Origin of the sequence: Aeromonas popoffii (assembly GCF_037818705.1) — a bacterium.
Lineage (GTDB): Bacteria > Pseudomonadota > Gammaproteobacteria > Enterobacterales > Aeromonadaceae > Aeromonas > Aeromonas popoffii.
On record NZ_CP149129.1, the window covers coordinates 2130797 to 2246139 of the forward strand.

Here is a 115343-nt window from a genome sequence, read left to right on the forward strand (position 1 = left end):
GCTACCACTCAGGTCATTTGCCAGCAGCAAAGTATTGCTCGTTGAGGTGACAACGGTGTCCAGCCCTTTGCTATAGGAATTGTCTTTCAGCAGATACGGGTAACCCGCGTAACCCGCGACGTTCAACGCCACGCTCTTGCTCTTATCCTGAACGAACGGCTGCCCCAAATCTTTGGGGGTGGAAGAGCACCCTGTTAAAGCTGCAATCGAAAATACAGATGCAACAATAAAATTCCCTTTCATTTTTCTCTCTCAGAGCCGGGCGCACCGGCAAGCTTTAGGTGGGGTCATTTGAATTCGAGGGGATTCTACTGGCAATATTTTCGCGCGATCTAGCCCTGTCTCTATTTTTTCTTACAGAACGTGATGGAGATAGACAATTACGCCTAGGGGTGGGGGGTGAGAGCACACAGACCACCGCGCATAATGCGATTTATATGAAAAATCCCCCGCCAGGCAAACAGACACCTGGCGGAGGACCCCCTGCCTCTGCGGGATTATCGCGGGGGCCAGTTTTCAACATAAATACTGAACATTATGCGCAGTTGTAGTTTGTTGGACAGAACGAGGTGTCAGATGTTGGTTTATCAGGCTGCAGATTCTGGCTATTGGGTTGGCCACTTGGCATGCCATTTAACTTGTTATCTCTCATTTTTGCCTGTTCATTCGTGCAGTCGGTCTAGCGGTTTGTGGTTGGCGCTTTCGTGGCGTTCTCTGTTGCCGGTGTGCAGGTATTTGGAGGTGGTGTCTATGCTGTCATGGCCCGCATCGGCCTGCACATGGGATAGCGGCCGCCCGTTGAGATTGATGTCGTGGGTAATGCCGGTGTGGCGAATGGAATGCGGGGTCAGGTTGCGCATTTCGGCTGAGTCTTGGGCAAAACCGTCTTGCTCAGCCAGGTTAGCGGCAGTCTGGATGACCGTCATGACCAGTTCACGCAGTTGGCGGATCCCGAGATTGGCATTGAGTTCGCCTTGTTCCCGGCCGTGTGCGGCGGCCTTGTGGCGCACAAAGAGCGGTGTCTGTTCATTGGGTGCCGGCAATGGCGACAACCCCAGGAAGATCCGATAGCGCTCGAGGGCCTCCAGCAAGGCATGGGATACCGCCACTGTGCGCCGCTTGCCGCCCTTGCTGCGTGGAATGTAATACCCCCAGACGCCGGTTTTGCCATCGCGGCGAAACTGGCCCATGACCGGTGTGAAGCCTGGTCTGGCGGCCACTTCCGAAATGCGCAGATAACAGGCGTACATCAGGCTTATCAGGAAGCGGCTGCGCTCGTGCTGATCCGGTGATCCGGTTGCCAGTTGGTCGGCGGCCTGCATGACGTAAGACCATTGCAGCTCGCTGAAGGCCTGGCCCTGATCATCGGGCTCCTGCTGGACCGGTCGCTTGACTCGCTGCAGCAGCAGTGCCGGATTTCTGTCCATGTACTCTTCCTGGATCAGAAACTGGAAGAAGGCTGACAGGATGGCGAGCTTGGTTTTCATTGCTTGCTCGCTGAGGCGGTATGGCAGTTCGCGGCCCAGCTCCCGTTTGCCAAGAAACGGTCGCCACAATGGGTTGGGCAGCCGCTCTCCCCACTCCTTGTCGAGAATGAACTGCGCCACGTTGCGGTAGGCAATCAGCTGCTCTGGCGGTGCCTGGCAGTAGTCGAGGTAGCGCATCATGATGCGCCGGGTCAGATCTTTCGGGCTGATAGCCAGCGCGCTGAAACACCAGTGCAGAAATGTCGTCAACTCGCTGCGGTAGGTTTTGTAGTTGTTCTCGTTGTGGCGTTGTTCCAGCAGCCAGTCGACCGCCAGTTCGTAGACGAGCCCCGCATCGGGTACGTTGTTCAGGCTGAGGTTGGCCAGATACTGATTGACTTGGGGATTGCCCGCCTCCAGGTGAGCCAGGCCATCAAACAGCGGCATGGCGGGCGGAAGTAATATAGAGGTCATGGTGGTGCTTGCTTGGTTCATGGGATGGAGGCCGGTAGCCTCGCTCAAAAGTTGATGCCGATAAATGGGGTTATCGGCATCACTGTGTGACGAATAATCAGGACGTGTATGAGGCTGGATCGTCCGTTGCAACCGGTTTGCACCCCATTCTGACGCTATTCAATGGATATGCACCTCTGTTGGAAAATTCTCGGGGTAAATAGCCATAAAAATGATTTTTAATGCTACATATGTGAATGGTTTGCAAGGGCTCCCTTGGGATAAGGTTAACCCAGCATCCCTCCTGCGCCCCTCAGGCCACGCTTTTAAGCGATTTTCCCTTGGGCTTGTCGGCATCGATCTTCTCTGCAGCCTGCTGTGGCTCCTCTTTGGGGCTCCCCTGCCCCTTGCCACCGCGCAGCACGTTTTGCAGTACATCACGCTGTTCGGCCAGGTAGAAGGCCAGGCTCTCCTGCTGTTCCGGTTCGAGAGTGACAGGAGCCCCCGCCAGCAGGGTCATTAACTCATCGGCGGTATCCAGCAGTTTGTCATAGGCATCTGCCTCTTTCTTGCTGGCAAAGGTCATCTTCTCCACTCCCCCACGCACGACAACATATTTGATCTCAACGGCCATAGTGGCGTCCTCCTCATGATAGTGAACACCAGTATATGTATGGATATACAGTATTGCAAATAACCCTGCCCAACGGGCTTTTATCATGGTGGTCGGACCCATTACGCGGCCGTTATCACATTGATGAAAGGGTCATTTGACATCCACTTGACGCAAGTCGGATGATGGGCTCATGACGATAACAAGACAACTGCTCATACTGCTGCTGGTTGAAGTGACGCTCCTCGGGGGCATCGCTCATCTGGTCATTGGTCTCTCTCCCCTGCTCTCCTTGCTGTTTGTGGTGCTGGCGCTATTAGGGTTGCGCTGCCTGGTGGTATTGCTGACCTGGGGTTTCTCCCGTTTCTACCCTGTTCCCGCCATCGGTCTGCGTGCCTGGCTGCACATGGTGATCAGGGAGATGTTCGCCTATCTGCTCACCTTCACCTGGTTGCTGCCGTTTGAGCGGCTGCTGATGGCGCCTGACAGGCTCCGCCCTTCTCCCCTGCCCCTGTTGCTGGTACATGGTTACGGCTGCAGTCGCGGGATCTGGCGGCTGCAGCGTGCCCGCCTGGAAGCTGCTGGCCACGTGGTCGCCACCGTGACCCTGACCCCTCCCTTCGGTCATCTCGATGACATGGTCCCCCTGCTGGCCAGGCGCATCGATGAGGTGCTGGCCGCCACCGGCGCCGCTCAGCTGGTGCTGATTGGCCACAGCATGGGCGGGCTGGTGTGCCGTGATTACCTGGCCCTGGCCGGTGGGGGCAAGGTGGCGCAACTCATCACCTTGGCGACCCCGCATCAGGGCAGCCAGCTGGCTGCCATGGGTCTTGGAGACAACGCACGGGAGATGGAGCCCGGCTCCGGATGGCTGCAGCGTTTCGCCGCAGTGCCGCTATGTGTGCCCGGGATTTCGGTGCGCACCAGTCATGACAACTTTGTGCTGCCCCAGTCCCGTCAGCGCATGGAAGGCATGGAGGACATAGAGATCTCGGCCCTTGGCCATCTCTCCCTCATCTACTCGCGCCGCACCACGGCCCTGCTGCTGACCCTGCTCGCCCGCCCCCAGCTACAAACAAAAAGGGCCTGATTGCTCAGGCCCCGGTTTATTTCACGCTTTCTGATATCAGAAGTGAATGCCCTTGATCAGGGTCGATACTGCCATCTGATCTGCTGAGGCCTTGGACTCGCCGCCCGCTTTCGGATCCGAGAAGGTGCGGAAGCTGGTGTTCATGATCACCTGAGCCACCCGTGGCGCCAGGGCATGGATCACCTGACCAAATACCCCGAGACGGGTGGCCAGCCGCACATGCTTGTTGATGATAGTGTCGCACACCAGATCGGCGGCCTCTTCCGGCGTCATCATGGGCACCTGCTCATACACCTTGGTCGGCGCCACCATGGGGGTTTTCACCAGCGGCATGTTGATGATGGAGAAGTTGACCCCCTTGTCGGCAAACTCGGACGCCGCGGTACGCACCCAGGCATCGAGCGCCGACTTGGACGCCACGTAGGCGGAGAAGCGCGGCGCATTGGTCAGCACCCCGATGGAGGAGATGTTGATAATGTGGCCCTTCTTCTTCTCGATCATGGTGGGCAGCACCCCCATGATCACCTTGAGGGTGCCGAAGTAGTTGAGCTGCATGGTGCGCTCCAGATCGTGGAAGCGCTCGAAAGAGTCCTCGATGGCGCGGCGGATGGAGCGGCCAGCATTGTTGATGAGGATGTCCACCCCGCCATGCTCGGCCACTATCTGCCGGGTGATCGCCTCCCCCTGCGCGAGATCAGCCAGATCCCCCTGATAGACCTGCAGGGTCAAGCCCAGCTCGGCAAACTCGGCCTGGGTCTGCGCAATCTTGTGCTCGTCCCGGGCAATGGTCAGCACGGTTGCTCCCGCCTCGGCCAGCTTTCTTGCGGTGGCCTTGCCGATGCCGGAGGTGGCGCCGGTGATGAGCACCACCTTGCCCTCGACTCGGCCACGCAGGGTGCGATCGATGAACAGCTCGGGGTCGAGGTGACGTTCCCAGTAATCCCACAGCCGCCAGGCATAGCTGTGCAGTGGGGGCACTTCGATACCGGTCCCTTTCAACACCCGCTGGGCTTCGCGGTTGTCAAAGCGGGTGGGATAGTTGATGAGCCGGAAGATATCCTTGGGCAGACCGAGATCGGCGATCGCCGCATCGCGAATACGCCGCACCGGCGTCAGCGCCATCAGCATGGTCATCAGATGGCGGGGAATGAAGCTGAACAGGGCCGCATTGATGCGAATGGCGGGCTCGGGTGCATGGGCTGCGCGGGCGAAGGTGCTCAGCATGTCGCCAACTCGCATCGGATGGGAGTCAGTCAGGTGGAACGCCTTGTTGTCCTCTCCCTCCTGGTGGGCGATGTGATCGATGGCATCCACCACGAAGTTGACCGGCACCAAGTTGATGCGTCCTCCTTCGACCCCGATGGCGGGCATCCAGGGCGGCAGCATGCGGCGTAGCTTCTGGATGGTCTTGAAGAAGTAATAGGGGCCATCCACCTTGTCCATCTCGCCAGTATTGGCATCCCCCACCACTATACCGGGCCGGTAGATGCGCCAGGGGATGGTGCTCTCCTTGCGCACTATGCCCTCGGCCTCGTGCTTGGTCTGGAAATAGGGCATGTCGAGGTGCTCGGCCTCATCGAACATGTCTTCCCTAAACAGGCCGTCGAACAGGCCTGCCACCGCGATAGAGCTGCAATGATGGAAGCAGCGGGCGCCGAGTCGCTCGGCCAGTTGCAAGGCCTGACGGGTGCCCTCGGCATTGACCTGCTGCTGAATGCCCGCCTTGGCGTTGAGATCATAGATGGCGGCGAGATGGAGGAAGTGATCGATCTGGCCGATGAGCGGCTCCTGCTCGGCCACGCTCACGCCGAGTTGCGGATGGGTCATGTCCCCGACGACCGGAATGGCGCGCTGCGCGTCGACGCCCCAGTAGTCCAGCAGAGCGGGTATCCGCTCAAGATGGGCTGCGCGCATCAAAAAGTGCACACGGCTATTCGGGCGCTGCAGCAATTTTTTAATCAGCCGGCGGCCGATAAAACCGCTGCCCCCCGTGATGAAATAGTCCATGGTATTTATTTCCCTTACTGATTGGGCTGTTAGTTGTCGTTAGATATATCACGCTTCAAATGGAAATGTTCATTTGAACATCATCTTCGTGACCCAGACCAAAAATACCACGACTGGCTGTTCCGTTATTAGGTAGAACCCTCTATTTTTTCGCCATAAACTGAGGATGAAAGCTCAGTAATGCCACAACGAATGTACCAAGGTTGTCGTCATTACCTATATCTCACTCACCAGTAAGGAAACAATCATGGCCAAGAAATTGAAAGCGCTGGCAAGCTCGGTGACCGACAACCAGCTCACCTCAACCATCAAGGAATCCACCCAGCAGATCTGGCTGGCGGGCTTGGGCGCCTACGCCAAGGCGCAAGAGGAAGGGGGCAAGATCTTCGAAGCCCTGGTACAGGAAGGCGAGGCATTGCAGACCCGTACTCGTCAGAGCGCAGACGAGAAGATCGCTGCCATGACGGACAAGACCACAGGCACCTGGGGCCGTTTGGAGCAGGTGTTCGAAGATCGTGTGGCCCGTGCCGTCGCCAGCCTTGGCATCCCGACCCGCAAGGATATCGACAAGCTCTCCAAGCGCATGGCCGAGCTGACCGAGGTGGTGCAACAACTCATCGATTCGCAGGATGAAGAGGACGTGCCAGCCGCGGAGCCCAAACCGGCTGCTGCTGCGGCCAAGAAACCCGTCGTCAAGAAAGCTCCGGTGCAGAAAGCAGCCGCAGCGCCCATCGCCAAGGTGAAAGAAGAGGTCAAGGCATTGGCGACTGAGGTCAAGAACGTAGTGGAAGAGGTCAAGGAGAAAGGCGAGACAGCCCTCTTCTAATCTGCCTGGCAACGCCTGATTGGCCTTGCATCATAACCCACCGGCCCATGCCCTCTTGCTGGGCCGGTTTTGCTTGAGAAGGGAGGCCATGTCATGAGCACGATTGCGATTGCCCTCGCCGGAGGGGGCCCTCTGGGAGGGATTTACGAGATCGGAGCCTGCGCCGCTCTGGCCGACAGCATCAAGGGACTGCGTTTCGAGCAGGCTGACATCTATGTGGGGGTCAGCTCGGGGGCCGTGATCGCCTCGGCGTTGGCCAATGGCATCTCCCCCGACAAGCTGGTGCGGATCCTGCTCAGCGACGACAGCGGCGAATTTTTTGATCCCTCCACCCTGCTGCGTCCCGCCTTCGGAGAATACGCGAAGCGGATCTCCTCCTTGCCGCCACTGGCCTGGGCATGTCTGGCCGATTACCTCTCAGCCCCCTGGCACAAGAGCCTGCTTGGCTCCTTGCAGGGCTTGTCCAAGGCGATCCCGACCGGTTTGTTCGACAGTCGCGGGGTGGACCGGATCCTGACCCAGTTCTTCTCTCGCCGGGGTCGCAGCAACGATTTTCGTGAACTCAAGAGCCGTCTGTTTGTCATCGCCACCGAGCTCGATACTGGCCATGCGGTCGCCTTTGGCAGCCCTGGGCTGGATCAGGTGCCCATTTCGGCGGCAGTGCAGGCTTCTGCCGCCCTGCCCGGTCTGTTTCCGCCGTCGCTGATCAATGGCCGCTACTACGTGGACGGGGCCCTCATCAAGACGCTGCACGCCTCGGTGGCACTGCAGGAAGGGGCCGATCTGGTGTTCTGCATCAACCCGCTGGTACCGTTTGATGCTGGCATGGCGAGTGAATACCCTGCCAGTCTGGTGGAGAGTGGCTTGCCGGTGGTGCTGGCCCAGACCTTTCGCGCCATCATCCATTCGCGCATGCACGTGGGGATGGATCGTTACAAGCACCAGTATCCACAGGCCGATGCCTTGCTGTTTGAGCCCTCCCCGGCCGATGGCGAGATGTTCTTTACCAATGTGTTCAGTTACCGGGATCGGCGCCATCTGTGCGAGCACGCCTTCCAGCATACCCGTCAGGATCTGTGGCAGCGGCGGGCCGAGCTCGGCCCCATTCTCGCCAAACATGGCCTCGAGTTGGATCTCGGGGCGCTGGCCGATGAGCAGCGCTCCCTGCTGACTCCGGGCACCGGCTCTGTGGCGGCGCTGGATATCTCACTGACCCGGTTGCAACACTGGCTGACCCGCCGCTATGGCGGCAAGGGTCGTCGCCATTTGAAGGAGTAGCATGGACAGCAAACCAAAGCGGCGGACGCGGGAGCGGATCCTGGCCACCGCCCTTGCCCAGTTCAACATGCTGGGCGAGCCGACCGTCACCACCTCCGCCATCGCGGCCGAGCTGGAGATGAGTCCGGGCAATCTCTATTACCACTTTCATCACAAGGAAGAGATAGTCAACGCCCTGTTCGGCGAGTTCGAACAGGAAATGGCCCATCTGCTCGACACAGTCACCCCCCCGCTGGACGAGACGGAAGACATCTGGTTCTTTTTGCACCTGATGTTCGAACTCATCTGGAAGTACCGCTTCTTCTATTACGACATCAGCACCCTGATGAGCGGCAATCACAAGGTGGAGCTGCGCTTCTCGGCCCTGCTACGGCGCAAGGAACAGACCGCCGCCGCCATCTGCCACAGCCTGGCCGGCAGTGGCTTGCTGCTGGGCAGCGACGCCCAGATCGGTGCCTTGGCGGCCAATATCGCGCTGGTGGGCACGTTCTGGATCTCCTATCAGCGGGCGTTGCACCCGCGTGCCGATGCTGACATTGCCCTCGGGGTGTTTCAGGTGATGCAGCTGGTGGCCCCTCGCCTGCGGCCCAATGCCCGTGCCCATCTGGATGCTATCGCCATTCATTACCGCCCGTCTCTTGCGACGAGCGAACAGGATTCCGATTTTTAACAGGGAGAACAACATGACCACTTCACAACCCAAATTGTCCGATTTCACCCCGTTCCCCTGGCCGGAAGCGGCCTATGACTATGCGGGGGCCGGTCTCAAGCAACATTGGGCCCGCCTGCATCAGGGGGATGCCGAGCCCTGGCCTGCCGACAAACAGGTGCAGGCGGCTTGGCGTGCCTACCATGCCGGCGACTTTGGTCAGGCGGTGACGCTGGGACTGGAGGCCGGTGACGCTGGCCTCAACGTGGTGAACAAGGCGCTGGTGATCCATGCCAGCTACCTGCTGGAGGACAAGTATGCCAAGCGGGAGGCGTTCGAACTGGCGGCCAGCAACGCCGAAAGACTGCAAAAGCGCCAGCCCGATAATGCCAACGCCTGGTATTTTCACGCCCTCGCGCTGGGTCGTTACAGCCAGGTAATCTCTGTCTCCAAGGCACTCTCGCTCGGCATAGGCGACAAGATCAAGACCAGTCTGGACAAGGCGCTGGCGCTGGCGCCCGACCATGCGGAAGCGCACATCGCCTTCGGCGCCTGGCATGCGGAGATCATCGACAAACTGGGTGCCATGATAGGCAGCATCACCTATGGCGCCAAGAAGGAGGAGGCCGATCGTCACTTCAAGGCGGCGCTGGCCATCATCCCCCACTCCGCCATCGCTCGCATGGAGTACGCCAATGCCATGGTGATGATGCATGGCAAGAGCAAGATGGCGGCCGCCGAGGCGCTCTACGGCGAGGCGGCCGAGTGCGCGCCGGTGGATGCCATGGAGCGGCTCGATGTGGAAGCCGCCCGTGAGGAGCTGGAGGACGAATAGTACGGCGGTGCTGCGCAATGAAAGAGGCCAACCCCAGGGTTGGCCTCTTTGTTTCATGTCGGGTGGCGTGCCAGAGAGGCTCAGCCGTGCAGCAGCTGATCCAGCATCTCGGGATCGTAGAGCAGATCCGGCTCCATCAGCACCAGCAACAGCAGCTGTTCGAACTCCACGGCGAAGCGCAGGGCAATGAGCTCAGGGTCCGGCACCCGCTTCTTGTCGGTGATGAGGCCGAGCTGCACCTTGTTGTCATAGGAGAGGATAGAGACGCCGACGCCAATGTCACCGGCCTGAGGCACCCAGAACAGGGGCTGGCGCAGGCGGGCACCGGCCAGATAGAGGGTCTGCTGGGGGCCGGGCACATTAGTGATGACGGCGCTGGCCTTGGCCGACAGAATGTCGATGGCTTGTTGCTGCACCGCTCTGGGGGCCATGCCCATCACCTCCAGCAGATTCAGCACCACCGCCGGTTGCAGGGAGGATTTCAGCGCCTGCATCCGATCCCGCACCGCATGAAGCCGCTGCAGCGGGTGCGCTATGTCGATGGGCAAGTCCAGGGCCACCAGCCCGAAGCGGTTGCCAAGGGCCCCCTTGTCGTCGGGCGCGCGCATATTGACGGGCACCAGCGTGCGGATCTCGATGTCATCGACCTCGTCCCCCTGTGCCAGCAGATAGTGGCGAAATGCCCCGGCGGTGGCGGCGATCAGCAGATCGTTGACCGAACAGCCGAGCACCCGCCCTACCGCTTTTACGTCCGGTAGCGGGATCTGTTCAGACCAGGCCACCCGTTTGGCGCTGCCTGTCTCCCCCTTCAGCCGGGACTTGGCATCGTCGGAGAGGGTGGCGATGGTGTAGAGCTCGGCGGTCACATCCCGGCCTGTCTTGAGGTAATCCATTGCCTTGGTGGGATGGGTCAGTACCTCGACATATTTGGACCAGAGGGTACCGGTCAGCTTGAGCCCGGCCCGCAGCAGACGGCTGCCTTGATGGGCGTCCTGCTCGTCGTCATCATGCTCGCCGGTAATCGGATCGGGTTGCGGACGTGGCGCCGGGGTCGGGCTGTCATCCATCATGGTAAGCAGGGCGCGCACCAGGGAGAAGCCGTCTCCCATGGCGTGATGAAAACGCACCACCAGCGCCTGCCCACCGAGGGAGGTGTCCACCAGGTGCATCTCCCACAGGGGGCGCTGGTGGTTGAGCGGGGTGGAGGCAAAATCGGCCACCAGCCGCTCCAGCTCCTCCTTGCCAGCTTTGCCCGGCAGGATCACCCGCTTGAGATGCTGGTCAAGATCAAAATCGGGATCGTCGCGCCAGTAGTACTCTCCCCCCTCCAGGCTGGCTTTTTGGTGAAAACGGGGTTGCACGCTCAGAGTGTACAGAAGGCTGGCACGCAGCTGGGCTTCATCCAACTGACCATCAAACATCAGCACGCCGACGATCTGCATCAGATTGTTGGGCCTGTCCATCCGCAGCCAGGCGGTATCGACACAGGAGATAAGTTCACAGGGTGACATGGTATTTTCCCTACCGTTTCGCTTATTTGTCCGCGGCCTTCTCATGAAAACCACATTATCGATGGCGAACAAACAGGAGTCCTATATGTTGGTGCCAATACGCTTCGATTAATTCTTTCTGTCTGGACAGAACGACACGTAGCGCCGTGAATATTTTATCGCAGAACAAATAATCAGCCCGTGCATACCCTCCCGATTTATTGTTATCCGGAGGGTATGTATCGTTCAATTAATATACAAATGTGCTAATTCGCAGCTATTGTCGGCGACGGTATTAAGTGAATATTTGAATTCTTGCCCCGGGTTATCCCTGACAGGGACAAGGCAGGCGATGATCGACATATTCGAGGATTTCCTGCTCCAGCACGCTGCGTACCGGCAGCAGCATCAGGCCGAGACGCACCTCCAGCTGCAGGCTGTTGTCGGTCAGGCAGAGAAAGCCATTGACCCCGGCGCCGCGAAACATCAGCCGGGTCTCCTCTTCATCTTCCCACTCACAGTCGAGTTCGTACTCTTCGCTCATGTCCTGCGCGATGGCTTCGGCGGCGAGCCGTACCCCCGCTAATCCCAAGGGATGCTGGCGGTTGACCTTGATGGTCGACAGGCTGCTGCCGACAAGGGGATCGTATAGAAACATGCTAACTCTCTGAGCGGTGACAACATTTACTGATATTAAACACATGAATCAAACAAGTGAAAGCCATTTGCAACATAATTGGGACTCACTTAACAAAGACGGTTGAGTAAATGCTCCATGCTTTTCTCCTCATTCCCGCTCGCGTTACACTAACAGGCAAAGGCGTACCTGAGTGGCAGCCCCGCTTCCCCTTCAGGGTTCATGCCCTCGTTTTATCTAGCCGCCAGGCCATTCGGTGCAGGTCACCAGAGAGCAGCATATGACCCAAGAGACACACATAGCCGATGACCCGCAAGCCGACGAGAGTACCCTGGGGCGGCTCTATCGCCAGCTCAACCGGGTTGCTTCCCTGCGTGAACAGATGCGCACCCACCCGGAAGATCAACAAGACAGGGACAGCTTGCGCCAGTGGCAGGCGGATCGGTTGGGCCGCACCCACGGCGATCTGCTGCAGAGCAAACGCTATGGCCCGGCTGCCGCGTTTTTCCTGACGGATCTCTATGGTCCTGGCGATTGTGCCCGCCGCGATGCGGACGTGATGCGGGTGATGCCCACCGCCGAGCGATTCCTGCCGGAGTCCGGGCTCAAGGTGCTGGCGCAGGCGATCGAACTCGATGCCCTCTCCGAGGAGCTCGACTACCTGATGGTGGTGGCGCTGCGTCGCAGTGGCGCCATCCATCGGCTGACGGCAGAGGCGTATGCCCTCGCCTATCGGGAGGTGGGTGAACCCGAGCGGCGCGCCCATCAGATAACCCTGGTCACCGAACTGGGGCTCACCCTGGACAGGCTGGCCCGCAAGCCTTTCCTTGGCACCACCCTCAAACTGATGTCGGGACCGGCCCATCTGGCAGGCCTTGGCGAGCTCTTCTCGTTTGTCGACCGAGGCTATCGGGTCTGCCATCAGATGGGGAAAGCCAACGAGTTTCTGGACACCATCGCCAGCCGGGAAAGCGCCATCATGGCGGCGTTGTTTGATGGGGATGCCAGCGTGCTGGATTGACAGGTGGTGCTGGATACTGCAATAAAAAAGCGGGTCCGTGTGGCCCGCTTCTGTTACTGGGGGAAACCCGCGGATCAGATCACCAGCAGATCCATGAAGGCGTGGACCGGCGTGCCGGCCAGCCGCTGGCCATCCTGGCAGAGGGCGAGGATATCCTGTACCCGCTTGGCCGGGAAACGGGTGGCCAGGTTATGCTGGAATTTTTCTACCAACAGCGGGATCCCCTCCTCCCGACGGCGACGATGGCCGACCGGGTACTCCACCTCTACCTTAGGAGTGTGAGTCCCGTCCTTGAAGAAGATCTGGATGGCGTTGGCAATGGATCGCTTGTCCGCCTCCAGATATTCGCGGCTGTAGCGCTTGTCCTCCTGCACCACCATCTTGCCGCGCAGCGCATCGATGCGGGGATCGGCAGCGATGCCATCTTCGTAATCCTCGGCGATAAGGCGACCAAAAATCAGCGGCACTGCCACCATGTACTGCAGGCAGTGATCCCGATCGGCCGGGTTGTTGAGTGCCCCCACCTTGCTGATGATGCGAATGGCCGATTCATGGGTGGTGAGTTCGATGCGGTCGATCTCGTCCAGCCGCCCTTTCACCTGACCGTGCAGCTTCATGGCGCACTCCACCGCGGTCTGGGCGTGGAACTCGGCGGGATAGGCGATCTTGAACAGCACGTTCTCCATCACATAGCTGCCGTAGCCCTGATGCAAGGCGAACTGGTTGCCCTTGAACAGCACGTCGTAGAAGCCCCACTTGGGGGCGCTCAATACGCCGGGATAGCCCATCTCGCCGCTCATGGTGATCAACGCCAGACGCACCGCGCGGGAAGTGGCATCCCCCGCCGCCCAGCTCTTGCGAGAACCCGCGTTGGGCGCGTGGCGGTAGGTACGCAGGCTCTGGCCATCGACCCAGGCTTGGGAGACCGCATCGATCACCTGATCCCGACTCCCTCCCAGCATATGGGTCACCACGGCGGTGCTGGCGACTTTGACCAGCACCACGTGATCGAGGCCAACCCGATTAAAGGAGTTTTCGAGCGCCAGCACCCCTTGAATTTCGTGAGCCTTGACCATGGCCGTCAGCACATCGGCCATGGTCAGCGGCGCCTTGCCCTCTGCCACGCGGGTGCGCGACAGCCAGTCGGCGGTCGCCAGAATACCCCCCAGGTTGTCGGAAGGATGGCCCCATTCGGCGGCAAGCCAGGTGTCGTTGTAATCGAGCCAGCGGATGATGGCGCCGATGTCCCAGGCCGCCTTGACCGGATCGAGACAAAGCTGGGTTCCGGGCACCCGGGCACCAAAGGGCACAGTGGTACCCGCGACTATGGGGCCCAGGTGCTTGGTGCATTCGGGAAAACGCAGCGCCAGCAGACCGCAGCCCAGGGTGTCCATCAGGCAGTAGCGGGCGGTATCGAGGGCCGCCTGGCTGGTGATGGGATGGTTGCAGACATAATCGGCAATATCGACCAGCACCTGATCGGGCTCGGGTCTGTGGTTAACGTCGACGTTGGCGGACATCGTGATTTCCTTATCGTTGTTGTAGGGAGACGAAATGACGGGGGGCCGGGCCGACGTAATCGGCGCTCGGGCGAATGATCCTGTTGTGCTCGCGCTGCTCCATCACGTGGGCGCACCAGCCGGTGACCCGAGAGCAGACGAAAATGGGGGTGAACAGCTTGGTCGGGATCCCCATGTAGTGATAGGCGCTGGCATGGAAGAAGTCGGCGTTGGGGAAGAGTGCTTTTTCCTCCCACATCACTGTTTCCGCCTCGCAGGAGACGCGGTAGAGGCGTGTGTCCCCCGCCGCCTCGGCCAGCTTGGCCGACCACGCCTTGATGATGACGTTGCGCGGATCCGAGGTGCGATAAACGGCGTGGCCAAAGCCCATGATCTTCTCCTTGGCCGCGAGTTTTGCCAGCAGCTCGCCCCTGGCCTGAGCCTCATCCTGCCAGGGTGCGATCATCGCCATGGCGGCTTCATTGGCCCCGCCGTGCAGCGGGCCGCGCAGGGTACCGATGGCGGCGGTCACGCAGGAGAAGAGATCGGACAGGGTCGAGGCACAGACCCGGGCCGCGAAGGTGGAGGCGTTGAACTCGTGCTCGGCATAGAGAATGAGGGAGACATGCATCACCCGGCGTTCCAGCTCACTCGGCGCCTTCTGGTGCAAGAGCGCCAGGAAGTGGCCACCGATGCACTCCTCGTCGGTATCGAGCGCGATGCGCACCCCTTCATGACTGAACTTGTACCAATAAATAAGGATGCCAGGGAAGGCGGCTAGCAGCCGATCGGCCACTTCATGTTCGTGCTCGAAGCCCTCTTCCGGCTCCAGATCGCCGAGCATGGAGCAGCCGGTGCGCAGCACATCCATGGGATGGGCATTGGCGGGAATGAGCTCAAGCACCTCCAGCAGGGCACGGGGCAAGATGCGCAGGCGACGCAGTTCGCGCTTGTAGTCCAGCAGTTGCTGTTCACTGGGCAACTCGCCCTTGAGCAGCAGATAGGCAACCTCCTCGAACTGGGCGCCATCCGCCAGCTCCTTGATGTCATAGCCGCGATAGGTGAGTCCTGTGCCGCTCTTGCCCACGGTACAGATACTGGTTTCCCCCGCGCTCTGACCCCGCAGGCCTGCGCCGCCCAATGGCTTCTCTTGTCCCATAATCTTGCCTCCTAATCCCTGGATGTGAACAGACGATCCAGTGTCTGCTCGTAATGGTGATAACCGAGAAAGTCATATAACGATTCCCGGGTCTGCATGGTGTCCACGACGGCTCTCTGGTGGCCATCCTGGCGAATGTGCTGGTAGACGTTGAGCGCGGCCTGATTGGCTGCCCGGCTGGCGCTTAACGGGTAGAGCACCATGTCGACGCCGTGCTCGGCGAGCTCGGCCTTGTCAAACAGTGCTGTCTGGCCGAATTCAGTCATGTTGGCGAGAATGGGCACCCCGGCCGCCTGCTTGAAGCGGTCATACTGACCGAGATCGGTCACCGCCTCGGCGAAGATCATGTCTGCCCCGGCGGCCACGTAGGCGGCGGCGCGCTCCAGCGCCGGGCCAATCCCCTCCACCGCCAGTGCATCAGTGCGCGCCATGATGACGAACTCCCCGTTTTGACGGGCATCCACCGCCGCCTTGATGCGATCGCACATCTCCTCCTGCGAGACCACCGCCTTGTTGGGCCTGTGGCCACAGCGTTTCTGGGCCACCTGATCTTCCATGTGCACGGCGGCGACACCGGCGCGTTCAAAGGCGCGAATGGTGCGGGCGATATTGAAGGCGCCGCCCCAACCGGTGTCGATGTCGACCAGCAGGGGCACCTTGGTCGCAGCGGTGATCCTTTCTGCGTCGATCAGCACGTCATTGAGGGAGGTCATGCCGAGATCCGGCAGGCCATAGGAGGCATTGGCCACCCCGGCGCCGGAGAGATAGAGGGCCGCAAAGCCGCTACGCTCGGCCATCAGGGCCATGTAGGCATTGATGGTGCCGACGATCTGCAGGGGCCGTTCGTTGGCGAGGGCGGTGCGAAAACGCAGGCCTGCCGAGGGGGTAAGGCTGGACATCATGACTCCTTTCATTTGTCTGGTCTGACTATCTAATATCACGTTTACGTTAACGTCAATCATACTTTCGTGGCAGAACGGCGTCAGGCAAGACAGGGCGCGGGTTTTAGGGTAAATTTCACCAATTCCTTCAACAGATTGAATCGTAATGTCGGATCCCAATCCCGTGATCGTCTGCCCGGCTTGCGACTTGCTGATCGAACGCAAGTTATTGCCCCTGCGCCGCCACGCTCACTGTCCCCGCTGTCATCAGCATCTGTATGGACGCTATGCCTTCCGCTCCTCCCAGTTGATGGCCCTGACCATCACGGGGTTCTTGCTGCTGCCCTCTGCCTTCTTCGAACCGCTCATCTACCTGCGTCTGGCCGGGGTGAACTCGGACGCAAATTTGTTAAAGGGCATGTTGGTGCTGATGGTCGAGCACGAATTCTGGGTGGCGGGGCTGGTATTCTGGTGCGCCGTACTGGCGCCGGTGGGCTTGCTGCTGGGGATCTTTGCACTGGCCTCCGGCCTTGCCAAGCGCTGGCACATACTGGCACCGACCTTAAGAGCCGTGGAGGTATTTCGTCACTGGGCCATGCTGGAGGTCTACATGGTCAGCCTGCTGGTCGCCCTGTTCAAGCTGATCGACATCGCCGATGTGCGCCTCGGCGGCGGCCTGCTGAGCTTGGGGATCCTGATGCTGCTCAACATGACGCTGCTGATCCTGTTCGATCCTGCCCCCTACTGGGAGCGCGTACCACTGGAGGAGCCGGATCATGTCCCAGACCAGCGCTCGTGAGCTGGGGCTTTGCCGCTGCCACACCTGTGGCCTGCTGGTGCGCTATCAGGCAGGCAGCGTCTGCCCCCGTTGTCACAGCAGGTTGCAGGTTCGTATCCCCCACTCCCTGGCCTGGTCCTGGGGCTTGCTGGCGCTGGCCACCTTCATGTTGCTGCCCGCCAACCTGTTGCCCATCACCCATTTCTACAACAAGGGGTTATTGCAGTCCGATACCATCTTCAGCGGTATCATGATGCTCTACCGCAGCAAGATGTCGGGTATCGCCACCATAGTGCTGACTGCCAGCATCATAGTGCCGGTGGGCAAGATTTTGGGGCTGGGCTGGATCTGCTGGCAGTTGCAGCGAACCACGCCGGTGCGGCGCAAGCGTCAGCTCATCATGTATCGCATCATCGACTTCATCGGCCGCTGGTCCATGCTGGACTTGTTCGTCATCTCGCTGATGGTGGCGCTGGTGGATCGCGGCGTGCTGCTCAATGTACGGGCGGGACCCGGCGCCACGGCGTTTGCCGGTGTGGTGGTGCTGACTATGATGTCGGCCCGCATGCTGGATACCCGCTTGCTCTGGGACAAGGCGGCCCGTTGATGGTCTGGTGAACACAGATCCCGCTTGTCCAGGGATGGGGATGCCCCGAATAGTGAATAACCGCCGGCACTGTCGCAAGGCAACGCCGCAGGCGGTGATGTGTTTGTATCTGAACTGCTGTTTATGTCAGCCAATTAAGGAGTCGGTATGATCGGGGCTGAACCCGTCATTGAGAAGCGTCGCTGGTTGTCGCCAGTCTGGTTGTTGCCCGCCATTGCCCTCTTGCTGGCAGGTGGCTTCGTCTACCAGCAGTTTGCGAGCAGTGGCCAACTTATTCGCATCAACTTTGCCCAGGGCAATGGCATCTTGCCGGGCAAGACCCAGGTGCGCTATCAGGGTGTGGCTATCGGTGTGGTGCAGGAGCTGGCGCTGGCCGAGGACGGCCGCAAGATAGCCGTGCTGGCCAAGATTGACAGTCGTGCCCGGCCGCTTATCCGCAAGGGGTCCGACTTCTGGCTGGTGAGCCCCAAGGCATCACTCACCGAGATCTCGGGCCTGGATACCCTGGTCTCTGGCAACTACATCAATCTGCAACCCGGTCGGGAGAACAACCCGCTGGAAGAGGAGTTTGATGCGCTGGATGGCCCTCCCCCCGGCTATCAGGCACAGGGGCGCATGCTGCACTTGACCGCCGATTCGCTGGGATCTATCGGGATCGGCGCCAAACTCTATTTCCGCGGTATTGAGGTAGGCAGTGTCATCAACACCCGTCTCGGCCAGGACAACCAGAACGTGATCCTTGATCTGGTGATCGAGCCGCGTTTCGAACACCTTATCAAGGCCGATACCCGCTTTTGGAACATCAGTGGCATCAAAGGCTCCTTCAGCCTGGCCGGGGTCAATGTGGAGGCTGGCAGCCTTACCTCCATACTGAGCGGCGGCATAGCGTTTGACTCCCCCAAAGCCTCCCCCGAGCCGGAGAAAGGCCAGACCTTCATCCTCTACAAGGGGCTGGCCGAAGCGGCCCGTGGCGAGCGGATCGACATAGTGGCCGGTGATCTGCCCATCAAGGAGGGAATGCCCATCCTTTTCGAAGGGATCGAGATTGGCCGGGTTGACCCCGTTCGCCTGACCGACAAGGGTCGGGTGGTGACGGCGTTGATCAATCCTGAACAGGCATTTCGGATCACCGACAACAGTCGCCTCGTCTGGGAGACTGTCTCCTTCGGTGCCGCCGGCCTCAAACATGCGGATCGTCTGCTGGCCGGCCCGGCCATTCGCCTTGACTACGTGGAAGGTGACAGGGTCAGGGCCATGATCTTGAGCAGCAAGGATCAAGTCAGTGGCACCCGGGTCACTCTGCAGGCCGACGATCTGGCGGGGCTCAATGAAGGGGCACCGCTCTGGTACAAGGGGCTGCCGGTAGGCCAGATCAGTCAGCTGACTCTGGATGCCAGGGGCAATGCCAGCGTCGCTCTGGTGGTCAACAGCCAGTATCAACATCTGCTGGCACGGGCCCGTTTCTATCGGGTAGCGCCGCTGCAGATCGAGGCTGATCTCAGCGGTATCAAGGTGGAGACCAGTCCGGCCAGCGCCTGGATCGGCGGGGGCATCAAGTTGGTACAGGCGGCGAGCGGTGAGCGGATAAACCGCCTCTACCCGAGTCAGGAACTGGCCCTGTTAGGCACCCGGGATGCCAAGCCCCAGCGCTGGTTATTGAAAGCGGAACAGGCAGATGGCATCGGCATCGGCTCCCCTGTGCTCTATCTGGGGCTTGAGGCGGGCAAGGTCAAGCAGCTGCGCGCCGCCAAAGAGGGGGTCGAGATCGAGCTCGAAATTGATGGTGTTTATGCCCCTCTGCTCTCACAGCTTCCGCAATTTTGGAAAAAACCGGCACTGGATGCCCGGGTGCGGGTCGATGGTGTGCAGGTGAAGGTGGGCAATCTGGCCACCTTGCTGCGCGGCGCCATCGAGTTCGATCGGCTGGGCTCCGGCCGCAGCAGTCACCAGCTGTTTGACAGCAAGGAGCAGGCAAAGGCGAACGTGCGCAGCCTCTCCCTGACCGCCGAGAGCAACCCGGGTCTGGGCATTGGCAGCCCGATCCGCTATCGCGGGGTCGACATCGGCAAGATTGAGCAGATCGAGCTGGAACCATCGTTGGGGCAAGTGATCTTCAAGGCCGAGCTGGATGGTCACTATGCCGGTCGTTTCTTGCAATCTGGCGCCCGCTTTACTCTGGTACAGGCCAAGCTGGGGCTGGGCGGCGTCGCTCACCTCGACACCCTGATCAAAGGGGCCTTTGTGGAGGCTCTGCCAGGTCAAGGGGCCGGCAAGGATCGCTTCCCCTTGAGTCAGAGTGGTCAGGTGGGCCTGGCCTTGACCCTCAAGAGCCCCTCGGTCAATGGCCTGAGCGTCGGCAGCCCCTTGCTGTTTCGTAAACTCATGGTGGGCAGTGTCACCGGGATTACGCTGGCGCGCGATGGCAGTGAGGTGCTGATCGATGTGAGTGTCGACAAGGAATATGCCCATCTGGTGCGGGCCAACACCCGCTTCTGGAATGTCTCCGGGGTCAAGGCCGACATAGGCTTGACCGGGGGGACCATAGAGGTGGAAACCGTGCAGAGCCTGCTGGCGGGCGGCATCGCATTCAATACCCCAGAGCACGATATGGGGGCGACCGTCAAGGCTGGCCACAGCTACCCACTGTATGGCAAGGCGGAGAAAGAGTGGCTGAAGTGGAGTCCCCGCATCCAGCCCTGAACTTCTCTCTTGTTCCAAGCCCGGCCCAGTGCCGGGCTTGTTCATTTTCCCCTTGCTCATTGCCCGTTAAGAATATTCCTAGCCGTGTGATAAGATGTCGCCCCTCTTTTTGGGTCAGCGAGACGGCACAGTGCACGACAATACCTATCTTCCCGATCACTTCTTGCACCATATTGCGGCCATCATGCCAGCGCATCTCACAATGGACTCTTTCGTGGCTAGTTGCCGGCGCCCACTGCGACGCAGTATTCGGGTAAATACGCTGAAGATCTCGGTACCCGCATTCTGCGAACTGATGCAACCGCTGGGCTGGCAGCTCGAGGCTGTGCCCTGGTGTGAGACCGGCTTCTGGCTGAGTCGCCGCGACGAGAGCGTGCCCCTTGGCAATACCGCAGAACACCTGAGCGGCCTCTTCTATATCCAGGAAGCAAGCTCCATGTTGCCGGTTACCGCGCTATTTGCCAGCGATCAGGTCAAGCGAGATGGCATGCTGCTGGACGCGGCCGCCGCCCCCGGCTCCAAGACCACCCAGATCGCGGCCTTGATGAACAACCAGGGCATGCTGGTTGCCAACGAATATTCCAGCAGCCGGCTCAAGGTGCTCAGCGCTAACATTCAGCGCTGCGGCGTGACCAATGTGGGCATGACCCACTTCGATGCCAAGGTGTTTGGCCAGTGGTTGCCGGAGACCTTCGACGCCATACTGCTCGATGCCCCCTGCTCCGGCGAAGGGACGGTGCGCAAGGATGAAGATGCCCTGCGCAACTGGAGCATAGCGAGCATCGACGAGATTGCGGCGGTGCAGCAAGGTCTGCTGGAGAGCGCCTTTCATGCCCTGAAACCCGGTGGCGTGCTGGTTTACTCCACTTGCACGTTGAGCGAGCAGGAGAACCAGGCGGTCTGTCAGTCCCTGTTGGACAAGTTTGGTGATGCCCTGAGTGTTGACTCGCTGGCCGACCTGTTCCCCCATGCACAGCTGGCCTGTACGCCCGAAGGATATCTGCACGTTTGGCCCCAGATCTTCGACAGTGAGGGATTTTTCGTCGCCAGATTGCGCAAGCATCACTCAGTGCCAAATACCATGTTCAAGCCGGGCAAACTCGGCAAGTTCCCCTTCTCGCCACTGCCCGTCAAAGAGGCCGAGCCCATGTTGCGCGAGATTGAAGCCCATTTTGGCGTGGTACCACAGGGCCAGCTGTTTGGTCGCAATGACGAGATCTGGCTCTTTCCACTGTTGTTTGAGCAGGTGCAGGGCAAGCTGCGTTTTGATCGCATCGGCATCAAGCTGGCTGAAACCTTCAAGAAAGGTTATCGCCTCACTCATGAGTGGGCGTTGGCCTATGGCGACAAGGCCACTCTGGGATGTATCGAACTCGACGGCGCCAATGCGCGGGAGTTCATGATGGGGCGGGATGTCTGGCCTGAGCAGGAGGCTGGCTCGGGCGAGGTGATCGTTCGTTATCAGGGTCATACCCTGGGCATGGGGAAGTGGGTTGGCAGCCGGGTCAAGAATGCCCTGCCCCGCGAGTTGGTGCGCGACAACAATCTGTTCGGCGCCTGAGTGTGTGATGACTCGCGTCTGATCGAGTCTTAAAAACCCACACATCGGTTGAACTTTTGTGCGGATCTTGAAAAGCCTTGAGCCTTGTCTAAGCTTAAGGCTGTCCGAACACCAGTTAGCGCACGGCTCTGCAAGGAGCCAATTCCCCTATGCCAGGTACAAGGAATTCGTACCTGGCTTTTTTTATGTCCGCACTGTCTGTTTCCTGCCCCTCACTCGAGCGCCTCAGCCATCTCTTGCTCAACTTGGGGCTGGGATGACAGTTCATGTTGATAGAGTAGATCGATCGCCTGCTCGATGAGCGAGGCCTGACTGTCTTCGAGATGCAACCCCAACGCCTGCAACCGTTCGGCGTGACGATTGCTTATCCAGCACTGCAACCTGGTGTGGGTTTCCTGTTTACGCTTCACATGTTGGCGTTGCCGCTCGGCATTGTTGTGTGGGACAGCCTCTTGGGCCTCATCCACGTTTATTTCCTGGCTCATATGACCTTGCAATGGTTTGCTTCAATGTTTGTTATCTCTAACCTGTTGATGACGGTTGTCTGAACAAGAGGGTTCTCCCCTCTCATCGGACACCTTGGCAACGCGCAATAAATATATCATCAGATCAACAAGATACAATTTAACATAAAAAATAAAAATGCGCGGTCATTATGTTAGCCCCAGATTGTAATGTCCGGCTAGGGCCCCTCAGTTATACATTGGTGAGATAGGTGTCATGATAGCTGTCACAGCAAGCCATCCAGCGCATGATCGGAGAATTTGTGGGCATCATCGAAATACTCCTGCAGGGTACGCATGTCCTTGTGGCGAGTCACCTCGATGATCTTGTTCATGGGCTTGCCAGCGGTGACCGCCGAGGTAATGAATCCTCGTCGCAGGCTGTGGCCACTGACGTAGAGATCGTCGATGGCGTGACCGGTTCGGCGCTTGATCATCAGGTTGATACCCTGGGGACCGAGCGGTTCTGTCATGAGTTGACCCCAGCGGTTCATCCGCCGAAACAGCGGCCCGTCGCTGATCCGGCTTTTGCGCAGCCAGTTTTGCAGTGCCGATACGGGACAATAGTGCTTGCCAGGGATCAGGGCTATCTCGGTTTCATGGAGCTGATGCTTGCTCGGTTTGAGGCGAAGGCGGATCCCCTGCCCCACAAAATCGAGATCGCTTACTTCAATTCGGGCCGCTTCCGAGCGGCGCAAGGCGCCACTGAACATCAAGAGCAGCAGGGTATGATCGCGCAGGCCCGCCAGAGCAGTAGTGTCGATGCCATCCAGCACCTGAGTCAATGGTTGTAGCGTCAGGGCGCCAGTTTTGCGTTTGCGGTTATCCCCCAACCTGACAATACCGCGCATCATCTCCTTGATTTCGGCATGTTCGGTCGGCATGGGATGGATGCCCTTCTGCTTGAAGGCATAACGGATCCCCGCCAGACGTCTCACCAAGGTTGCCGGTTTTCGAGGTTCGCCGTTGCGCAGTTCCCCCTTGCCCTCTTCCTTGTCCAGCCATACCCAGTCAGCCAATACCCCGTCGGCCTGATCAGCCAGAAAGTTCATGATGTCGTGATGGGTAGTTTGCAGCGGATCCAGCCCGTGCAATTGGCACCAGAAGACAAAAATACGGGTATCAGCCTGATAGGCATTGAGGGTGGAATCCGCTTTTGCACCGCGCAAAAAGCGGCGTGCCCGAGAATTTAGCTGGGCATCGAAGACGGTTTGCAATGATTGGTATGCTGAGCCGGATAGGGTTGGATATGCCACAGAACGCTTTGATTCATATGAAGTTTAAATGGATCTTACAGGATCCATCCTAGACATCAAGTATCGATAATGAATATTATCGATACTTAGAAGATCCTTAATTAAACCTCATTGAACCTCCATGTTCTCCTGTCTAGCATCGTCTTGAATAAGCCTGCTTATGTGAGAGATAACAGGTGGCGTTGGTAATACTGTCGAGGGAAAGGATGCTGATTATTTGAAATAAAGAGGCCCCATTATCAGGGGCCTCTTCGTTTACTTTTTTGCCAGCTTGAACAGCTCGAAGAAGTTTCGGCTCGTCGCATCCGCCAGCTCGGCCAGCGAGATCTGGCGAAGGTCGGCAACGAACTGAGCAACATCTCGGACAAAGGCGGGCTCGTTCTCCCTCCCCCGATGAGGAACAGGAGCAAGATAGGGAGAGTCTGTTTCGACCAGCAAGCGCGCCAACGGCAATGCCTTGACCACTTCTTGCAGTGCAGATGCATTCTTGAAGGTCGCTATGCCGGAAATGGAAATATAAAAGCCCATCGCCATCGCGGCTTGGGCCATCTCGAGGGACTCGGTGAAACAGTGCAACACACCACCCACCTGATCGGCCCCCTCCTCACGCATGATCTGCAGGGTATCTTGCTGGGCATCACGGGTGTGAATGATCAGCGGCTTGTTCAAGGCGCGAGCGACGCGGATATGTTCGCGGAAAGAGGCTTGTTGCACCTCCTTGTTCTCTGGCGAGTAGAAGTAGTCGAGCCCGGTTTCCCCTATGGCCACCACTCTGTCATCTGCGCCCTGCGTCAGTAATAACGCCGCATCAACACCGGGTTCCTGATTGAGCGGATGCACACCACAGGAAGCAAACACCTGGGGATAAGGAGCGATCGCCTCGAGCATGATCGGGAACTGTGCCTGAGTCACACTGACACAGAGAAAATATCCCACGTCCAGTTTCGCGGCCTTGGCCAGCACATCAGCCATGCTGGTCTGCTTGCTGCCATAGCTGAGGCGATCGAGGTGGCAATGGGAATCAACGAGTAACATAAAGAACCTTTGCGTCTTGTCAGATTTATAACCAGCGGCTGAGCCAGTTCATCAAATGAATGGTGGGATTGGAAAGCTGCCTAGGTTGGCAGGCAGCCTTAAGCGCCACGAGCTGCTGCTCCGCCTCCAGCAATTTTTCGCTGGAGTTGCCCTCGGCCAACTGCTGGCTGAGGGCCGCCAGATCCGGCATCGCCAGCTGATGATGACCGCAGCCAGCCTGAGTCTTGATTGCATCACACAAAAACAGCTGCAACCAGTGCAGCCTGACTTGCGTTTCATCCGCCAGCTGGCTGCAGACATGGGTGGCCCGGGTCGGGGTCAGTGACAGGGAGACGAAACTCCCCAGCAACTCCCGACGTTTGCCATCTTGCTGCTCTTCTATGTAACGCAACACCCGCAGCGGTGCTCCCTGACAGATCCGTACCTGGGCCAATGTGGCCTGGTGACCCTGTTCGGCCAACCAGCGCACCGTCTCCCCTTCCGTTGGCAACTGGCAGACGTGCTTGTGGCAGCGGCTCAGTATGGTAGGCAACAGACGGGAAACCTGAGAGGCAATCAGCAGCAAGAGGCTGTCCCCGGCTGGCTCCTCCAAGGTTTTCAGCAAGGCGTTGGCGGCGGATTCCGTCATGCGCTCCGCATCAGGGATGATCACCACCTTACCCCGGCCGAGCTGGGCCGAGTTCTGCAGACGAGCACAGATCTCGCGTATAGCCTCGACCCCTATGGTCTTGCTATCAGCAGGCAGGGTACCAAGATCCGGGTGATGTCCCTTGTCAAACAGCTGGCAGGAGTGACACTGGCCGCAGGGTTCCCCCCGATCCGGTTGTTGGCAAAGATGCAAACGCGCCAATCGTTCAGCAAGCTGCTCCTTGCCAAGCCCGGGATCGCCGAGCAACAACCAGGCGTGGCCCAGCCGACCGGCCTGGGCCGTCTGACTCAGGGCATGCCAATCCGGGATCAACCAGGGATACATAGAGGCTTGTTCGATAAGTAATTGTCCAGTGCAACCTCAATGGCAGCTTTGACCTGATCCGGAGTTTGTCCGGCATCGATCACCCGAATGGAATCATCTTTGGCGGCCAGTTCGAGATAACGGCTGCGCGTGCGCTCGAAGAAACTGATCTGCTCCAGCTCGATCCTGTCCAGCTCGCCACGATGACGGGCACGCTGCAAACCAAGAGCGGGATCGATATCGAGATAGAGGGTGAGATCCGGCTTGAAGTCACCGAGCACTGCCTGCTTGATGGCGCCGATGAGCCCCGCATCAATGCCACGCCCGCCGCCCTGATAGGCCTGGGAGGAGAGATCGTGGCGATCTCCCACCACCCAGCGTCCTTCAGCCAGTGCCGGTTTGATCCGGGTCTCGACCAGCTGCACCCGGGAGGCATACATGAGCAGCAACTCGGCTTCGATGGTGAGACGCTCGTCGTGAACTTCCTTGACGATGGCGCGCATCCGCTCGGCCAGCGGGGTTCCCCCGGGCTCACGAGTGCATTCGATCTGGTCTATGCCGTGGCGTTGCAGATAATCGGTAACATAGCGCACCGCGGAGCTCTTCCCTGCCCCTTCCAGTCCTTCAATCACAATAAATTTAGACATTAGGGCTTCTTCAATATGTATTCGCGAACCGCCCGATTGTGTTCATCGAGGGTCTTGGAGAAATAGTGGGCACCGCCCCCCTTGGCGACAAAATAGAGATAGTCGGTCGACTTGGGATTGAGCGCCGCTTCGATAGAGGCCTTGCCCGGCATGGCGATGGGCGTGGGTGGCAGGCCGTTGATCACATAGGTGTTGTATGGATTCACATCTGTCAGGTCGCTACGGCGGATATTGCCATCGTAACGATCCTTGACCCCATAGATGACGGTGGGATCTGTCTGCAGCTTCATGCCAAGACGCAGGCGGTTGACGAACACGGAGGCGATCTGCGCCCGCTCGTCTGGCTGACCCGTCTCTTTTTCGATGATAGAGGCCATGATCAGCGCCTCATAAGGGGTCTTGTAGGGCAGATTGGCCTGGCGCTTGTCCCAACTCTGCTGCAGGAAGGCTTTCATGTCCTGATTAGCGCGACGCAGAATAGAGATGTCACTGGCATGGGTGGTATAAGCGTAGGTTTCCGGCAGGAACCAGCCCTCCAATTTGCCATTTTCGATGCCCAGTTCCTGGGCCAGGTCAGCTTCAGATTGCTCTACGGTCAGCCGCTCCAGATAAGGCGCGCCGGAGAGCTGCTTCAACCAATCCTCAAAACGGGAACCCTCGACGAAGGTAAGGCTGAAGTGAAACTCCTTGCCGGAGGCGAACAAAGCGAGGGTCTCTTTGAGAGGTGCCCCTTCCTTGATCTCATAGGTGCCAGATTTGATGGCAACCAGCTCGGGATGGCCTCGCAGCCAAAGGCGTACTGCCCAGGGGCTGGTTTCCCCCTCCCCCAGCTCGGCGATCAGGCGCGCCGCGTGGGCGCCCTTCTCGACGGTAAAGAGGCGCGTCGGCCCCTTGTTGGGGAGCGTCTCCACCTGCTGCCATTTGTAATGTACATAGCCCCCGGCCACGGCGACTGTCAGTGCCGCGCCCGCGAGTAAGGTGTAAAGCCGATTAAACTTCAATGACCAAAAGCTCCTGTAAACGGCGGATCAATACCGGGCTGGGATATTGGGTATCCCCAATGCCGTTCACCGGCACTATGCCCATCAGGGTATTGGTCAGCCATACCTCTTCGGCCTGCCACAGTGACTCCAGTGGAGCCTCCACGACACGCAGTTCAATACTCATCTGTTTTAGCATTCCCATCACATGCCGCCGCATGATGCCATCAATACCGCAGTGAGCAAGATCCGGTGTAAACACCGTCTTGCCTCGGCGCCAAAACAGATTGGCACTGACACCTTCTACCAGAAATCCACGACTGTTCAAGACTATACCTTCGACTCCCGAACGCGCTGCAAGTTCGTTTTTCAGCAACACCTGCTCCAGCCGGTTCAGGGTCTTGAGTCCTGCCAGCATGGGGGCATCACCGAGCCGTTGCTGGCAAACCAGCAGTGGAATGCCGTTTTGCTGCCAACCCTGATAGTGGCTCGGGTAATCGGCAAGGGAGACGATCCGGGTCGGCGTCTGGCAGCCGCTGCCGTCATAACCTCGACCACCGATGCCACGGGTCAGCATCACCTTGGCGACAGCTTGCGTCTGACCGGCGGCAAGCTGCGCCACCTCGCGGGTCAGGATTGACCAGTCCATCTCGGCAAACCCGAGTCTGGCACTGGCCTGCTGCAGGCGAGCCAGATGAGCCGACCACCAGACAACCTGACCATGCTTGATCAGCATGGTGGTGAAATGACCATCCCCGTATGCCAGCCCACGATCCCTGGCGGACAATAGGTCTGTCGATACTCCATTGATAAACAAAAGGATCCCTCCGATAAAAAAGGCCCGATACTGACGTATCGGGCCCATACTGTCCGCCCCGGGGCGAATTATACGCGTTTGAAGATCAGTGAGCCATTGGTGCCGCCAAAACCAAACGAGTTGGAGAGGGCGTAGTCGAAGCTACCTGGCTTGGCCACATGGGGCACCAGATCCAGATCGCACTCTTCATCCGGGTTATCCAGGTTAATGGTGGGCGGAGCCACCTGATCACGCAGCGCCAGCACAGTGATGATCGCCTCGATGGCGCCGGCAGCGCCCAGCAGGTGACCCGTCATGGATTTGGTGGAGCTGATCATCAGGGATGTGGCGTGCTCGCCAAACACTGATTTCATGCCCCGCAGCTCAGCCACATCACCCAGCGGGGTGGAAGTGCCGTGGGCATTGATGTAACCAATCTGCTCGGGCGCAATGCCGGCATCCTTGATGGCATTTTTCATGGCGCGGGCGCCACCGTTGCCATCAGCAGGGGGCGCTGTCATGTGGTAGGCGTCGCCACTCATGCCAAAACCGACCAGCTCGGCGTAGATCTTGGCGCCACGGGCCCTGGCGTGTTCGTACTCTTCCAGCACCAGCACACCGGCGCCATCACCCAGCACGAAACCATCGCGATCCTTGTCCCACGGACGGCTTGCCTTTTGCGGCTCGTCGTTGCGGGTAGAAAGCGCCTTGGCCGCTGCAAAACCGCCCATCCCCATCGGGGTGGAGGCTTTCTCGGTACCACCGGCTACCATCACGTCCGCATCACCGTAGGCGATCATGCGGCCGGCCATGCCGATGGCATGAGTACCCGTGGTACAGGCAGTAGTCACGGCTATGTTAGGGCCTTGCAGGCCTTTCATGATGGAGAGATGACCGGACACCATATTGATGATGGTGGACGGTACGAAGAAGGGGCTCAGCTTGCGCGGGCCACCGTTAATCAGGCTGCTGTGGTTCTGTTCGATCAGACCCAGACCACCGATGCCGGAACCTATGGCCACACCAACCCGTTCTGCGTTCGCGTCGTTAATCACCAGACCCGAGTCTTCCAGTGCCTGGATCCCCGCCGCCACACCGTACTGGATGAAGGGATCCATCTTGCGGGCTTCTTTGCGGTTGATGCCGTACTGTTCGGGATCAAACTCTTTAACCTGGCCTGCGAAACGGGTCGCAAACTCGCTGGCATCAAAGTGTTCGATGGGAGAAATGCCGCTCTGCCCGTTGAGCAGGGCTTGCCAGCTGGATTCGGCAGTGTTGCCCACCGGGGAAAGCATCCCCAAGCCGGTCACCACGACTCTGCGTTTTGACACTGAGCTAGTCTCCGAGAGCTATTTTGAAAGGGGTCAATATAAAAGAAGCGGCCCTTGGGCCGCTTCTTTCAGAACAGGAACTTATTCCTGATTAGCGGTGATGTAATCGATAGCCGCTTGAACAGTGGTGATCTTCTCGGCTTCTTCATCAGGAATTTCGGTATCGAATTCTTCTTCCAGCGCCATTACCAGTTCAACGGTATCCAAAGAGTCAGCGCCCAGGTCGTCGACGAAGGAGGCAGCGTTTTTAACGTCTTCTTCTTTAACACCCAGTTGTTCGATGATGATTTTCTTTACGCGTTCTTCGATGTTGCTCATGACCTGAATTTTCCTTTAAAAATACGCTATTGCGTCTGGTTGGGGTAGTTTATTCAATTGACGTGAGTTTGCAAGTAGCTTGCCGCTGGTCAAACCACGAAATTCGCCAAACTTCGGCGTACTATCGCAAATTTGAACAGATCTCACGACAAATTGATTACACCATGTACATCCCGCCATTAACATGCAGGGTTTCGCCAGTGATATAGGCAGCGTCATCAGACGCCAAGAATACCACAGCTGCGGCAATTTCTTTTGGATCGCCCAAACGGGCAGCAGGCACCTGATTCATGATGCCGGCACGTTGATCGTCATTCAGGGCACGGGTCATGTCGGTCTCGATGAAACCGGGCGCAACCGCGTTCACTGTGATACCACGGGATGCCACTTCCCGTGCCAACGATTTGGTAAAGCCAACCAGACCCGCCTTGGCGGCGGCATAGTTGACCTGGCCCGCATTGCCCATGGTACCGACCACTGAGCCGATGCTGATGATCCGGCCATGACGCTTCTTCATCATGGCGCGTAATACTGGCTTGCTCAAACGATAGAGGGAAGTCAGGTTGGTGTCGATGATTTCATTCCACTCATCATCTTTCATGCGCATCAACAGGTTGTCGCGGGTGATGCCGGCATTGTTGATCAGGATGTCGATCTCGCCAAAGCGTGCTCTGATAGCCGCGAAGACAGTTTCGATGGATTCCTGACTGGTCACGTTCAGTGCCATGCCACAGCCCTGCTCACCCAGATAGGCGCTGATAGCCTCTGCGCCGCTCTCGCTGGTTGCAGTGCCAACGACTTTTGCGCCACGGGCCACAAATGTTTCGGCAATGGCCCGGCCGATACCACGACTGGCACCGGTAACCAACACAACCTTATCGGTAAAACTCATGATCTGCTCCTGTTTACTTGGACTGGGCCAATGCCAGCTCGAAAGAGGCGACATCGTTGGCGTGGATGCCTTCCACTCGCTTGTCGATGCGCTTGGCGAGCCCGGTCAATACCTTGCCCGGCCCCATCTCGATTTCCAGCACGACCCCCTCATTGGCCATCCGCTCCACCGTCTCGGACCAACGGACCGGGCTGAACAGTTGACGCACCAGGGCCTGCTTGATGGCGGCCGGATCCTGTTCACAGGATACGTCGACATTATTGATGACTGCGATGGTTGGAACCTTGATCTCGATCCCGTCCAGCGCAGCTGCCAGTTTTTCTGCAGCAGGTTTCATCAGAGCGCAGTGAGAGGGTACGGAGACCGGCAGTGGCAGTGCGCGCTTGGCACCAGACTCTTTCATCAAGATATTGGCGCGCTCAACCGCTTCCTTGTGACCGGCGATCACCACCTGGCCCGGGGAGTTGAAGTTGACCGGGGAGACCACCTGACCTTGCGCTGCTTTTTCGCAGTTGGCGGCGATGGCCTCGTTATCCAGACCTATGATGGCGGCCATGGCGCCTGTGCCTTCCGGTACGGCTTCCTGCATGGCCAGACCACGCAGCTCAACCAGTTTGACCGCATCGCTAAAGGCCAAGGCACCGCTGCACACCAGGGCTGAATATTCCCCCAGACTGTGGCCGGCCATGATGGCGGGGGTCGCCCCACCCTGCTGCTGCCACAGACGCCAGAGCGCGACGGAGGCGGTCAGTAGCGCTGGCTGGGTGCGCCACGTTTTATTCAGATCTTCAACCGGACCATCCATGATCAGGGCAAACAGGTCATAACCCAGCACCTGGCTCGCCTCGGCGAAGGTTTCCTTGATCACGCCGTGCTGCTCGGCCAGCTCGGCCAGCATGCCGACAGTTTGGGAGCCTTGTCCCGGGAAGGCAATGGCAAATTGGGTCATCATTGATTCCTTTAAGGTAAGACGAAAACGAAATCGGTCGCGGGATGGCGCAGGGCCCCATCCCGCTGAAGATCAGAGGCGAACCAGCGCCGAGCCCCAGGTAAAACCACCGCCGAAGGCCTCCAGCAGCACCAGCTGACCCGGTTTGATCCGGCCGTCGCGCACCCCTTCATCGAAGGCGATGGGCACGGAGGCGGCAGAGGTGTTGCCGTGCTTGTCGAGGGTCAGCACCACCTTGTCGAGGCTCATGCCGAGCTTCTTGGCCGTCGCGCTGATGATGCGGAAGTTGGCCTGGTGCGGCACCAACCAGTCGAGCTCGCTCGGCTCGACACCGGCTGCGGCCAGGGTTTCAGTCACCAGCTCGCTCAGACGGGTGACCGCCACCTTGAACACATCGTTGCCCTTCATATACATGTAGGCTTCGAGTTCGGCTCCCGGCATGCCACGACGAGGGTGTGGCAGCTTGAGCAGATCGCCATAACGGCCATCGGCATGGAGATGGGTCGACAGTATCCCAGGCGTCTCGCTGGCACCAATCACCACAGCGCCGGCACCATCCCCGAAAATGATGATGGTGCCGCGATCTTGCGGATCACACATGCGGGACAGCACATCGGCACCGACGACCAGCACATGGCGGGCTGCGCCAGATTTGACGAACTGATCGGCGATGGAGAGTGCGTAGGTGAAACCTGCGCAGGCGGCCGCCACATCAAATGCGGGGATGCCAGGCACACCGAGCAGCCCCTGCAGCTCGCAAGCTGCGGCCGGAAAGGCGTTCTCTGCGCTGGTGGTGGCCAGCACTATCATGTCGAGATCGGCTGCGGTCAGACCTGCAGCATCCAGGGCGCGCAGGGCGGCCTGGTGAGACAAGGTGGCGACGGTTTCGTCGGCACCGGCAATACGGCGTTCATGGATCCCGGTACGTTCCACGATCCACTCATCACTGGTTTCAACCATTTGCTCGAGATCGGCGTTGGTACGCACTGAACTCGGCAGATAACTGCCAGTACCCAGAATTTTGCTATGCATAGAGTTCTTATAGATCCCTGTCGGAAAAGACAGATTCAAGGCGATCTGCTATTTGCAATGGAAGTTGATGCTTGGCCTCTTGTGCGGCCAGCAGGATCGCATTACACAGAGCGCGCCGTTCGGCTCGCCCATGGCTTTTTACCACAATGCCGCGCAATCCTAACAGACTTGCGCCGTTATACTGGTCGGGGTTCAGGTAAGAAAAACGCCGTTTGAACATAAATCCGGCGATACGGCCAAGAAAACTGTGTTTCTTGCGGGGATATCCGGCCAACTGGGCCATCATCCGTACCACACCTTCCGCCGTTTTGAGGGCAACATTACCGACAAAACCGTCACAGACAATCACGTCGCACTCGCCACTAAAGATGCGATCCCCCTCGACGAAGCCGACGAAATTGAGCGCACTGCACTGACGCAGCAGCTCGGCGCTGTGACGCACCAGATCGTTGCCCTTGATCTCCTCCTCCCCGACGTTGAGCAAGGCGACCCGGGGAAAGGCAATGCCTTCCACCTTCTCGGCCACCACTGAGCCCATCACCGCAAATTGCAGCAGGGTGTCAGCATCGCAGCTGACATTGGCCCCCAGATCCAGCATCACGGTACGCTTGCCGCTCAAGGTCGGCAGCGCCTTGATGAGCGCGGGTCTGTCGACGCCGGGCAGGGACTTGAGCACGCACTTGGCCATGGCCATCAGGGCGCCGGTATTGCCAGCACTGACGCAGGCATCGGCCTCACCCGCTTTCACCAGATTGAGCACAACCCGCATGGAGGAATCTTTCAGGGTACGCAGCGCCACGATCGGCTTGTCGCCCATGCCAACCACTTGGGATGCATGTACGAAACGAACGCGAGGATGAGTCAGCAAGCCATGTTGCTGCAACAAGGAGGTAGTCTGGTGCTGATCACCGACCAGGATCAGTTTTAACTGGGGCAAAAGAGACAGTGCCTGCACGGCGGCAGGCACTGTTTCCGAGGGGCCAATATCTCCCCCCATTATGTCTAGCGCGACAGTTTGCGTAGACAAAGGCAATCCTTAAGCGATTACCTTTTTACCGCGGTAGAAACCATCGGCAGTCACGTGGTGACGACGATGAATTTCACCACTGGTCTGATCAACAGTCAGAGCTGCACTGGTCAGCGCATCGTGTGAACGACGCATGCCACGCTTGGCACGGGTTTTACGGTTCTGTTGTACGGCCATTGTAGGCTAACTCCTAGATTCACTTACGTTTAAGCTCTTCAAGAACTGCAAAGGGATTCGGCCGCTCATCAGCAGGTTTGATATCACCCCAAGTCATCTCCATGTTACCGCGCGGACAAGCATCCACCGGATGCATCGCCACCTGAGGCAACGAGAGGATGAGTTCATCCTCCAGGATTTGATGAAGATCTATCTCGCCGTTTTCGTCCAACTCAATGGGCTCATAAGCTTCCGGCAGTTCTTCCTCGTTTGTTTTTTCAAACAGCGGAGTGTAGATAAAATCAGCTTCACAAAGGTGTTCGAATGTATCTCCACAACGCTGGCAAACCAGGTCAACCTTGGCATGGGCAGTGCCTTTCATAACGGTCAACTTCTGGACATCTTTGCCAAAGTGCAGTGATACATCGACATCACTCTGCAAGCCTGCGGTTGATGCCTCCAGCCTGGGCATCTGCGACTTTTCCACTATCCCGACATAGTCGAGCAGCTTCAAGGCATTACGGACTGGATCAACCTTAACGGGCAACTTCACCTTTTGCATAGGGCGCGAATATTATAGGTCCAACAACTGATAGTCAAAGGAAAAAGTCCTTACCGCCGATGATTTTAACCATACAAGTCCCTGAGATGCCGGGATTTGTTCTCATCGGTGGCTGATTATGCCATAAACCTGAGGATCCTACACAGGATCCTGCCTGCATTCGGCACATATCGCGTGTGCGGGGGTTTCGCTGACCTTGTATCTGCGGTCCCTTCAGGTGTGCGGATCCGAAGTCTTGTCGTCAAATGACCGCCACATGGTCCAACCCCCTTCATCCGCCGCGGGCAATGCCTGCTGACAACTGATCATGTTTATCTGGCGGTAGCGCTCGTCATGAGGGCCGATTCTTCCATCTCAATCCACCCCCCCTTGATGTAACAGTGAGAGGATGCCGGCTCACAGATACAAGGGCGGTCGCTCTTTCATACGACAGCTCATGACCGTCTTTCATTCAGGCCGCTCCTGTCGTTACCATCAGGATCTTATCTCCAGCCACTGATGAAGCAAATTGAACCTTGCTGAGCACGGGTGCCTTTATCACGCTCATCAAGGCACAATGAATAACTGGCGAAGGTGAAACAGCATTAACATGCACATATAAATGTGATGGGAAATAGTTTATATACAGCATTCTGATGACATGACATATCTGGCATCAGATAATGGTTGAAAACCTCCACCGCCAATTCAATGCACCAGCATTGCTGGCGTGTGACCACCACCATCACTGGGTATCAATACCCTCCCCTATGATTTCAATGTGGGCGCCTGCACGGGAACCCCGGTTCATCAGCCTCAGGCTCACAAGGTCTCTCGGTGCCTCATCAGCTACGACGGCGCCCATCACGTCCTGTGACCAGCATAACAGCCGCAAGAATATGTGATGGCTTCATGATATCTCCTGATAGGGTCAGATAGTAACTATCACCGCAATTCAGATCTGATGGATGAAGAGGCCGGTGCCAGATGCAACGACAAAGCAAAAGAGGCGTTAAAACCTGATCTGAAAATGAACGAAATCTTTAATGTGGCCACCCTCGGTCAACACAGCGGACAAGCGCTTATATGCCACTGTGACGATAAAGGCAGGGAATAAACGAAGCATGAAAAATATCATGAGTTTGCCGCTATATACTGTCCCTCATGAAAAATGGATAGGTGCTACCGACTATTTACCCGGATGACAGGTCAGTGAAAAGATAAAGGCGAGTTCTTGATAAACAACACCTGAATGGCGCCTCCGGCTTAAGCCTGGAGAATACACATCAAGACGCAAGCCTGAACAAAGACTGTCGTCAAGGAATGACCTGGCATGACTGCCACTTGCCCGCCGGATGTTGCAGCGCACACGCACAGGGCTGGGGTGGCATGGCTTCCATCAGCCGGCGAATGGCTCGAAAGCTGTCCAGCGCCGCTTCGGTAGCAATTGGATTGATGATCCAGCTCGGCAGGCTGTCGCCCGGGTTGGTGTAGGTTTCAAGACGCACCAGGGTGGTGCCATTGAGTTGTGGCAATGCCTCCCAGCGCCCTTCACTGGCTTGGATCCGCACTCGCCCCGGATGGGGCGGCAGTGCATCGGGCACCGCCCAGACCGTCAGTTGCAGGCTGCAATCGGCGTTGCGCTGCAGGCGAGAGTGTGTGATCAGCTCTCGCTCCTGCACAGGCCAGGGTGCTGACAAGCGGGTATACACCAAATCTTCATCGGGCGCTGGCTTTGCCAGCACACGCACCTCCAGGCTATGTGGCAGCCACTCCTGATGACGGCTAGTATCGCGCAGCACGGCCAGCAAGGCGGATGGGGGGGCCGCTACGTTCATTTCCAGGCGCAGGGCCACAAATGCCCCCGGTGGGTGAGCGCGGGTCCATAGCAAGATGCCGGCCTCCCCCGTCTGCAGTTGCCACCCTTGTCCCCATGCCGGTAAACAGAGCAGCCACAGCAACCATATTCCATGTTTTGTCATCTGATGCCCTCGCCTGATCCTGCTTATGCTTATAGCCGCTTTTCGACTGACAGGGAGGCCTGTCTGCTGGCGGGCCGAGATGTCCCGGGAAGATGGTGGCTAGCCGGGCTTCCCCACGTGCTCGTGGTAGAGCCGCTTTATCTCGTCTCGCAGCCAGAGCACCTTGGTATTGTGGTTGTTGCGCTTGTGCCAGAGCAGGATAAAAGCGATGTCGAGCTGGGAATACAGCGTTTCCTCCAGCGGCAGTGGCAAGAAGATCAGGTTGTCGTGATGCAAGCTGGCATAGCTGGCGCAATAGGACGGCACGACCGCGATCAGCTCGTGAGCCGATTGGGCGGCAATGTGCAGCGCCTGTTCGAAGCTGGAGACCCGGATCGGTACCCGTCGGCTGAGTCCCTCATCATCAAGCAGGCTGTCGAGCGCCCAGGCATCGCTGGCCTCCCACACCACGCTCACATGGGGGTAGGCGAGAACATTGTCCAGGCTCCACGTGCGGGCCAGCAGAGGGTGATCTTTGCGCAAGAACACCACGGGTCTGTCTTCGAACAACACCTCGTGATCGATGTAATAAGGCAGGCGGTTGACGCGGGCCAAGGAGCCAGGGTGCGTCTCGCGGGCACAGAAACCGAGATCGGCATCGCCATTGATGATGTCGCTGAGGGAGTGGTGATCCCAGTTCATCACCTTGATGGTCGACTTGCAGTACTTCTCGTAGATAACCATGGGCAAGCTGTTGAGAAAACTGGTGTAAAAGGGAGATTCCAACACCAGCCTGAAGGCAGCGCCTTCCGGAATCGCGTTGCCGCAGAGGGAGGCTATGTTGCCCGACAGCTGAAACCACTCCTTGAGCTCCTCTTCCAGGCTCAGCGACAGGTTGGTGGGTTCGAGCCCCCGCTGCGTGCGGATAAAGAGCGGATCATCAAACCAGTCGCGCAGGCGAGCCAGCGCCTTGCTGACCGTCGGCGCCGTCACATTGAGCCGTTTGGCCACCTTGGTCGCGCTGCGCTCTTGCAGCAACAGCCTGAATACCACCAACAAATTGAGGTCGAGTTCGACCAGAGGGCGCATGATCAGATGTTCTCCACGGGCTGGGGATCGCAGGGCGCCTGGTCGACAACAGGCCCCATGATGCGAAAGGCGAGATAGAGTAGCACGGCAAGCAGGAGCGAATAAGCCAGTAACAAGAGGGGGGCCAGACCAAGCCAGCCCATCAGCCAGATATAGAGCGCCGAACTGGCTATCTGAATAATGCACAGGGTTGCACTGGCCAGAGCAATATGGTATTGGCAACTGGCGAGGGCCTCACCCATCGCGATGCCGAAGCTGGCGGAAAAACCGATGCAAACGAAGGCAAAGCCAAAACAGATCAGCCAGAGCGCCCACAGCTGCGATAAACCATCATGGGCCAGCGCCATCAACAGCGCCTCCTGCCGGGAAGCCAGTAGCAACAGCAGTGCCAACCCCAAGGCGCCGTGGGCCCAGGCCAGCACCCTCTCCTTGCCCCACCGGCGGATCAACACCGGATTGAGAAAGGAGGTGATCATGCTGATCACGGCCATCGCCATCATGATCTCGGCGTAGCCGGCGGTATCCAGCCCCATCTCCGTCATCAATATCATGGGCGAGGTACTGACATAGGTCAGGATGCAGGTCATGCCGGTACTGGTCAGGCCGCACATCCACAAATACTGCTTCGAACGCAGAAACCCGAGGCGATCGGCAGGATGGCCAGTGGCCTGCCTGCCCTCCTCTGGGCGGGTCTCCCGCAGCCAGAGCAGAGTCACCAATCCCACCACGGCGCCGAGCAGGGCCATGGCCTGAAAGATGGCTGGCCAGTCGAAGCGGGCCAGAATGAGATAACCGAGCAGAGGCGCCAGCACGGGGATCACACAAATGATGCCGTTGATCATTGATAGGACAGCCGCCAGCCGGGCCGGCGCCAGCACATCCCGCAGCACGGTAAAGGTCATGATATAGAGAGTGCCTGCCCCTATCCCCTGACCGATGCGGCCCAGTAGAAATACTGTGATCGAGTCAGCATTGCCGGCCGCCAGCGAGGCCAGCACAAAGATCAGGGCGCCCGCCAGGATCACCGGCTTGCGACCATATCGGTCAGCCAGCAGTCCGCCGACCAACACGGTAGCAGCCATGCCAAACAGATAGGCTGAAAACGCGGTATGCAGCTGCGCCGCGCTGGCCGCTAGCGCGCCCCCGATTTGGGGGAGCGCGACCAGGTAGAGATCTATGCCCACCGGGTAGAGGGTGATCATCAAAAAACTGCAAACAAGGTAGGGACGCATGACAACTCCAGCAGTAGCGGACTGTCACCCAAGGCATGACAGTCGGATAAGCCTGTCACTATAGGGAAGAGGCCGATGAAAGAGTCGATAACGGCACTTTCCAATATGGAAACCGAGGGACGTCGCGCTCCCTGCTCACTGCAAGCACACGGACTCCATCCGGCGATACCGGCAGATCATGTCAAACACGAAAACCCCATCAGGTATTTGCCCGGCTCACGGCGCGGCGATACCATCGGCGCCTGACTGCATCGAACCAGGACATCACAATGCCAACACAGCTGATCCTCGCCTCCACCTCCCGCTACCGCAAAGCCCTGCTGGAAAAAATCGGTCTTCCTTTTGAATGTGCGGCCCCCGAGGTAGATGAGTCTCCCCTGCCCGGCGAATCTGCCGAAGCGCTGGTGGCGCGGCTGGCCCATGCCAAAGCAAACGCCATTGCCGACCGATTTGATCAAGGGCTGATCATAGGGTCCGATCAGGTGTGTGTCTGCGACGGCCAGACTCTGGGCAAACCGGGCACGGTGGAGAAGGCGGTGGCACAACTGATGGCTGCACAGGGCCGCAGCGTCACCTTTTATACCGGCCTGTGCGTGCTGGATGCCGCCAGCGGCCGGACTGAACAGCTGGTAGAACCTTTCACTGTGCACTTTCGCACGCTGGATGAAGCCGCCCTTCGCCGCTATGTAGAGGCTGAGCTGCCCCTTGATTGCGCGGGCAGTTTCAAATGTGAAGGTATGGGGATAGTACTGTTCAAGGGGCTGGAGGGGCGCGATCCCAATGCTCTGATCGGCCTGATCGAGCTGCTGGAACGCCACGGCCTCACCCTCCCCTGATGGGAACGATATGCCCAGCAATGAAAAACGGGAGCCAAGGCTCCCGTTTTCATCAGACATGTGGCAAGGCGCTAGCCCAGCAACCGCTTGAGCTCATCCATGGTATCGACGACGGCAAGCGGATCATGTGCCTGCAACCGGCGCTTGTCGTGCACGCCCCAGCTCACCCCGATCCGCGGCATGCCCAGCGCCTCTGCCATCGCCATGTCGTGAATGGAGTCGCCAATCATCACCGCCTGATGCGCCGCTAAGCCCAGCTCATCCAGAATTTGCGTCAGCATCAGGGGAGCGGGTTTGGAGTTGGCCTCGTCTGCGCCACGAGTGGCGGCAAACAGCGGCCGCAGTCCGGTATCATCCAGCACCCGATCCAGGCCACGGCGAGACTTGCCGGTGGCCACCGCCAGCGCAATCCCCTGCCCGTGCCAGTGATGCAGCAGCCCACTCGCCCCGGCAAACAACGGGCTGGGCGTGCCGTCATGCAGATAGTGATGACGATAGCGGGCGATCAGGGCGTTGGCCCGCTCGCCACCCGGCACCAGCGTAAACAGCTGTGGAATGCCGACCTCCAGGCTGAGCCCTATGATCTGATGTGTCTCTATCGCAGTGGGCACCGGCTCGCCGCAATCGCGAGCCGCCCCCGCGACGCAGGCCACAATCCGCCCCACCGAGTCCATCAGGGTACCGTCCCAGTCGAAAATGGCGAGTCGGACCTCTTTCATCAGCGAGCCAGCTTGTTCAGGAAGTTGTCGAGTTCTGGTGCGAGCGGGGCTTCCACCTGCATCTCGCGACCATCGACCGGGTGGGTAAAGCTCAGCTTCCAAGCATGCAAAAACAACCGTTTCAGCCCTTGGCTACGCATTTTCTCGTCAAAGGCCGCTTCCCCATACTTGTCATCACAGGCGATCGGATGACCGGCATGCTGGGTATGCACCCGGATCTGGTGGGTACGACCCGTGATTGGGCTGCACTCGACCAGGGTCGCCTCGGCAAATTGACGGGCGATGCGGAAACGGGTTTCAGATGGCTTGCCATCACTGCTGACCCGCACCACCCGTTCACCGGATTGCAGATCATTCTTGCGCAGCGGCGCATTGACCACCTTGACGTGGGGCTGCCATTGGCCGCGCACCAGCGCCAGATACTGTTTGCGCATGGTCTTGACTCGCAACTGCTCATGCAGGCTGCGCAGGGCACTGCGCTTCTTGGCAACCAGTAACACGCCGGAGGTATCTCGATCTAGCCTGTGCACCAGCTCCAGGAAACGGGCATCCGGGCGCAGAGCGCGCAGCCCCTCAATGACACCGAAGCTCAGGCCGCTGCCACCGTGCACAGCCATGCCGGACGGTTTATTGAGCACTATCATGGCGTCGTCTTCAAACAGGATCTGGCTCTCCAGACGCTGAATGCTACCGAGGTTGGCTGAGGGCAGTTCGTTTTTCTCGGCAACCCGCACGGGGGGGACCCGCACCTCGTCGCCTGGGCAGAGTTTGTATTCCGGTTTGATGCGCTTTTTGTTAACGCGCACTTCCCCCTTTCGAAGGATGCGATAGATCAGGCTCTTGGGGACGCCCTTTAGCTGAGTCTTAAGAAAATTGTCGATGCGCTGCCCTTCATGCTCAGCTTCGATGGTGAGCAGCCGCACTTGTTGTTGTATCTGTGTCATGGCGCGGATTTTAACACCGCCGGCGGCCCTTGGCTGCATGCTTTGTTGAAAAATGGCACCTTGCTATAAAAGTGGTTTAAATGGGATAATAAACAAGGTTTTGTCATTGTGTTCAAGCCTTGTACTAAGTGGCCAAAATTTATGCCACCCAATCCCGAAACACCGTGTATACAAGAACATGACGGTTCCCGGGTGCGAGGTACAGCGCATGGAGAACACAAACAGAACCGATTATTTGTCTCCACACCGGCATCCTTAATTCATGCCTTCTCGAGAAGGCCGAACCAGAGCGCCCTTAGTTTGCGCCTCATGCATACCCCAACCGGGAGGTTGCCCAAGTATGCTGAAGACCCGAGGCCGGCGCCGGCAGGATCCTGTGGAGGAAATCAAAATGACAAAATAACGAGAACTCAATGAAAAGAATGCTAATCAACGCGACTCAGGAAGAAGAGTTGCGCGTAGCGCTTGTTGACGGACAACAGCTCTACGATTTGGATATTGAAAGTCCGGGACACGAGCAGAAAAAAGCGAACATCTACAAGGGTAAAATCACCCGTGTAGAACCCAGTCTCGAAGCTGCTTTTGTCGACTATGGCGCCGAGCGTCACGGTTTCCTGCCATTGAAGGAGATCGCCCGCAATTACTTCCCCTCCGGTTACTCCTATCAGGGTCGTCCCAACATCAAAGAAGTGGTCCGCGAAGGCCAGGAAGTGATCGTCCAGATCGATAAGGAAGAGCGTGGCACCAAGGGTGCAGCCCTCACTACCTTTATCAGCCTGGCCGGTAGCTACCTGGTGCTGATGCCGAACAACCCCCGTGCCGGTGGTATCTCCCGCCGCATCGAGGGTGATGAACGGACTGAACTGAAAGAAGCCCTGAACGGACTGACTGTGCCGGACGGCATGGGCCTCATCGTGCGTACCGCCGGTGTGGGCAAATCCCCGGAAGAGCTGGAATGGGATCTGAACGTTCTGCTTAACCACTGGGACTCCATCCACAAGGCGTCACAGGACCGTACCGCTCCCGTGCTTATCCACCAGGAAAGCAACGTGATCGTGCGCGCCATTCGTGACTACCTGCGTCGCGATGTCGGCGAGATCCTGATCGACGACCCTGTCATCTTTGAACGTGCCCGTGCTCACATCGAGCTGGTTCGTCCCGATTTCCTCAATCGCGTGAAGCTGTACAAGGGTGAAGTTGCCCTGTTCAACCACTTCCAGATTGAGAGCCAAATCGAGTCGGCCTTCCAGCGCGAAGTGCGCCTGCCCTCCGGCGGCAGCATCGTCATCGACCCGACCGAAGCGCTGACCTCCATCGATATCAACTCCTCCCGCGCCACCAAGGGCGGCGATATCGAAGAGACGGCGCTGCAAACCAACCTGGAAGCGGCCGACGAAATTGCCCGTCAATTGCGTCTGCGTGACTTGGGTGGTCTGATCGTGATCGACTTCATCGACATGACGCCGGTTCGCCATCAGCGCGAAGTGGAAAACCGTCTGCGTGAAGCCGTACATCAGGACCGCGCCCGCATCCAGCTGGGCCGGATCTCCCGTTTCGGTCTGCTGGAGATGTCCCGCCAGCGTCTGCGTCCCTCCCTCAACGAGTCAAGCAGCCACATCTGCCCCCGTTGCCAGGGTCAGGGCGTCATCCGTGACAACGAATCACTGGCCTTGTCCATCCTACGTCTCATCGAAGAAGAGGCCATGAAGGACAACACAGAGCAGGTTCATGCTCAGGTGCCGGTCGATGTTGCCGCCTATCTGCTCAACGAGAAGCGCGCCTCCATCGCCAGTCTGGAACAGCGTAATGAAGTACGTCTGTACATCATTCCGAACCAGCATCTGGAAACCCCGCACTATGAAGTGACCCGTATTCGTCAGAACGAGATCCCGGAAGCGGCCAGCTACGAGCTCAAAACCGAGATTGCCAAGCCGGTCTACCAGCCGAAGCAGGCTCAGGTGATCGAGCGCGAGCAACCGCTGCTGCAAGGCTTCGTCCAGGCTCCTCAACCGGCCGCCCCTGCTGCGCCTGCGCCCGTCGCAGCACAGCCACAGGTTGCCGCTGAAGCGGGTCTGTTTGGCAAGCTGTTCAAGGCCATTTCGGGTCTGTTTGCTGGCGATGCCGCCCCGAGCGACGTCAAAGCGCCTGCCGAGAAACCGGCTGCGCCGCGGGAAGCGCGCAAGGATGAAGGTCACCGTCATCAGCGTGATGAAAACCGTGGCCGTGGTCAGCGTCCCCGTCGTGACGACAACCGCAGCAACCGCAACACAGCAGAAGCTGGCGAGAAGCGCGAAGGCGCGGCCAATCGCGAGGGTGGTGAAAACCGCAATCGTCGTCCGCGTAAAGAACGCGAACCGCGTCAAGAGCGTGAGCCCCGTCAGGAACGTGAAGCCCGCGGTGAAGTGCGCACAGAACAGCGCCTGGAACGTGAGCCCCGCGAACCTCGCCAGGAACGCGAACCGCGTGCCCCGCGTCCTGCTCGTGAGCCCCGAGCCCCGCGTGAGCCCCGTGCAGAGCTGGTCGTTGAAGCGGTCGACGCCGTTGAAACTGCCGTGGTCAGTGCCGAGCCTCAGCAGGAGAAAGAGCAGAAAGTCGCCGAACGCCGCGAACGTCGTCAACTGCGCAAGCAGATCCGTGCCGATGTACCGGTCAGCAACCTTGCTACCCAGCCGACTGATGAGCCGGTTGCTACCGTGGCCAATACCGCTGACACAGTGGAACAGAGTGACGAACAGGCCGACAGCCAGCGTCGTTCCCGTCGTACGCCGCGCAGCCAGCGTATCGAAGGTCAGCGTCGCAAGCGCATCAACGAAGATGCCCGCAGTCAGCGCGATGATGACGAGCAGCAAGCAGACTCCACCATCCTGACCACAGCCGCGCAGGCTGATGCGGCTCAGGTGAAAGTGGAAGAGCCGGCAGTGCCCGTCATCACAATCCCGAGCGCCGAAGCCATTGCTGCCGCCGTACAAGCCTCTGCTGCGCTGACCGAGCATGTGGTGGTGGAAGCTGTTGCCGAAGAAGCCCGTGAGCAAGCCGAAGCCGTGGTAATCGCCGCCCCTGTTGTGAGCGACACCCAGCCTGAAGCGGCCCCTGTTGTTGCTGCCAAGCCGGTTGTCGCTGACGTGGTGGCCACGCCTGTGGTTGCCGAAGCGAGCGTCGTTGTCACGCCTGCTGACGACGTCGTTACCACAGTCGCACCTGTCATCGAGGTGGCTGCCGAGGTTGTTGCACCCGTTGTCGCGGAAGCTGCACCTGCAACTGAACCCGCGCCCCAGGTTGTTGAACCTGTTGTTGCCGAGCCAGTCGTAGCCGTGGTCGCCCAGGCAGAACCGGTAGCACCCGCTGCCGTTACTGCGCCCGTGGTCAACCAGGCTACGAAAGGTGCCGGTCTGCTGGCGGGTGCCCGCAAGGCTTCTGCCCCGATGGCAACGCCGGCGGCGGCCCCTGCCGTGCCTGACCGTGCGCCTGTCGAGCAGGCACCGCTGGTGCGCAATGATGTGGCAAGCTCTGGCCGTCATGGTGGTAGCACGGCTGCTGTCAACGTGGCAACCAGCCCGGCTGGTCGTCCTTGATTGCCAACCAGCTAGCCTGATGGAAAAGAGCCACACACTGTGTGGCTCTTTTTTATCTTCAGTGTGGACTCTGGTGTCACTGAGTCACTGGCCCCTGCCTTTCCACATAGATTTTCTCTTTGCGCATCAAGCACTCTGTCACGCCAAAGCCACGCCTTCTCCTCGCAAGTCTGCCAATACGCGAAAATAGTCGACTCTGTACGGCTCAATAAGCTGCAACGCCTAGTGACGTACCCTGCCATGCCTAGCCAGCCAGTCTGCCCTGTTGCTTATGAGTCACCCTGTGTGTTTGTCAGGCGGATATCCATCAATTAATAGCGCCATGGCCTGGAGAGATATCCTGGTCGCCCCATTACCTCGACTTGCCCCAGGCGACAGCGCTCCCGCGCGCAGAGCCAAGCACAAACATCAGAGTGACAGGTTGCCGCGCTCCTGACCCCCAGGTTCACACCCTATGCCTTTCAGCGGATGGCAAGTCAGACAGCATGCCTGTATCCGATTGGACCCTATGATGCCTATAGACGATTGTTGAATAGGCAGGATTATCCATACTGGTCCATTTGTGTTGCTGTGTCTCTAACACATCTAGTTTGATGGCATATAAAGAGTCAAAAACATCAGAAACAAGTCATCGGCTCTCATCCCCTCCGTCTGACCAAACAAGTGCCTTGCACTCCCCCATTTAAATCTGCAGACATGAAAAAAGGGCCCGTAGGCCCTTCGTCAATGTCTGGGATATGCGCTGTTATCAGCCGCCAAACAGGCGGTGGCTGATAAGAAACAGGCCACCAGAGAGCAGCATGGTAAGCGGCAAGGTCAGCACCCAGGCCATCAATATGGTCTTGATGGTCTGGCTCTGCAGGCCTGACTTGTTCGCCACCATGGTCCCCGCTACCGCAGAGGAGAGGATATGGGTGGTGGAGACAGGCATACCGGTCAAACTGGCCACACCGATAGAAGCTGCAGCCGTGATCTGGGCGGCAATGCCCTGGCTGTAAGTCATGCCAGTGGAGCCAATCTTCTCGCCGACTGTGTAGACGATACGACGCCAACCCACCATGGTCCCGCAACCCAGCGCCAGTGCGATGGAGACGATCACCCAGGTCGGTGCATACTCGGCGGTCGCAGTCAGATCCTTGCGCCATTTGGCCAGATCGGTCAACTCCTTGGCCGGCAACGGCAGCTTGGACACCTTGCGGGCGGTGTCGTCAATACACAGCAGCAGGCGACGCACTTCCCGACGATTGGTCAGGTCCATCTCTTCATAGGTGCGCACAGCGCCAAGACGGGCATCCAGCGTTGCCATCGCCTGCAGCACGCCATCGGCGGAGCAGTGGGTCATCAGCTCTTCCTGAGCCGTTGCCGGCGCAGAGAAGTTGATAACACCAGAGAGCGCGGACTGGTTGCGCTGGTAGATCTCCATGATGCGCTGGTTGGCATCCTGAGTGCGATCCAGATCGTAGGAACGGCTGTTCATGTTCAGTGCGAAATAGGCCGGGGCCATGCAGATCAACACCAGCATCACCAGACCAATGCCCTTCTGACCATCGTTGGATCCGTGCACGAAGCTCACCCCCATGGCGGAGGCGACCAGAGTGAGACGGGCCCAGAACGGCGGATGCTTCTTGCCATCCACCAGCAGGCGCTCTTGCGGAGTCTTGTGGATCTTGCTGCCCAGCCAGACTCGCTTCATGGCAAACAACAACAGGGCTGCCACGATAAAACCAACGGTTGGGGAGATGATCAGGGAAAGCATAATGTCGATCGCTTTGGCGACGTTGATACCCTGAGTCAGCGGCTGATGGTTGAGCCAGGCATAGGCACCGCACACCCCCAGAATGGAACCGATCAGTGTGTGAGAACTGGAGGCCGGAATGCCCAGGAACCAAGTCCCCAGATTCCAGACAATGGCGGAAAACAGCAGGGAGAACACCATGATTAAACCCTGGGTGGAATCCATGCCCAACAGCAAATCAATCGGCAGCAAGTGGACAATGGCATAGGCCACCCCCAGACCACCGAACATGACACCCAAAAAGTTGAAGATCCCCGATGAGACTACCGCCAGGTGAGCCGGCATCGCCTTGGTATAGATAACCGTTGCTACCGCATTGGCGGTATCGTGAAAACCGTTGATGAACTCATAGGCCAACACAAAAAAAACGGCCAATACCAAACCGATTGACCACCACAAACCCAAACCACTAAACATTTCAAACATAAAAACAAACCTGTTTATGAGTTGCGGCGGATTATGCCAGAAGGCTGGTTGTGCCATACCCGCTGTTGAAATATTTCAGTAAGAAAAAAAAAGAGCATTCTATCAAAAAATAACTTAAAGCCAGTCACCACAAGGCTTGTCTGCGATTAATTAAACAGACCCACGCTGACAAAAAAAGTCCCCAAATGGGGACAATTCATCACAATCTTGCACGGCAACACTGTGTTTAGCTCACCTTAACCGTCAGATTTCGACCGACAGAATCGCGACATCTGTACACAGGGCATGCGAAAGCAAGCCACTCCCCTACCCCTTTACACCCGTCCCATGCTGCCCTGTCGCCCCAATCCGTGCCAAACCCGAAAAAAAGGGCGCCAATGGCACCCTTCGTTAACACCTTGCCACCGGTTCGGCTGTCGACCGGATCATGCAACACCGCTGGTCAATCCTGATTCATACGGCTGGCAACAGCGCCCTGCTGGCTCTTGTACTTGGCATTTTCCCGCTTGTTATAGGGACGTGCCGCTGCCCCGGAGAGCATCTCGAAGTTCAGTGCGCCGATCTTCATCTTGGGACGCAGCGCCAGCGGCAACTTGCCGCCGTTGTAGAACTCCAGCACGATGCGACCGGACCAACCCGGATCGATCCGGTGTGCGGTGACGTGCACCATCAACCCGAGCCGGGCCAGGGAGGAGCGGCCATCCAGCCAACCGACGATGTCGGCCGGCAAAGTAACGGATTCATAAGTTACCGCCAACGCCAGTTGGCCCGGGTGCAGATAGAAGGCTTCCCCATCTGCAATGTGGATCTCGTCGCTCATCACCCGATCGATGGCATCAGCCATCTCGCCGCTCGGGCCACTCAAGTCGATATAGGGGGCAGTGTGATCGCGAAACACTCTAAACTCGTTGCCCAGCAGTACATCGACGCTGACGCCGCTGATCCGCTCAACACCGGGTCTTGGCTCAATGACGATCTTGCCTTCATCCAGATGGCGTTCAATATCGGTATCACAAAGACGCATTGGGCGACTCTCCTGACAAAATGTTCATTTAAAAAAGCCGGGCATCACCCGGCTTGTTTCATCTCAACCAATCAACATGTGGCGGATACGCGCCTTGAGCATGTCGATGGCGATGCGGTTCTTGCCACCACGGGGTACGATCACGTCCGCGTACTGCTTGGAAGGCTCGATAAACTGCAGGAACATGGGACGTACCGTCTTCTGATACTGCTTAAGCACGGAATCCATGGTACGACCACGCTCTTGCACATCACGCACCAGACGGCGCAGCAGGCAGATATCCAGCGGGGTATCCATGAAGATGGAGGCATCCATCAGATCACGCAAGCGGCTGTCGGTCAGCAGCAGGATACCTTCCAGAATGATCACCTTGCGTGGGGCAAAATGGCTTACTTCTGCCATCCGGGTATGCTCGGAATAGGAATATTGCGGGAGGTCTACCCCTTCCCCCTTGAGCAAAGAGCCAAGATGCTCAACCAGCAAGCTGTGGTCCATTGAGCTGGGATGGTCATAGTTGGTCTTGACCCGCTCTTCCATTGTCAGATGGGATTGATCCTTGTAGTAGCAATCTTCGGAGATGACACCGATTTCCCCCGCGCCCAGTTCGGCCACCAGCTCTTCATAAATGGTTTGGGCTATAAGGCTCTTGCCAGACGCGGATGCGCCAGCAATACCGATGATCACACACGAATGTTGAGTATCAGACATTGAAAATACCTAAAGAGAAGAGCAGTGGGGATTGTTTAAACCGATCCATTATATAAAAAAGGGTGAGCCATGCCCACCCTCAAATCCACCTCAACCACACGACAGCCGATTATTCATCCAGCGCCACCGTATAGAGGGGGGTCGCAATCGGTTTACCGCTGAAATAGAGTTCAGCCCCCACCCGCCGAGCCAGTTTCATATAGGCCTGAGCCAGGCTCCCTTCCGGTGCACCGAACACGGTCGGGCGGCCATCATCCATGTGCTGGCGGATATCAATGTGCAACGGCAGCTGACCAAGCAGTGCCACATGATACTGCTCCGCCATCTTCTGGCCGCCGCCGGTCCCAAACAGGGGCTCGTGATGACCGCAGGCACTGCAGAGGTGATAGCTCATGTTTTCTATGATGCCGAGCACCGGCACATTGACCTTGTTGAACATGGCGACCCCCTTGCGGGCATCCGCCAGCGCCACGTCCTGCGGCGTGGTCACGATCACCGCCGCCGAGGTCGGCACCTGCTGGGCCATGGTGAGCTGGATGTCACCCGTGCCTGGCGGCATGTCCACCACCAGATAATCCACCTCGCCCCAGCGGGTCTCGTGCAGGATCTGGGCCAGTGCCTTGCTCGCCATGGGGCCACGCCAGATGGTGGCGTCCTGCTCATCCACCAGATAGCCGATGCTGTTGCTCTTGAGGCCGCAGGCCATCACGGGTTCCATCAGCTTGCCGTCACGGCTGCTGGGGCGCTCCTTGACCGTTCCCATCATGGTCGGAATGGAGGGTCCATAGATATCCGCATCCAGAATGGCGACTCGCGCCCCCTCCTTTTGCAACGCCAGCGCCAGGTTGACGGCCGTGGTGGACTTGCCCACCCCGCCCTTGCCGGAGGCGACCACCAGGATGTTGCGGATCCCCTGCACCGCTGCCAGCCCTTGCGCCCGCGGCAAGCTGGCCACCTCGATGTCACACACCCAGTCGATGCGAGTAGCGCCGGTGGCGCCGCGCAGCCGGACATCGAAGTCCTGCTTGATCTGCTCAAACAGGGAACGCCCGGCAAAGGGCAACACCAGCGCTATGGTCAGGCTTTTCCCCTGCAACGCTGCGCTGCGCACAAACCCGGCCGCAACCAGATCCTTGCCCCACCCTGTCGGTTTAAATTCGGCCAGGATCTGTTTTACTGAATCAATCACCATTAACTCCTCATTATCTTGTCATTATCTTGAGGTGAACGGTTACCGCACACAAATCAGTGGCTTGCCTGCTTGCCAACCAGCGCGAGCACCAGGGCGGACAGCGCCACAACCCTAGGCAGGCTACCCCCAATTCGGGTAACATGCACGGCACTGTATCATCCCAACAAGCACATCAAGAACGACTATATGGCAACTGATCCTCGTACAATGCTGGTAACCTGCGCCCTCCCTTATGCCAATGGCTCCATCCATCTTGGCCACATGCTGGAACACATCCAGGCCGATATCTGGGTTCGTTATCAGCGAATGCGCGGTCATCAGGTGCACTTCATCTGTGCCGATGATGCCCATGGCACCCCCATCATGCTCAAAGCGCAACAGATGGGGATCACCCCGGAAGAGATGATTGCGGCCGTCTCCAAAGAGCACCAGACCGACTTCGCCGGGTTCAACATCAGCTTTGACAACTATCACTCCACCCACAGCGACGAGAACCGCGAGCTGGCGGAGCTGATTTACGGTCGTCTGAAAGCCGGTGGCTTTATCAAGGGTCGCACCATCACCCAGCTGTTCGATCCGGAAAAATCCATGTTCCTGCCGGACCGCTTCGTCAAGGGCACCTGCCCCAAGTGCAAGTCTCCGGAGCAATACGGCGACAACTGTGACAGCTGCGGCGCTACCTACAGCCCGACCGAGCTTATCGATCCGAAATCCGCCGTCTCAGGCGCCACGCCAGTCATGAAAGACTCAGAGCACTTCTTCTTCGACCTGCCGCAGTTTGAAACCTGGCTGGCCGGCTGGGTGCGCGGTTCTGGCGCCATTCAGGAAGAGATGGCCAACAAGATGCAGGAGTGGTTCGAGAGCGGCCTGCAGCAGTGGGACATCACCCGCGATGCCCCCTACTTCGGTTTCGAGATCCCGGGTGCGCCGGGTAAGTTCTTCTACGTCTGGCTGGATGCCCCCATCGGCTACATGGCGTCGTTCAAGAACCTCTGTAACAAGCGCGGCGACATCGACTTTGACAGCTACTGGAACAAAGACTCCAGCGCCGAGCTCTACCACTTCATCGGTAAAGACATCGCCTACTTCCACTGCCTGTTCTGGCCAGCCATGCTGGAAGGTGCCAACTTCCGCAAGCCGACCAAGGTCAACGTGCACGGCTATGTGACCGTCAACGGCGCCAAGATGTCCAAATCCAAGGGCACCTTCATCAAGGCATCCACTTATCTGAACCACCTGGATCCGGAGTGCCTGCGTTACTACTACGCCGCCAAGCTCAACAGCCGCATCGACGATCTGGACTTGAACCTGGATGACTTCGTGGCGCGGGTCAACGCCGACGTGGTCAACAAGCTGGTCAACCTCGCCTCCCGCAACGCCGGCTTCATCGCCAAGCGTTTCGACGGCAAACTGGCCGCCACCTGTGCCGAGCCCGAGCTTTATGCCGAGTTCGCCAATGCCAGCGCCTCCATCAGCGAGGCCTATGAAGCGCGCGAGTTCAGCCGTGCCATCCGCGAGATCATGGCGCTGGCCGACAAGGCTAACCGCTATGTGGATGAGAAGGCGCCCTGGGTACTGGCCAAGCAAGAAGGGGCAGACGCCGAGCTGCAAGCGGTCTGCTCGGTCGGTATCAACCTGTTCCGTGTGCTGATGGCCTACCTCAAGCCGGTCATGCCGCTGTTGGCCGAACGTGCCGAAGCCTTCCTGGGTGAAACCCTCACTTGGGATGGTGTGGCACTGCCACTGACCAACCATCAGCTGACTCCGTTCAAGGCACTCTTCTCCCGCATCGAGCCCGCCAAGATTGAAGCCATGATAGAGGCCTCCAAGGAGGACCTTGCCAAGGAGCAAGCCCCCAAGATCACCGGCCCGCTGGCAGACGACCCCATCAGCGAGACCATCTCTTTTGATGATTTCGCCAAGCTTGACCTGCGGGTCGCACTGATCAAGAAGGCCGAAGCGGTACCGGAGGCCGACAAGCTGCTCAAGCTGCAACTGGATCTGGGCGGTGAAACCCGTCAGGTATTCGCCGGCATCAAATCTGCCTACAACCCGGAAGATCTGGAAGGCAAGCTGACCGTGATGGTGGCCAACCTGGCGCCGCGCAAGATGCGCTTTGGCATGTCCGAAGGCATGGTGCTGGCCGCAGGCCCGGGCGGCAAGGATCTCTGGATCCTGGAGCCGCAGGAAGGCGCTCAGCCAGGCATGCGCGTCAAATAAGCACGCTTGCTCACCCCCCATGAGAAGAGAGGCCATTTGGCCTCTCTTTTTTGATCCCCCTTTTTACACGGCATTTTACACGGCATGGCAGCGGCCTCCCATCGCCACCACTCCCATATCGGCTTGTTGCCGCCACGCAATTTGCCTAGACTGCCTGTTCACTTCGGGCCGCACATCGGCCCCCTCCATCAGGCAAGGAGCAAGCATGATCACCTTATACGGAACCCCTGTCAGTCGAGCCCTGCGCATCTCCTGGTTACTGGAAGAGTTGGGCGTGGCGTGGCAATTTCAGTTTCTCGATTTCGCCAAGGGCGAGAATCGCAGCGACTGGTTTCTGGCGCTGAACCCGAGCGGCAAGATGCCGGTGCTCAAAGATGGGGATTTTGTGCTGACCGAATCTGCCGCCATCATGCAGTACCTGGCAGAAAACTATGGTGCAGATTGGCTGCCAGCCAGAGGAACGCAGGCATCGGCGCTGCATGCCCAGTGGGTCAGCTTCATCACCTGTGAGCTGGAGCAACCCTTGTGGACCATCGGCAAGCACAAGTTTGCACTGCCCGAACCACAGCGCCTGCCGGCCATCTTCCCCACCGCCAAGTGGGAGTTTGACAAGGCGGCAGCCATCGCCGAGTCCTGGGTGCCGGCGCACGGCTACCTGCTGGGCGAGCAGATCACCCTGGTGGATCTACTGCTGGCCCATACCCTGATGTGGGCAACCCGCTTCGAGCAGACCATTCCATCCAAGCTGGCCGCCTATCGGGATCGTCTGGCCAAACGCCCGGCTCTGCAGGCCGTGCTGGCCAAGACCCAGGCCATCGCCGACGCCGCCCAGGCCAGCTGACGCCAACATGTGCAAACGGGAGCCCCGATGGCTCCCGTTTTCATGCGTGACATGGCGGTTTCGCTGCGCTCAATTGGTATGAAAGCCACTCCCTTTGGGCGGCGGCGCCTCTGCATACTCCATCCGGGTCACCTCGGCGGTGCGCGGCCCGTGTTCCAGCCAGCCCAGCATCATCTGCACCCTGTGCTCGGGCCCACAGATCAGGATCTCCACCGACCCGTCCTCCAGGTTATAGGCGTGGCCGCGCAGCCCCAGTTGCAGCGCCTGTTCTCGGGTGAAGTAGCGAAATCCAACCCCTTGCACCTGACCCCAGACTCGTACGACAAACGATTGCTCTCTCATTTCTCACACCTTCCCCTTAAGAAATTCTCCCCCAAGGCGATAATGAGCGCGACACTCTCTTCCCCTTGCAGGACGCAATGCCATTATGAAAGAAGTAAAATTCCGGTGGGTTGACCGTTATCTCATTCACCTCACGATCAGCGAAAAATTTCTCATCACCTTCTGGTGCCCTTTGTTGTTCATCGCCTTGCTCACCGGGTACCTGCTGGCTGATGGTCATGATCAGCAGATGCAGATCCGGCTGGATCAACTCAAACAACGGGTCGAGACCAGCGCCCAACTGGTAAGCCAGCAAGCCACCCTCACCCTGCCCGCCGATCTTACCGTCAGCCCGACCGGCAGTGCCGGCCTGAGCCAGCAGGGCGACAACTACCGTTTCAGCGCCAGCGCAGGCCAGGCCGGTTTCGTGACAGGCAGCCTGGATGCCGGTCGCTACTCCATGTGGGAAGGACAAGGTACTACCCTCACCATCATCGCCGTGCTGGCGGCCTTGCTGGCCCTCATCACCCACTATCTGATGACCTTTGTCTCCGGTGCCCTCTACTCCACCAACAAGGCGTTGCAGACAGTGGCTGACGGGGATCTCACCTTCCGCCTCAATTTCTTCCCGGTGCGGGACGAGTTCTCCATCCTCGCGGGCAGCATAGACAGATTCACCGACCGCCAGCACAAGATAGTACAACTGGTGGAGGAGTCTGCCGAGGCGCTCACCATGGCCGCCGACGAGTTTCGCGATCACGCCAGCGAAGGGGAAACCATGGCCCGCTCCCAGCGCCAGCACATGGACTCCCTGGCCGCCGCCATGGAGCAGATGTCGGCCGCCATCCGCGAAGTGGCGCGCAACGCCAACGACACCCTGCAACAGACCCGTCAGTCGAGCGAAGAGGCGGCCAATGGCGCCGCCCGGGTATCCCTTACCATCGCCACTATCCGCACCCTGGCCGACGAGATTGGCAATGCCTCCGGCGCGGTAGAGCGGCTGACCGACAACGCCAACCGGATCAACGAGGTGGTCAACGTCATCAACGCCATCTCCCAGCAGACCAACCTGCTGGCGCTCAACGCCGCCATCGAGGCGGCACGGGCCGGTGAGCAGGGACGCGGCTTTGCGGTGGTGGCCGACGAGGTGCGCACCCTCGCCAGCCGCACCCAGCAGGCCACCGTCGAGATCCAGCAGATGATCGAAGAGCTGCAGACCGGTACCGGTGCCCTCAACGACATCATGGAGAAAACCGTTGACCGCGCTGCCAGCAGCCAGGCGCTGATCAGCGAAGTAGGGCTCGACATCGACAAGCTCAGCCATCACAGCGATGCAGTACTGGAGATGAGTACCCAGATCGCTACCTCCAGCGAAGAGCAGAGTTCAGTCGCCGAGGAGATCACCCGCAACCTGGACCAGGTGCGCCACGAAGCGGGTCAGGTGGAGGAATCCGCCAGCGCTTCGGTGGCCGGCACTGCCGGGCTCAAAGGCACGGCAACCGAGCTGGCCCAAGCATTGAAGGGGATCAAGAGCTGATCTGAGCCCGATGCCAGATCAGACAAACCGGGCTCTCTTGCCAAGGTTGTTTGAGTTTTACCAGCGGGCCACATAGAATGTGGCCCCTTTTCTTTTTACCATCGGCAAACACCCATGAGCGTTTTCATCTATCTCGTCAAAGGCCGCGAAAAATCCCTGCTGCGCCGTCACCCCTGGATCTTCTCCAAGGGGATTGAGCGGGTTGAAGGCAACCCCGTTGACGGCGATACCGTCGAGATTTACGCCAACGATGGCAAATGGCTCGCCCGTGGTGCCTGGTCAGGCAGCTCCCAGATCCGTGCCCGGGTCTGGACCTTCGATAAAGAAGAGACAATCGATCTCGACTTCTTTATCCGCCGCCTCAAATATGCGCAAGAGTCTCGCGATCCGCTGATCAAGCGTCAGGGTCTCACCGGCTATCGCCTGTGCGCTGCCGAATCTGACGGCCTGCCGGGCCTGACCATCGACCGTTATGCCGATTTTCTGGTGTGCCAGATCCTCTCCGCCGGTGCCGAGTTCCAGCGTGAGCTGATCACCCAGGCGCTGCGTACCCTCTACCCAGAGTGCAACATCTATGAGCGCTCCGACGTAGCAGTACGTAAAAAAGAGGGGCTGAAAGAGCGCACCGGTGTCATCCATGGCGAAGCCCCGACCGAACCGGTCGTGATCGAAGAGAACGGCGGCGTGAAGATCCTGGTGGATATTCGCAACGGCCACAAAACCGGCTTCTATCTGGATCAGCGCGACAACCGTCAGGCGGTCTCCAAGTACACCGAAGGCAAACGTGTCCTTAACTGCTTCAGCTACACCGGTGGTTTTGGCATTTATGCCCTCAAGGGTGGTGCCAAAGAGGTGGTCAACGTCGATCTCTCCCAGAATGCACTGGATATCGCTCGCCAGAATGCCGAGCTCAACGGGCTCGATATCAGCAACACCCAGTTCGTCCGCCACGATGTGTTCAAGCTGCTGCGTGAATACCGCGAAAAGGGCGAGAAGTTCGATGTCATCGTGCTGGATCCACCCAAGTTTGCCGAGAGCAAGGCCCAGCTGCTGGGTGCCTGCCGCGGCTACAAGGACATCAACATGTTGGCGTTCCAACTGCTGGCGCCGGGTGGTGTGCTCTTGACCTACTCCTGCTCTGGCTTGATGGAGCAGAGCCTGTTCCAGAAGATAGTGGCCGATGCGGCGCTCGATGCCGGTCGCGATGCCCAGATCCTGGAGCTGTTGTCACAAGCCTCCGATCACCCCATCGGCACCGCCTATCCGGAAGGTTTCTACCTCAAGGGTCTGGTGGTGCGCGCCCGCTGATCGGCCGTCATCTTCCCTTGTGATCAATCAGGCCCCTTGCGGGCCTGATTGTTTTGCGTCGCTGTGTATAGACCTGAGCCTGAAACTCGCCCCCCATCCCGATGACCAGCCTCTCCGCCCTGCTCCTCTTTCCCTACCTGCTCTCCACTGTTTCTCTGTTTAACTTTTTTGCACAATCCCTGCACATTTATGACTTAAATCACACCCGTATGACTCTCTTTTTTGTAGTGTGATCCCGCCTGCGGCAGCCAAGCCGGGGCCGCCGCCCCGTCAGGATTGATGGGCGGCACAACAACAAAAAACGATGTCAGGCCAAGCTGAACATCACAAGGGATCCCGATATGAATCAATCATTGCCGCTGTTAACGCCGCTGCGGGGCATCGCTGCCCTGATGGTGGTGCTGTTCCATGCCCGATTAGTGCTCTTTCCCCAGTGGATGGAGTCGATCGCAGGCCACACGCAACTCATCGAGAACGGCTACCTCTGGGTCGATCTGTTCTTTATTTTGAGCGGACTGGTGCTGGCCCACGTCTACGGGGAGGCCTTCACCCGCACGCCCCGCACCCTGGGCTATGGCCGCTTTCTCTGGCTGCGGCTGACCCGCGTCTACCCCCTCTACTTTATGACCCTGGTGCTGCTGGTTGGCTGGGAGCTTTACAAGGCGCAGCACGGGGTGGGCTTCTATGCAGGCCCCTTGTTCAAGATGTGGGAGTGGGAAGGTATGCCCCCCTTCGGCTCCCCCTTCACCCCGGCCGAGGCACTGCCAAGCGCCTTCCTGCTGCTACAGGTGGTGACGGATCACGGACTGACCTGGAACTTCGCCGCCTGGTCGCTCAGCGTGGAGTGGATAAGCTACCTGCTGTTCCCGCTGCTTATTCCGCTCGCGGTATCCCGCAGTCGCTGGAGCCATCTCGCGCCCCTGTTGGCGCTGACGGTGCTGGCGTTTATCGTGCACAGTCGCGGCACTCTGGATGTCACCAGCGGGGCGCTGGCTGTGGGGCGCGGGGTGAGTGAATTTGTGCTCGGGCTCTGGCTGCTGCCCAGGGTTAAGGCCGCACAACGCTTGCCCATGATGCAACGGGATCTGCCGCTGCTGATCGCCTTTGTGCTGCCCTTCGCGCTGATGCAGTTCACCATGACGCCGCCACTGACTTTGCTGCTCATTGGTGCCTACGTGCTGCTGATCTGGATTGCCGCCGCACAGGGGGCGCGCCAGAGTCCGCTGCTGCGCCTGCTGGACAACCGATTCACCAACTGGCTGGGGGATCTCTCCTACTCCATCTACCTGCTGCATGCGCTGGTATTGCTCACGGGTTGCGAACTGATCCACTACCTGGCGCCGGAGCTCACCGCGTGGTGGTATGCCCAGACCCACCCGCTGTTGGGCGTGGTGGCGACCTTGCTGATGCTGGCGGTGCTGATCGGGCTATCTTCTTTAAGTTACAACCTGCTGGAGCGGCCACTGCAACGGCGTCTGCGCCGCTGGGGCAAGGCTCGCCAGCCGGTGATGGAGCAAGCCGGGTAAGGTCCGCCGCCCAAACATGGCCCCGAAGCGAGACAGGCTCAGCCTCATCGGGACAACACAGGGGGATATGCCTCACGGCCAGCGTATGGCGAAGGCTGTCCCCTCTCTCATTTTTCCCGCCAATCCCCTGTGCTTTGTATGAATTCCAGTTCGAACCAGAGAGGGCATTTGTGGCATAATGCCCCGTCCTGTGGCCCTTGGCGGGGCTGCGCTGGCGCACCTTGTCGCCCTTTGTTCCCCGTCCGGCCTGGCGGCCTTCCATAACTGCCAGTCATCGCTGCCGCTGTTGGCACCGAGGCCACCCATATTTGCGGCTTCTTGTCTTCCTCTCTACAAGGCCGCCCATTGACCAAGACGGCTCCACAGAGCCTCTGCATAAGGGGTAAGTATGTCTTCCATTCGTCTGACCCAATACAGCCACGGTGCTGGCTGCGGCTGCAAAATTTCTCCCAAGGTGCTCGACACCATTCTCAAGAGCCAGATCCCGGGCTTTGACGACCCGACCCTGGTGGTGGGCAACAGCAGCAAGGATGACGCGGCCGTGGTCGATATCGGCAACGGTCAGGGTATTGTCTCCACCACCGACTTCTTCATGCCCATCGTCGACGATCCCTTTACCTTTGGCCGCATCGCCGCCACTAACGCCATCAGCGACATCTACGCCATGGGCGGCAAGCCCATCGTCGCCATCGCCATTCTCGGCTGGCCAATCAACACGCTCGCTCCCGAGATTGCGCAGCAGGTGATCGACGGTGGCCGTCAGGTGTGCCATGAAGCGGGGATCTCGCTGGCCGGTGGCCACAGCATCGACGCCCCCGAGCCCATCTTCGGCCTCGCGGTAACCGGTATCGTGCCTCTGGATGCCATCAAGCAGAACGACACCGCCAAGGTGGGTGACACCCTCTATCTGACCAAGCCCCTTGGCATCGGCATCCTCACCACCGCCCAGAAGAAGAGCAAGCTCAAGCCCGAGCACGAGCAGTTGGCCCCCAACGCCATGTGCACCCTCAACAAGATTGGCCAGCGTTTTGCCGAGCTGCCGGGGGTTCACGCCATGACCGACGTCACCGGTTTTGGTCTGGCCGGTCACCTGCTGGAGATGTGCGAAGGCTCCAAAGTCAGTGCCCGCCTCGACTTCGAAGCGCTGCCGCTGCTGGACGAGGTGGATTACTACCTCTCCGAGGGCTGCGTACCGGGCGGCACCCTGCGTAACCACGACTCCTACGGCCACAAGCTGGATGCCATGGATGACCGCACCCGCAACATCATGTGCGATCCGCAAACCAGCGGTGGCCTGCTGGTCGCCGTGGGCAAGGATAGCGAAGCCGAGCTGCTCGCCATCGCGCGGGAAGCGGGCCTTGCGCTCTCGCCCATCGGCCAGATCAAGCCCCTTGAGGGCACCCGCTTTATCGAGATTGTCCAATGAGTGAATTACCACTGGCCACGGACTACGCCCACATATTTTTAGGCGATGTGCCCTTGATAGACGTGCGCGCCCCCATCGAGTTCAAGGAGGGGGCCTTCCCCTGCTCGACCAGTCTGCCCTTGATGACAGACGATGAGCGAGCCCAGGTGGGGACCTGCTTTAAGAAGCAGGGTCAGGCCGCCGCCATTGAGCTTGGTCACACCCTGGTGGGGGGAGCGGTACGCGCCGAGCGAGTCGAAGGCTGGCTGGCACAGTTGCGCCAGCAGCCCGAGGCATTGATCTATTGCTTTCGCGGTGGCCTGCGCTCACAAACCGTTCAACAGTGGCTGGCTGATGCCGGGATCACCCGTCCCCGGGTCGCCGGTGGCTACAAGGAGCTGCGCCGTTTTCTGATCGATACCCTGGACAAGGCCGCGGCCGAGTGCCACTGGAGCGTGCTGACCGGCATGACCGGCTCCGGCAAGACCCATATGCTGGGCCATGTGGCCCAGGCGCTCGACCTGGAAGGCCATGCCCGCCACAGGGGCTCCTCCTTTGGTCAGCTGCCCGGCGGCCAGCCCAGCAACATCAACTTTGAAAACAACATGGCCATCGAGCTGCTCAAGCGCCGCCACAAGGGCGAACAAGCCTTCGTGGTGGAGGATGAGAGCCGGCTGATTGGCCGCTGCTGCCTGCCTAACACGCTGTTCGATTCCATGTGCAAGGCCCCGCTGGTGGTGGTGGATGTGCCGCAGGGAGAGAGGGCCGAACAGATCCGCCAGGACTATGTGCACGATCTCTGGCTGCGTTATCAGGCCATGTTCGGCGCACAAGAGGGCTGGCCGCTGTTTGCCGCCTACCTCACCGATGCACTGGCCCGTCTCAAGCGTCGCCTCGGCGATCAGGCTCACCGCGAGCTGGATGCGCTGATGCAGACAGCCCTCACCGAGCAGGCCAGCAGTGGCGCGACCGAGCCGCATCTGGCCTGGATCACCTTGCTGCTGACCCGCTACTACGACCCCATGTATCTCTACCAGCTTGGCAACAAGCAGGAGCGCATCGTGTTCCGGGGTGACAAGCAGGCCTGTCTCGACTACTTCGCCGAGCAGCGCACAAACGCGCAACAAGGCTGACCTCATCCCCTTTCTAACAAGAGGACCCCACATGTTGACATTCGAGGTGATCCCGGTCACCCAGTTCGCCCAGAACTGCTCCCTTATCTGGTGTGATGAAACCCGTCAGGCGGCGTTGATCGACCCGGGTGGCGAAGCGGACAAACTTCTGGCCGCCATCGCCAAGCGCGGGCTGACCCTGACCCACATACTGCTGACCCACGGTCATCTGGATCACGTGGGCGCGGCGGCTGAGCTGCGGGAAAAGACCGGCGTCACCATTACCGGGCCCCACAAAGAAGACGCCTTCTGGCTCGACATGCTGCCCCAGCAGAGCCAGATGTTCGGCTTCGCCCATACCCCCGCCTTCGCCCCCGACCAGTGGCTCGCGCAGGGTGACAAGGTGACGCTGGGCAACTGCGAGCTGGAGGTCCATTTCTGCCCCGGCCACACCCCGGGCCATATCGTGCTGCTGAGCCAGGCCGAAAAACTTGCCTGGGTTGGCGATGTGCTCTTTGCCGGCAGCATTGGCCGTACCGACTTCCCCCGGGGCGATCACGCCACCCTGATTAAGTCGATCACCGAGACCCTGCTGCCACTGGGTGACGAGATCGTCTTTATTCCGGGCCACGGCCCCAGTTCCACCTTCGGTCGTGAGAAAGCAAGCAACCCCTACCTGACCCAGCCTCTCTGGTAACGGGCGCAGAGGGCCAGCCACGCAAAAAAAGAGGGCAACCCCGGGGTTGCCCTCTTTTTCATAGTTTGCTGCGCGTTGCATCAAACGCCAGACAGCAAAAAGCCACTCCTGAGAGTGGCTTTTTTCAACTGGATAGCTCGCGATTAAACGCGAACGAAGTCCAGGTGAACCAGCTTCGGCTTAACCGGGTGACGCTGGATAGCCTTCACTTTAACGCTGACTTCTTCACCGTTGATGACCAGGGTCAGCACGGATTCGTAGAATTCCGGCTTCTCTTGGGCAATGATGAATTTTTTGTGGTCAACAGTGATGGACTGAGCTTCTTTGCCGGCACCGTAGATGATGGCAGGAACTTGGTCAGCGTGACGCAGGCGGCGGCTCGCACCTTTCCCCAGGTCAGAACGGACTTCAGCTTGGAATACGAAAGACATAGTGGTTATCTCATATAGATGAATTTATGGTGCTGACTGCGACCGGTCAGCACCTCGCAAAACGAGGGCGCATACTAGCACGGGCCCAGAACAGTAACAAGAGACCTTAACGCCCCTGCTCCAGCCGAACAAACCGCTGTTGTCGCTCTGCCGCACTCAGGGCATCGAAGCGGGCCAGGGTCTGGGGAGCCGGACAGTATAGGGTATCCCCCGCCTTGACCCGGATACTGTTGCCCATCAGCGGACGATTGTCATCAACGATGGCCAACAGATAGCTGTAAGTGTCTCCCGCCGCCCCAGTGACAGTGCCATTTTGGGCCAGGTTGGCGGCGATGCGCCACAGTGTCTCTCCGGATGCCACCTGATGACAGACCCGCTTGCCATTGCCGACCGCTGGCGCCGAGAGCGTCAGCGTCTCACCGCTGGGGGATGCGTTCACCGCAGGCGTCACCTCGCCATGGGCAACATGGACCAGCAGGGTATCCGGTGCGCGCCAGGCTGCGTTCAGGGCCAGGCTCACACCCTGCGGCTCTGCGCCCAAACTGGCCGCGCGCGGCTGACCCGGCATCACTGGCGGCGTGAATTCAGCCATGAAGGGGACCCCCAGACTGGCCACCGCCTGCTCGCCATAATGCGGTGACGTGACAGGCGCGATGGGTGCCAAGCCATAAGCGGCCTCATCGATGCGCCTGAGCCTGGCAAGATACGCCTTGGAGAGCTGCGCCTCCCCCTCAAACAGATCGAAGGGCGGCACCAGCCGGGCCGGAAACAGCACCTGCCAGCGCCCCTTCTTCTGCTTGAGTTCGAGCAGGGGGAACTGATTGCCCCGCCAGGCCACGAACATGGCCGGCGGGGAGCGATGCAGCGGGTAATATTCCGGGTTCAACTGCACCCAGGTTTGCTCTGCAATAGGCTGGTAACCGCTGATCACCACCTGCGCCACACTCAACCAGATCCCCAGCATCCTTGCCTCCCTGACTTGTGGTTTGAAGGGGCCATCTGACTGACAGCCCCTCCTCATAAAACGATATCACGCTGTTAAAACAGACAGATAGCAGCTTAGCACTGGGCGATGGCGTTAAGCACCCGTTTATCTGACACCGGATAGGGGGTCCCCAGATTCTGGGCAAAAAATGACACCCGCAGCTCCTCGATCATCCAGCGGATATTGGCCACCTCGGCGGGGATCAGCTGGGATGTTGGGATCTTGGCCAGCAGCCCCTTGTAATCGGCCTCCACGCTCTGCACCTTGAGCATGTAAACCCGATCCCGGTTGGGATCGATGGCCAACTTTTCCATCCTGCGCTCAATGGCGCGCAAGTAACGCAACAAGTCCGGCAGACGCTGCCAGCCGGTCTCGGTCACAAAGCCTTTATGGATCAGTTTGTCGAGCTGGAGCTGAATATCTGACATGGCAAACGCGGTATCGAGCTGCATCTTGCCCTTGAGCCGCTTCTTGATCTCATGGGAGAGGGTCAGCACTGCCTCTACCTGCTTGGCCACCTCCACCACGGCATCGTTGAGCTCGGCGCGGACATACTCCTTGAGCGCCTCGAACCCCGCCTCGTCCCAGGCCAGGCCGCCGTGGCGCTCGATGAGCTTGTCGCAGCCACAGGCAATGCAGTCGTCAATAAGCTCGGCCACCTTGCCAAAGGGGTTGAAGTAGAGCCCCAGCTTGGCCTTGTTGGGCAGCTTCTCCTGCAAGTACTTGATGGGAGATGGCACGTTGAGCAGCACCAGCCGGCGCTGACCCGCCCACATCAGCTGTTGCTGGGCCACCGGACTCTCCACCAGCTGGATGGAAACAGAGTCCTTCTCATCCACCAGCGCCGGATAGGCCTTCACTTCGAAGCCACCGCGCTTCTGACTGTACTCCTGGGGCAGCTCGCCAAAGCTCCACAGGGTCAGGCCGGATTGCTCGATGTCGTCATCCGCCACTTGCGACAAGGTCTCCTGCACCTTGCCACGCAGGGATTCTTTCAGCGCCTCCAGATCTTTCCCTTCCGCCACCTGCTTGTGCTTGTCATCCACTACCCGAAAGGTGAGCTTCAGGTGATCGGGCACCGCATTCCAGTCCCACGACTCGCGAGGCACTGTGACCCCGGTCATCCGCCGCAGCTGGCGCTCCATCTCGTCCAGCAGCGGCCCCTGCTCGGGGTTGAGGCTGGCGAGCAGCGCGTCGGCATAGTTGGGCGCCGGCACGAAGTTCTTACGCATTGGCTTTGGCATCGACTTGATGAGGGCCACCAGCAGCTCATGGCGCAGCCCGGGGATCAACCACTCAAACCCTTTCACTTCCACCTGATTGAGCAGCGGCAGCGGAATGTGCAGGGTGACGCCATCCGCCGCCTCCCCCGGTTCGAACTGGTAGCTCAATTTGAGCTTGAGGCGTCCCTGCTGCCAGAAGTTGGGGTAGTCGAGATCGCTGATGTGGGCCGCATCCCCCTTCATCAACATCTCTTTCTCGAAGTTGAGCCGCTCGGGATCCTGCTTTTGCGCCTCCTTCCACCACTTGTCGAAGTGGCGGCTTGAGATCACCTCCTCCGGCAAACGGGCATCGTAGAAGCGGAACAGATCCTCGTCATCCACCAGAATGTCGCGGCGACGGGATTTGTGCTCCAGTGCTTCCACCTCGGCCAGCAGCTTGCGGTTTTCGCCAAAGAAACGGTGACGGGTCTCGAAATCCCCCTCCACCAGCGCGCGGCGAATAAACAGCTCGCGGCACAGGGCCGGATCGAGGCGGCTGAAGTTGATGGTGCGCTCATTGACCAGGGTCAGGCCATAGAGGGTCACCTTCTCCTTGGCCATCACGGCGCCATTTTTCTTCGACCAGTGCGGGTCGCTGTGGTGCAGCTTGATGAGATGCGCCGCCAGCGGTTCCACCCATTCCGGTTCGATCTTGGCATTGACCCGGGCGTAGAGACGCGAGGTCTCTACCAATTCTGCGGCCATCACCCACTTGGGCGGCTTCTTGAACAGGCCCGACGCCGGGAAAAGGTGGAAGCGGCCGTTGCGGGCACCGAGAAACTCGGGTTTCTCAAGATCCTTGTTGCCAATATGGCTCAAGAGACCGGTCAGCAGGGCGCAGTGCACCGTCTTGAAATCTGCCGGTTCATGGTTGGCCTTGAAACCCAACTCTTTCACCGTCTGGCGCAGCTGAAAGTGGATATCCTGCCACTCGCGCACCCGCAGGTAAGAGAGAAACTCCTTCTGGCACATGCGGCGGAACGGGTTGCTGCCGAGCGCATCCTGCTGCTCTTTCAGGTAGTTCCACAGATTGACGAAGGCGAGGAAATCAGAATCCTTGTCTTCAAAGCGTCTGTGCTGCTCATCGGCGGCCTGCTTCTTCTCCATCGGCCGCTCGCGGGGATCCTGGATACTGAGGCCCGCCGTGATCACCATGACCTCGCTCAAGCAGCCGGTTTGCGCCGCCGTGATCACCATCTTCGCCAGACGCGGATCAAGGGGGATGCGCGACAGCTGACGACCAATGTCGGTCAGCTGTAACTTGGGCTCCTGATCCTGGCCAGCTTGCTGGGCGGCGAGGTGACGAGCAGGCAGTTCACGCACCGCCTCCAGCTCCTTGAGCAGGCTCAGGCCATCCTTGATGTGGCGTGACTCGGGCGGCTCGACGAAGGGGAAAGCCTCCATGTTGCCAAGCCCCAGCGCCAGCATCTGCAGAATGACGGAGGCCAGGTTGGTACGCAGGATCTCGGGATCAGTAAAGGCCGGACGGCCGTTGAAATCCTCCTCCGAGTAGAGGCGGATACAGATACCGTCCGCCACCCGGCCGCAACGCCCCTTGCGCTGGTTGGCACTAGCCTGGGAGACAGGCTCGATAGGCAGGCGCTGCACCTTGGTGCGCCAGGAGTAGCGGCTGATACGGGCAGTACCCGGATCGATGACGTAGCGAATGCCCGGCACTGTCAGCGAGGTCTCCGCCACGTTGGTGGCGAGCACGATCCGCCGGCCGGCATGTTGCTGGAACACCTTGTTCTGCTCGGCGTTGGAGAGACGGGCGTAGAGCGGCAACACCTCGGTGTCGCGCAGATTGAGCTTGCGCAGAGCCTCCGTGGTATCGCGGATCTCCCGCTCGCCATTCATGAAGATGAGGATATCCCCCAGCCCTTCGCGGGCCAGCTCCTCCACCGCATCGAAGATGCCCTGCAGCTCGTCGCGCTCCTCCAGCACTTCACTCTTGTCGCCGGTTTTTTTATCGACAAACAGGGGGCGATAACGCACCTCCACGGGATAGGTGCGGCCGGAAACCTCGATCACCGGCGCCTTGTTGAAATGGCGTGAGAAACGCTGCGGGTCTATGGTGGCCGAGGTGATGATCACCTTGAGATCGGGGCGCCTTGGCAGCAGCTGCTTCAAGTAGCCCAAGATGAAGTCGATGTTGAGGCTGCGCTCGTGGGCCTCATCGATGATGATGGTGTCGTACTGGGTGAGCATACGGTCGTTCTGGATCTCCGCCAGCAAAATACCGTCTGTCATCAGCTTGATGTGGGTCTGCTCGCTCACCTGATCGGTAAAGCGCACCTTATAACCCACGTAGTGGCCGAGCTCGGACTCCATCTCCTCGGCAATACGGGCCGCCACGGTACGGGCCGCGAGGCGCCGCGGCTGGGTGTGGCCGATGAAGCCTTTCACCCCGCGCCCGAGCGAGAGACAAATCTTGGGGATCTGGGTGGTCTTGCCCGAGCCGGTTTCACCGGCGATGATCACCACCTGATGTTCACTGATCGCCTTGGCGATCTCCGCCTGCTTCTGGCTGACCGGCAAATTGTCCGGATAGGTGACCTTGGGCACGCCCGCCAGACGAGACTGATAACGCGCCTGTGCAACATCCAGATCCGCAGCGATGGTCTCAAGCACGGCAGCCTGCTTGCCCTCAGGCAGCTTTTTGACCCCGTGCAGACGACTGGAAAGACGGCGGGCATCGAGATTCATGCAGGCAGAAAGACGGCGGCGCAGCGCCTCGATAGAGAGAGACAAGGTACGAATTCCTTAAATGAGTGCCCAGAGGGGCCATATCGACAAGCTTCGGGAGATCCTAAAGAGCGAGGAAGAGCGGTGCAAGCCTTAAAGCGATTGGGATGGCGATGAAAAGCGGAATAACGGGCGTTTGGACAGAAGTATCTGAATGACCTGAATAAAAAGAGCAGGCCGCGGCCTGCTCCCGATGACTCATGACACTCAATCCGATCAGGCACGGGCCTTGTGTACGAAACAGGTAGCCAGCTGGGCGTGGATCGCCAGCATCACATTGTGACGACTGATCACCCCGAGCAGATGTCCCTCCTCCACCACAGGATAGATCTTGGGCTTTTGCCCCATCATCATCTCGGCCAGCTCCAGAATGCTGGTGTCGGGCCCGACCGCCAGCACCTCCTTGCGCATCACATCCTTGACCTGGGCCACCTGCTCGCAGTGATAGGCCTCCTTGAGCATGACAGCGATGCAGTCCTGCTCGGAAACCCAGCCGATCAGATGACCCAGCGCATCCACCACAGGGCCACCAAGTTGGTGACTGTTGAGAAACTTTTCGACCGCAGACTGCACCATCATGTCAGCGCTGAACGTGATGGGCCGGGTCTGCATATAATCCTTTGCCTTGAGTGATTCCATTGTGCGTTCCCCCAACCAGCCTCCCGGGCGGGAGGCGCAAGCCGGACACTATGTCCGGTTCACTCCAAGCATAGCTCGCACCCGATCAGGAGAAGGATTGCAGCAACAGCAGCAGCTCGTTCTGACTGTGGCAGTCGGTCTTCTTGAACACCCCCTTGAGGGTCGAGCGGACGGTTTCCACCTTGACCCCACGCAGCTCGGCGATGTCGTTGCTGCTGTAACCCTTGCTCATCAGCACCAGCAGCTCCTTCTCGCCTATGGTCAGCGGATAGAGGCTGGCCAGCGCCTCTATGTCGGGATTGAAAGAGTGCTCGGGATCCCGCAGCACGACTTCCACATAGCGCTCGAACCGGCTGAGACCGCTCATCAGCGTACACTGGATCAGCAGCGGCCTTAAATTGGCCTGTCGGGAAATAGACATATACGCGCTCGCTCCTGGCAACAAGTAAGCAAAGCCATTCAGGATCTCCTTGAACTGGCGTTGTTGCTCCTTATTGTGCAGCGAAAACATACCATTAACGGCCCGTAACTCCACATTCTCATCGGAGATACGATTGAAGGCCACATTGGAATAATGGATATGGCCTTTGTCATCGACGATGGCGCTGGGCTTATTATGGTTTTTAACCAGTTGCTGCAGCTGATAGTTCTGGGTTTCCAGCGCCAGCAAGTTCCAATAATGGTTACTCCAGGCCGCAAAACCAGAATAAACCTCTGCCAGCGAGGAGATATCCTGAGCGCTGAAATCTTCCTGGCTGGCACCACGATAGGTGCACAAGCTGCTAAGACCCCGCCCCTTTACCCGGCAGACCCCCCCGGCCGCAAATTGCGCACCGAAACTGGCAAGCAGCCCCGTCGAATTGGACAGTGTCGTGGCATTGACTATGCCCTGGCAGCCCTTGTCCAGATAGTGATTGAACCACACATCCTGGCGATGGTGCTGTACATAGAACTGCTGCTGTGCCTCTGTCAGCCCGCTGGAGAAGAGTTTTATCCCGTCGCTCTTGTCATCATCCCGTAACAGAAACAGCGAAGAACTGCCTGACACATCGGAGCGGAACTGATCCACCACCAACTTAATGTCAGAATCATTAATACCGCACTCATATAACTGGCTTATATAGGGTGATACCCTTTCTTTTGCTAATGCCTTCACTCCCGAACTCCTAATTCTTATTTTTATTGAGGTGGCATCTTACTCTGCAATGAGAAACCCGAAAAGTAGTCAAATGAACAAAGGTTTTATAACTGATCCATAAATAGTAATGATAAAAGTCCATAAGGATGGGTGAAAGCGAAAATCTTAAATCCAAGTTAATGTTTTATATGATTTTTGTCGCTATGGATATTTTTATCGTCATCGGGGTTACCACCACGGTGAGATCCTGCTCCCATGACAAACCTCGCATTTTTTCCCCTTTGGCCCCAACAACCGACCCGGCTCCAATAAAGATCCCGCCCCCTGCCTCCCCTGGCCTAGTTATTTTGGGTCTGACAATGCCAGCACCATAGCGCCACATCTGCCTGACTGCACTCACCCCCTTTACTGCCCATCTATCCAGCCACGCTGTTATCGCCACTCATCCCCCCTTTGCCTCCCATACGCGCAGATCGCCATCTCACGCCAGATCCAATGCACCGATGTTTCATTTTGGTTAATTTTATGTTTGATTTGTGAGCCCGGGACGGTAATGTATATACAATTTACTCGGTCAGATGTCGGGCAGGCGTTACACCACCAAGGAGAAATGACGAGATGGAACAGGACAATGTGCTCATCGCCCCCACGAAATCAGGCGCCGGCATCAAGCTGTTGCTGACCGGCCTGCTTGGCATCGCCATTTTTTTCATCCCGTTCGAGCTGGCAGGACGCAGCACCATACTGGTGGATCACCTGGCTGGCTTGCTGATGGCACAGCGGCCATTGGCTTTGGGATTGATCCTGTTACTGATCGCTTATGGGGCCGTGACTCCGCTGCTGGATGGCCGCTGGCGCGCGCGTCCCATCGACAGACTCCTGAGCCTGTTCAAGCTGCTCGGTCTTGGTCTGGCGTTGATGTATGTCGCCGAGCTGGGACCGGCCTGGCTGATGACCCCGGATCGCCTGCCCTTTCTGTTCGACAAGCTGGCCATGTCGGTCGGCCTCATCGTGCCCATCGGTGCCATGGCCCTCACCTTCCTGCTCGGCTTCGGTCTGCTGGAACTGATCGGGGTACTGATGCAGCCCGTGATGCGGCCGTTATGGCGCACACCGGGGCACTCCGCCATTGATGCGGTAGCCTCGTTCGTCGGCAGCTATTCGGTTGGGCTGCTCATCACCAACCGGGTCTTCCTCGCGGGCAAATACACGGTGCGGGAAGCCGTCATCATAGCCACCGGGTTTTCCACCGTGTCGGCCGCCTTCATGATCATTGTGGCCAAGACCCTCAACCTGATGGAACACTGGAACTTCTATTTCTGGTCCACCCTAGTGATCACCTTTGTCATCACCGCCATTCTGGCGCGCGTGCCCCCTATCTCCAACATGGCCCATCACGGGGAAACCGATGAGCCACTGCCAGCCGGCATGCGCCGCTGGCAAGCCGCGCTGGCATCCGGGCTGAGCCAATCCAGTCAGGCAGACCCCCTGCTGCGCCAGTTGCAAGACAACCTCAAAGATGGCCTCAGCATGGCGGCCGCCGTGGTGCCCACCATATTGTCGGTCGGCCTGCTCGGCCTGTTGCTGGCGCAGCACACCCCCTTGTTCGACCTGTTGGGCTGGCTACTGTGGCCCCTGACCTGGTTGCTTGATCTGGGCGAGCCACTGGAGACCGCCAGATCGCTCTCGGCCGGGCTGGCAGAGATGTTCCTGCCCGCCATCCTGCTCAAAGATGCGGATCTGCTGGTGCGCTATGTCACCGCCGTGATCTCGGTCAGCTCTGTCCTCTTCTTCTCCGCCTCTATCCCCTGCATCCTGGCCACCAGGATCCCGGTGAGCGTGAGCCAGCTGGTGGTGATCTGGCTCCTGCGTACCCTGCTCGGCATAGTGCTGGCAGCACTCTGCGGCAAGCTGGCCATGGCGGCAGGCTGGCTGAGTTAAGCGAGGTGGAACACCCTGGTGGGGAAACGCAAGCACGTGCACCAACCAAGAAGGCGCCCGAGGGCGCCTTCACTTTTTGGCACAGCAGCCATAACGCCCGCCGCAACAGGGGCTGACTTGGCACGCACGCCATAAAAAAACGCAGCTGATACAGAGTGCCTGCATCAACTGCGTCCTGGTCATGCTTGATGAGGCTTGCCATGCCAGATGGGGAACGTACGAAACACCCACCCTGCGTCACATCGCGAGAGCATCAGATCTGCCTGGCCCTTAGCCCGCGCTGCCCTATCGAAGCATTGGATTTACGTCGACATGCTTAGAAGGGCAGCTTCATGCCCGGGGGCAGTTGCATGCCGCCGGTCAGCTCACCCATCTTGGTCTTGTTTTGCTCTTCCACACGACGAACGGCATCGTTGACGGCGGCAGCGACCAGATCTTCGATCATCTCTTTGTCATCTTCCATCAGGCTCGGGTCGATCTCGATGCGACGCACACTGTGGCTGCCGGCCATGGTGACCTTGACCATACCAGCACCGGCTTCGCCGACCACTTCCATCTGGGCAAGCTGCTCTTGCATCTTCTGCATGCGCTCTTGCATCTGTTGGGCCTGCTTCATCAGGTTCCCCATTCCACCTTTACCAAACATATGTCGTCTCTCGTCTTGAAATCCGGCATCCAGCGCCGGGCTGTGGGCTTGTCTGTCCTAGATGGGGACAAACAAACCGCTTTTCAACCGGGCACTGAGCCCGGCATGGGTGTTAAACATCGAATTCAATTGCTTAGCGGCTCTATGCTCTCGTGGTGGAGCATGGCACCAAACCGCTGAACTAAAAACTGCACATTGGGATCCAACTCCAGATCCCGGCTTACCTGCTCGCGCACACCCAAATAGAGGCGGTGCTCTATCTCAAGGGGCGTCTCCTTATCGGGTACCAGGCCCAGGGTCACCTCCACCTGCACGGCCTGACCCAGCTCCGGGCCTATGATCTCGGCCAGATCGGCGCGGGCCCGATCGCTGATCAGGTGGCGCTGCTCGGGCTTGAGGATCAGCTGCACTGTCTCTCCCTGCTGGCTCATGACCGCGTTGATCGCCAGCTGACGCAGCCGACCGCCGACCCCGGTGCGGGCAATCAGCTCGGACCAGGGATCCCCACAGTTGACCAGCAAGGAGGACGGGATCAATCTGGCGACCGCTTCCCCCTCCTCGGATTGACTGTCGCTCTCCAGCTCATCCCAGTCGATGGCCTCCATCACGGAGGTCGCCGTCGGCTGAGGTGCGCTGGCAGCAGCAACCTGGGGCATCGCGGGTGCGGGGCTGGACACGGCAGGCGCGACCTGTGCCCTCGCGGCCGACGTACCGTCCAGATCCCAGGGCGGCAGATCGTCGGGGTTGGGGCGAGCGCTGGCGGGAACGGGAGCAGGGGCAGCCTGAGCATAGGCAGGCCCGGCGCTGGCCGCAGGAGCCGCCGGCAACCGGTTCGGCATGGGCGCACTGGCAACCGCATCGCTAAAGCCCTGGCTCAGGTACTCCTCGTAATCGCTGCCACTGTCGTCATAGGCGTCGAGCGGCGGCAGATCCTCATAGCCCGCTACCGCAGTACTCTGGATCGGCGCCACGGCAGCGGGTGGCCAGCCGGGGGATGCTGGCGCAGCAACCGGCGGCACGATCGGGCTGGCCTCGGGGGCCGTCACCGGCCTGGTGGGAGCAACACGAGGTGGTGCAGACGCAACGGCGGTGGCCCCTGGCTCACCACGCAGGCGGCTGCGCAGCAGATTGCGCTTGCCCAGCAGGCTCTGCATGCTGGACGCAGCAGAGGGGGCCGCTTGCGGCTCGGCAACGGGAGCTGCCTCCATATGAGGCTCAGGGGATAGCGGGGCTGTCAATGAGGCGTCCTGCAGCGCGTCGTCACGCCTGCTGACGGGAGCCATTGGCTCACTCGCGCCAGAGGATCCCTCATAGCCCATCTGCTGCGCTTCACGCAGCAGCTCGTCCTGCTCGGCAAACAGCGGCGCGCTCAGCGCGTCGCTGGCATTCTCTTGCTCATCCACAGAGCGAGGGATGACAGGCTCAGCCTGCACAAGGGAGGGCACCCCCGGCGTGAGGGTTGGAGCATCAGTAGAGACAGCCGGTGGGGCCACAGTCGCGGTGGCCGAAGCGGGGGCTGGCTCAACCCCCTGAGGCTTTCCCAGCGGGGCCGGTGCAGTCCTCACACCAGCCACGGGCGACAGAGCGGCAAGGTTGGCCGGGTGCACGGCCTCACGGCGCGGGGAGAAGGCCAGCATGCGCAGGCAGGTCATCTCGAGCGCGGTGCGGCCATCGGGGGCCCAGGGCAGATCCTTACGCCCCCCCAGCACTATCTGGTAGCAGAGCTGCACCTCTTCCGGGCTCATGGCCTGAGCCAGCTGCAACAGGGCATCGGCATCCGCCCCCTGCTCCTGCACGGTGGCGGGCAGCAACTGCGCCATGGCGATGCGATGCAGCAGCCCTTCCAGCTCCGCGTGCAGCTGATCAAAATCGGGCCCCAGGGTCGCAATCTCGGTGATCTTGGCCATGGCCGCCGGAGCATCCTGGCGCAAGATGGCCTCCAGCAACTGGTGCAGGTGGCGGTGATCGAGCGTACCCAGCATGGCCAGCACACTCTCGAGACGCACGCTGCCATTGCCGTGAGCCAGCGCCTGATCGGTCAGGCTCAGGGCATCGCGCATGCTGCCGTCGGCCGATTTGGCCAAGGCTTGCAGAGCGCGCGGCTCGAACGGTTGCCCCTCCTGATCCAGCACCCATTCGAGCTGCTTGGCGATCTGGGTCTGATCCAGACTCTTGAGATGAAACTGCAGGCAGCGGGAGAGGATGGTAATGGGCAGCTTCTGCGGATCCGTGGTGGCCAGCAGGAACTTCACATAGGGGGGCGGCTCTTCCAGGGTTTTGAGCAGGGCGTTGAAGCTGTGGCGCGACAACATGTGCACTTCATCGATGAGGTAGACCTTGAAGCGGCCGCGGGCCGGGCGATACTGCACGTTGTCGAGCAGCTCGCGGGTGTCTTCCACCTTGGTGCGGGACGCCGCATCAATCTCCAGCAGATCGACAAAGTTGCCCTGATCGATCTCGCGGCAGGTGTCGCACACACCGCACGGATGGCTGCTGATCCCCTGCTCACAATTGAGACTCTTGGCCAGAATGCGGGCTATGGTGGTCTTGCCAACCCCACGGGTACCGCTCAGCAGATAGGCATGATGCAGCCGTCCCTGATCCAGGGCGTTGGTCAAGGCGGTCAGCACATGATGCTGGCCTACCACTTGTTCAAACGTATGGGGGCGCCATTTACGCGCCAGAACCTGATAGCTCATAAGTCTCGATGCAGGGATGACAAGGCATTGAGACAGAATGCTAACACAAATGCCAGGCGGGCTGTATCGGCTATCGGCGAGGGCGGGAGGGATCGCTTGAATTTCAAACCGATGCCCGGATGGGCACCGGTTTCGGGACACGCAACAGGCTGACGAGGCCTGCGTTGCATCCGGGGGGATTACTCGCCAGCCAATTCGACCAGTGAGACGACCTTGATGCCGGCCGCCGTCAGGCGGGCATCGCCGCCCAGAGATGGCAGGGAGATAATGAAAGCCGCATCGGCCACATCACCACCGGCCCGGCGGATGAGCTTGACGGTCGCATCGACGGTACCGCCGGTGGCCAGCAGATCATCGACGACCAGCACCTTGTCACCCGGCACGATGGCATCAGTGTGCAGTTGCAGGGTATCGGTACCGTATTCGAGGGCATAGGACTCCTCGATCACTGCACGGGGCAACTTGCCCGGCTTGCGCACCGGCACAAACCCCAGGCCCATGGCGAAGGCGACCGGTGCACCGAAGATGAAGCCGCGGGCCTCGGTGCCGACGATCTTGGTGATCCCTTGATCACGATAATGCTCAGCCAACAGATCGATGGTAGCTTTGAAGGCCTCCGCGTTCTCTATCAGGCTGGTGATGTCACGAAACAGAATGCCCGGCTTCGGATAGTCGGGGATGGTCTTGATGCTCGCTTCGATAAATTTCAGGGTATCCGGATTCATTGTTTGACCGCTTATTTTTTGAGCCCAGGCGTGGCCGTATTTCTCGATTCCCGCCAGCGGGAAATAAAAAGGCCCGTCACGCAAAAATGACAGGCCGACTCCATAGCATTATTGCCGCAATAGCTTAGGGACTTCACTTCGCCATTGCAACTGGCTCCAGTACCGGCAGACGCATTAACCAGGTGAGCAGGATCACCATTATGACCACCAGCAGCCCCTTGACCCAGAGCAGCGGCACCACCGCCAGCGATACCGAGAAAGTGAGCAGAATGAAGATGATGGCCCGCCGACGGGCATGACGACGAATACCGCGATACTGCTGCCAATCGACGATGGGCGGGCCAAACCAGGGGTGAGCCAGCAGCCAGCGGTGAAAGCGGGGGGACGAACGGGCAAACAGCGCCGCCGCCAACAACATGAAGGGGGTGGTCGGCAACAGGGGCAGCACGATTCCTATGATGCCGGTGACGAATGCCAACCAGCCCAATCCCATCAGACACCAACGTTTCATGGCCGCTCCTCTTCAATTCAGCTCTGCTTAGCGTAACAGAGTTGACCCAAAAGCTGACAACCCAGACCTGCGAGCGTCGGCTGATGAGGCTCAACGAGTGGGCTGATGGCTGACAACGCCGGCCATTGCCACTACAATCTGCGCTCTTTTTTCTCCCCTTGCCTTCGGAAGCAGCTATGCGCGTTATTTTGGCCCCCATGCAGGGGGTGCTGGATCACCTGATGCGGGAGGTACTCACCTCCGTCAACGACTACGACCTCTGCGTCAGCGAGTTTATCCGCGTGGTCGATCAGTTGCTGCCTGCCAAGGTATTTTATCGGCTCGCGCCCGAACTCAAGCAGGGTGGCAAGACCCGCGCCGGCACCCCGGTAAGGGTGCAACTGCTGGGGCAACACCCCGAATGGCTGGCCGAGAACGCGGCACGCGCCATCGAGCTTGGCTCCCCCGGGGTCGATCTCAACTTTGGCTGCCCTGCCCCCACGGTGAACAAGAGCAAGGGCGGCGCCGTCTTGCTCAAAGAGCCCGACACCATCTACCGCATCGTCAAGGCGGTGCGGGAGGCGGTGCCAGCCCATCTGCCGGTGAGCGCCAAGATCCGCCTCGGATACGATGACAAGGATCTCTACCTGGAGAACGCCCAGGCCGTCTATCAGGCGGGCGCCAACGAGCTGGCGGTGCATGCCCGCACCAAGCGCGAAGGCTACAAAGCCCCGGCCCACTGGGAGTATGTGGACGCCATCCGCCGCGCCCTGCCCATCCCTGTCACGGCCAACGGCGAGATCTGGGATCATAAAGATGCCCTCGCCTGCGCCAGCGTCTCCGGCTGTGATGCCCTCATGGTGGGGCGCGGTGCCATCTCCCTGCCCAACCTGGCCAACGTGATGAAGACCGGCTGCGCCCACATGAGCTGGGCACAGGTGTTGCAGCTGATGGTGAGCTACACCGAGCAGGATCTGGCCAGCGAGAAAGCGGACTATTACCCCAGCCGCATCAAGCAGTGGTTCAGCTACCTCAAGCGGGAATACCCGCAAGCCGACCTGCTGTTTCGCGATATCAGGCTGTTCAAGGAGACGGCTCCCATTCGGGAGGCCTTGCTGCAAGCCTCGAAAGCTGTGATCTAACCGTCTTTTACTTGACGCATATCATCTTGATAATCCTGTTGTCTCCCTATACTGCCCTGGATTTGTAATTCGTCTGTTGGGGGCTAGTGTGTGTGAAATGACGCAAGCTCGGTTGGCCGTGTGGCGTGAGCGCCTGCTGACTGACTGGGCACAAGTAAGAGAAGAGCTGATAGGTCAGCTCAAGGCCTGTCGGCGTGACGAGTGGGCGGAAAAAGTAGATCACTGCGAACGGGATCAGCTGGTAGAGCTGACCAGTCGCCTCGACTTGCCCAAGGTGGAGCAGAGCGTGGCCTGCCTCAAGCGGATTGATGCCGCTCTCTGTCAAATGGATCTGGGGCTCTATGGCATCTGTTCCGATTGCGAAGAGCCGCTTGCCATTGAGCAACTCGAACTGGATCCGACCCTGCAACGCTGCCCACGCTGCGAAGCCCGCTATCGCAAGGGATTCCACGCCCACGAACTCTGAGGGATGCACATTTGTGCATCCTCGCTTCCAGGCTGGTCAGCCTGCCGTTTCTATCCAATCTGATCTATATCCAGCAGACACCCGTGCATTTGATGCTGAACCGCCGCACCACCACGCCACAGCAGTTGCAACGGCTCGACGAGGCCATCAGGGCCCTACTGCAGAGCCCTGAATATAGGCAGATCCTCGCACGCTACCACTACCCGCAGCCGTGAGGCAGATAGAACAATGGGCCCGCTGGGCCCATTGTTGACTATGTCGCTTATTGTGCCAGCAGATGCCCCACCAGCTCATGACGCCACCCTTGTAGCAGCATGGGCTTGTCAGCACGAGCACGCTCTTCATCGCTCATACGCCAGCTCCAGGTGAAGTACTGGTGAATGATCTTCTTGCTCGCCACCAGTTCCGGCGGGATGTTGCTGGCCTTGGCTTTCTCCTCCACCATCCCCTTGATGCGCTTGAGCTCGGCCTTGTACTGGGGATAATCCACCAGCCGGCGAATGGGATCAGGCCAGCCCGCAGGGTCGCTCTGCTGGGCCGTCGCGACTATGTCCAGCATCCGCTTGCCATGGATCTTGATCTCGATGGGAGCCAGCCCCAGCTCATTGAGATCGCGCAGCGACGTGGGTTTGCGCTCCGCCATCTTGAACAGATGCAGCTCCTTGACCACGAAGTTAAGGGCCAGATCGCGGCGCACCGCCTCTTGCTGACGCCAGGCAGCCAGCTCGCGCAGTATGGCCAGTTCACGGCGTCCCAGTTGCCAGGCATTGATGATGTCGAGATAGGCCTGACGGGGATCGCAGCCCTGGGTCTTGCGGGCCGAGTGGTTCTGGCACTCCTGCTCGAACCAGGCAAACTTGCCGCTCTCGTGCAGCTGGGCCATCACCTTCTCGTAGAGCGGCATCAGGTAGAACACATCAGCCGCCGCATATTCGAGCTGACGCTCGGTGAGCGGACGAGCCAGCCAATCGGTGCGGGCCTGATCCTTGACCAGCTCCACGCCGAGAAAATCCTTGGCCAGGGCGCCAAAACCGACCGACACGCCATAGCCCAGAAAGGCCGTCGCCAGCTGAGTATCGTGCATCTGATTGGGCAGATGGCCAGCCTCGTGCTGGATCAGCTCCAGGTCTTCGCCGGAGGCGTGCAGTATGGCGATCTGCCCTGCCCGGCCAAGCCGTTGCCAGAGGGGCGCGAGGTTCAGAGCCAGGGGATCCAGCAGGGCCAGATGCTCGCCATCATAGATCTGGAACAGGCCCAGCTGGGGGTAATAGGTGCGGGTGCGGACGAATTCAGTATCGATGGCCAGGGGAACGTCGGCCAGGGAAGCGAGATACTGTTCCAGTTCGGCTTGCTGTGAAATGAGTTGATAGTGCATCTTTGCCTGCGCGTTGATCAGGGCCAAAAGAAAAAACCGTGGCATGACCCACGGTTTTGCATGACAGCGGCGGATCGCCCGTTATTGCTTGGCAATTTCCTCGTCGCGCAGCACGCGGCGCAGGATCTTGCCCACATTGGTCTTGGGAAGTTCGTCGCGAAATTCTACCAGTTTCGGCACCTTATAGGCAGTCAGATGTGTGCGGCAGTGGGCAATAATCTCGTCCTCCTGCAGTTTTGCATCTTTTTTGACCACGAAGATCTTCACCAGCTCGCCGGAAACCTTGTGCGGCACGCCAACCGCAGCCACTTCCAGCACCTTGGGGTGAAGCGCCACCACGTCTTCGATCTCGTTCGGATAGACGTTGAAACCCGAGACCAGGATCATGTCCTTCTTGCGATCGACGATCTTGAAAAAACCTTGCTCGTCACACACGGCGATGTCGCCGGTACAGAGCCAGCCATCCTGCATCACCTCGGCAGTGGCCTCGGGACGCTGCCAGTAACCCACCATCACCTGGGGGCCGCGCACCTGCATCTCGCCGGGCTTGCCACATTCGGTGATCACCTGACCGGCGTCATCCACCAGACGGATGTCGGTGGAGCAGACCGGCAGACCGATGGAGCCGTTGTAGTCGAGCAGATCGTAGGGGCAGACGCTCACCAGCGGCGAACACTCGGTCAGGCCATAACCTTCCAGCAGCGGGGTGTCGGTCAGCCCCTTCCACTGTTCGGCGACCGCCCGTTGCACCGCCATGCCCCCCCCTATGGTCAGCTTCAACTTGCCAAAATCCATCGACTGGAATTCGCCGTTGTTGACCAGGGCATTGAACAGGGTGTTGACCCCTGTGATGCAGGTGAAGGGGTATTTTCTGATCTCTTTGACAAAGCCTGGGATGTCGCGCGGGTTGCTGATGAGCAGGTTGTAGCCACCCAGGCGCATGAACAGCAGACAGTTCACCGTCAGGGCGAAGACGTGATAGAGCGGCAGTGCCGTGACCACGAACTCCTTGCCCCGCGCCAGCATGGGGCCATAGACGCCGAGGCACTGCTCGACGTTGGCAATCATGTTGCGATGGGTCAGCATGGCCCCCTTGGAGAGGCCAGTGGTGCCGCCGGTGTACTGCAGGAAGGCGAGATCATCGTTGGTGATCTCGGGCTTGATGTACTGCAGGTAGCGCCCCTTGGAGAGTGCCTGACGCATGGTGCTGGCGTGGGGCAGGTTGTATTTGGGTACCAGCTTCTTGACGTATTTCACCACGAAGTTGACCAGGGTGCCTTTTGCCAGCCCCAGGTTGTCGCCCATGCGGGTCAGGATGACATGCTTGATCGGGGTATCGTAGACCACTTTTTCCAGGGTATGGGCAAAGTTGGAGACGATAACGATGGCCTTGGCCCCCGAGTCTTTGAGCTGATGCTCCAGCTCGCGCGGGGTATAGAGCGGATTGACGTTCACCACTATCATACCGGCGCGCAGTATGCCGAACACGGCGATGGGGTATTGCAACAGGTTCGGCATCATCACAGCCACCCGATCCCCCTGGCTGAGCTTGAGCTCGCTTTGCAGGTAGGCGGCAAAGGCGCGGGACTGCTCTTCCAGTCGGCGGTAGGTGATGGTTTGCCCCATGTTGACGAAGGCAGGCTGATCGGCAAACTCGGTCACCGATGCCTCAAACATGTCGACCAGGGAGCTGTATTGGTCTGGGTTGATCTCGGCGGGAACCCCTTGTGGATAACGCTTCAGCCAGACTTTTTCCACGAACTTCTCCTGCATAACTAGCACCTGTGCGCTCACTGTATTGCCTCCGTCCCTGTTCACATCCAATTCAATCGGTCGTTTTAAGCTCATGCTCTAATGTCACCCATATTTACATAGGGCCACATCAATTAACAGCGAATTAACAACGGATACGTGTGAGGGGGAAAACAAACCTGGAATGATTGAAAGCCGGTGATTCTAGCGAATTTGACAAAATTTTTCGATACAAACGGCGGTATCGGCCGAGTTTTCCATATGAAAATGATGGTTTCCCGCCAAAACGACCATTTCTATTTGCTCGAATGCGCCATGACGCAACTGCCACTGCGCCAGCAGGCTGGCAAAGCCCTGCTCGCCCCGGATAAACAGCGCAGGGCAGCGGATAGCACGGATCAGCGCCTGGGCCTGCCCCTCACCCATGCGCAGTGGCGACAATTCCCGCAAACGGGGATCGCTGCGCCAATGCCAGCGCCCTGCCCGCTCCACCAGTTGTCGCTCGCAGATAAGCCGCGCCGCCTGCGGCGTGATATCCGCCACCTTGCAACGGGCGGCCACCGCCTCATCAACCGAGGCAAAGCCGTTGGCATTGCGTTCCCGGGTGCGGCTGCGATTTAAAATCGCCCGCCGTAACTGCGCCGGCACCTCCTCATCGGGCTGGCTGAGCGGGCCCAACCCCTCCAGCATGATGAGCCGCTCCACCTGCTCGGGAAACACCCCGGCATAGGCGGAGGTGATTAACGCCCCGAGGGAGTGTCCAAGCAGAGTAAAACGCGACCAGCCTGCCGCCTGCACGATCTGGTAGAGATCGTCCAGCCAGTCGACAAAGACATAGGGAGTGGTCTTGTGATCGGAGTGACCGTGCCCCGGCAGATCGACACAAATGAGATGAAAATCACCCAGATGCGGCGCCAGCGGCAAGAAGCTGGCGCTGTTGTCGAGCCAGCCATGCAAGGCAATCAGCAGCAGCTTGCCCTGCTGCTCGTTGTCAAGCAAGGCCACCCGGCGACCATCGGCCAGGGTGAGCATTTTTTCCTGCATGATGATTGTCATGAGCAACCTTAGCGACGCAGCGGCCGTCTCGGCCAGAAGGGATCATAGAAGGGGTCGTAGAAGTAAGGATCCATATAGCGGATTTCCACCTCTTTGACTGGCGGCCACAGCTTGCTGGAGGTGGCATCGATCACCGAGAAACGATATTTGTGCTCGCCAATCTGGCCATCCACCGGCTGGCCTATGGTGCCGAGCACCGTCAGGCTGCGCCCCTTGGCGTAAAGGGTCGGGTCGACGAAGCCCTGCATGATGGCCAGAAAGCGGCCCGGACTCTGCTCGGTCTGCTCCGGAACCCCGTTGGATTTGAGCGGCAGATAAACTACCTCGATGACGCTCTGATCCGCCTTGTTCTGTACTGCCGAGATGACGCCGCTCCAGCGGGCCGGTTTGCCCTCCATCCCGCCAAGGGCGGGCTGATAGGCCACCAGCTGGTTTGCCGGCTCATAGGCCAGCTCCTTCGGAACAGTGCTGCACCCGCCGAGCAGCAAGCCTGCCACCCCTATCACGATCGCACGTTTCATCATGTCACTCTCCTTTTTGCCGGATACCGAACCTGTTACCAGGCCCTGTCCGGCAGGGGGATGCAGGTTTATGGCAAGAGCGACAGGCATGCAACGCAGCCTCCTGCCCTTATTCGCGACCCGGCAATTTTTTCCAGGTCACCTTGTCACGCAAATAGACCGGCGTCGCCTGCTCTACCGGCACCGCCTCCCCCGCTAGCCAGGCGGCGCGGGCCAGCGGCAGCATGTCGATGGCCGCCGGGAAGCGTACCTGGCTCACCGCCAGCTCATCGGCAAGACCACTCAAGGTCTCGCCATAGGTTTCAAAACCTGTACCGACGCAGGTCACCGGACCCGCCAGCTTGCCACGGGCGTCAACCAGTGCCGCGGGATCGCTCACCACCTCGTCGCCCACCAGTTGCATGCGGCCATCGATCAGCTCATAGCGGCCAAAATAGACCTCGTTCATCCGTGCATCGATGGCGGTTAACACCTGTTCAGCACCATCGAGACGATAGGCACCTTGCGCCATGGCACCCAGGGTGGAGATGCCGATGAGCGGCACGCCAACCCCAAACGCCAGCCCCTGGGCCACGCTGATCCCGATCCGCACGCCGGTGAAAGACCCCGGGCCACGCCCGAACGCGATGGCATCGAGCTCACCCAAGGTTATCCCGGCGTCGTCCAGCACAGCCTGAACCATGGGCAAGATTTTACGGGTGTGATCCCGCGGCGCCTCTTCCCAGCGAGAGAACAGCGCGTCACCCACCTGCAAGGCGGCGGAGCAGGCTTCGGTGGCGGTATCAACGGCCAGGATCTTCAACTCGTTCATGCTTTCCAATCTCTATAAAATCAGTCAATTACATAACCGGCAAGCAAGATATGCTCACCCGTTGTTCAACTCTGTTATCTGGCGGCAAACTTAGTCACCGCGATCGAAAAAGCGCCCCAGCGTCCCCAACTCCCGGGTGCGAGGGATGGCGGGCAAACTCTTGATAAAGGTAGCGCCGTAGGGTTTATTGACCATGCGTGGATCACAGATGACCAGTACGCCGTGATCACTGCGATCACGAATGAGCCGCCCCACCCCCTGCTTGAGCGCTATCACTGCCTTGGGCAACTGCAGCTCGGCGAAGGGATCGCCCCCCTTGAGCTTGCAATCATCGACCCGTGCCTTGAGCAAGGGATCGTCTGGGCTGGCAAACGGCAGCTTGTCGATGATAACACACGACAACGCAGCCCCCCGCACGTCTATCCCCTCCCAGAAGCTGCTGGTGGCCACCAAGACGGCGCGGCCATTCTCGACAAACTCCTTGAGTAGCCGCTGCTTGTTGTCCTCCCCCTGTAGCAAGACAGTGCGGCCAATCTCGCGGCGCAGCACCTCGGCCACCTGACGCATCACCTGATGGCTGGTGCAGAGAAAGAAACAGCCCCCCGGCGTCTTGTTGATGAGGGGGATCATCAGCTGGGCCAGCTGTTCGCCACGGCCAAAGGCATTGGGCTCGGGCAGAAAACGGGGCACACAGAGCCGCGCCTGCTCGGTATAATCAAACGGGCTGTCGAGAATAAGCTCGGCACTGCCCGCGAGTCCCAGCTCGGCCACAAAGTGATCGAAGCGCATGTCCACCGTCAGGGTGGCGGAGGTAAAGATCCAGGCCACCTCGGGACGCAGTACCTCGGCGCCAAAGCGCTCGGCCACCGAGAGCGGCGTCAAATTGAGGGAAAAATGCAGCCGCGAGCAGTCATACCAGTAGGAGAAGCCGGTCTGATTGACCGCCAGCACCTCCCCAAGGCGGGTGCGCAGCTCGCAGATCCGCTCGAAGGCGTGATCCAGCTGCTCGCCGCGCCCGAGCGCGAGTTTGAGCACCTCGTAGCAGAGCCCGATGGCGTCGTTGAGACGGGCCAACGCCTGCCCCCAGAGCGGCTGGCGCAGCATGTCACGGGTATTGCCACGGCCGCCATCCACCCCGAAAGCGAGCCGCAGATCCTGACTGGCGATGGATAGCCGGTCCGCCGCCTTGCCGAGCTGGGCCATGTCGTGCGCCTCGGCCCGATAGGCCAGCTGGATATCCTGCGCCAGATCCTGGATGGTGCGGCTGCCCACCGACTTGCCGAAGTAGTTGGTGGCGATCTCCGCCAACTGGTGCGCCTCGTCGAACACATAGACTTGCGCTTCGGGCACCAACTCGCCAAACCCAGTGTCTTTCACCGCCATATCGGCGAAGAAGAGGTGATGATTGATCACCACCACCTGGGCATCCATGGCGCGGCGACGAGCAACCACCAGATGGCAGTCGTCGTAATAGGGGCAGTCACGCCCGAGGCAGTTGTCGTTGGTGCTGGTGACGTGGGTGAGGATCTCGGCGTTTTCCTGCAACCCCGGGATGTCCCCCACATCGCCGTTATCGGTAGCCGTGGACCAGGATTTGACCTTCACCAGATCATTGAGCACTTCCGGCTTTTGCAGATGGGATTCGCTCAGGAGCCGGTTCATCCGCTCGATGCAGAGATAGTTACTGCGCCCCTTGAGCAGGGCCACTGGTGGGGTGTAGGAGAGCGCCCCCGTGATGGTCGGGAGATCCCGATAGAAGAGCTGCTCCTGCAGGTTCTTGGAGCCGGTGCTGATCACCACCCGCTTGCCAGACTCCAGCGCAGGCACCAGATAGGCATAGGTCTTGCCGGTGCCCGTTCCCGCCTCCACCAGCAGACGGCCACCGCGCTTGATGGCACTGGAGACGGCCTCGGCCATGGCCAGTTGCGGGGCGCGGGCAACAAAGCCGTCGATGTGGCTGGCCAGAGGGCCATCTGGCTTGAACAGGGTCTGGATGGTCAAAAGGGCGTCCCGCAGCAAAAGCGGGCATTATGCCAAAAATGCGGTTAAAACGGGACTGATAATGCGTTCAGACGAAGAGATCGATCTGGTGCTCGGGATCCGGCTTGTGATCGTCCTCTTTAGGCTTTGACTGATCACGCTTGGCAGAGGGATAGGCCTGCTGACGCTGCTGGGACTCACCGTTGTCGGTGCTGGTCTTGCGCAGCTGGTGCTTCTGACTGATCTGGGTCACTTCCCGCTTGATGTCGTCAGGACTCGGGGTCGCTGGCGCCCGCGGCAAAATGGGGAACAACAGGTCCTGGCTGGGCATGATAGCGACTCCTGTAGGGGGTATTGTCTAGTTATCGACCAGAAAACCGTTTCCTCAACTTTAATCGATCAAATCACAGTTTCCGGTTGCATTTTCTGTCAAGGCAGGTAGTGTAAATCAGGCGTCAACTACGACATCTTATTTGTAAAGGATTGATTACATGCAGTTCACCACCCTGAAGACTCATCACCACCATCATCATCCCGACTAGTCTTTCAGGAGGTTGACTGCTGGAAGACACTTAACTGGTGACTTCCAAAAGGACCGCAAGATTCATAAACCCTCGGAAGCACATACTTCCGAGGGTTTTTTCGTTTTTGACTAGAAGGAAATCGAGCAAATGGAAACACAACGCCTGCGTATCGCCATGCAAAAGTCCGGTCGTCTGAGCCAGGACTCCCAAGCCCTGTTCAAGAGCTGCGGCCTCAAGATCAACCTGCGCGAGCAGCGCCTCATCGCCCATGTGGAAAACATGCCCATCGACATCCTGCGGGTGCGTGATGACGATATCCCGGGTCTGGTGATGGAAGGGGTGGTTGACCTTGGCATCATAGGTGAGAACGTACTGGAGGAGGCGCAACTCATTCGCGCTTCCCAGGGGTTGCCTGCGAAAGTGAAAACCCTCAAGCAGCTCGATTTCGGCGGCTGCCGCCTCTCGCTGGCGGTGCCGGATGATGTGACCTACACAGGGCCAGAGAGTCTGGCAGGCAAGCGTATCGCCACCTCTTATCCGGGGCTGCTCAAGCGCTTCTTCGACGAAAAAGGGCTCGCGTTCAAGAGCGTCATGCTGGGTGGTTCGGTGGAAGTGGCCCCCCGTGCCGGGCTGGCCGATGCCATCTGCGATCTGGTCTCCACCGGCGCGACGCTGGAGGCCAATGGCCTCAAAGAGGTCGAGGTGATCTACCGCTCCAAGGCGGTACTGGTACAGGCCCCCAACCCCTTGTCCGATGCCAAGCAGCAGCTTATCGACAAACTGCTGCCCCGTATTCAAGGGATGCAGCAGGCGCGCGAGAGCAAGTACATCATGCTGCACGCCCCCAAAGACAAGCTCGATGCCATCACCGATCTGCTGCCGGGTGCCGAGCGCCCCACCATCATGCAGCTGGCTGGAGACACCAATCAGGTGGCCCTGCACGTCGTCTCCAGCGAGACCCTGTTCTGGGAGACCATGGAGCAGCTCAAGGCCCTCGGCGCCAGCTCCATTCTGGTGCTGCCCATCGAAAAAATGATGGAATAAGGAAGGGACATTATGCAGACCCTGATCTGGAAGACCCTCTCTCCTGCCCAGCAGGCCGACGTGCTGACCCGCCCCGCCCTCAATGACGAGGCCGATATCGGCGCCGTGGTCAAAGAGATCATCGCAGCGGTGCGCAGCCGTGGCGATGAGGCCCTGCGCGAGCTCAGCCTGCGCTTCGAGCGCGCCCCCCGTGAGCAGTTGCGCGTCAGCGAAGATGAGATTGAAGCTGCCTGCGCGCGGCTGGATGAAAGCATCAAAAATGCCATCGAAGCGGCCATTGCCAATATTCGCACCTTCCACGCGGCCCAAGTGCAACCGGTGGTACGGGTCGAGACCCAACCCGGGGTGGTGTGCGAGCTGCGCACCCAGCCCATCAGCCGGGTCGGCCTCTATGTGCCGGGGGGTAGCGCGCCGCTCCCCTCCACCGTGATGATGCTGGCCATTCCGGCCGCCATCGCCGGTTGCCGTGAAGTGGTGCTCTGCACCCCGTCCCCCGCCAGCGACGAAATCCTGTTTGCCGCCCGCGCCTGCGGGGTCGAGAAGGTGTTCGCCATCGGCGGCGCCCAGGCCATCGCCGCCATGGCTTACGGCACAGAAAGTATTCCCAAGGTGGACAAGATCTTCGGCCCGGGCAACGCCTTTGTGACCGAAGCAAAGGGGCAGGTCTCCGCGGATTGGCGCGGCGCCGCCATCGACATGCCAGCCGGCCCCTCCGAGGTGCTGGTGATTGCCGACGAGAGCGCCAATCCGGCCTTCGTGGCGGCGGATCTGCTCTCCCAGGCCGAGCACGGCCCTGACAGTCAGGTGGTGCTGGTGACCACCTCGCCTCTGCTGGCCGATGCCATCGCAGGGGAGATCAAGCGCCAGCTGGCCAAGTTGAGCCGCCGCGAGATCGCCGCGCAGGCGCTTGGCAGCAGTCTGGTGATCCTCTGTGACGATCTGGCCGAGGCGTGCGCCATCTCCAACGCCTACGCGCCGGAGCACCTGATTGTGCAGACCCAAGCGCCTCGTGATCTGTTGGATAAGCTCGAGAACGCCGGCTCTATCTTTCTTGGCCAGTGGACACCCGAGTCGGTCGGCGATTACGCCAGCGGCACCAACCACACATTGCCCACCTATGGCTATGCCCGCACCTGTTCAAGCTTGGGGCTGGCCGATTATCAGCGCCGCTACACGGTGCAGGAACTCAGCGTTGAGGGCATTCAGGGGCTCGGCCCCATCGTTCAGCGCATCGCCCAGGCCGAGGGGCTCGATGGCCACAAGAATGCCGTCACCCTCAGGTTGAACGCCTTGGCCGCCTCGCCCCAACAAACAGCACAGCAGAAGGATTTGTCATGAGCATTGCCAATCTGGCGCGCCGCGTGGTGCGGGCCCTCACCCCTTATCAATCCGCCCGCCGCATCGGTGGCAAGGGCCACGTCTGGCTCAACGCCAACGAGGCGCCGCAGGCTTATCCCTTCACCATCGAGGGGAGCCGCCTCAACCGCTACCCCGAGTGCCAACCGGCCGGGGTAGTGAGCGGCTATGCCGCCTACGCCGGAGTCAACCCCGATCAGGTGCTGGTGAGCCGCGGCGCCGACGAGGCCATCGAGCTGCTTATTCGCACCTTCTGCGAAGCGGGTGAAGATCAGATCCTCATCTGCCCCCCCACCTACGGCATGTACGCCATCAGCGCCGAGACCTGTGGCGTCGGTATCGTCGAGCAACCGCTCACCACCAGCCGCCAGCCGGACTGGCCCGCCATCGCCGATCGCCTCGGCGATGTGAAGCTGGTGTTTCTCTGCTCCCCCAACAACCCCACCGGGGATCTGGTGGGTCGCGATGGCCTGATTGCCCTGCTGGAGAAGGCCCGGGATCGCGCCATCGTGGTGGTGGACGAGGCCTATATCGAGTTCTGCCCAGAGGCGTCCGTGGTGGACCTGCTGGCCCGCTTCTCCAATCTGGTGGTGACCCGCACCCTCTCCAAGGCCTTTGCCCTGGCGGGGATCCGCTGCGGCTTTACGCTGGCAAGCCCCGAGGTGATCGCCATGCTGGCCAAGGTGATCGCCCCCTATCCCATCCCCGAGCCCATCGCCCAGATCGCGGCGCAGGCACTCTCCCCCATGGGGCTGGAGCTGATGCGCGAGCGAGTGATAGAGCTCAACAAGCAAAAAGCCGCCTTCAAGGCAGAGCTGACAAAGCTTGCCTGCGTGAAGGAAGTATTCGAGGACAAGGGCAACTTCGTGCTGGTGCGCTTTGTGGATGGCGCCGCCGTCTTTGCCGCCATGAAGGCCGCCGGCATCATACTGCGGGATTTCTCCAGCAAACCGGGTCTGGACAACAGCATTCGCGTCACCATCGGCTATCAGGGCGAGATGGACGCCGTGCTGGCCGTACTGCGTGATCTGCCCTCTCCCACTTTGTAAGACAAGGATGTAGCGATGAAGACCCCGTTTTTGTTTATCGACCGCGACGGCACTTTGATAGAAGAGCCGGTGACCGACAAGCAGGTGGATAGCCTCGCCAAGCTGCGCTTCGAGCCCATGGTCATTCCGGTACTGCGCGAGTTGCAGGCCGCCGGTTACGTGCTGGTGATGGTGACCAATCAGGATGGGCTGGGCACCGCCAGCCTGCCGCTGGAGAACTTCCAGCCGCCCCACGACCTGATGATGCACCTGTTTGAATCGCAAGGGGTGCAGTGGGAGCAGGTGCTGATCTGCCCGCACTTCCCCACCGACGGTTGCAGCTGCCGCAAACCCCACCTTGGACTGGTGAAAGCGTATCTCGCCTCAGGTCGCATCGACTTTGCCAACTCCTTCGTGATTGGCGATCGTCAGACCGATCTGCAACTTGCCGAGAACATGGGCATTGGCGGTATTCGCTACCACCCGCAGGATCACGACTGGCTCGCCATCCGTGATCAGCTTCTTTGCAAGGGCCGCACTGCCGAGGTGGAGCGCTACACCAAAGAGACCCGCATTCAGGTAGCGGTAGATTTAGATAAGAGCGGCGGCAACCAGATTGCCACCGGCATCGGCTTCTTTGATCACATGCTGGATCAAATAGCGACCCACGCCGGTTTCCAGCTCAAACTGAACGTCAGCGGCGATCTGCATATCGACGATCACCACACGGTGGAAGACGTTGGGCTGGCCCTCGGCCAGGCGCTGCGCCAAGCCCTTGGCAACAAACGCGGTATCGGCCGCTTCGGCTTCGTGCTGGCGATGGACGAGGTGCAGGCAGTGATCGATGCGCGCCCGCTGACTGAACAGGAGGTGAGCACAGCGCTGGATTTGAGCGGCCGCCCCTACTTCGTGTTTGACTGCCCGAGCGGCTTTGGCCGCGACAACGTAGGCGAGATGGCCACCGAGATGGTGCCCCACTTCTTCCGCTCAATCTCGGATGCCATGGCCATCACCCTGCAAATGAAGGTGGGCAGCGGCAACACCCACCATCAGGTGGAGTCGCTGTTCAAAGGCTTTGGCCGCGCCCTGCGTCAGGCTATTCGGGTGGAAGGGAGCGACCTCCCCTCCAGCAAGGGAGTGCTGTGATGGATGTGAGCAAGCAGAAGCTGGTCATTATCGATACAGGCTGTGCAAATCTGGCCTCGGTCAGAATGGCGTTCGAGCGCCTCGGCGTGCGGCCCTTGGTCTCCAACCAAGCGGCTGATATCGAGCAGGCCGACAAGCTGATCCTGCCCGGTGTCGGCACTGCGGTGGCCGCCATGAACAACCTCAACGAACGGGGGCTGGTGCCCCTTATCCGCGCCGCCAAGCAGCCGCTGCTGGGCTTTTGCCTCGGCATGCAGATGCTGGCGGAGGCCTCTGAAGAGAGCATGGGCACGCAGGGTTCGCCAGATACGCTTATCGACTGCCTTGGCATAGTACCGGGCAAGATCCGGCTGATGGAGGTGGGCACCTTACACCAGTCAAGCATGCGCCTGCCCCATATGGGCTGGAACCAGATTGAGCATGACGAGACCCATCCCCTGCTCAAGGGGATCCCGAGCGGCAGTTACTTCTACTTCGTGCACTCCTATGCGCTGGAGGTGACAAAAGCGACGCTGGCGACTTGTGACTACGGCAAGCCTTTTACCGCGATTGTCGCCCGTGACAATTTCTTTGGCGCCCAATTCCACCCGGAGCGCTCAGGCGCAGCTGGTGCCCGTTTGCTGCAAAATTTTCTGGAGCTATGAATGATCATTCCCGCAATTGACCTGATCAGCGGTCAGGTGGTTCGCCTCTATCAGGGGGACTACGAGCAGAAGACCGAATACAGCAGCAGCCCGCAGGCGCGCTTCGATGAATATGTCTCCCAGGGGGCGGTGCAGCTCCATCTGGTGGATCTGGACGGCGCCAAGGATGCCAAGGCGCGCCAGTTGCCACTGCTGACCCAACTGCTGTCGGCCACCGAAGCGCCGGTGCAGGTCGGTGGTGGCGTGCGCACGGAGCAGGATGTGGCAGATCTGCTGGCCGCCGGTGCCAGCCGGGTGGTGATTGGCTCCACTGCGGTCAAATCCCCGGATCTGGTGGCCAGCTGGATGGAGAAATATGGCCCCGAGCAGATAGTGCTGGCGCTGGACGTCAATATCGATGAGCAGGGCAATCGCCATATCGCGGTGGCAGGCTGGCAGGAGAACAGCGGCGTGACCATCGAAGCGCTGATCGAGCGCTTCCTCCCCGCCGGGCTCAAGCATGTGCTCTGCACCGACATCAGCCGTGACGGCACCCTGGCTGGCACCAACGTCGAGCTCTATCGGGATCTCTGCGCCCGCTACCCGAGCGTCGCTTTTCAAGCCTCCGGCGGCATTGGCGGCATCGCGGATATCGAGGCGCTCAAGGGCTCCGGCGTCAAGGGGATCATCCTTGGCCGCGCCCTGCTGGAGGGCAAGTTCTCGGTGGGTGACGCCATCGCCTGCTGGCAAACGCCCGCAGCCGTTACCACAGGAGGCAACTGATGCTGGCAAGACGCATTATCCCCTGCCTCGACGTGAAAGATGGCGTGGTGGTCAAAGGGGTGCAGTTTCGCAACCACGAGGTGATGGGCGGTATTGTCGAGCTGGCGCGCCGCTACGCCGAAGAGGGCGCTGACGAGCTGGTGTTCTATGACATCACCGCCTCCAGCGATGCCCGGGTGGTGGACAAGAGCTGGGTGAGCCGGGTGGCGGAGGTGATCGATATCCCCTTCTGCGTTGCCGGTGGCATCAAAAGTGTGGAGGACGCCCGCCAGATCCTCGAATTTGGCGCCGACAAGGTCTCCATCAACTCTCCGGCCCTTGCCGACCCGACCCTCATCAGCCGACTGGCCGAGCGCTTTGGCGTGCAGTGCGTGGTGGTGGGCATTGACTCCTACTTCGATGCCGACACGGGCCACTATCAGGTCAAACAGTTTACCGGTGACGAGAGTCGCACCCGCACCACCGCCTGGCACACCCTCGACTGGGTAAAGGAAGTGCAAAAGCGCGGCGCGGGCGAAATCGTGCTGAACGTGATGAATCAGGACGGCATGCGTCAGGGTTATGATCTCGAGCAGCTCAAACTGGTGCGCAGCGTCTGCAAGGTGCCGCTGATTGCCTCCGGCGGTGCCGGTGCCATGGCACACTTTCGCGATGCCTTCACCCTCGCCGATGTGGACGGGGCGCTGGCCGCCTCTGTGTTCCACAAGGGCCTTATCCCCATTCCCGAATTGAAACGCTGGCTGAAAACCGAAGGAGTCGCCATCCGTGAATAACTTCTCTGAAAATGCACAAACAACCGCCAGCGCGCGCGCCCTTGCCGAGCAGCTCGACTGGGCCAAGTGCGATGGAATGATCCCCGCCATCGTCCAGCACGCCGCCAGCGGCGAGGTGCTGATGCAGGGCTTTATGACCCGCGAGGCGCTGGAAAAGACCCAGACTACCGGTCAGGTCACCTTCTTTAGCCGCAGCAAGCAGCGACTGTGGACCAAGGGTGAAAGCTCGGGCAATGTGCTCCAACTCGTAGCCATCAGCACCGACTGCGATCAGGATTCCCTGCTGATCGCCGCCAACCCCGTCGGCCCCACCTGCCACAAGGGCACCCCCTCCTGCTTTAATGGCCACCCGCTGCCACCGCTCGGGTTTTTGGCAGAGCTGGAGCAGGTACTGGCTTCTCGCAAAGGGGCCGATCCGGCCACCAGCTACACCGCCAGCCTCTACGGCAAAGGCACCAAGCGCATCGCCCAGAAGGTAGGTGAAGAAGGCGTAGAAGTGGCACTGGCCGCCATGGCCAAGGATCGGGAGGAGCTCATCAACGAATCCGCCGATCTGCTCTACCACCTGACCGTACTGCTGCAAAACGAGGGGCTGGGATTACAGGATGTGGTGCAGCGGCTTTATGAGCGGCATAATAAATAACCGTAAATGATTAAACGGGCTGTCAGCCCGTTTAATCATTAAATCCGAGAGTCAAGAAATCTTCATAATCCATTATATTAAAATCAGAACTTTTATTAACCAACTGAATTACTGCTTGCTGTATTTGATATGAGGTTTCATAAAACATAACTTCAGAATCTATTTGCTTATTTAGAAAATCAACATCTGTATTATAATCAAAGCTTAACGCATACATCCAAATAAAGTAATTAAGTGCATCCACTTTTGATGTCGCAGCTCGACATCTTTCATCTAATCCAGATAAGTCAAAACTAATGCTTACAGACTGCAACGTATGAATATCGAGTTTTTGTGCCCATTTTATCCAGTCGAAATTTGGATCGCCCCCATCTGACAAAAGTTTCTTCAAATTATACCTTTCCATTATCAGGGCATTGTATGAATCTTTTTTTCTAAGATGAATACAATAAAGAGTCACTAAGAAAACAATATCTATACTTTTCTTAAGGTTGGTTATTATTGCAACTAGATGTGATATTAATCTATGCATATCTCGAAGAGACAATTCAAAAACCCTTGATATATCAGCAATGGTTTCAGCAAGCTGCATCTTTGACATTTTGGGATACAAAAAGAATTTTTCTGGTAACCAAAGTTCATCACCATAAAGATCTAATCTTGATTTAGCCATCTCATAACGAGAGCCTTGTTTCAAAGTACGTTGGCTATCATAGAATCGTTCAAGATATTTTTTACCATCAAACCCCTCCCCATAAATAACCTTGATAGCATGCTGCAACTGCTCGGTATCCGTTGCCAGAACAAACACCACGCCCTTAATATCAAATATATGCTTGATGGTCTCCAGCATCTCTACTGCATAGGAGGGGCGGCAACGATCCAGCTCATCAATCAGGATAAATGCGGGTGCCTGTTTCTTTTTCTTGCCAATAATCGCCTCTACCCACTGCGGTATTTCGTGCTTGAGCAACTGTACTGCTTCTGTCTTTTTACGAGTATCTTGAAAAAGTGATTCAACCAGTTTTCCCGCGTCATCAGCCGTAATGACCTCTTGGACTTCATCGATATTGATGCCAGAGACTTTTTTAAACAGTGCTTTGGTCACTATCGGCGCGGTTGCTTTTAACAATGATGCCAATTTGGTCGACAGATAGGGGGAAAGCTGAGGGCTACCCGCTTCTGCTTTTAGTTGTTCAATGATCGACGAAATGACCGTCAATAAGGGGTCATCGGAAAAGTCCTGCTGCCAGGCATCGATATAGACGGTGGGATAGTGCGCTTTCAGCTCCATATACCAGCGCTTGATAAACCAGGTTTTCCCTGCCCCCCACTCAGCATTGAGGTTGAGCACATAGTTGCGTTGCTTGCCCTCTGCCACCAGATAGTTGGTGAGAAACTCGGCATAGCGGGCACGATCCAGCCGATCACCGGCCAGCTCTTCGCCGCCCGCAATGGCCCCCGGTCCATCCCACTGAATTGTTGCATTCCATTTAAACGGTGCCACTGCCATCTCGAACCTCCCCATGCTGCGTTGCAGGGGATGATAACAGGGTCATCTTGGAAAAAAATTGATTAAAGACCTGTTTGCTTCCCTTTTAACCATTTGGACGCCCATATGTTGCCAACGCCGTAAATCACCAACACAGAGAGCATAGGGGAGTGACAAGCAGGATAGGAATCGAATGAAAACATTTGAATCCAGTGGATTTATGGCGGCGCCTGGTCAATCGCGCGATCTTGTGACATAACGCAAAAGTCGCGGAAATAATCGCGAAATATGTCGGGATCAGTGCTTAATTTAAAACAGTTGATACATATTGGCCCCGTATACACAGGTCCCATTGATCAAGGATGGCCAACCCCATGAAGGATGACCCCTTCCCCACCCGGTTGCAGCATGAGCTGGATCACCTCAAATCCATCTTCAACGAGACGGATGCTTACCTCTTTACCAAGGATTTGGAGGGCCGTTACACCTATGCCAATCAGGCGGTGCTGGATCTCTTTGGGTGTACCCTTGCCGAGCTGCAGGGGCAGGATGATCGGGCCTTTTTTGATCTTGCATTATCGGATGCCATTGCGCGCAACGACCGGCTGGTGCTGGATCAGCAGGTCGCCCTCGCCCGGGAAGAGATCAACTACCTCAACTCCACAGGTGAAAAGCGGTTCTACTGGACCGTCAAAAAGCCCATGTATGACCGGGATGGCGACCTGATCGGCCTGTGCGGTATCTCCACCGATATCACCGAACACAAGTTGATCGAGGCGCGCCTGGCGGAGCAGCACCAGTTGCTGGAGATAGTCCTCGCCAACGTGGATGCCCTTATCTATATGAAAGACAGCGAGCACCGCTTTCTCTACGTCAATCAAAAGGTCTCCGACCTGCTTGGCATGCCTGCCGAGCAGATCATCAACCGACGCGATGATGAGCTGTTTCCACCAACCAGTGCCTGCCAGCCAAGGCTGCTGGATAACCCGGTATTTGAAACCGGTGAACTGCAAGCCGGGGAAGAGATGCTGACCGACATCGAGGGCAAGCAGCACTACTATTGGTCCGTCAAGGTGCCCTTTCTGCTGGCCGATGGCACACCAACCTTGATCGGGATCGCCTCCGATATCACCGAACTGCACCAGCTCAAGGAGCAACTGCATCAGCAGTCGGTGCGAGACGGTCTCACCGGTCTCTATAATCGCCGCTTCTTCTTTGAGGTGTGCGAAAAGAACCTGAGCCTGAATGCCCGCCACCACCTCACCTCTGTGCTGGTGGTGCTGGACGTGGACCAGTTCAAGTGCATCAACGATCGTTATGGCCACCCCTTGGGGGATAGGGCGCTGGTTCATCTGGGCAAGGTCATGTTATCGGTGCTGCGCAGTGAAGATGTGCTGGCCCGTATCGGCGGCGACGAGTTTGCCATTTGGTTGCCCAATACCACACTCTCAGCCGCTGCGTCATTGGCAGAACGGCTGCGCCTGCACGTCATGCAAAGCCCGTTGCCGCTGCCCGATGGCGATGAGCTGATCATCACCATCAGCGCCGGGCTGGTGGAAAATGGCAAAGAAGAACCGATGGAGAGCCTCTATGCCCGCGCCGATCAGATGCTCTATCAAGCCAAGCAGAGCGGTCGCAACTGTGTCGCGACCAAGGCATGCTAGGTAACGCCACGGGAGGGCTCCCGGCCCTTCATATCCCCTTCTCTTTTCCCTCCTGCTTGTATTACCACTTCGCTGACGTTCTCTATCCCAACGGCTGGCACAGCACGTATTTTTGCACTTTGCCGGTGGTGGTCTTGGGCAAGTGAGTGAAGATGATGCGCTTGTTTACGGAAAATATTTCCGATTTTTCATTGTTTATTTTATGGCACAGAGTTCAGGTTGAAGGTGGCTAAACACTCTTTAGTTAAAATCGGTTTATCTGATACTTCATTCATCTGACTGCGCATTATGTTCATGACGTTAATTCAAGGCAGGTCACCTTGCCTATGTAATGAAATAGTTATTGCATAATGCTGTACATTACATATCAGCAATTAAAATCAGCAGTGAATTAATTGTGTGAGCCATCCCATAAAGCGAACATGCCCCCATGTTCATCCAACAGCGTTCGGGTTACGGTTGCAGTGTGAAACGATCTACCGGATGTTCAATATCAGGCCAGATTTCTCGCCAACGAGCGCGTCATTACCAGTAGAACTGTGCACTCCCGCCCCATGACGAAGGAACCCTGTCGCCCCGATATTCCGCCGAGTCCGAACCTGCGTTATCGAGGAGCATTTTATGTGTGCCGAGCCGAATACCCAGCCACGCAGACAATTTCCCACTGCCTTTACCATTTTGTTTCTTATTATGTTGCTGGCCATTGCGCTGACCTGGATCATTCCGGCAGGGGCCTATTCCAAGCTCTCCTATAACCAGGCCAACAACACCCTGATGGTCCATAACCCGCAGGGCGACATTAGCCGAATACCCGCCACCCAGGATGCGTTGGCACAACTCAATATCAATATTGCGGTGGAGCAATTCACCAGCGGCACCATCCGCAAGCCCATCGCCATTCCCGGCACCTATGAGCGGCTGGTGCAGGCCCCCAAGGGACTCGCCGACGTGGCGGTCAGCATGGTCAAGGGCACCATAGAGGGGGCGGATATCATCGTCTTCATTCTGGTGCTGGGCGGGCTTATCGGTGTCATCAACAAGACCGGCGCCTTCAGCGCGGGGCTGGTCGCGCTCTCTCGCAAGACCCGGGGCAACGAGTTCCTGTTTGTGGCGCTGGTTTGCGTCGTCATGGCGCTGGGGGGCACCACCTGTGGGCTGGAGGAAGAGGCAGTCGCCTTCTACCCCATACTGGTGCCCATTTTTCTGGCGCTCGGCTATGACGCCATCGTCTGCGTAGGGGCCATTTTTCTCGCCGCCTCCATGGGCACCAGCTTCTCCACCATCAACCCCTTCTCGGTGGTGATTGCCTCCAACGCCGCCGGTATCCCTTTTACCGAGGGGCTGATCTTTCGCGCCGTCGGCTGTCTGGTGGGCACCCTGGTGGTGATCGGTTATCTCTATTGGTACTGCAAGAAGATCAAGGCCAACCCGGCCTTCTCCTACACCTATGAGGATCGCAAAAGCTTTCGCGCTCGTTTCCTCAAACAAGGGGCACTGGATGAAAGTGTCCCCTTCACCCTGCGCCGCAAGATCATCTTGGCCCTGTTTATCCTCGCCTTTCCGCTCATGGTGTGGGGTGTCGCCATGGCGGGCTGGTGGTTCCCGCAGATGGCGGCCTCCTTCCTCTCCATCGCCATCATCATTATTTTCATCTCGGGCCTCAAAGAGAAAGAGGCGGTCGAGGCCTTCACCCAGGGCGCATCGGAGCTAATTGCGGTCTCGCTGATTATCGGGTTGGCGCGGGGGGTCAATCTGGTGCTGGATCAGGGGATGATCTCGGACACCATATTGGCTTACGCCTCCGATCTGGTCTGTGGTATGCACGGCGCCGTGTTCGCGGTGGCGCAGATGCTGGTGTTCACCCTGCTGGGGCTGGTGGTGCCCTCCTCCTCCGGGCTGGCGGTGCTCTCCATGCCCATCATGGCGCCGCTGGCAGATACAGTGATGATCCCGCGCTATATCGTGGTGTCAGCCTACAACTGGGGGCAATACGCCATGCTGTTCCTCGCCCCCACCGGGCTGGTGCTGGTCACCTTGCAGATGCTCGGCATCCAGTTCAACAAGTGGGTCAAGTTCGTGCTGCCCATGGTGGGCTTTGTGCTGGGCTTTGGCGCCCTGATGCTGGTGGTGCAGGTGATGATGATCTGAGGCGGTGCTCACTACCAGAGAAAGCCTGCCCCAAAAAGTGGCGCGCTATGGGGCACGCGGCTCCAGCGGCTCGGGAATACCCCCTCTCACTCGTGTATCAATGGCGCACCCGACCTTGCTGGCGAAAACAGTAAAGCTTGAGACTGATGTCGACTATGTCGGCGGGCAGCTCCTGCGCCGCCTCACCGAGGGGCTGATAAAGAGAGGCCAGCAGCCGCTGTGCCTGCTGCTGGGTAATGATCCCGGCCTGTACGGCCGGCTGTATCCATCTTGGCAGCATCGACATAAGTCCCCCTTGCCGACTTGCTTGACCACCGCCATCCCAACGCGTGCCGCATCGGGATGGCCCCTGCATTACCGTTATCGCTTTGCTGCGCCCCGAGATGATGACGGCTTTATCTGGCTCATCGGTACTGCATCGCGCCGAGAAGGGATGGGCCACTGTCACTCATGGGCACGTCACCCTCTCTGCCACAAGACCAAGCAAAATGCTTGCCGTGATCTGTTATCGACAGTCTGTTCCCGTCAGTAAAGCGATTTATCAAGCACTTACCGCATGAGTCTGTGCGAGCAGGCCAGCCCTTCACGCCCGCGTCAGAGGACAAGAGGCCGCAGATTGCAGCACGATAGCGATGGCTTGACGCAACATAGATAAAAAGCGTCCATATGTATCGCACATTGCGACGCATCCACCCGAACCCGGGTGACCTGCCGCCCAGCCGCTGAGCCGCCATCCATGCCCTGTGTCGCCAAAGCCCGACACCTTTTTGACAAGGGGCTTTTTAGTGCAGTCAGGGCTTGTCGTGCCTGCACGCTGGCCACCTTGTTCATCCCCCGGGTTGTGCCAAGATCGCGGCAAGCAACAGCCGCATCAGGTGATGCATTTCAGGAGAACGCAAAATGAACAAATCCATGTTGGCAGGTGTCGGGATCGGTGTCGCCTCTGCGCTGGCATTGTCGGCCGCCGCCAGCGGATCCCTGTTTTCAGCCCAACCGCAGTTTGCCGAGGTGCTGGCCAGCAAGCCGGTGACCGAGACCATCAAGACGCCCCGTCAGGCGTGCCGCAACGTCACAGTGACCCACCGCAAACCGGTGCAGGATGAGAACAAGATCCTGGGTACCGTGGTTGGCGCGGCGCTGGGCGGCGTAGTCGGCCACCAGTTTGGTGGCGGCAACGGCAAGAAGGTGGCCACAGCCGCAGGCGCCGTGGCCGGTGGCTATGCTGGCAATCGGGTGCAGGGCAACATGCAGGCGGGCGATACCTACACCACCACCGAGCAACGCTGCAAGACGGTGCAGGAGAGCAGCACCCGTACCCTGGGTTATGATGTCACCTACCGCCTCGCCGGTCAGGAAGGCGTCATCCGCATGGACAAGGCCCCCGGCGCCACCATACCGGTCAAGGATGGCAAGCTGGTGATCGACCAGCCAGAGTCAATCCTGACAAGCCCCATCCTATGAGCACCCCAAGGCCCATCACACCGATGGGCCTTTTTGTTGCGCGCCAGCCGCTTCATCTGGCATGGCCGCCCACCCAGTCCAACCCCATCATGCCTCAGCAGAAAGGGGCCCGCAGGCCCTAATGCAAGTCAGTTAAGAGAATTTGAGTCCCAACCCGCAGGGGATAAGGGCTAAAGAGTGAGGGAGGCATGATGCCTCCCTCTTTTTATTGCATGCCAGTCAGGGCAAGGGTTGGAGCCAAATTGACTCTTCAACCATGGAACAGTTTTTGATATTCAATATCTCGAATATTTAGTCATAAAAATGCTTAACTGACTGGCATTACCCGCAGGCCCCTTGTATCACGCATGTTCATGACACCTATCAGTGACGACCAAACGGCCACCAGGACTTGTCGTTGTCCTTGATATCGACCAGGGTCTCCTGCACTGCACCCGGTTTGCCCCCCTGCAGCTGACGCAGACTCACCTTGAACTGCTCTGTGGACTCGACAAACCAGTCATCCAGGATCAGCACCTTGATGGACTTGCTGCCCCCCTCACCGGCGGCCCAGCTCACCGACTGACTGAACCAGGGCAGGAAATCCAGTCCCCAGCGCGCCGTGATCCCCTCAAGGCCCAACTGGGCACGGGCCGGCTTGCTCAAATCGCCGCTGCGCACCACTGGGATCTCGGCAAACCACTGCCCCTCGTTCACCGTCATGGTGGCGCGGGCCAGCGCAATGGTGGACGGCGCCAGCTTGTCCTTGATGGTCACCAGAGTCTGGCGCTGCTCACCCAGCGCAGCGCCGCTCGCATCGAACAGTTCCAGGGTGAAGGTCTCATCCCCCTCGCGCAGGGTGTCGCTCTTCACCGGGATGCTGATGGTCTGGCTGTCACTCTGGCCGGCTGCCCAATTCAGGGTGCCGGTCAGTGGCGCCACATCATTGGCATCGGCGCTACCAAAGACGATGCGGTAGTGCACGCTGGCCTCGCCATGGCTGCCATCGCGGCGGCTGACGGTGAGGCTCAGGGCGCTGCCCTCCTCCACGCTGGCGGCGGCGCTATCCAGACTGATCACCCCGGCAGGCGGCAGCGGATACTGGATAGCCACCAGCACGGGATCGTGATCCGAGGCGCTGAAGGGGCCGTCCGATTTGGCCAGCTGACCCGTGTACTTGCTGCCGTACTCAAAGAAGTTGCTCTCGGCGGAGTTGATGTGCCAATCCTCGATACCGATCACCTTGGCTGCCAGGCTGGGGCTCGCCAGGGCGTGATCCAGGTTGCCGAGTTCCCCCTCGTAGCTGTAGGAGTAGGTGTCGGTGCCATGGAAGCGGGTATTGAGGTTCACAAAACCATACCCCTTGCCAAGGGCGCTGCCGCTCTCCTCATAGGGCTGACCCGCCAGTGTGGTGAAGGAGGCGCTCATGATCTGGCGCGGCTGCGCGGCCGGATCATAGCTGGTCAGCACCCGGATGGGGTCCTCCATGCCATAGGCGTTCAGGTCGCCGATGAGCAGCAGATCCCCGCTCATGTCCTTGAGGCTCTCCCCCAGCACCTTGGCGGCGGAGACCCGCAGGGCGTTGCAGTGGCCCTGACCATCCAGCGGATCGGCGCTGGCGTAGTCGGGGTAATCCTCAAAGCAGGCGGAGCCCTTGGACTTGAGGTGGTTGACCACCAGCGTCAGGGGCGCATCCCCCTTGGGCGAGCTGAATTGCTGCAACAGGGATTCGCGCATGCCCTGATTGATGGCAACCGGCTTGCCGCTGGCGTCCAAGGCCTCGGCCTGCTGCACCGGCAGCACTATGAGGCTGGCGGCACCTTGTGGCGTCACGCTGGCGGGCCGGTAGATGAGCCCCACCGTAATGGCGTCGGTGCCGATGGGCTGGCCATCGGGCGAGGCGATCCAGCGGTAGTGATCCGCTTCATCCGATTGCGCGGCGTTGAGGGCCTCAACCAGATTGGCGATGGCGGAGTTGCCACCGTAGCCGTTGTTCTCTATCTCCATCAGCCCCACCACATCGGCGTTGAGGCGGGTGATAGCGCTGACGATCTTGGTACGCTGCAGCTCGAACTCCGCCACCGTCAGGGCGCCCCGGTTGCTGCCGGTGGGGTTGGCATCCCCGCCCACCACAGTGGTGAAGAAGTTGAGCACGTTGAAGCTCGCGACCCGCAGATCCCCTGCCTCGGCGAGTTCAGGAGTATCTACCCTGTCCCAGCCGCTGTGGTCTATGTCACTGCTGTCGATGCGGTTGCTCGCCACCAGCCGGAACAGGTTGTAGGAGTAACCCAGCGCCCCCTCCAGCCCGTTGAGTTTGTCGCCGATGCGCAGGTAGCCATCTTCGGCATTGAAGGCGGGATACCAGGGCAGCACCCCATCCGGCGCCTTGGCGTCGGTTTCCACCACCAGCTGGTTTTGCTGGTTGCGCAGGGCCCATTGGCTCGCCTCCTCGCTCAGGGCGGCAAACTTCTGGGTCGACTTGATGAGAGGCGCGCCATAAGCGAGCACCAGGTTGTTGCGCTTGCCGTCGTAATCGAAGCTGAAATTGCGGGTCACCACCAGGCTGGACTCGGGTACCAGCCGCACCTGCATCCCCTCGTGGCGCTCCAGCAGCTGGTGCAGCGTTTCACCCGCCACCGGCACCAGATCCACCGCCGGCAGCAAGGCCACCATGGGCTGGGTCACCACCAGCTGATCTGCATTGAGCTGGGTCTGGTTGAAGTACTCCTTCACCTTGCCCGAGACGCATACCTCGGCCCCCGGCACTATGGCGCTGTTGGTCTGGGTGCTGTAGACGAAGAGACCGTCCGAGCTGGCCGGATCCCCATCCCCTTGCCGGTCCTGGATGAAGAAGCCCTTGTAGAGACCGTTCACCACCTGAGTGACCACACCACGAGTGGCATAGGTCTGCTCGGATTCAAACTTGCCAGTCGGCACCAGCGGGCTGCTGCTGCCCGGGCCCTGAATGGCAGGCACGGGTATCAGCTGATCGATCGGGCAGACGAAGGTCGGGGGCAGAGGGCCATCGCAGGGACCATCGCCACTGCAACCCAGGCCACTGGCGTCATCCTTGGCGGCGGCCACGTATTCAAGCGCCGGATTGAAGGGGCCAGCCGCATCAGTCCGGCCCGTGGTGACGGTGGCCTTGCGGCGCAACGTCATGTCCAGGGTCGAGACGCTGCCTGACACCCAGGCCGTGCCCGGATCCACCCCCACTTGCCCGAAGCTGTCCACTATCTCGCTGCCGTGATAGAGCACCAGGGCGTCGTCACCGTTGAACACCAGATTGCCGCTGGTCTGATTGGCCTTGGCCAGGATCTCAGCGTTGGCGGAAGGGTTGGCCAACACCAGGCTGGCGCCCGGGGCGAGGGTGCCTTGCAGCGCCAGGCTGTTGGTGGGGGCATCGGTGAGAGGTTTGCCGTTGGCATAGAGCGCCAGCCGGTATTGAGAGAGCGCGACGGGCGTCGCGCCAAGATTACTCAGCTCCACCGCCTTGTTGTTACTGGATCCTTCCAGATATTCGCTGATCAGCAGTTGTGCCTGTACCTGTCCTGACAGCGCCAGCCCGACCGCGAGCGCCACCAGAGAGTGTCTTCCTGACATAGCCAATGTTCCTTTTCTTATTAGCAGAGATGTTATTGGTGCCCCGCGTTATGCGGGCCGCCGCGAGCTGGCTAACAATGACAGAAAATTGTTGCGAGTAGGTGACGAAAAAATAATGTTTTCAAGTGACACGTCTGCCACAAGATGAGCGGCGCTCGACCATTGGCATTTGCGGCCACCAATATCCCGTAACGGCGCACAAGATGGCGACACAGGCTGACATGGCAAGCAAAAACAGCAGCTTGAGAAAGGATCACGCCAGCGATACCCAGGCCGAATCGCGAGCGGCCATTCACGGGACAATAAGGTGGAAATAGCGACGACGGCAGATGATGCCCGGCCATATAGCATCACTGTGTCGCCGGGCGAAAATACTCCCGACCTCCTATGGATAAATATCACACCCTTAATATGAGACAACCAAAATAATGTTTTCCAGGCCCCCCTCTCCTTTGTTTGCATGGCCGCCAGATGCCGCCTTGCTGGCGGTTATATCGGGAGCAGGCATGTCCCCAACATAGCCGCCCCGCACAGGGTGTTCGGGGCGCTAATCTCACCCTACCCCTTGCAGCACTTTTTCACCGCCCGCACCACGTTCTGATAACCGGTGCAGCGGCAGAGATTGCCCGAAAGGCCGCGGCGGATCTCCGCATCGGTCAGCGGGCGGCGATCTGTCTTGTCGAGTAAAGCCGCGCTCGCCATCACGAGCCCTGGGGTGCAAAAACCGCACTGCACAGCCCCCTCGTCGATGAAGGCCTGCTGCACATCGGAGAGCTGGTTGCCTTGCCGCTCCCCCTCCACGGTACGAATGGACTTGCCATCGGCCCATACCGCGAGATAGAGGCAGCTGTCGATGGCGATGCCATCCACCCGCACGGTACAGGCACCGCACTCGCCGACTCTGCACCCCTCTTTCACACTGATCAGCCCCTGCCCGCGCAGGAAGTAGAGCAGCGACATGGTGGGCGACACCGCATAGGAGTAAGGCTTGCCGTTGATCTCGCACTGGATCGCAACAGTGGGACAGGTTTGCGGTTGCATCATAGGATCTTGCCTCCGGCACGTTCGACAGCGCAGGCGACCACCCGCTGCGCCAAGGTTTTGATAAGGTGCAGGCGAAAGGCTTTCTCTGCCCGCCAGGAGGAGCGCGGCGCCACATCGGCCACCACCGCCTCGGCAATGGCCGCCAGCGTCGCCCGGGTCAGGGGTTGTCCCTCGGCTGCCGCCTCCGCATGCGGCGTTCGGATCGGGGTCGGTGCCGCCACCCCGTAGGCCAGCCGCAGGCGCTTGAAGTGGCCATCCTCAATCTGGCAGTAGGCGGCGCAGCCGATGGTGGCGATATCCATGGCACCGCGCATGGCGTATTTGAAGTAGTGGGAGCCCACATGGGGGTGCGTATCCGGGGCAAAATGAAACGCCACCAGAATATCCGACGGTTGCAGCGCTACCTTACCGGGGCCTGTGTGAAATCCGGCGATGGGGATACGGCGCGTGCCATTGGGCCCGGCGATCTCCAGCTCGGCTTCCAGTGCCACTGTGGGCGCTGCCGAGTCGGCACTGGTGGCGCCGTTGCAGATGTTGCCGCCATAGGTGGCGACGTTGCGGATCTGCGGACCGGCTATGGTGGCGGCCGCTTCTGCCAGCATCGGCAGGCGGCGCTGCACCAGCTCGTTTTCGATGATCTCGGTAAAGGTGGTGCCAGAGCCGATGCGGATCGATCCATCAGCCAGCTCGCTCACCCCTTTGAGCTCGGGCAGGTCGTGAATATCGACGATATGGCGATAGGCAGGGTTGAGGTGATGCAGCTGGATCATCACATCGGTGCCACCGGCCAACAGACGCGCCTCGGGGTCTGCCTGGCGCAGGGCAACGGCCTCGGCCACGCTGTGGGCCTTGTAGTAACGGGCAATATCAAACATGGCGTTGCTCCTCCCGTGATCCCTCGGTAATCAGACCCGCCGCGACAAACTCCCGAAACAGGGTCTTGGGGGTGATGGGCAGCTCGTTGATGGCGACGCCGGTCGCCATGCGAATGGCGTTACGAATGGCGGGGCCGGGGGAGATGATGGGCGGCTCCCCCAGTGATTTGTGGCCATAAACCGACTGGGGTTCATAGGTCTGCACGAAGTCGCACTCAAGCTCTGGCAAATCCAGCATGGTGGGAAACTTGTAGTCGAGCAGGTTGGGGTTGCGCACCACGCCAGTCTTGGCGTCGATGATCATCTCCTCGAACAGCGACCAGCCGATCCCCATCCCCATGCCGCCATGCACCTGCCCCTCCGCCAACTGTGGATTGAGGATCTTGCCCGCATCGTGCAGGTTGATGATGCGATTGAGGGTGACCTTGCAGAGATCGATATCAACGCTGAGATCGACAAAGGTACAGCCGAAACTGGGCGGGTTGGTGGTGGTCTTGTGGGAGACCTCCGCGGTGATCTGGCCGCCAATGGTGAGGTGGTAATAGGCGTTGACCGACACCTCGGCCACGCTGATCAGCACCTTGTCCGGTGCGCCGGCCAGCACCACGTAGCCGTCGATCAGGGTGAGCGATCCCACATCCTGATGACAGAGCTGGGCTGCCAGCGACAAAATGCGGGCCCGCAGTTGCAGCGCCGCCTGATGGATGGCAGGGGCCGCCACATAACTCTGGCGTGAGGCGAACGAGCCCGGATCGTAGGCGGTGATGTCGGTATCCTGAGTCGAGATGACCCGGATCTGCTCAAACGGGATCCCCAGGGTCTGGGCCGCCATCTGGGCAAAGACGGTATCCGATCCCTGCCCTATCTCGGTGGCGCCGATCTGAAGATTGACGGTGCCATCCTGATTGAGCAGCATGCGGGCCCCCGCAATTTCGACCCCCACCGGATAGGTGTTGGAGCCGTAGCTGAAACAGGCGACCCCGATGCCACGTCGCACCCGGCTTGCAGGTTCCTGCCCCAGACACTCGGCCTTGAGCCGATCCCACTCAAACATCTCGCGACCACGCAGCAGACACTCGGGTAGCCCGGCGCTGTAGAGGGTCTTCTGGTTGACCTGATTGACATCCCCTTCCCGCGCCACGTTGGCGATGCGCACATCGAGCGGGTCGAGACCCAACTCGACGCAGGCGTCATCCAGCATGCATTCGAGGGCAAAAATCACCTGGGGCGCACCGTAACCGCGCATGGCACCGGCGGTGGGCAGGTTGCTGTAGAAGGTTTTGGCGTCATAACCAAAAGCGCTGCGCGGATAGAGGTAGCTTATCTTGTTGCCACCGGCGCTGGCGATGGAGTGGCCGTGAGAGGCATACCCGCCGGTGTTGGAGAGCACGCCGAGCTGATAGCCCTTGAGGGTGCCGTCGCGGTTGAGGCCCATCTTGCCGTCGATGGCAAAGCCGTGGCGGGTGCGGGAAGCGAAGAAGCACTCCTCCCGACTCAAGGTCACCTTGACCGGTACGCCGCCGAGCTGGTAGCTCAGAAACGCCGCCATCGGCTCTTCCAGCACATCCTGCTTGTTACCAAAACCGCCGCCCATATAGGGCTTGATCACCCGCACACTGGACCAGGGCAGACCGAGAGACTTGGCCACCCGACTGCGCACTATCTGGGGGATCTGGGTACTGGAGACGACGATGATGTGGTCCGGCTGATCCATGTAGGCATAGCAGGTCACCGTCTCCAGATGGCAGTGCTGCACCACTGGCGTCCGGTAGTGTGCCTGAAACTGCAGATCGGCGGCAGCAATGGCCTGTTCCGGGTCATTGGCGCGAAGCTGGCTCTGGCGCAGCAGGTTGCCGCTCGGGTGGATGGGATAGGCACCGTCGGCCAACGCGCTCTCGGCATCTGTCATCACCGGCAACGGCTCGTACGTCACCTTGACCAGCGAGGCCGCTTTTTCGGCAACCAGCGGATCGCGGGCCACGACTATGGCGACGCCATCGCCGAAGTGCCGCACATGGTCGGTGAGCAGACGGCGGTCTTTCACATCCCGTTTGGTCTCATCAAGGGACCAGGCGTGGCCGGCGGTGCGAAAACAGGTGGTCGGCACATCTTCATGGGTAAACACGGCTGCAACCCCGTGCAGCGCCAGCGCCTCGGTGGCATCGATGGCGATCACCTTGCCGTGGGCGATCTTGCTTCTCACGTACTTGGCGTGGCGCATCCCGAGCATGATGTTGTCATCGGTATAGCGGGCGCTGCCGGTCACCTTGGCCTCGGCATCCACCCGCTTGAGCGGTAATCCTATGGACATATGCAAGTCCTTTTTCGAAGGGAAAAATCTGGAACCGGCATAAAAAACAGCAAGATATGCGCCTGTTTCACGTAGGCAGGCCAGCGATGAGGATAAGTGTGAAGAAGATCCCATCCGGCACCCCGGCCAGGCTGATGGCGCGGCCGGATTGCCGATTTTTCATGCACATCCAACCGCTGGCATACGACCCGTTATCAATCTGGTAATCCCCATTATCAAAATGGTACCTGCCGCGCCTGAAAAGCATCGGGGGCCACCTGTCGGTCCCCCCCGATGAGACTCCCGTAATGACACCAGCCCCCTGGACTAGATGGCCCAGCCACCGGCGTAGAAGAGCACCAGCGCCAGGGCAATGATGACGGTGCCCGGATTGAGCTTGCGCCACTCGTTGGAGCAGATGCGGCCAATCACCAGGGCGCTGAAGCCCAGCATGATGCCGGTAACGATATTGCAGGTGAGCACGATAAAGACGGCGCACAGCAGGCCGGACATGGCGCCGACAAAGTCATCGAAGTCGAGCTTGGTGACGTTGCTCAGCATCAGCAGCCCCACATACATCAGGGCCGGCGCAGTGGCATAGGCCGGCACCAGATAGGAGAGCGGCGAGAGGAACAGCATCAACAGGAACAGGCCGCCGACCACGGTGGCGGTCAGGCCGGTTTTGCCACCCGCTGCCGTGCCCGCTGCCGATTCGATATAGACGGCAGCCGGCGCCGCCCCCACCAGGCCGGAGAAGATACTGCTGAGGGAGTCGGCACTGAGCGCCTTGCCGCTGTTGATGATGTGACCATCTTTATCAAGCAAGTTGGCCTGTCCCGCCACCGCCCGTATGGTGCCGGTGGCATCAAACACCGCCGTCATCACCAACGCCAGCACGCTGGGCAGCACTAGCGGCGAGAGGGCCCCCATGATGTCCAGACTGAAGATGAGGGACTTGCCCTGCTCGTCCGATAGGCTCGGCAGGGCGAACAGCCCCTGATAGGTCACCGCCGGATCGAAGATGAGGCCGAAGAGGGAGATGGCGATGATCACCAGCAGGATCCCGCCCGGTACTTTCAGCTTCTCCAGCCCGACAATCACCGCAAGGCCGATGAGGGACATGATGACCGGCATCGAGGTAAAGGCCCCCAGTGCCACCGGTAGCCCCTCCAACGGATTCTTGATGACCAACCCCACCCCGTTGGCGGCAATCAGCAGCAAGAAGAGACCGATCCCGATGCCGGTGCCGTGGGCAATCCCCATCGGCAGGTTGTCGAGGATCCAGCTACGCACCCCGGTCACCGAGATGGCGGTAAAGAGTACCCCCATCAGGAAGACGGCGCCCAGCGCCACCGGAATGGGGATATGCTGCCCCAGCACCAGGCTGAAGGCGGTAAAGGCGGTGAGCGAAATGGCGCAGCCGATGGCCATCGGCAGCTTGGCCCAGAGCCCCATCAGCAGCGAACCAAAGCCTGCCACCAGACAGGTGGCGACAAACACGGCGCCGGGGGGAAAGCCCGCCTTGCCAAGCATACCCGGCACCACGATCACCGAGTAGACCATGGCAAGGAAAGTGGTGAGCCCCGCCAGCACCTCCTGTCTGACGTTGCTGCCCCGCTCGCTGATCATAAAGTAGCGATCAAGAGCCGTGATCGGCTGTTGCTGCGATGCGCTCTTGCCGGCGTCATCATTGACCAGCGGTTCCACGCTGTTTGTCCTGCTGTTTGCTTGGGTCATACCCAACTCCTTCACACGCGCCTGAATGTTCCATGACGAAATGGCGACAGGATCTGCGGGTCTGCCGAGCGCCAGTCTGGTGAAAAACAGGCGAGGGCGGCAGAGAGTGCGACAGACAGACCAGGGCAGGCAGCCTTGACTCAAACGTTTGCCTTGCTGATCAAAAAAACTGGGCCATTTCACCTTCTGTTGCGGGGAAACGTGCCCCGCTCTTACTTGGGTGTTGGCCTCCCTGTGGGCACGCCAGCCACCGTATCCTCGGGGCTACGCCGTGGCAGCCCCTCCATCCCCTACCCCCGTTCGTGCACCAGTTGGCCATCCACATAAGTGCGGTAGATGGATCTGTCATCCCCCAACGTCAGCAGCACAAAGAGCTTGTCCCGCAGGGTGGTGGAGTTGTCATAACGCAGCTGCTGTAGCGGGGTGGCGACCGGGTCGAGCACCACGAAATCCGCCTCCTTGCCCAGCGCAAAGCTGCCGATCTTCTCATCCAGCCCCAGCGCATGGGCGCCGCCCAGGGTGGCCAGATAGAAAGCCTGATAGGCGGAGAGCCGCTCCCCTTGCAACTGCATCACCTTGTAAGCCTCGTTGAGGGTCTGCAGCATGTTGAAGGTGGTGCCCGCACCGATGTCGGTGCCCATCCCCACCTTTATCTGCTTGCGCCACGCCTTGTGCAGCTTGAACAGGCCACTACCGAGATAGAGGTTGGAGGTGGGGCAAAAGGCGATGGTGGAGCCAGTCTCCTTCAGGCAATCCCACTCCTGCTCTTCCAGATGGACGCAGTGGGCAAACACGCAGTTGTGGCCGGTCAGCCCGTGCTGGTGATAAACGTCTAGATAACCCTTGTGCGCCGGGAACAGAGATTTGACCCAGGCGATCTCCTCCTTGTTCTCGCACAGATGGGTGTGCAGATAGGTGGTGGGAAACTCTTCGCGCAGTCGCCGCGCCATCGTCAGCTGCTCGGGTGTCGAGGTAGGTGCAAATCGTGGTGTGATGGCATAAAGCAGGCGACCATTGCCGTGCCAGCGCTCGATAAGCTGCTTGCTCTGCTCATAACTGCTCTCGGCTGTATCGAGCAGATAATCTGGCGCGTTGCGATCCATCATCACCTTGCCGGCGATCATCCGCATATTGATGCGACTGGCCGCCTCGAACAGGGCATCCACCGACTCGGGGTGAACGGTGCCGAACACCAGCGCCGTGGTGGTGCCGTTGCGCAGCAGCTGCTTGATAAAGAAGGTGGACATCTCGCGGGCATATTCGAGATCGTTGTAGCGCCGCTCGGCCGGGAAGGTGTGACTGTTAAGCCACTCCAGCAGCTGCTCGCCGTAGGCCCCCACCATCTCGCTCTGGGGATAGTGAATGTGGGTATCGACAAAGCCCGGCACTATCATCTTGCCGCGATAATCCCGCACCCGCACCTCGGCCGGAATACGCTCCTTGCCCTCCTCCCACTCACCGAACCAGTCGATGCAGCCGTTGCGAATGATCAGCAGCCCATCCTCGACCAGACGGGCGTTGGCCTCAATCGCCTCGGGTTGATCCACCACCCGGGTGATGTCGAAGAAACTGCCGCGCACCGCTTTGACAGAGTTGTCGTTTTTCATAACCGTGTCCCTGTTTCTTTTGTTCTGTTGACGTTCTTGTGGCTTTAACAATCAGGTGCGATCGACTTGAGGCACGATCAGCTCCTCGTGCAGGCCATCTTTCTTCATGGCACCGCCCAGGGCGATCATCACGGTCACGAAGGAGAAGTTGACCGACTGGATGGAAAGCAGGCCCGATCCTATGGGGTCATAACGGTTTACCTGCAGCCAGGTGCTGGGGGCGAGCTTGCGCCCGCCCCTCACCTTTTCTTTGTTATGCAGACACTTTGTGCTCCAGCTTGCCCAGTTCGCGCAGGATCTGCTCCGGCGTGAAGTGCCACTTGCGCAGCCAGACACCGCAGGCGTCGTGGATGGCGGTGGCGATGGCAGGTGCCGCACCGTTCACCCCGATCTCCGAGATGGACTTGGCGCCGTAGGGGCCAACCTTGTCATCACTCGGCACCAGGAAGGCCCGAAAATCGCGCGGAATGTCGCCAATCTTGGGCGCGCCATAGCTCTTCAGATCCCGGGTGAGCGGGATGCCCTTGCTGTCGTAGCAGATCTCTTCGGTCATGGTGTGGCCGATGGCCCGCATGGTCGCCCCGTAGATCTGGCCGAGGGCCAGCTCCGGGTTGATAGGCGTGCCGCAATCGAGCAGGGCGTAGAACTTGTCGAGACGGATCTGGCCGGTTCTGACGTTGACCGCCACCTCGGCGAAATTAGCGCCATACGGGAAGGCCAGTTCCGAGGTGATGTAGCTGGCGGTGCCCACCAGAATGCCGAAGCCGGTACCGGTCTCCGCCTTGTGGGCCAGCTTGGCGAGGCTCACCTCCCCCAGCTTGCCGCGCACCAAGCCCGGGAACGCCAGTTCAACATCCTCCACCGGTTCCCCCAGCATGGCGGCGCCGTGCAGCAGGATCTTCGCCTTGAGGTTCTCGGCCGCCATCTTGGCCGCGTTGCCGGAGAAGCAGGTACCTGACGAAGCGTAGGCCCCCTTGTCGAACAGGGCGTGATCGGTGTCGCCGGAGATCACATGCACATCGCTGAGCGGGCAACCCAGCACCTCGGCGGTCAGCTTGGCCACCACGGTATCGAGGCCAGTGCCGATATCGGCGCCACCGGAGTGGACGATAAAGGTGCCGTCCGATTCCAGCTTGACCATGCAGTTGGCCTGATCGATATCGGGGATCCCCGACTTTTGCATGATGATGGCGACGCCACGACCGATACGCCAATCCCCGTCGGCGGGTTTGGGGCTATCCCAGGCGATAAGCTCCCGACCCTGTTTGAGAATGGGCTCAAGAGCGCAACTGGCGGCGTGGGGCACAGAAGTAGGCATCTTGCCCTCACCGATGGCCCCCAGCACCTTGAGGATATCCCCTTCGTGCACCCGGTTGTGCTCCACCATGTCGAGCTGATCGATGCCCAGTTTCTCCGCCAGTTCGGCAATGGCCATGGTCAGCGCGAAGTTACCCTTGGGCGCGCCGTAACCCTGATAGGCCCCGGTCGGGCAGATGTTGCTGTAGTAGGTGTTGACGGTAAAGCGCACGTTGTCGCACGGATAGAGCGGCAAAGAGAGCGCCGGGCCGTTGCTCGGCACTGTCAATGAGTGGTTGCCGTAAGGGCCTGTGTTGGCACGAAAATCCATCTCGATGGCGGTAATGGTGCCATCTTTTTTGGCCCCCACTTTCACCTTCACCTTGGCCACGTGGCGGGAGGTGTTGCTGATGAACTCCTCTTCACGGGTGTAGCGGAAGGTGACCGGACGACCGGTGACCCTGGTCGCCCAGGCGCACACCTCTTCCAGCAGGATATCCTGCTTGGAGCCAAAGCCGCCCCCTACCCGCTCCTTGATCACATGCACCTGATGCTGCTTGAGGCCGACGATGCGTGCCACCTGACGGCGCACGTGCCAGGGCACCTGAGTGGAGGCGTGAATGACCAGACGATCCCCATCCATGTAGGTAAAGCAGATGTGCGGCTCGGTCGGGCACTGCTGGGCCTGGGTCGACTCGTAGGTACGCTCGACAATCTCGTCTGCCTCGGCGAAACCTTTGACCACGTCACCAATCTGACCATGGACGCTGGCGGCGATGTTCTCGTGCGGGCGGGAGCCGATGGGGAAGTTGATGATCATGTGCTCGTCGCCACGGCGTACCGAGCAGGCGTTCTGCTGCTCCAGATCCGCTGGCGCACCCGCCATGTAGAGGATGGGCTCGTCATGCACCAGTGGTGCATTGGGGGCCATCGCCTCGTCAATGTTCATGACCGAAGGCAATACCTGATACTCGACCTCGATGAGTTTCAGGGCAGCCAGCGCCACTGCTTCGCTCTCAGCCACCACGGCGGCAACCCGGTCCCCAACGTGGCGTACCTTGCGGCTAAACATGCGGCGATCGAGCGGTGACGGCTCGGGGGCGCTCTGGCCACCCGGGGTGTAAAACACATCCGGGCAGTTGAGATGGGTAATGACATGCACCATACCCGGCAGCGCTTGCGCGCGGCTCACATCGAGTTTGGTGATCACCGCATGGGGATGGGGACTGCGCAGCATCTTGATGATCAGCGCATCGTCGGTAACCCTGTCTTCCACGTAGCAGGGCTTGGCCTGCACCATCTTGGCGGCGTCCACTTTCGGGCAGCTCTTGCCGATATGGCGCAGGTCGTCACGAAACTCCGGGGCGATCTGGCACAGATAATCCGGGTTCTTCATCCGTGAGCAGGCCAGCTCGATGGCCTGATAGAACTGTTGATAACCGCCATCGCGGTGAAACAGGCCCGAGAGGGCATCGTCGATTTGATCACGGGTGGGATCGGGATGGCGATCAAGCAGGTCGGTGACGATCAGCGCCGCGGCCGGATCGTTGTAGCCGGACTGCACCACACCTACATCCACCATCGCCTGCTGCACCAGACTTAAGCGATCCCAGCTGCCCAGCGACTCGGCGGTGCGCACTTCTGATCCATCCAGCTGGGCGGCGATCAGCAGGGAGGCGTTGATCACCTTGCCGTTGAAGAAAATGGCGTCAGAGCCTGCAAAACCGAAGCCGTCGTCGCTGTTGCGCACCGAGTGCATCCGGCACTGGCTGAACAGCACCATTTGGGCGTTATCACCGGCCTTGCAGATGACGGTGCGCAGGGCACCGTTCAGGGTAAAGTTGAGTTCCATCATGCTTGCACCTCCTGCTGCTGGCAGTCCACCAGCAGATCCGCCACCACCACGCCGGTGATATACCGCTTGTAACTTATGCTGCCCGCCAGATCCTCACGGGGCGAAATCAGCTCGCTCACGGCAGCCTCCAGCGCGGCATCGTGCAGGGAGCGGCGCTCCACATCCCGCAGACGCATTGGCTGCGGGGTGACGCCAGCGACGGCCACCCGCTTTTCGCCAAGGGCATCGAGGGCTACCGCGGCGGTCATCACGGCAAGGCCATCGGCGTTGCGGCTGATGCGGCGAGTGGCACAGCGCAAGTCAGGCTCCGGCAACACAATCCCCAGCACCAGGGCATTGCGCTGGCCTGCCAGATAGGCGTCGATGGGTTGCAGCAGGTTGTTCTCCAGAACGACGACCGCTTCAAGCACCAGCAGTACCGGCAGCAGCGGGGAGTCCTGCAACTGGCAGGCAATCTCGCCACCGACGGTGGCCTGATTGCGCACATGGCGGGAGTAGACAAACCCCAACGCCTCGCACAGTGCGGCCGGGGTGCGGGGATCCTCTTTCAAGGCTTGCAGGGTAACGGTGGCGCCGATATGGAGCTGGCCCTGCTGCTGCTCAATCTGGCCAAGCCCGAGCTTGTCCAGCGAGATGGCGACCTTCTTGTCGGTGCGGGTCGGCGCGGCGTTAAGCTTGCTGCCGCCCCCCATGTAGACGGCGTCGTTGCCGAAGCTGGCCTTGAGTTCCAAAGCCTGACCCAGTTGTTCGGGTCGGAAGAATTGCTCAATCATGTGTCGTCCTTACTCTTGCTGCCCGCCGCCGGCGGTGAATCCACTGGGCGGGCAATCCGGTCCAAAACGGTGGAAGGTGGCCTTAGGCCAGCTGATCCATCCGTTGCCACAGGCGGCTCGCCACCTTGCGGGCCTGCTCATAAAGGGGTGCGACATCGAACGGGAACTCGCGGTCCTGATAGACCATGCGCCCCTCCACCATCACGCTGTTGACGCTGGCAGAACCCATGCCGAAGGCGAGATGGCCTGCGAGGTTGCGCGGTGCCAGCGGGGTTGGTGAGTCGTAGTCGCAGATGGTGAGGTCGGCTTTGTAGCCCGGCTCCAGCCGGCCAAATTTGGCGCCGAAGTTGCGCTCCAGCAGGGTGTTGCCGTTCCACAGGAAGCGGGCAAAGCTGTCGGGCCACAGCGCGCCGCCGGCATCCTTGTGCTTGAAGTAGGCAAACTTGAGCTCTTCGAGCATGTCGGAGCCGATACCGTCGGTGCCGAGCGCCAGATTGCGATACTCCGGCAGGTGCATGTTGTAGCCCACGTGGTTGTTCATGTTGGAGCGGGCGTTGTGCACCAGGAAGGCATCGCGGCTGTTGAGCAGTTCGATGTCGGACGGGCTCAGGTAGATGCCGTGGGCCACCAGGGATTTGCTGTCGATAAGACCAAACTCGTCCAGCCGGGCGATGGGCTCCTTGCCATAGTGGTGGTGGCCGTGAGCCATGTCGTAGCGGTCTTCCGCCACATGGATATGCAGACCACGACCGGTAACCTGCACCGCTTCGCGCAGCATGGCCAGCCCTTCGTCGGGCACGGTGAAGGGAGCGTGAGCGCCGATGTGGGCCTCCACCAGATAGGGTTCGTTCCCCTTGGCCTTGGCCGCATCGATCTGCTGGGCGAACAGGATGTTCTCCTCCACCCCGGCCTGCAGCTCGGCGAGGCCGCCGTTGCGATCCGTGGTCTCGAAGCAGGTCATGCCGCGCAGACCCGCCTCCACAAACCCTTTGCGCAATACATTCAACGAGCCCTTGATGAAGTTGGGCGAGGCGTGGTGGTCGATCACCGCGCTGCAGCCGCTCTTGATCGCTTCCAGCGAGCAGATGAGGCCGCTGTAGTAGAGGGACTCTTCATCGAGCGCCCGATCGAGCCGCCACCAGAGGTTTTTCAGGGTGGAGATAAAGTCCGGGCAGGGGGCGATGTTGGCCATGATCCCCCGCGACAGGCCGGAGTAGAAGTGGTTGTGGGCACAGACGATGCCCGGCATCACCAGCTTGCCTCCCATCTCCCGATAGTTGGCCTGTGGGTAGAGGGCCCGCAGATTGGGCCCCACCGCTTTGATAAGCGATCCTTCGATGGCGATATCCACCCCTTCCAGTACCAGAGTCGGCTCCAGCTGGACGGCGGTGACGTTTTTCAGAATAAACATGGTGTGCTCCTTCGCTTATTCGTTGTTCGCTCAGGCCTCAACGGCCCCCAGCAGGTAGTGGTGATGGGCGTGGACATGGCTGATGATGCGGCACATGTCGCCGAGGGCCTCGGGGGCATCCTTGATCCGGCTCTGGGCGTCTATGGTCAGGCGATAGGTCTCGCCACCCTGACGCACCCGCAGTTCGCCACCGTCAGCCAGATAGAAACCGGGGTTGCGGCTGTTGTCGAAGTCCTCGGGCAGGCTGAAGATGGTGACCTTGTCCTGATAGGGCTTGCCCTGCCACGGGCAGAACTGGGCGCAGTTACCACACTCGTTGCAGTAGGCATCCAGGTGCAGGGTCTGAAACTCGTCCTTGAAGCCCGGCACCGCGATGGCGACGTTGGCCCGGTTGGGGCAGACGTCCACGCACTTGCTGCAGAGGTAGTTGCACTCGAGGCAGCGGTGCGCCTCTTGCGCCACAAAGGCCTCCCGCTCGCCCTTGTCGACCATGGTGACGGCGATGCTCCCCTTGCGGCGGTAGATCTCATCCTTGCCCGACGGCTGGACAGATACCTCGGCATGGCTGCCAGCGATATGCTCGCGAGAGAGCACCCGATCCGCGGCGCGACGGGCACCGCCGATGGCACCGACGATGGAGGATGGGCCGCTCTGCACATCACCAATCAGGAAGACGTTGCGACGACTGGTCTCGCCGCTCTGGCTATCCACCTCTGGCCAACCATCGCTGCCCAGGGGAATGCCCATTGCTTTCAGTACTTCGCAGTCTGGCTGCTCGCCGATGGCGGTGATCAGCGCATCCATCTGCATCACTTCGGTCTGCTCGGTGGGCACCGGACGGCGGCGGCCCTGCTCGTCAGGATCCCCCAACGCCATCATCCGCACGACAAGCTTGCCATCTTTGTCAAAGCGCTCCGGATTGGTGAGGAAGCAAAAACGCACCCCATCCTCCAC

The 115343-nt window shown here is 59.4% G+C and carries 96 protein-coding genes, 2 pseudogenes and 1 other annotated feature (2 of these 99 running past the window's edge); of the genes and pseudogenes, 35 read left to right on the forward strand and 63 right to left on the reverse strand.

The window, feature by feature from the left end:
* The 3 genes from WJM78_RS09750 to WJM78_RS09760 form a co-directional block, all read right to left on the reverse strand.
* Positions 1-243, reverse strand: the beginning of a protein-coding gene (locus WJM78_RS09750) for a hypothetical protein (RefSeq protein ID WP_339015382.1). It extends 573 nt beyond the left edge of the window; only the first 243 of its 816 coding nucleotides appear in the window; its start codon is at positions 241-243; its stop codon lies beyond the left edge, outside the window.
* Between the two features lie 419 nt (positions 244-662).
* The gene (locus WJM78_RS09755) at positions 663-1940 is read right to left on the reverse strand and encodes a site-specific integrase (RefSeq protein ID WP_339015384.1); all 1278 of its coding nucleotides are present in this window, start codon (positions 1938-1940) and stop codon (positions 663-665) included.
* A 292-nt stretch (positions 1941-2232) separates the two neighbouring features.
* Positions 2233-2553, reverse strand: a complete 321-nt coding sequence (locus WJM78_RS09760; RefSeq protein WP_042037781.1) for a YebG family protein — start codon at positions 2551-2553, stop codon at positions 2233-2235.
* 172 nt (positions 2554-2725) lie between these two features.
* Between WJM78_RS09760 and WJM78_RS09765 the strand changes: the two genes are divergently transcribed.
* Positions 2726-3622 (forward strand): esterase/lipase family protein, encoded by an 897-nt coding sequence (locus tag WJM78_RS09765; RefSeq protein WP_339015387.1) that lies wholly within the window; start codon positions 2726-2728, stop codon positions 3620-3622.
* 36 nt (positions 3623-3658) lie between these two features.
* On the opposite strand, the gene WJM78_RS09770 is transcribed toward WJM78_RS09765, so the two are convergent.
* Positions 3659-5629: an SDR family oxidoreductase gene (locus WJM78_RS09770; RefSeq protein ID WP_042037779.1), complete on the reverse strand. Its 1971-nt coding sequence runs from the start codon at positions 5627-5629 to the stop codon at positions 3659-3661.
* Positions 5630-5876: 247 nt separating this feature from the next.
* Between WJM78_RS09770 and WJM78_RS09775 the strand changes: the two genes are divergently transcribed.
* From WJM78_RS09775 to WJM78_RS09790, 4 genes are all read left to right on the forward strand, one after another.
* Positions 5877-6455, forward strand: a complete 579-nt coding sequence (locus tag WJM78_RS09775) for a phasin family protein (protein ID WP_275930393.1) — start codon at positions 5877-5879, stop codon at positions 6453-6455.
* Positions 6456-6548: 93 nt separating this feature from the next.
* On the forward strand, positions 6549-7733 hold the full coding sequence (locus tag WJM78_RS09780) for a patatin-like phospholipase family protein (RefSeq protein ID WP_339015389.1): 1185 nt from the start codon (positions 6549-6551) through the stop codon (positions 7731-7733).
* A 1-nt stretch (position 7734) separates the two neighbouring features.
* Positions 7735-8403, forward strand: a complete 669-nt coding sequence (locus WJM78_RS09785) for a TetR/AcrR family transcriptional regulator (RefSeq protein WP_339015391.1) — start codon at positions 7735-7737, stop codon at positions 8401-8403.
* 13 nt (positions 8404-8416) lie between these two features.
* Positions 8417-9217 carry a hypothetical protein gene (locus tag WJM78_RS09790; RefSeq protein ID WP_108536816.1) on the forward strand — a complete coding sequence of 267 codons (801 nt, stop codon included), beginning with the start codon at positions 8417-8419 and terminating at the stop codon, positions 9215-9217.
* 80 nt (positions 9218-9297) lie between these two features.
* Here the strand turns inward: WJM78_RS09790 and WJM78_RS09795 are convergent, their stop codons facing one another.
* On the reverse strand, positions 9298-10728 hold the full coding sequence (locus WJM78_RS09795; protein WP_339015393.1) for a wax ester/triacylglycerol synthase family O-acyltransferase: 1431 nt from the start codon (positions 10726-10728) through the stop codon (positions 9298-9300).
* A 304-nt stretch (positions 10729-11032) separates the two neighbouring features.
* On the reverse strand, positions 11033-11410 hold the full coding sequence (locus WJM78_RS09800) for a polyhydroxyalkanoic acid system family protein (RefSeq protein ID WP_108535639.1): 378 nt from the start codon (positions 11408-11410) through the stop codon (positions 11033-11035).
* A 214-nt stretch (positions 11411-11624) separates the two neighbouring features.
* Between WJM78_RS09800 and WJM78_RS09805 the strand changes: the two genes are divergently transcribed.
* Complete coding sequence (locus WJM78_RS09805; RefSeq protein ID WP_339015396.1) at positions 11625-12365, forward strand: FFLEELY motif protein; 741 nt, start codon at positions 11625-11627, stop codon at positions 12363-12365.
* A 74-nt stretch (positions 12366-12439) separates the two neighbouring features.
* On the opposite strand, the gene WJM78_RS09810 is transcribed toward WJM78_RS09805, so the two are convergent.
* The 3 genes from WJM78_RS09810 to prpB are packed head-to-tail and all read right to left on the reverse strand — an operon-like array spanning position 12440 to position 15922.
* Positions 12440-13885, reverse strand: coding sequence for a bifunctional 2-methylcitrate dehydratase/aconitate hydratase (locus WJM78_RS09810; protein ID WP_339015398.1), 1446 nt, complete (start codon positions 13883-13885; stop codon positions 12440-12442).
* Between the two features lie 10 nt (positions 13886-13895).
* Positions 13896-15023, reverse strand: a complete 1128-nt coding sequence (prpC, locus tag WJM78_RS09815) for a bifunctional 2-methylcitrate synthase/citrate synthase (protein WP_042037766.1) — start codon at positions 15021-15023, stop codon at positions 13896-13898.
* Between the two features lie 11 nt (positions 15024-15034).
* Positions 15035-15922 (reverse strand): methylisocitrate lyase, encoded by an 888-nt coding sequence (gene prpB, locus WJM78_RS09820; protein WP_042037765.1) that lies wholly within the window; start codon positions 15920-15922, stop codon positions 15035-15037.
* A gap of 148 nt (positions 15923-16070) precedes the next feature.
* Here prpB and WJM78_RS09825 point away from each other — a divergent pair, with 148 nt between their 5' ends.
* The 4 genes from WJM78_RS09825 to rsmF all read left to right on the forward strand — a co-directional run bounded on the left by WJM78_RS09825 (position 16071) and on the right by rsmF (position 21550).
* Positions 16071-16703 carry a paraquat-inducible protein A gene (locus WJM78_RS09825; protein WP_042037764.1) on the forward strand — a complete coding sequence of 211 codons (633 nt, stop codon included), beginning with the start codon at positions 16071-16073 and terminating at the stop codon, positions 16701-16703.
* Positions 16681-17289, forward strand: a complete 609-nt coding sequence (locus tag WJM78_RS09830) for a paraquat-inducible protein A (RefSeq protein WP_042037763.1) — start codon at positions 16681-16683, stop codon at positions 17287-17289. Before WJM78_RS09825 ends, WJM78_RS09830 begins: the two co-directional genes overlap by 23 nt.
* Positions 17290-17436: 147 nt before the next feature.
* A complete protein-coding gene (locus tag WJM78_RS09835) occupies positions 17437-19989 on the forward strand; it encodes an MlaD family protein (RefSeq protein WP_339015401.1) in 2553 nt (850 codons plus the stop codon).
* A gap of 130 nt (positions 19990-20119) precedes the next feature.
* Entirely contained in the window at positions 20120-21550 is a 1431-nt protein-coding gene (gene rsmF / locus WJM78_RS09840; protein ID WP_212513231.1) for a 16S rRNA (cytosine(1407)-C(5))-methyltransferase RsmF, read from the forward strand.
* Positions 21551-21762: 212 nt separating this feature from the next.
* Here the strand turns inward: rsmF and WJM78_RS09845 are convergent, their stop codons facing one another.
* The 18 genes from WJM78_RS09845 to WJM78_RS09930 form a co-directional block, all read right to left on the reverse strand.
* Complete coding sequence (locus WJM78_RS09845) at positions 21763-22035, reverse strand: RepB family protein (RefSeq protein WP_108536404.1); 273 nt, start codon at positions 22033-22035, stop codon at positions 21763-21765.
* Positions 22036-22280: 245 nt separating this feature from the next.
* The gene (locus WJM78_RS09850; protein WP_339015825.1) at positions 22281-23222 is read right to left on the reverse strand and encodes a tyrosine-type recombinase/integrase; all 942 of its coding nucleotides are present in this window, start codon (positions 23220-23222) and stop codon (positions 22281-22283) included.
* A 342-nt stretch (positions 23223-23564) separates the two neighbouring features.
* Positions 23565-24344, reverse strand: coding sequence for a YchF/TatD family DNA exonuclease (locus WJM78_RS09855; RefSeq protein WP_339015403.1), 780 nt, complete (start codon positions 24342-24344; stop codon positions 23565-23567).
* 25 nt (positions 24345-24369) lie between these two features.
* Positions 24370-25317, reverse strand: a complete 948-nt coding sequence (gene holB, locus WJM78_RS09860; protein ID WP_339015405.1) for a DNA polymerase III subunit delta' — start codon at positions 25315-25317, stop codon at positions 24370-24372.
* Positions 25302-25943 (reverse strand): dTMP kinase, encoded by a 642-nt coding sequence (tmk, locus tag WJM78_RS09865; RefSeq protein WP_212513165.1) that lies wholly within the window; start codon positions 25941-25943, stop codon positions 25302-25304. The genes holB and tmk overlap by 16 nt, the downstream gene beginning before the upstream one ends.
* Entirely contained in the window at positions 25943-26944 is a 1002-nt protein-coding gene (gene mltG / locus WJM78_RS09870) for an endolytic transglycosylase MltG (RefSeq protein WP_042037748.1), read from the reverse strand. The genes tmk and mltG overlap by 1 nt, the downstream gene beginning before the upstream one ends.
* On the reverse strand, positions 26934-27788 hold the full coding sequence (pabC, locus tag WJM78_RS09875) for an aminodeoxychorismate lyase (RefSeq protein ID WP_339015408.1): 855 nt from the start codon (positions 27786-27788) through the stop codon (positions 26934-26936). The genes mltG and pabC overlap by 11 nt, the downstream gene beginning before the upstream one ends.
* 20 nt (positions 27789-27808) lie before the next feature.
* Positions 27809-29050: a beta-ketoacyl-ACP synthase II gene (gene fabF, locus WJM78_RS09880; protein WP_339015410.1), complete on the reverse strand. Its 1242-nt coding sequence runs from the start codon at positions 29048-29050 to the stop codon at positions 27809-27811.
* An 81-nt stretch (positions 29051-29131) separates the two neighbouring features.
* Positions 29132-29368, reverse strand: a complete 237-nt coding sequence (gene acpP / locus WJM78_RS09885) for an acyl carrier protein (RefSeq protein WP_005300909.1) — start codon at positions 29366-29368, stop codon at positions 29132-29134.
* A 157-nt stretch (positions 29369-29525) separates the two neighbouring features.
* Positions 29526-30260 (reverse strand): 3-oxoacyl-ACP reductase FabG, encoded by a 735-nt coding sequence (fabG, locus tag WJM78_RS09890; protein ID WP_042037743.1) that lies wholly within the window; start codon positions 30258-30260, stop codon positions 29526-29528.
* A gap of 13 nt (positions 30261-30273) precedes the next feature.
* The gene (gene fabD, locus WJM78_RS09895) at positions 30274-31209 is read right to left on the reverse strand and encodes an ACP S-malonyltransferase (protein WP_042037742.1); all 936 of its coding nucleotides are present in this window, start codon (positions 31207-31209) and stop codon (positions 30274-30276) included.
* 72 nt (positions 31210-31281) lie between these two features.
* Positions 31282-32241, reverse strand: coding sequence for a beta-ketoacyl-ACP synthase III (locus WJM78_RS09900; RefSeq protein ID WP_042037741.1), 960 nt, complete (start codon positions 32239-32241; stop codon positions 31282-31284).
* A 7-nt stretch (positions 32242-32248) separates the two neighbouring features.
* Positions 32249-33268: a phosphate acyltransferase PlsX gene (plsX, locus tag WJM78_RS09905; protein ID WP_042037740.1), complete on the reverse strand. Its 1020-nt coding sequence runs from the start codon at positions 33266-33268 to the stop codon at positions 32249-32251.
* 9 nt (positions 33269-33277) lie between these two features.
* Entirely contained in the window at positions 33278-33445 is a 168-nt protein-coding gene (gene rpmF, locus WJM78_RS09910; protein WP_005311492.1) for a 50S ribosomal protein L32, read from the reverse strand.
* Positions 33446-33464: 19 nt separating this feature from the next.
* Entirely contained in the window at positions 33465-33986 is a 522-nt protein-coding gene (yceD, locus tag WJM78_RS09915) for a 23S rRNA accumulation protein YceD (RefSeq protein ID WP_042037738.1), read from the reverse strand.
* A 1295-nt stretch (positions 33987-35281) separates the two neighbouring features.
* Positions 35282-35947 (reverse strand): START domain-containing protein, encoded by a 666-nt coding sequence (locus tag WJM78_RS09920; protein WP_339015414.1) that lies wholly within the window; start codon positions 35945-35947, stop codon positions 35282-35284.
* Between the two features lie 99 nt (positions 35948-36046).
* A complete protein-coding gene (gene yidZ, locus WJM78_RS09925; protein WP_339015416.1) occupies positions 36047-37015 on the reverse strand; it encodes an HTH-type transcriptional regulator YidZ in 969 nt (322 codons plus the stop codon).
* Positions 37016-37017: 2 nt separating this feature from the next.
* A complete protein-coding gene (locus WJM78_RS09930; RefSeq protein ID WP_275930375.1) occupies positions 37018-38247 on the reverse strand; it encodes an MdtL family multidrug efflux MFS transporter in 1230 nt (409 codons plus the stop codon).
* Positions 38248-38516: 269 nt separating this feature from the next.
* Here WJM78_RS09930 and WJM78_RS09935 point away from each other — a divergent pair, with 269 nt between their 5' ends.
* Positions 38517-39083 (forward strand): nucleoside triphosphate pyrophosphatase, encoded by a 567-nt coding sequence (locus WJM78_RS09935; protein ID WP_339015419.1) that lies wholly within the window; start codon positions 38517-38519, stop codon positions 39081-39083.
* 71 nt (positions 39084-39154) lie between these two features.
* Here WJM78_RS09935 and WJM78_RS09940 read toward each other — a convergent pair whose 3' ends face one another.
* Positions 39155-39802: an HAD-IA family hydrolase gene (locus WJM78_RS09940; protein ID WP_339015421.1), complete on the reverse strand. Its 648-nt coding sequence runs from the start codon at positions 39800-39802 to the stop codon at positions 39155-39157.
* A complete protein-coding gene (gene rluC / locus WJM78_RS09945; protein ID WP_209418522.1) occupies positions 39802-40746 on the reverse strand; it encodes a 23S rRNA pseudouridine(955/2504/2580) synthase RluC in 945 nt (314 codons plus the stop codon). Before rluC ends, WJM78_RS09940 begins: the two co-directional genes overlap by 1 nt.
* Positions 40747-41159: 413 nt before the next feature.
* Here rluC and rne point away from each other — a divergent pair, with 413 nt between their 5' ends.
* Positions 41160-44318, forward strand: coding sequence for a ribonuclease E (rne, locus tag WJM78_RS09950; RefSeq protein ID WP_339015424.1), 3159 nt, complete (start codon positions 41160-41162; stop codon positions 44316-44318).
* Positions 44319-45066: 748 nt separating this feature from the next.
* Here the strand turns inward: rne and WJM78_RS09955 are convergent.
* The 4 genes from WJM78_RS09955 to apbC all read right to left on the reverse strand — a co-directional run bounded on the left by WJM78_RS09955 (position 45067) and on the right by apbC (position 49463).
* The gene (locus tag WJM78_RS09955) at positions 45067-46539 is read right to left on the reverse strand and encodes an inorganic phosphate transporter (RefSeq protein WP_339015426.1); all 1473 of its coding nucleotides are present in this window, start codon (positions 46537-46539) and stop codon (positions 45067-45069) included.
* 442 nt (positions 46540-46981) lie between these two features.
* On the reverse strand, positions 46982-47563 hold the full coding sequence (dcd, locus tag WJM78_RS09960) for a dCTP deaminase (RefSeq protein ID WP_042037725.1): 582 nt from the start codon (positions 47561-47563) through the stop codon (positions 46982-46984).
* A 63-nt stretch (positions 47564-47626) separates the two neighbouring features.
* Positions 47627-48271: a uridine kinase gene (gene udk, locus WJM78_RS09965; protein WP_042037723.1), complete on the reverse strand. Its 645-nt coding sequence runs from the start codon at positions 48269-48271 to the stop codon at positions 47627-47629.
* A 109-nt stretch (positions 48272-48380) separates the two neighbouring features.
* The gene (gene apbC / locus WJM78_RS09970) at positions 48381-49463 is read right to left on the reverse strand and encodes an iron-sulfur cluster carrier protein ApbC (RefSeq protein WP_042037722.1); all 1083 of its coding nucleotides are present in this window, start codon (positions 49461-49463) and stop codon (positions 48381-48383) included.
* 186 nt (positions 49464-49649) lie between these two features.
* Between apbC and metG the strand changes: the two genes are divergently transcribed.
* Both metG and WJM78_RS09980 read left to right on the forward strand, forming a co-directional pair.
* Positions 49650-51683 (forward strand): methionine--tRNA ligase, encoded by a 2034-nt coding sequence (gene metG / locus WJM78_RS09975; RefSeq protein WP_339015429.1) that lies wholly within the window; start codon positions 49650-49652, stop codon positions 51681-51683.
* Between the two features lie 205 nt (positions 51684-51888).
* Positions 51889-52524 carry a glutathione S-transferase family protein gene (locus WJM78_RS09980; RefSeq protein WP_339015431.1) on the forward strand — a complete coding sequence of 212 codons (636 nt, stop codon included), beginning with the start codon at positions 51889-51891 and terminating at the stop codon, positions 52522-52524.
* A 69-nt stretch (positions 52525-52593) separates the two neighbouring features.
* Here WJM78_RS09980 and yccX read toward each other — a convergent pair whose 3' ends face one another.
* Positions 52594-52866, reverse strand: a complete 273-nt coding sequence (gene yccX / locus WJM78_RS09985; protein WP_287146461.1) for an acylphosphatase — start codon at positions 52864-52866, stop codon at positions 52594-52596.
* Positions 52867-52951: 85 nt separating this feature from the next.
* On the opposite strand from yccX, the gene WJM78_RS09990 reads away from it, so the two are divergent.
* From WJM78_RS09990 to WJM78_RS10015, 6 genes are all read left to right on the forward strand, one after another.
* Positions 52952-54382: a methyl-accepting chemotaxis protein gene (locus tag WJM78_RS09990; RefSeq protein WP_042037713.1), complete on the forward strand. Its 1431-nt coding sequence runs from the start codon at positions 52952-52954 to the stop codon at positions 54380-54382.
* 114 nt (positions 54383-54496) lie between these two features.
* The gene (locus tag WJM78_RS09995; protein WP_212513153.1) at positions 54497-55690 is read left to right on the forward strand and encodes a class I SAM-dependent methyltransferase; all 1194 of its coding nucleotides are present in this window, start codon (positions 54497-54499) and stop codon (positions 55688-55690) included.
* A 341-nt stretch (positions 55691-56031) separates the two neighbouring features.
* Positions 56032-57216, forward strand: a complete 1185-nt coding sequence (locus WJM78_RS10000) for an acyltransferase (protein WP_339015435.1) — start codon at positions 56032-56034, stop codon at positions 57214-57216.
* Positions 57217-57604: 388 nt separating this feature from the next.
* Positions 57605-58642, forward strand: a complete 1038-nt coding sequence (gene selD, locus WJM78_RS10005) for a selenide, water dikinase SelD (protein ID WP_042037702.1) — start codon at positions 57605-57607, stop codon at positions 58640-58642.
* A complete protein-coding gene (gene mnmH / locus WJM78_RS10010) occupies positions 58639-59754 on the forward strand; it encodes a tRNA 2-selenouridine(34) synthase MnmH (RefSeq protein WP_339015438.1) in 1116 nt (371 codons plus the stop codon). The genes selD and mnmH overlap by 4 nt, the downstream gene beginning before the upstream one ends.
* A gap of 31 nt (positions 59755-59785) precedes the next feature.
* On the forward strand, positions 59786-60430 hold the full coding sequence (locus WJM78_RS10015; RefSeq protein ID WP_042037698.1) for an MBL fold metallo-hydrolase: 645 nt from the start codon (positions 59786-59788) through the stop codon (positions 60428-60430).
* Positions 60431-60573: 143 nt separating this feature from the next.
* On the opposite strand, the gene rplY is transcribed toward WJM78_RS10015, so the two are convergent.
* The 5 genes from rplY to WJM78_RS10040 all read right to left on the reverse strand — a co-directional run bounded on the left by rplY (position 60574) and on the right by WJM78_RS10040 (position 67648).
* Entirely contained in the window at positions 60574-60861 is a 288-nt protein-coding gene (rplY, locus tag WJM78_RS10020; RefSeq protein WP_042037696.1) for a 50S ribosomal protein L25, read from the reverse strand.
* A 106-nt stretch (positions 60862-60967) separates the two neighbouring features.
* A complete protein-coding gene (locus WJM78_RS10025; RefSeq protein WP_339015440.1) occupies positions 60968-61825 on the reverse strand; it encodes a hypothetical protein in 858 nt (285 codons plus the stop codon).
* A gap of 95 nt (positions 61826-61920) precedes the next feature.
* On the reverse strand, positions 61921-65859 hold the full coding sequence (gene hrpA / locus WJM78_RS10030; protein WP_339015442.1) for an ATP-dependent RNA helicase HrpA: 3939 nt from the start codon (positions 65857-65859) through the stop codon (positions 61921-61923).
* Between the two features lie 210 nt (positions 65860-66069).
* On the reverse strand, positions 66070-66492 hold the full coding sequence (locus tag WJM78_RS10035; RefSeq protein WP_339015443.1) for a CBS domain-containing protein: 423 nt from the start codon (positions 66490-66492) through the stop codon (positions 66070-66072).
* Between the two features lie 85 nt (positions 66493-66577).
* Entirely contained in the window at positions 66578-67648 is a 1071-nt protein-coding gene (locus WJM78_RS10040; protein WP_339015445.1) for a helix-turn-helix transcriptional regulator, read from the reverse strand.
* A gap of 600 nt (positions 67649-68248) precedes the next feature.
* Between WJM78_RS10040 and WJM78_RS10045 the strand changes: the two genes are divergently transcribed.
* Positions 68249-69571: a YjiH family protein gene (locus WJM78_RS10045; protein WP_339015447.1), complete on the forward strand. Its 1323-nt coding sequence runs from the start codon at positions 68249-68251 to the stop codon at positions 69569-69571.
* 316 nt (positions 69572-69887) lie between these two features.
* Here WJM78_RS10045 and WJM78_RS10050 read toward each other — a convergent pair whose 3' ends face one another.
* The 4 genes from WJM78_RS10050 to WJM78_RS10065 form a co-directional block, all read right to left on the reverse strand.
* Positions 69888-70217: a YbaB/EbfC family nucleoid-associated protein gene (locus WJM78_RS10050; RefSeq protein ID WP_042037688.1), complete on the reverse strand. Its 330-nt coding sequence runs from the start codon at positions 70215-70217 to the stop codon at positions 69888-69890.
* A gap of 125 nt (positions 70218-70342) precedes the next feature.
* Positions 70343-72916, reverse strand: coding sequence for a DNA polymerase III subunit gamma/tau (gene dnaX, locus WJM78_RS10055; protein ID WP_339015451.1), 2574 nt, complete (start codon positions 72914-72916; stop codon positions 70343-70345).
* Between the two features lie 179 nt (positions 72917-73095).
* On the reverse strand, positions 73096-73641 hold the full coding sequence (gene apt, locus WJM78_RS10060) for an adenine phosphoribosyltransferase (protein WP_101347027.1): 546 nt from the start codon (positions 73639-73641) through the stop codon (positions 73096-73098).
* 133 nt (positions 73642-73774) lie between these two features.
* On the reverse strand, positions 73775-74152 hold the full coding sequence (locus tag WJM78_RS10065) for a YbaN family protein (protein ID WP_042037684.1): 378 nt from the start codon (positions 74150-74152) through the stop codon (positions 73775-73777).
* Positions 74153-74328: 176 nt separating this feature from the next.
* Here WJM78_RS10065 and dusC point away from each other — a divergent pair, with 176 nt between their 5' ends.
* The 3 genes and pseudogenes from dusC to WJM78_RS10080 form a co-directional block, all read left to right on the forward strand.
* Positions 74329-75273, forward strand: a complete 945-nt coding sequence (gene dusC, locus WJM78_RS10070) for a tRNA dihydrouridine(16) synthase DusC (RefSeq protein WP_212513144.1) — start codon at positions 74329-74331, stop codon at positions 75271-75273.
* Between the two features lie 97 nt (positions 75274-75370).
* Positions 75371-75739 carry a TraR/DksA family transcriptional regulator gene (locus WJM78_RS10075; protein WP_042037682.1) on the forward strand — a complete coding sequence of 123 codons (369 nt, stop codon included), beginning with the start codon at positions 75371-75373 and terminating at the stop codon, positions 75737-75739.
* 59 nt (positions 75740-75798) lie between these two features.
* A pseudogene (locus tag WJM78_RS10080) lies at positions 75799-75954 on the forward strand (ABC transporter substrate-binding protein); the annotation flags it as partial.
* Positions 75955-76001: 47 nt separating this feature from the next.
* Here the strand turns inward: WJM78_RS10080 and rnd are convergent.
* From rnd to WJM78_RS10115, 7 genes are all read right to left on the reverse strand, one after another.
* Positions 76002-77114 carry a ribonuclease D gene (gene rnd / locus WJM78_RS10085; protein ID WP_339015459.1) on the reverse strand — a complete coding sequence of 371 codons (1113 nt, stop codon included), beginning with the start codon at positions 77112-77114 and terminating at the stop codon, positions 76002-76004.
* 81 nt (positions 77115-77195) lie between these two features.
* Positions 77196-78872, reverse strand: coding sequence for a long-chain-fatty-acid--CoA ligase FadD (gene fadD, locus WJM78_RS10090; RefSeq protein ID WP_157013433.1), 1677 nt, complete (start codon positions 78870-78872; stop codon positions 77196-77198).
* Positions 78873-79070: 198 nt separating this feature from the next.
* The gene (locus WJM78_RS10095) at positions 79071-79922 is read right to left on the reverse strand and encodes an alpha/beta hydrolase (protein WP_339015461.1); all 852 of its coding nucleotides are present in this window, start codon (positions 79920-79922) and stop codon (positions 79071-79073) included.
* A gap of 8 nt (positions 79923-79930) precedes the next feature.
* On the reverse strand, positions 79931-80446 hold the full coding sequence (locus WJM78_RS10100) for a Slp family lipoprotein (protein WP_339015463.1): 516 nt from the start codon (positions 80444-80446) through the stop codon (positions 79931-79933).
* A 106-nt stretch (positions 80447-80552) separates the two neighbouring features.
* Entirely contained in the window at positions 80553-81254 is a 702-nt protein-coding gene (tsaB, locus tag WJM78_RS10105; protein WP_339015465.1) for a tRNA (adenosine(37)-N6)-threonylcarbamoyltransferase complex dimerization subunit type 1 TsaB, read from the reverse strand.
* 90 nt (positions 81255-81344) lie between these two features.
* Positions 81345-83255, reverse strand: coding sequence for an ATP-dependent DNA helicase (locus WJM78_RS10110; protein ID WP_339015467.1), 1911 nt, complete (start codon positions 83253-83255; stop codon positions 81345-81347).
* Between the two features lie 67 nt (positions 83256-83322).
* Positions 83323-83565: a hypothetical protein gene (locus WJM78_RS10115; RefSeq protein WP_042037673.1), complete on the reverse strand. Its 243-nt coding sequence runs from the start codon at positions 83563-83565 to the stop codon at positions 83323-83325.
* A gap of 186 nt (positions 83566-83751) precedes the next feature.
* Positions 83752-83880, forward strand: a sequence feature (His leader region).
* A gap of 25 nt (positions 83881-83905) precedes the next feature.
* On the opposite strand from WJM78_RS10115, the gene hisG reads away from it, so the two are divergent.
* Genes hisG through hisIE form a run of 8 tightly spaced genes read left to right on the forward strand, consistent with a single transcriptional unit; the run spans position 83906 to position 91154 of the window.
* Positions 83906-84802 (forward strand): ATP phosphoribosyltransferase, encoded by an 897-nt coding sequence (hisG, locus tag WJM78_RS10120; protein WP_339015469.1) that lies wholly within the window; start codon positions 83906-83908, stop codon positions 84800-84802.
* Positions 84803-84814: 12 nt separating this feature from the next.
* Positions 84815-86140 carry a histidinol dehydrogenase gene (gene hisD / locus WJM78_RS10125; RefSeq protein ID WP_339015471.1) on the forward strand — a complete coding sequence of 442 codons (1326 nt, stop codon included), beginning with the start codon at positions 84815-84817 and terminating at the stop codon, positions 86138-86140.
* Complete coding sequence (hisC, locus tag WJM78_RS10130) at positions 86137-87207, forward strand: histidinol-phosphate transaminase (RefSeq protein WP_339015473.1); 1071 nt, start codon at positions 86137-86139, stop codon at positions 87205-87207. The genes hisD and hisC overlap by 4 nt, the downstream gene beginning before the upstream one ends.
* Before the next feature lie 15 nt (positions 87208-87222).
* A complete protein-coding gene (gene hisB / locus WJM78_RS10135) occupies positions 87223-88332 on the forward strand; it encodes a bifunctional histidinol-phosphatase/imidazoleglycerol-phosphate dehydratase HisB (RefSeq protein WP_339015475.1) in 1110 nt (369 codons plus the stop codon).
* Positions 88332-88976 (forward strand): imidazole glycerol phosphate synthase subunit HisH, encoded by a 645-nt coding sequence (gene hisH / locus WJM78_RS10140; RefSeq protein WP_339015477.1) that lies wholly within the window; start codon positions 88332-88334, stop codon positions 88974-88976. Before hisB ends, hisH begins: the two co-directional genes overlap by 1 nt.
* On the forward strand, positions 88977-89738 hold the full coding sequence (gene hisA, locus WJM78_RS10145) for a 1-(5-phosphoribosyl)-5-[(5-phosphoribosylamino)methylideneamino]imidazole-4-carboxamide isomerase (RefSeq protein WP_339015478.1): 762 nt from the start codon (positions 88977-88979) through the stop codon (positions 89736-89738). It begins immediately after the preceding gene.
* Positions 89738-90511: an imidazole glycerol phosphate synthase subunit HisF gene (gene hisF, locus WJM78_RS10150; protein WP_339015480.1), complete on the forward strand. Its 774-nt coding sequence runs from the start codon at positions 89738-89740 to the stop codon at positions 90509-90511. Before hisA ends, hisF begins: the two co-directional genes overlap by 1 nt.
* Complete coding sequence (hisIE, locus tag WJM78_RS10155; protein ID WP_339015482.1) at positions 90504-91154, forward strand: bifunctional phosphoribosyl-AMP cyclohydrolase/phosphoribosyl-ATP diphosphatase HisIE; 651 nt, start codon at positions 90504-90506, stop codon at positions 91152-91154. Before hisF ends, hisIE begins: the two co-directional genes overlap by 8 nt.
* A gap of 31 nt (positions 91155-91185) precedes the next feature.
* Here the strand turns inward: hisIE and WJM78_RS10160 are convergent, their stop codons facing one another.
* On the reverse strand, positions 91186-92667 hold the full coding sequence (locus tag WJM78_RS10160) for a KAP family P-loop NTPase fold protein (RefSeq protein WP_339015483.1): 1482 nt from the start codon (positions 92665-92667) through the stop codon (positions 91186-91188).
* Between the two features lie 353 nt (positions 92668-93020).
* Here WJM78_RS10160 and WJM78_RS10165 point away from each other — a divergent pair, with 353 nt between their 5' ends.
* Together WJM78_RS10165 and WJM78_RS10170 are read left to right on the forward strand one after the other, a co-directional pair.
* A complete protein-coding gene (locus WJM78_RS10165) occupies positions 93021-94310 on the forward strand; it encodes a GGDEF domain-containing protein (protein WP_339015485.1) in 1290 nt (429 codons plus the stop codon).
* Positions 94311-94931: 621 nt separating this feature from the next.
* On the forward strand, positions 94932-96458 hold the full coding sequence (locus tag WJM78_RS10170) for a YfcC family protein (protein ID WP_339015487.1): 1527 nt from the start codon (positions 94932-94934) through the stop codon (positions 96456-96458).
* Positions 96459-96555: 97 nt separating this feature from the next.
* Here the strand turns inward: WJM78_RS10170 and WJM78_RS10175 are convergent, their stop codons facing one another.
* Positions 96556-96744, reverse strand: a complete 189-nt coding sequence (locus WJM78_RS10175) for a hypothetical protein (protein WP_042037656.1) — start codon at positions 96742-96744, stop codon at positions 96556-96558.
* Between the two features lie 626 nt (positions 96745-97370).
* Between WJM78_RS10175 and WJM78_RS10180 the strand changes: the two genes are divergently transcribed.
* Entirely contained in the window at positions 97371-97919 is a 549-nt protein-coding gene (locus WJM78_RS10180; RefSeq protein ID WP_422388448.1) for a glycine zipper 2TM domain-containing protein, read from the forward strand.
* A 363-nt stretch (positions 97920-98282) separates the two neighbouring features.
* Here the strand turns inward: WJM78_RS10180 and WJM78_RS10185 are convergent, their stop codons facing one another.
* The 11 genes and pseudogenes from WJM78_RS10185 to ygfK form a co-directional block, all read right to left on the reverse strand.
* Entirely contained in the window at positions 98283-101501 is a 3219-nt protein-coding gene (locus WJM78_RS10185) for an ExeM/NucH family extracellular endonuclease (protein ID WP_339015491.1), read from the reverse strand.
* A gap of 558 nt (positions 101502-102059) precedes the next feature.
* Entirely contained in the window at positions 102060-102545 is a 486-nt protein-coding gene (xdhC, locus tag WJM78_RS10190) for a xanthine dehydrogenase iron sulfur-binding subunit XdhC (protein ID WP_339015493.1), read from the reverse strand.
* Positions 102542-103420, reverse strand: a complete 879-nt coding sequence (gene xdhB / locus WJM78_RS10195; RefSeq protein WP_339015495.1) for a xanthine dehydrogenase FAD-binding subunit XdhB — start codon at positions 103418-103420, stop codon at positions 102542-102544. Before xdhB ends, xdhC begins: the two co-directional genes overlap by 4 nt.
* Complete coding sequence (xdhA, locus tag WJM78_RS10200) at positions 103413-105731, reverse strand: xanthine dehydrogenase molybdenum-binding subunit XdhA (protein ID WP_339015497.1); 2319 nt, start codon at positions 105729-105731, stop codon at positions 103413-103415. Before xdhA ends, xdhB begins: the two co-directional genes overlap by 8 nt.
* A 306-nt stretch (positions 105732-106037) precedes the next feature.
* Positions 106038-107339 carry an NCS2 family permease gene (locus WJM78_RS10205; protein ID WP_339015828.1) on the reverse strand — a complete coding sequence of 434 codons (1302 nt, stop codon included), beginning with the start codon at positions 107337-107339 and terminating at the stop codon, positions 106038-106040.
* Positions 107340-107737: 398 nt separating this feature from the next.
* Entirely contained in the window at positions 107738-109054 is a 1317-nt protein-coding gene (gene guaD / locus WJM78_RS10210; protein WP_339015499.1) for a guanine deaminase, read from the reverse strand.
* Between the two features lie 72 nt (positions 109055-109126).
* Positions 109127-109267, reverse strand: a pseudogene (locus WJM78_RS10215) (xanthine permease XanP); the annotation flags it as partial.
* A 40-nt stretch (positions 109268-109307) separates the two neighbouring features.
* A complete protein-coding gene (locus WJM78_RS10220) occupies positions 109308-112205 on the reverse strand; it encodes a molybdopterin-dependent oxidoreductase Mo/Fe-S-binding subunit (protein WP_339015501.1) in 2898 nt (965 codons plus the stop codon).
* Complete coding sequence (gene ygfM, locus WJM78_RS10225) at positions 112202-112978, reverse strand: molybdopterin-dependent oxidoreductase FAD-binding subunit (RefSeq protein ID WP_339015503.1); 777 nt, start codon at positions 112976-112978, stop codon at positions 112202-112204. The genes WJM78_RS10220 and ygfM overlap by 4 nt, the downstream gene beginning before the upstream one ends.
* An 82-nt stretch (positions 112979-113060) precedes the next feature.
* The gene (gene ssnA, locus WJM78_RS10230; RefSeq protein ID WP_339015505.1) at positions 113061-114389 is read right to left on the reverse strand and encodes a putative aminohydrolase SsnA; all 1329 of its coding nucleotides are present in this window, start codon (positions 114387-114389) and stop codon (positions 113061-113063) included.
* A gap of 30 nt (positions 114390-114419) precedes the next feature.
* On the reverse strand, positions 114420-115343 hold the 3' portion of the coding sequence (gene ygfK / locus WJM78_RS10235; protein ID WP_339015507.1) for a putative selenate reductase subunit YgfK. Its footprint extends 2187 nt past the window's final position; the window shows 924 of its 3111 coding nt (coding positions 2188-3111); its start codon lies beyond the right edge, outside the window — the gene reads right to left on this strand; the stop codon is at positions 114420-114422.

Excerpts from the sequence above, each read along its gene's own strand:
- WJM78_RS09755 (WP_339015384.1), bottom strand. The coding sequence starts at position 1,940 with ATGACCTCTATATTACTTCCGCCCGCCATGCCGCTGTTTGATGGCCTG.
- WJM78_RS09760 (WP_042037781.1), bottom strand. The coding sequence starts at position 2,553 with ATGGCCGTTGAGATCAAATATGTTGTCGTGCGTGGGGGAGTGGAGAAG.
- WJM78_RS09765 (WP_339015387.1), top strand. The coding sequence starts at position 2,726 with ATGACGATAACAAGACAACTGCTCATACTGCTGCTGGTTGAAGTGACG.
- WJM78_RS09770 (WP_042037779.1), bottom strand. The coding sequence starts at position 5,629 with ATGGACTATTTCATCACGGGGGGCAGCGGTTTTATCGGCCGCCGGCTG.
- WJM78_RS09775 (WP_275930393.1), top strand. The coding sequence starts at position 5,877 with ATGGCCAAGAAATTGAAAGCGCTGGCAAGCTCGGTGACCGACAACCAG.
- WJM78_RS09780 (WP_339015389.1), top strand. The coding sequence starts at position 6,549 with ATGAGCACGATTGCGATTGCCCTCGCCGGAGGGGGCCCTCTGGGAGGG.
- WJM78_RS09785 (WP_339015391.1), top strand. The coding sequence starts at position 7,735 with ATGGACAGCAAACCAAAGCGGCGGACGCGGGAGCGGATCCTGGCCACC.
- WJM78_RS09790 (WP_108536816.1), top strand. The coding sequence starts at position 8,417 with ATGACCACTTCACAACCCAAATTGTCCGATTTCACCCCGTTCCCCTGG.
- WJM78_RS09795 (WP_339015393.1), bottom strand. The coding sequence starts at position 10,728 with ATGTCACCCTGTGAACTTATCTCCTGTGTCGATACCGCCTGGCTGCGG.
- WJM78_RS09800 (WP_108535639.1), bottom strand. The coding sequence starts at position 11,410 with ATGTGTTTAATATCAGTAAATGTTGTCACCGCTCAGAGAGTTAGCATG.
- WJM78_RS09805 (WP_339015396.1), top strand. The coding sequence starts at position 11,625 with ATGACCCAAGAGACACACATAGCCGATGACCCGCAAGCCGACGAGAGT.
- WJM78_RS09810 (WP_339015398.1), bottom strand. The coding sequence starts at position 13,885 with ATGTCCGCCAACGTCGACGTTAACCACAGACCCGAGCCCGATCAGGTG.
- prpC (WP_042037766.1), bottom strand. The coding sequence starts at position 15,023 with ATGGGACAAGAGAAGCCATTGGGCGGCGCAGGCCTGCGGGGTCAGAGC.
- prpB (WP_042037765.1), bottom strand. The coding sequence starts at position 15,922 with ATGTCCAGCCTTACCCCCTCGGCAGGCCTGCGTTTTCGCACCGCCCTC.
- WJM78_RS09825 (WP_042037764.1), top strand. The coding sequence starts at position 16,071 with ATGTCGGATCCCAATCCCGTGATCGTCTGCCCGGCTTGCGACTTGCTG.
- WJM78_RS09830 (WP_042037763.1), top strand. The coding sequence starts at position 16,681 with ATGTCCCAGACCAGCGCTCGTGAGCTGGGGCTTTGCCGCTGCCACACC.
- WJM78_RS09835 (WP_339015401.1), top strand. The coding sequence starts at position 17,437 with ATGATCGGGGCTGAACCCGTCATTGAGAAGCGTCGCTGGTTGTCGCCA.
- WJM78_RS09845 (WP_108536404.1), bottom strand. The coding sequence starts at position 22,035 with ATGAGCCAGGAAATAAACGTGGATGAGGCCCAAGAGGCTGTCCCACAC.
- WJM78_RS09855 (WP_339015403.1), bottom strand. The coding sequence starts at position 24,344 with ATGTTACTCGTTGATTCCCATTGCCACCTCGATCGCCTCAGCTATGGC.
- holB (WP_339015405.1), bottom strand. The coding sequence starts at position 25,317 with ATGTATCCCTGGTTGATCCCGGATTGGCATGCCCTGAGTCAGACGGCC.
- tmk (WP_212513165.1), bottom strand. The coding sequence starts at position 25,943 with ATGTCTAAATTTATTGTGATTGAAGGACTGGAAGGGGCAGGGAAGAGC.
- pabC (WP_339015408.1), bottom strand. The coding sequence starts at position 27,788 with ATGGGCCCGATACGTCAGTATCGGGCCTTTTTTATCGGAGGGATCCTT.
- acpP (WP_005300909.1), bottom strand. The coding sequence starts at position 29,368 with ATGAGCAACATCGAAGAACGCGTAAAGAAAATCATCATCGAACAACTG.
- fabG (WP_042037743.1), bottom strand. The coding sequence starts at position 30,260 with ATGAGTTTTACCGATAAGGTTGTGTTGGTTACCGGTGCCAGTCGTGGT.
- fabD (WP_042037742.1), bottom strand. The coding sequence starts at position 31,209 with ATGACCCAATTTGCCATTGCCTTCCCGGGACAAGGCTCCCAAACTGTC.
- WJM78_RS09900 (WP_042037741.1), bottom strand. The coding sequence starts at position 32,241 with ATGCATAGCAAAATTCTGGGTACTGGCAGTTATCTGCCGAGTTCAGTG.
- rpmF (WP_005311492.1), bottom strand. The coding sequence starts at position 33,445 with ATGGCCGTACAACAGAACCGTAAAACCCGTGCCAAGCGTGGCATGCGT.
- yceD (WP_042037738.1), bottom strand. The coding sequence starts at position 33,986 with ATGCAAAAGGTGAAGTTGCCCGTTAAGGTTGATCCAGTCCGTAATGCC.
- WJM78_RS09920 (WP_339015414.1), bottom strand. The coding sequence starts at position 35,947 with ATGACAAAACATGGAATATGGTTGCTGTGGCTGCTCTGTTTACCGGCA.
- yidZ (WP_339015416.1), bottom strand. The coding sequence starts at position 37,015 with ATGCGCCCTCTGGTCGAACTCGACCTCAATTTGTTGGTGGTATTCAGG.
- WJM78_RS09930 (WP_275930375.1), bottom strand. The coding sequence starts at position 38,247 with ATGCGTCCCTACCTTGTTTGCAGTTTTTTGATGATCACCCTCTACCCG.
- WJM78_RS09935 (WP_339015419.1), top strand. The coding sequence starts at position 38,517 with ATGCCAACACAGCTGATCCTCGCCTCCACCTCCCGCTACCGCAAAGCC.
- WJM78_RS09940 (WP_339015421.1), bottom strand. The coding sequence starts at position 39,802 with ATGAAAGAGGTCCGACTCGCCATTTTCGACTGGGACGGTACCCTGATG.
- rluC (WP_209418522.1), bottom strand. The coding sequence starts at position 40,746 with ATGACACAGATACAACAACAAGTGCGGCTGCTCACCATCGAAGCTGAG.
- rne (WP_339015424.1), top strand. The coding sequence starts at position 41,160 with ATGAAAAGAATGCTAATCAACGCGACTCAGGAAGAAGAGTTGCGCGTA.
- WJM78_RS09955 (WP_339015426.1), bottom strand. The coding sequence starts at position 46,539 with ATGTTTGAAATGTTTAGTGGTTTGGGTTTGTGGTGGTCAATCGGTTTG.
- dcd (WP_042037725.1), bottom strand. The coding sequence starts at position 47,563 with ATGCGTCTTTGTGATACCGATATTGAACGCCATCTGGATGAAGGCAAG.
- udk (WP_042037723.1), bottom strand. The coding sequence starts at position 48,271 with ATGTCTGATACTCAACATTCGTGTGTGATCATCGGTATTGCTGGCGCA.
- apbC (WP_042037722.1), bottom strand. The coding sequence starts at position 49,463 with ATGGTGATTGATTCAGTAAAACAGATCCTGGCCGAATTTAAACCGACA.
- metG (WP_339015429.1), top strand. The coding sequence starts at position 49,650 with ATGGCAACTGATCCTCGTACAATGCTGGTAACCTGCGCCCTCCCTTAT.
- WJM78_RS09980 (WP_339015431.1), top strand. The coding sequence starts at position 51,889 with ATGATCACCTTATACGGAACCCCTGTCAGTCGAGCCCTGCGCATCTCC.
- yccX (WP_287146461.1), bottom strand. The coding sequence starts at position 52,866 with ATGAGAGAGCAATCGTTTGTCGTACGAGTCTGGGGTCAGGTGCAAGGG.
- WJM78_RS09990 (WP_042037713.1), top strand. The coding sequence starts at position 52,952 with ATGAAAGAAGTAAAATTCCGGTGGGTTGACCGTTATCTCATTCACCTC.
- WJM78_RS09995 (WP_212513153.1), top strand. The coding sequence starts at position 54,497 with ATGAGCGTTTTCATCTATCTCGTCAAAGGCCGCGAAAAATCCCTGCTG.
- WJM78_RS10000 (WP_339015435.1), top strand. The coding sequence starts at position 56,032 with ATGAATCAATCATTGCCGCTGTTAACGCCGCTGCGGGGCATCGCTGCC.
- selD (WP_042037702.1), top strand. The coding sequence starts at position 57,605 with ATGTCTTCCATTCGTCTGACCCAATACAGCCACGGTGCTGGCTGCGGC.
- mnmH (WP_339015438.1), top strand. The coding sequence starts at position 58,639 with ATGAGTGAATTACCACTGGCCACGGACTACGCCCACATATTTTTAGGC.
- WJM78_RS10015 (WP_042037698.1), top strand. The coding sequence starts at position 59,786 with ATGTTGACATTCGAGGTGATCCCGGTCACCCAGTTCGCCCAGAACTGC.
- rplY (WP_042037696.1), bottom strand. The coding sequence starts at position 60,861 with ATGTCTTTCGTATTCCAAGCTGAAGTCCGTTCTGACCTGGGGAAAGGT.
- WJM78_RS10025 (WP_339015440.1), bottom strand. The coding sequence starts at position 61,825 with ATGCTGGGGATCTGGTTGAGTGTGGCGCAGGTGGTGATCAGCGGTTAC.
- WJM78_RS10035 (WP_339015443.1), bottom strand. The coding sequence starts at position 66,492 with ATGGAATCACTCAAGGCAAAGGATTATATGCAGACCCGGCCCATCACG.
- WJM78_RS10045 (WP_339015447.1), top strand. The coding sequence starts at position 68,249 with ATGGAACAGGACAATGTGCTCATCGCCCCCACGAAATCAGGCGCCGGC.
- WJM78_RS10050 (WP_042037688.1), bottom strand. The coding sequence starts at position 70,217 with ATGTTTGGTAAAGGTGGAATGGGGAACCTGATGAAGCAGGCCCAACAG.
- dnaX (WP_339015451.1), bottom strand. The coding sequence starts at position 72,916 with ATGAGCTATCAGGTTCTGGCGCGTAAATGGCGCCCCCATACGTTTGAA.
- apt (WP_101347027.1), bottom strand. The coding sequence starts at position 73,641 with ATGAATCCGGATACCCTGAAATTTATCGAAGCGAGCATCAAGACCATC.
- WJM78_RS10065 (WP_042037684.1), bottom strand. The coding sequence starts at position 74,152 with ATGAAACGTTGGTGTCTGATGGGATTGGGCTGGTTGGCATTCGTCACC.
- dusC (WP_212513144.1), top strand. The coding sequence starts at position 74,329 with ATGCGCGTTATTTTGGCCCCCATGCAGGGGGTGCTGGATCACCTGATG.
- WJM78_RS10075 (WP_042037682.1), top strand. The coding sequence starts at position 75,371 with ATGACGCAAGCTCGGTTGGCCGTGTGGCGTGAGCGCCTGCTGACTGAC.
- rnd (WP_339015459.1), bottom strand. The coding sequence starts at position 77,114 with ATGCACTATCAACTCATTTCACAGCAAGCCGAACTGGAACAGTATCTC.
- WJM78_RS10095 (WP_339015461.1), bottom strand. The coding sequence starts at position 79,922 with ATGACAATCATCATGCAGGAAAAAATGCTCACCCTGGCCGATGGTCGC.
- WJM78_RS10100 (WP_339015463.1), bottom strand. The coding sequence starts at position 80,446 with ATGATGAAACGTGCGATCGTGATAGGGGTGGCAGGCTTGCTGCTCGGC.
- tsaB (WP_339015465.1), bottom strand. The coding sequence starts at position 81,254 with ATGAACGAGTTGAAGATCCTGGCCGTTGATACCGCCACCGAAGCCTGC.
- WJM78_RS10115 (WP_042037673.1), bottom strand. The coding sequence starts at position 83,565 with ATGCCCAGCCAGGACCTGTTGTTCCCCATTTTGCCGCGGGCGCCAGCG.
- hisG (WP_339015469.1), top strand. The coding sequence starts at position 83,906 with ATGGAAACACAACGCCTGCGTATCGCCATGCAAAAGTCCGGTCGTCTG.
- hisD (WP_339015471.1), top strand. The coding sequence starts at position 84,815 with ATGCAGACCCTGATCTGGAAGACCCTCTCTCCTGCCCAGCAGGCCGAC.
- hisC (WP_339015473.1), top strand. The coding sequence starts at position 86,137 with ATGAGCATTGCCAATCTGGCGCGCCGCGTGGTGCGGGCCCTCACCCCT.
- hisB (WP_339015475.1), top strand. The coding sequence starts at position 87,223 with ATGAAGACCCCGTTTTTGTTTATCGACCGCGACGGCACTTTGATAGAA.
- hisH (WP_339015477.1), top strand. The coding sequence starts at position 88,332 with ATGGATGTGAGCAAGCAGAAGCTGGTCATTATCGATACAGGCTGTGCA.
- hisA (WP_339015478.1), top strand. The coding sequence starts at position 88,977 with ATGATCATTCCCGCAATTGACCTGATCAGCGGTCAGGTGGTTCGCCTC.
- hisF (WP_339015480.1), top strand. The coding sequence starts at position 89,738 with ATGCTGGCAAGACGCATTATCCCCTGCCTCGACGTGAAAGATGGCGTG.
- WJM78_RS10160 (WP_339015483.1), bottom strand. The coding sequence starts at position 92,667 with ATGGCAGTGGCACCGTTTAAATGGAATGCAACAATTCAGTGGGATGGA.
- WJM78_RS10165 (WP_339015485.1), top strand. The coding sequence starts at position 93,021 with ATGAAGGATGACCCCTTCCCCACCCGGTTGCAGCATGAGCTGGATCAC.
- WJM78_RS10170 (WP_339015487.1), top strand. The coding sequence starts at position 94,932 with ATGTGTGCCGAGCCGAATACCCAGCCACGCAGACAATTTCCCACTGCC.
- WJM78_RS10175 (WP_042037656.1), bottom strand. The coding sequence starts at position 96,744 with ATGTCGATGCTGCCAAGATGGATACAGCCGGCCGTACAGGCCGGGATC.
- WJM78_RS10180 (WP_422388448.1), top strand. The coding sequence starts at position 97,371 with ATGTTGGCAGGTGTCGGGATCGGTGTCGCCTCTGCGCTGGCATTGTCG.
- WJM78_RS10185 (WP_339015491.1), bottom strand. The coding sequence starts at position 101,501 with ATGTCAGGAAGACACTCTCTGGTGGCGCTCGCGGTCGGGCTGGCGCTG.
- xdhC (WP_339015493.1), bottom strand. The coding sequence starts at position 102,545 with ATGATGCAACCGCAAACCTGTCCCACTGTTGCGATCCAGTGCGAGATC.
- xdhB (WP_339015495.1), bottom strand. The coding sequence starts at position 103,420 with ATGTTTGATATTGCCCGTTACTACAAGGCCCACAGCGTGGCCGAGGCC.
- xdhA (WP_339015497.1), bottom strand. The coding sequence starts at position 105,731 with ATGTCCATAGGATTACCGCTCAAGCGGGTGGATGCCGAGGCCAAGGTG.
- WJM78_RS10205 (WP_339015828.1), bottom strand. The coding sequence starts at position 107,339 with ATGATCAGCGAGCGGGGCAGCAACGTCAGACAGGAGGTGCTGGCGGGG.
- guaD (WP_339015499.1), bottom strand. The coding sequence starts at position 109,054 with ATGAAAAACGACAACTCTGTCAAAGCGGTGCGCGGCAGTTTCTTCGAC.
- WJM78_RS10220 (WP_339015501.1), bottom strand. The coding sequence starts at position 112,205 with ATGATGGAACTCAACTTTACCCTGAACGGTGCCCTGCGCACCGTCATC.
- ygfM (WP_339015503.1), bottom strand. The coding sequence starts at position 112,978 with ATGATTGAGCAATTCTTCCGACCCGAACAACTGGGTCAGGCTTTGGAA.
- ssnA (WP_339015505.1), bottom strand. The coding sequence starts at position 114,389 with ATGTTTATTCTGAAAAACGTCACCGCCGTCCAGCTGGAGCCGACTCTG.